Origin of the sequence: Pseudorhizobium flavum (assembly GCF_044142885.1) — a bacterium.
Classification (GTDB): domain Bacteria; phylum Pseudomonadota; class Alphaproteobacteria; order Rhizobiales; family Rhizobiaceae; genus Neorhizobium; species Neorhizobium flavum.
The window spans coordinates 60172-172906 of sequence record NZ_JBIOKZ010000006.1 but is presented as its reverse complement, the minus strand read 5'-3'; the positions used below and the strand labels follow the sequence as shown (position 1 = coordinate 172906).

Annotated in this window: 105 protein-coding genes, 1 tRNA gene and 1 other RNA gene (1 of these 107 cut by a window edge); 63 read left to right on the top strand and 44 right to left on the bottom strand. The window is 63.1% G+C overall.

Annotated features, from left to right (window positions below; translation table 11 throughout):
* The first annotated feature begins 258 nt into the window (after window positions 1-258).
* The 3 genes from ACEPP2_RS13475 to dnaJ all read left to right on the top strand — a co-directional run bounded on the left by ACEPP2_RS13475 (window position 259) and on the right by dnaJ (window position 5905).
* Window positions 259-2562 carry a transglycosylase domain-containing protein gene (locus tag ACEPP2_RS13475; RefSeq protein WP_395516902.1) on the top strand — a complete coding sequence of 768 codons (2304 nt, stop codon included), beginning with the start codon at window positions 259-261 and terminating at the stop codon, window positions 2560-2562.
* Window positions 2563-2765: 203 nt separating this feature from the next.
* On the top strand, window positions 2766-4673 hold the full coding sequence (gene dnaK, locus ACEPP2_RS13470; protein ID WP_052641174.1) for a molecular chaperone DnaK: 1908 nt from the start codon (window positions 2766-2768) through the stop codon (window positions 4671-4673).
* Between the two features lie 92 nt (window positions 4674-4765).
* Window positions 4766-5905: a molecular chaperone DnaJ gene (dnaJ, locus tag ACEPP2_RS13465; RefSeq protein ID WP_052641172.1), complete on the top strand. Its 1140-nt coding sequence runs from the start codon at window positions 4766-4768 to the stop codon at window positions 5903-5905.
* Window positions 5906-5973: 68 nt separating this feature from the next.
* Here the strand turns inward: dnaJ and ACEPP2_RS13460 are convergent, their stop codons facing one another.
* The 3 genes from ACEPP2_RS13460 to ACEPP2_RS13450 form a co-directional block, all read right to left on the bottom strand.
* Window positions 5974-6558: a LysE family translocator gene (locus tag ACEPP2_RS13460; RefSeq protein WP_395516901.1), complete on the bottom strand. Its 585-nt coding sequence runs from the start codon at window positions 6556-6558 to the stop codon at window positions 5974-5976.
* Between the two features lie 97 nt (window positions 6559-6655).
* On the bottom strand, window positions 6656-6865 hold the full coding sequence (locus tag ACEPP2_RS13455; protein WP_395516900.1) for a SlyX family protein: 210 nt from the start codon (window positions 6863-6865) through the stop codon (window positions 6656-6658).
* Between the two features lie 40 nt (window positions 6866-6905).
* Window positions 6906-7193, bottom strand: a complete 288-nt coding sequence (locus ACEPP2_RS13450) for a hypothetical protein (RefSeq protein ID WP_395516899.1) — start codon at window positions 7191-7193, stop codon at window positions 6906-6908.
* A 153-nt stretch (window positions 7194-7346) separates the two neighbouring features.
* Here ACEPP2_RS13450 and recF point away from each other — a divergent pair, with 153 nt between their 5' ends.
* The 3 genes from recF to ACEPP2_RS13435 are packed head-to-tail and all read left to right on the top strand — an operon-like array spanning window position 7347 to window position 9787.
* Window positions 7347-8465 carry a DNA replication/repair protein RecF gene (gene recF, locus ACEPP2_RS13445; RefSeq protein ID WP_052642400.1) on the top strand — a complete coding sequence of 373 codons (1119 nt, stop codon included), beginning with the start codon at window positions 7347-7349 and terminating at the stop codon, window positions 8463-8465.
* A 42-nt stretch (window positions 8466-8507) separates the two neighbouring features.
* Entirely contained in the window at window positions 8508-9275 is a 768-nt protein-coding gene (locus tag ACEPP2_RS13440) for a molybdopterin-synthase adenylyltransferase MoeB (protein ID WP_052641166.1), read from the top strand.
* Window positions 9272-9787 (top strand): GNAT family N-acetyltransferase, encoded by a 516-nt coding sequence (locus tag ACEPP2_RS13435; RefSeq protein ID WP_395516898.1) that lies wholly within the window; start codon window positions 9272-9274, stop codon window positions 9785-9787. The genes ACEPP2_RS13440 and ACEPP2_RS13435 overlap by 4 nt, the downstream gene beginning before the upstream one ends.
* On the opposite strand, the gene ACEPP2_RS13430 is transcribed toward ACEPP2_RS13435, so the two are convergent.
* The gene (locus ACEPP2_RS13430; protein ID WP_052641162.1) at window positions 9784-10788 is read right to left on the bottom strand and encodes a 2-hydroxyacid dehydrogenase; all 1005 of its coding nucleotides are present in this window, start codon (window positions 10786-10788) and stop codon (window positions 9784-9786) included. The genes ACEPP2_RS13435 and ACEPP2_RS13430 overlap by 4 nt on opposite strands.
* A gap of 174 nt (window positions 10789-10962) precedes the next feature.
* Between ACEPP2_RS13430 and ACEPP2_RS13425 the strand changes: the two genes are divergently transcribed.
* Window positions 10963-11499 (top strand): SH3 domain-containing protein, encoded by a 537-nt coding sequence (locus ACEPP2_RS13425; protein ID WP_052642398.1) that lies wholly within the window; start codon window positions 10963-10965, stop codon window positions 11497-11499.
* Between the two features lie 10 nt (window positions 11500-11509).
* Here ACEPP2_RS13425 and ACEPP2_RS13420 read toward each other — a convergent pair whose 3' ends face one another.
* The gene (locus ACEPP2_RS13420) at window positions 11510-12502 is read right to left on the bottom strand and encodes an adenosine kinase (protein WP_395516897.1); all 993 of its coding nucleotides are present in this window, start codon (window positions 12500-12502) and stop codon (window positions 11510-11512) included.
* Between the two features lie 158 nt (window positions 12503-12660).
* On the opposite strand from ACEPP2_RS13420, the gene ACEPP2_RS13415 reads away from it, so the two are divergent.
* Entirely contained in the window at window positions 12661-13605 is a 945-nt protein-coding gene (locus ACEPP2_RS13415) for an AEC family transporter (protein ID WP_142589013.1), read from the top strand.
* A gap of 86 nt (window positions 13606-13691) precedes the next feature.
* Here the strand turns inward: ACEPP2_RS13415 and ACEPP2_RS13410 are convergent, their stop codons facing one another.
* Entirely contained in the window at window positions 13692-14501 is an 810-nt protein-coding gene (locus tag ACEPP2_RS13410; RefSeq protein WP_395516896.1) for a c-type cytochrome, read from the bottom strand.
* Window positions 14502-14649: 148 nt separating this feature from the next.
* Here ACEPP2_RS13410 and ACEPP2_RS13405 point away from each other — a divergent pair, with 148 nt between their 5' ends.
* Both ACEPP2_RS13405 and ACEPP2_RS13400 read left to right on the top strand, forming a co-directional pair.
* Window positions 14650-15405, top strand: a complete 756-nt coding sequence (locus ACEPP2_RS13405) for a 3-deoxy-manno-octulosonate cytidylyltransferase (RefSeq protein ID WP_395516895.1) — start codon at window positions 14650-14652, stop codon at window positions 15403-15405.
* Between the two features lie 12 nt (window positions 15406-15417).
* The gene (locus ACEPP2_RS13400) at window positions 15418-16281 is read left to right on the top strand and encodes a prephenate dehydratase (protein ID WP_152336397.1); all 864 of its coding nucleotides are present in this window, start codon (window positions 15418-15420) and stop codon (window positions 16279-16281) included.
* Between the two features lie 4 nt (window positions 16282-16285).
* On the opposite strand, the gene nudC is transcribed toward ACEPP2_RS13400, so the two are convergent.
* A complete protein-coding gene (nudC, locus tag ACEPP2_RS13395) occupies window positions 16286-17242 on the bottom strand; it encodes an NAD(+) diphosphatase (protein ID WP_152341399.1) in 957 nt (318 codons plus the stop codon).
* A 1-nt stretch (window position 17243) separates the two neighbouring features.
* Window positions 17244-17669 (bottom strand): HIT family protein, encoded by a 426-nt coding sequence (locus ACEPP2_RS13390; protein ID WP_172973668.1) that lies wholly within the window; start codon window positions 17667-17669, stop codon window positions 17244-17246.
* 67 nt (window positions 17670-17736) lie between these two features.
* On the opposite strand from ACEPP2_RS13390, the gene ffs reads away from it, so the two are divergent.
* The 3 genes from ffs to ACEPP2_RS13375 all read left to right on the top strand — a co-directional run bounded on the left by ffs (window position 17737) and on the right by ACEPP2_RS13375 (window position 20113).
* Window positions 17737-17833: signal recognition particle sRNA small type (gene ffs / locus ACEPP2_RS13385), an RNA gene on the top strand.
* A 69-nt stretch (window positions 17834-17902) separates the two neighbouring features.
* On the top strand, window positions 17903-19774 hold the full coding sequence (locus ACEPP2_RS13380; protein ID WP_395516894.1) for a DNA polymerase III subunit gamma/tau: 1872 nt from the start codon (window positions 17903-17905) through the stop codon (window positions 19772-19774).
* A 15-nt stretch (window positions 19775-19789) separates the two neighbouring features.
* Window positions 19790-20113, top strand: a complete 324-nt coding sequence (locus tag ACEPP2_RS13375; protein ID WP_077548509.1) for a YbaB/EbfC family nucleoid-associated protein — start codon at window positions 19790-19792, stop codon at window positions 20111-20113.
* Between the two features lie 4 nt (window positions 20114-20117).
* Here the strand turns inward: ACEPP2_RS13375 and ACEPP2_RS13370 are convergent, their stop codons facing one another.
* Window positions 20118-20732, bottom strand: coding sequence for an MOSC domain-containing protein (locus ACEPP2_RS13370; RefSeq protein ID WP_395516893.1), 615 nt, complete (start codon window positions 20730-20732; stop codon window positions 20118-20120).
* 56 nt (window positions 20733-20788) lie between these two features.
* Between ACEPP2_RS13370 and recR the strand changes: the two genes are divergently transcribed.
* Both recR and ACEPP2_RS13360 read left to right on the top strand, forming a co-directional pair.
* On the top strand, window positions 20789-21394 hold the full coding sequence (gene recR / locus ACEPP2_RS13365; RefSeq protein WP_281977751.1) for a recombination mediator RecR: 606 nt from the start codon (window positions 20789-20791) through the stop codon (window positions 21392-21394).
* 9 nt (window positions 21395-21403) lie between these two features.
* Window positions 21404-22642, top strand: a complete 1239-nt coding sequence (locus tag ACEPP2_RS13360) for a lytic murein transglycosylase (RefSeq protein WP_395516892.1) — start codon at window positions 21404-21406, stop codon at window positions 22640-22642.
* 6 nt (window positions 22643-22648) lie between these two features.
* On the opposite strand, the gene ACEPP2_RS13355 is transcribed toward ACEPP2_RS13360, so the two are convergent.
* Window positions 22649-24277, bottom strand: a complete 1629-nt coding sequence (locus tag ACEPP2_RS13355) for an MFS transporter (RefSeq protein ID WP_395516891.1) — start codon at window positions 24275-24277, stop codon at window positions 22649-22651.
* A 232-nt stretch (window positions 24278-24509) separates the two neighbouring features.
* Between ACEPP2_RS13355 and rimP the strand changes: the two genes are divergently transcribed.
* From rimP to ACEPP2_RS13300, 11 genes are all read left to right on the top strand, one after another.
* A complete protein-coding gene (gene rimP / locus ACEPP2_RS13350; protein WP_281977754.1) occupies window positions 24510-25097 on the top strand; it encodes a ribosome maturation factor RimP in 588 nt (195 codons plus the stop codon).
* A 49-nt stretch (window positions 25098-25146) separates the two neighbouring features.
* A complete protein-coding gene (gene nusA / locus ACEPP2_RS13345; RefSeq protein ID WP_281977755.1) occupies window positions 25147-26754 on the top strand; it encodes a transcription termination factor NusA in 1608 nt (535 codons plus the stop codon).
* The gene (locus tag ACEPP2_RS13340; RefSeq protein ID WP_077548505.1) at window positions 26751-27431 is read left to right on the top strand and encodes an RNA-binding protein; all 681 of its coding nucleotides are present in this window, start codon (window positions 26751-26753) and stop codon (window positions 27429-27431) included. Before nusA ends, ACEPP2_RS13340 begins: the two co-directional genes overlap by 4 nt.
* A 101-nt stretch (window positions 27432-27532) precedes the next feature.
* Window positions 27533-30202 (top strand): translation initiation factor IF-2, encoded by a 2670-nt coding sequence (gene infB / locus ACEPP2_RS13335; RefSeq protein WP_395516890.1) that lies wholly within the window; start codon window positions 27533-27535, stop codon window positions 30200-30202.
* A gap of 78 nt (window positions 30203-30280) precedes the next feature.
* Entirely contained in the window at window positions 30281-31042 is a 762-nt protein-coding gene (gene kduD / locus ACEPP2_RS13330) for a 2-dehydro-3-deoxy-D-gluconate 5-dehydrogenase KduD (RefSeq protein ID WP_152341407.1), read from the top strand.
* 263 nt (window positions 31043-31305) lie between these two features.
* Window positions 31306-32289 carry a tonB-system energizer ExbB gene (gene exbB / locus ACEPP2_RS13325; protein ID WP_395516951.1) on the top strand — a complete coding sequence of 328 codons (984 nt, stop codon included), beginning with the start codon at window positions 31306-31308 and terminating at the stop codon, window positions 32287-32289.
* A 3-nt stretch (window positions 32290-32292) separates the two neighbouring features.
* Entirely contained in the window at window positions 32293-32784 is a 492-nt protein-coding gene (gene exbD, locus ACEPP2_RS13320; RefSeq protein ID WP_395516889.1) for a TonB system transport protein ExbD, read from the top strand.
* Entirely contained in the window at window positions 32781-33710 is a 930-nt protein-coding gene (locus tag ACEPP2_RS13315; protein ID WP_244665835.1) for a TonB family protein, read from the top strand. Before exbD ends, ACEPP2_RS13315 begins: the two co-directional genes overlap by 4 nt.
* A gap of 419 nt (window positions 33711-34129) precedes the next feature.
* A complete protein-coding gene (locus ACEPP2_RS13310; RefSeq protein WP_077548500.1) occupies window positions 34130-34756 on the top strand; it encodes a ribonuclease D in 627 nt (208 codons plus the stop codon).
* Window positions 34757-34851: 95 nt separating this feature from the next.
* On the top strand, window positions 34852-35877 hold the full coding sequence (locus ACEPP2_RS13305) for a hypothetical protein (RefSeq protein ID WP_395516888.1): 1026 nt from the start codon (window positions 34852-34854) through the stop codon (window positions 35875-35877).
* Window positions 35878-36072: 195 nt separating this feature from the next.
* On the top strand, window positions 36073-37713 hold the full coding sequence (locus ACEPP2_RS13300) for a hypothetical protein (protein ID WP_395516887.1): 1641 nt from the start codon (window positions 36073-36075) through the stop codon (window positions 37711-37713).
* Window positions 37714-37788: 75 nt separating this feature from the next.
* On the opposite strand, the gene rpsA is transcribed toward ACEPP2_RS13300, so the two are convergent.
* The 3 genes from rpsA to aroA all read right to left on the bottom strand — a co-directional run bounded on the left by rpsA (window position 37789) and on the right by aroA (window position 41649).
* The gene (gene rpsA / locus ACEPP2_RS13295; protein WP_052641115.1) at window positions 37789-39495 is read right to left on the bottom strand and encodes a 30S ribosomal protein S1; all 1707 of its coding nucleotides are present in this window, start codon (window positions 39493-39495) and stop codon (window positions 37789-37791) included.
* 151 nt (window positions 39496-39646) lie between these two features.
* Window positions 39647-40282, bottom strand: a complete 636-nt coding sequence (gene cmk / locus ACEPP2_RS13290; protein WP_281977765.1) for a (d)CMP kinase — start codon at window positions 40280-40282, stop codon at window positions 39647-39649.
* Window positions 40282-41649 carry a 3-phosphoshikimate 1-carboxyvinyltransferase gene (gene aroA, locus ACEPP2_RS13285; protein ID WP_395516886.1) on the bottom strand — a complete coding sequence of 456 codons (1368 nt, stop codon included), beginning with the start codon at window positions 41647-41649 and terminating at the stop codon, window positions 40282-40284. The genes cmk and aroA overlap by 1 nt, the downstream gene beginning before the upstream one ends.
* A 213-nt stretch (window positions 41650-41862) precedes the next feature.
* Between aroA and ACEPP2_RS13280 the strand changes: the two genes are divergently transcribed.
* From ACEPP2_RS13280 to ACEPP2_RS13270, 3 genes are all read left to right on the top strand, one after another.
* Complete coding sequence (locus ACEPP2_RS13280) at window positions 41863-42246, top strand: TIGR02300 family protein (protein WP_077548495.1); 384 nt, start codon at window positions 41863-41865, stop codon at window positions 42244-42246.
* 150 nt (window positions 42247-42396) lie between these two features.
* Window positions 42397-42472, top strand: a tRNA-Ala gene (locus ACEPP2_RS13275).
* Between the two features lie 116 nt (window positions 42473-42588).
* Window positions 42589-43848: an alpha/beta hydrolase gene (locus ACEPP2_RS13270; protein WP_281977767.1), complete on the top strand. Its 1260-nt coding sequence runs from the start codon at window positions 42589-42591 to the stop codon at window positions 43846-43848.
* Window positions 43849-43860: 12 nt separating this feature from the next.
* Here the strand turns inward: ACEPP2_RS13270 and ACEPP2_RS13265 are convergent, their stop codons facing one another.
* The 6 genes from ACEPP2_RS13265 to ACEPP2_RS13240 form a co-directional block, all read right to left on the bottom strand.
* Window positions 43861-44865, bottom strand: coding sequence for an ABC transporter ATP-binding protein (locus tag ACEPP2_RS13265; RefSeq protein WP_281977768.1), 1005 nt, complete (start codon window positions 44863-44865; stop codon window positions 43861-43863).
* 28 nt (window positions 44866-44893) lie between these two features.
* A complete protein-coding gene (locus tag ACEPP2_RS13260; protein WP_395516885.1) occupies window positions 44894-45958 on the bottom strand; it encodes a Gfo/Idh/MocA family protein in 1065 nt (354 codons plus the stop codon).
* The gene (locus tag ACEPP2_RS13255; protein WP_281977771.1) at window positions 45955-46794 is read right to left on the bottom strand and encodes a carbohydrate ABC transporter permease; all 840 of its coding nucleotides are present in this window, start codon (window positions 46792-46794) and stop codon (window positions 45955-45957) included. Before ACEPP2_RS13255 ends, ACEPP2_RS13260 begins: the two co-directional genes overlap by 4 nt.
* A gap of 10 nt (window positions 46795-46804) precedes the next feature.
* On the bottom strand, window positions 46805-47755 hold the full coding sequence (locus ACEPP2_RS13250; protein ID WP_077548490.1) for a carbohydrate ABC transporter permease: 951 nt from the start codon (window positions 47753-47755) through the stop codon (window positions 46805-46807).
* A 169-nt stretch (window positions 47756-47924) separates the two neighbouring features.
* Complete coding sequence (locus tag ACEPP2_RS13245; RefSeq protein ID WP_281977774.1) at window positions 47925-49181, bottom strand: ABC transporter substrate-binding protein; 1257 nt, start codon at window positions 49179-49181, stop codon at window positions 47925-47927.
* A gap of 25 nt (window positions 49182-49206) precedes the next feature.
* Complete coding sequence (locus tag ACEPP2_RS13240) at window positions 49207-50121, bottom strand: N-acetylmuramic acid 6-phosphate etherase (protein ID WP_395516884.1); 915 nt, start codon at window positions 50119-50121, stop codon at window positions 49207-49209.
* Between the two features lie 205 nt (window positions 50122-50326).
* Between ACEPP2_RS13240 and ACEPP2_RS13235 the strand changes: the two genes are divergently transcribed.
* Genes ACEPP2_RS13235 through nagA form a run of 4 tightly spaced genes read left to right on the top strand, consistent with a single transcriptional unit; the run spans window position 50327 to window position 54142 of the window.
* Window positions 50327-51205, top strand: coding sequence for an N-acetylglucosamine kinase (locus ACEPP2_RS13235; protein ID WP_077548487.1), 879 nt, complete (start codon window positions 50327-50329; stop codon window positions 51203-51205).
* Complete coding sequence (locus ACEPP2_RS13230; RefSeq protein WP_077548486.1) at window positions 51202-51963, top strand: GntR family transcriptional regulator; 762 nt, start codon at window positions 51202-51204, stop codon at window positions 51961-51963. Before ACEPP2_RS13235 ends, ACEPP2_RS13230 begins: the two co-directional genes overlap by 4 nt.
* Before the next feature lie 2 nt (window positions 51964-51965).
* Complete coding sequence (locus ACEPP2_RS13225; protein ID WP_395516883.1) at window positions 51966-52988, top strand: SIS domain-containing protein; 1023 nt, start codon at window positions 51966-51968, stop codon at window positions 52986-52988.
* Window positions 52985-54142 carry an N-acetylglucosamine-6-phosphate deacetylase gene (nagA, locus tag ACEPP2_RS13220; RefSeq protein WP_395516882.1) on the top strand — a complete coding sequence of 386 codons (1158 nt, stop codon included), beginning with the start codon at window positions 52985-52987 and terminating at the stop codon, window positions 54140-54142. The genes ACEPP2_RS13225 and nagA overlap by 4 nt, the downstream gene beginning before the upstream one ends.
* Here the strand turns inward: nagA and ACEPP2_RS13215 are convergent.
* Together ACEPP2_RS13215 and ACEPP2_RS13210 are read right to left on the bottom strand one after the other, a co-directional pair.
* On the bottom strand, window positions 54130-55518 hold the full coding sequence (locus ACEPP2_RS13215) for a sensor histidine kinase (protein WP_395516881.1): 1389 nt from the start codon (window positions 55516-55518) through the stop codon (window positions 54130-54132). The genes nagA and ACEPP2_RS13215 overlap by 13 nt on opposite strands.
* Complete coding sequence (locus ACEPP2_RS13210) at window positions 55515-56192, bottom strand: response regulator transcription factor (RefSeq protein WP_077548482.1); 678 nt, start codon at window positions 56190-56192, stop codon at window positions 55515-55517. Before ACEPP2_RS13210 ends, ACEPP2_RS13215 begins: the two co-directional genes overlap by 4 nt.
* 94 nt (window positions 56193-56286) lie before the next feature.
* On the opposite strand from ACEPP2_RS13210, the gene ACEPP2_RS13205 reads away from it, so the two are divergent.
* The 4 genes from ACEPP2_RS13205 to ACEPP2_RS13190 all read left to right on the top strand — a co-directional run bounded on the left by ACEPP2_RS13205 (window position 56287) and on the right by ACEPP2_RS13190 (window position 60549).
* Window positions 56287-57372, top strand: a complete 1086-nt coding sequence (locus ACEPP2_RS13205) for an ABC transporter substrate-binding protein (RefSeq protein WP_395516880.1) — start codon at window positions 56287-56289, stop codon at window positions 57370-57372.
* A 202-nt stretch (window positions 57373-57574) separates the two neighbouring features.
* A complete protein-coding gene (locus ACEPP2_RS13200; protein ID WP_142589042.1) occupies window positions 57575-58519 on the top strand; it encodes a Bug family tripartite tricarboxylate transporter substrate binding protein in 945 nt (314 codons plus the stop codon).
* Entirely contained in the window at window positions 58516-59010 is a 495-nt protein-coding gene (locus ACEPP2_RS13195; RefSeq protein WP_395516879.1) for a tripartite tricarboxylate transporter TctB family protein, read from the top strand. Before ACEPP2_RS13200 ends, ACEPP2_RS13195 begins: the two co-directional genes overlap by 4 nt.
* 21 nt (window positions 59011-59031) lie before the next feature.
* A complete protein-coding gene (locus tag ACEPP2_RS13190) occupies window positions 59032-60549 on the top strand; it encodes a tripartite tricarboxylate transporter permease (RefSeq protein ID WP_395516878.1) in 1518 nt (505 codons plus the stop codon).
* Window positions 60550-60602: 53 nt separating this feature from the next.
* Here the strand turns inward: ACEPP2_RS13190 and ACEPP2_RS13185 are convergent, their stop codons facing one another.
* Both ACEPP2_RS13185 and ACEPP2_RS13180 read right to left on the bottom strand, forming a co-directional pair.
* A complete protein-coding gene (locus ACEPP2_RS13185; RefSeq protein WP_152341431.1) occupies window positions 60603-61532 on the bottom strand; it encodes a glutaminase in 930 nt (309 codons plus the stop codon).
* A gap of 8 nt (window positions 61533-61540) precedes the next feature.
* The gene (locus ACEPP2_RS13180) at window positions 61541-62053 is read right to left on the bottom strand and encodes a MarR family winged helix-turn-helix transcriptional regulator (RefSeq protein WP_077548619.1); all 513 of its coding nucleotides are present in this window, start codon (window positions 62051-62053) and stop codon (window positions 61541-61543) included.
* 170 nt (window positions 62054-62223) lie between these two features.
* Between ACEPP2_RS13180 and ACEPP2_RS13175 the strand changes: the two genes are divergently transcribed.
* Genes ACEPP2_RS13175 through ACEPP2_RS13150 form a run of 6 tightly spaced genes read left to right on the top strand, consistent with a single transcriptional unit; the run spans window position 62224 to window position 69750 of the window.
* Window positions 62224-64536, top strand: a complete 2313-nt coding sequence (locus tag ACEPP2_RS13175; RefSeq protein WP_395516877.1) for a bifunctional salicylyl-CoA 5-hydroxylase/oxidoreductase — start codon at window positions 62224-62226, stop codon at window positions 64534-64536.
* A 10-nt stretch (window positions 64537-64546) separates the two neighbouring features.
* Window positions 64547-65338 carry an SDR family NAD(P)-dependent oxidoreductase gene (locus tag ACEPP2_RS13170; protein WP_395516876.1) on the top strand — a complete coding sequence of 264 codons (792 nt, stop codon included), beginning with the start codon at window positions 64547-64549 and terminating at the stop codon, window positions 65336-65338.
* Window positions 65335-66180 (top strand): enoyl-CoA hydratase family protein, encoded by an 846-nt coding sequence (locus tag ACEPP2_RS13165; protein WP_395516875.1) that lies wholly within the window; start codon window positions 65335-65337, stop codon window positions 66178-66180. Before ACEPP2_RS13170 ends, ACEPP2_RS13165 begins: the two co-directional genes overlap by 4 nt.
* A gap of 1 nt (window position 66181) precedes the next feature.
* A complete protein-coding gene (locus ACEPP2_RS13160) occupies window positions 66182-67381 on the top strand; it encodes an acyl-CoA dehydrogenase family protein (protein WP_395516874.1) in 1200 nt (399 codons plus the stop codon).
* Window positions 67374-67769 (top strand): RidA family protein, encoded by a 396-nt coding sequence (locus ACEPP2_RS13155; RefSeq protein ID WP_239999515.1) that lies wholly within the window; start codon window positions 67374-67376, stop codon window positions 67767-67769. The genes ACEPP2_RS13160 and ACEPP2_RS13155 overlap by 8 nt, the downstream gene beginning before the upstream one ends.
* Window positions 67770-67773: 4 nt before the next feature.
* The gene (locus ACEPP2_RS13150; protein WP_395516873.1) at window positions 67774-69750 is read left to right on the top strand and encodes a 3-hydroxyacyl-CoA dehydrogenase NAD-binding domain-containing protein; all 1977 of its coding nucleotides are present in this window, start codon (window positions 67774-67776) and stop codon (window positions 69748-69750) included.
* Here ACEPP2_RS13150 and ACEPP2_RS13145 read toward each other — a convergent pair.
* The 6 genes from ACEPP2_RS13145 to ACEPP2_RS13120 form a co-directional block, all read right to left on the bottom strand.
* Window positions 69735-70418: an ABC transporter ATP-binding protein gene (locus ACEPP2_RS13145; protein ID WP_172977792.1), complete on the bottom strand. Its 684-nt coding sequence runs from the start codon at window positions 70416-70418 to the stop codon at window positions 69735-69737. The genes ACEPP2_RS13150 and ACEPP2_RS13145 overlap by 16 nt on opposite strands.
* Window positions 70418-71167 (bottom strand): ABC transporter ATP-binding protein, encoded by a 750-nt coding sequence (locus tag ACEPP2_RS13140; RefSeq protein ID WP_077548472.1) that lies wholly within the window; start codon window positions 71165-71167, stop codon window positions 70418-70420. The genes ACEPP2_RS13145 and ACEPP2_RS13140 overlap by 1 nt, the downstream gene beginning before the upstream one ends.
* Complete coding sequence (locus ACEPP2_RS13135; RefSeq protein ID WP_281977790.1) at window positions 71160-72134, bottom strand: branched-chain amino acid ABC transporter permease; 975 nt, start codon at window positions 72132-72134, stop codon at window positions 71160-71162. The genes ACEPP2_RS13140 and ACEPP2_RS13135 overlap by 8 nt, the downstream gene beginning before the upstream one ends.
* Window positions 72135-72141: 7 nt before the next feature.
* Window positions 72142-73065: a branched-chain amino acid ABC transporter permease gene (locus ACEPP2_RS13130; protein WP_395516872.1), complete on the bottom strand. Its 924-nt coding sequence runs from the start codon at window positions 73063-73065 to the stop codon at window positions 72142-72144.
* A gap of 9 nt (window positions 73066-73074) precedes the next feature.
* Complete coding sequence (locus tag ACEPP2_RS13125) at window positions 73075-74214, bottom strand: ABC transporter substrate-binding protein (RefSeq protein ID WP_152341441.1); 1140 nt, start codon at window positions 74212-74214, stop codon at window positions 73075-73077.
* Between the two features lie 180 nt (window positions 74215-74394).
* Window positions 74395-76023, bottom strand: coding sequence for an AMP-binding protein (locus ACEPP2_RS13120; RefSeq protein WP_395516871.1), 1629 nt, complete (start codon window positions 76021-76023; stop codon window positions 74395-74397).
* Window positions 76024-76241: 218 nt separating this feature from the next.
* Between ACEPP2_RS13120 and ACEPP2_RS13115 the strand changes: the two genes are divergently transcribed.
* Window positions 76242-77066 carry an alpha/beta hydrolase gene (locus ACEPP2_RS13115; RefSeq protein ID WP_395516870.1) on the top strand — a complete coding sequence of 275 codons (825 nt, stop codon included), beginning with the start codon at window positions 76242-76244 and terminating at the stop codon, window positions 77064-77066.
* Between the two features lie 18 nt (window positions 77067-77084).
* Here ACEPP2_RS13115 and ACEPP2_RS13110 read toward each other — a convergent pair whose 3' ends face one another.
* From ACEPP2_RS13110 to ACEPP2_RS13090, 5 genes are all read right to left on the bottom strand, one after another.
* Window positions 77085-77777: a L,D-transpeptidase gene (locus ACEPP2_RS13110; protein WP_395516869.1), complete on the bottom strand. Its 693-nt coding sequence runs from the start codon at window positions 77775-77777 to the stop codon at window positions 77085-77087.
* A 186-nt stretch (window positions 77778-77963) separates the two neighbouring features.
* The gene (locus tag ACEPP2_RS13105; protein ID WP_395516868.1) at window positions 77964-78485 is read right to left on the bottom strand and encodes a winged helix DNA-binding protein; all 522 of its coding nucleotides are present in this window, start codon (window positions 78483-78485) and stop codon (window positions 77964-77966) included.
* A 56-nt stretch (window positions 78486-78541) separates the two neighbouring features.
* Complete coding sequence (locus ACEPP2_RS13100; protein ID WP_395516867.1) at window positions 78542-79531, bottom strand: TRAP transporter substrate-binding protein; 990 nt, start codon at window positions 79529-79531, stop codon at window positions 78542-78544.
* A 17-nt stretch (window positions 79532-79548) separates the two neighbouring features.
* Window positions 79549-80865, bottom strand: a complete 1317-nt coding sequence (locus ACEPP2_RS13095) for a TRAP transporter large permease (RefSeq protein WP_395516866.1) — start codon at window positions 80863-80865, stop codon at window positions 79549-79551.
* A gap of 2 nt (window positions 80866-80867) precedes the next feature.
* Complete coding sequence (locus ACEPP2_RS13090) at window positions 80868-81452, bottom strand: TRAP transporter small permease (RefSeq protein WP_395516865.1); 585 nt, start codon at window positions 81450-81452, stop codon at window positions 80868-80870.
* Window positions 81453-81651: 199 nt separating this feature from the next.
* On the opposite strand from ACEPP2_RS13090, the gene ACEPP2_RS13085 reads away from it, so the two are divergent.
* From ACEPP2_RS13085 to ACEPP2_RS13060, 6 genes are all read left to right on the top strand, one after another.
* Window positions 81652-85266, top strand: coding sequence for a hydantoinase B/oxoprolinase family protein (locus tag ACEPP2_RS13085; RefSeq protein ID WP_395516864.1), 3615 nt, complete (start codon window positions 81652-81654; stop codon window positions 85264-85266).
* Window positions 85267-85430: 164 nt separating this feature from the next.
* The gene (locus ACEPP2_RS13080) at window positions 85431-87119 is read left to right on the top strand and encodes a catalase (RefSeq protein ID WP_172973712.1); all 1689 of its coding nucleotides are present in this window, start codon (window positions 85431-85433) and stop codon (window positions 87117-87119) included.
* Window positions 87120-87173: 54 nt separating this feature from the next.
* Complete coding sequence (locus tag ACEPP2_RS13075; protein ID WP_152341449.1) at window positions 87174-87356, top strand: hypothetical protein; 183 nt, start codon at window positions 87174-87176, stop codon at window positions 87354-87356.
* Window positions 87357-87400: 44 nt separating this feature from the next.
* Window positions 87401-88612 carry a TIGR03862 family flavoprotein gene (locus ACEPP2_RS13070; RefSeq protein WP_395516863.1) on the top strand — a complete coding sequence of 404 codons (1212 nt, stop codon included), beginning with the start codon at window positions 87401-87403 and terminating at the stop codon, window positions 88610-88612.
* 115 nt (window positions 88613-88727) lie between these two features.
* Window positions 88728-89447, top strand: a complete 720-nt coding sequence (locus ACEPP2_RS13065) for a YoaK family protein (RefSeq protein ID WP_395516862.1) — start codon at window positions 88728-88730, stop codon at window positions 89445-89447.
* Between the two features lie 33 nt (window positions 89448-89480).
* Window positions 89481-90272, top strand: coding sequence for a YdcF family protein (locus ACEPP2_RS13060; RefSeq protein WP_395516861.1), 792 nt, complete (start codon window positions 89481-89483; stop codon window positions 90270-90272).
* 3 nt (window positions 90273-90275) lie between these two features.
* Here the strand turns inward: ACEPP2_RS13060 and ACEPP2_RS13055 are convergent, their stop codons facing one another.
* Window positions 90276-90749, bottom strand: a complete 474-nt coding sequence (locus ACEPP2_RS13055; protein ID WP_281977804.1) for a hypothetical protein — start codon at window positions 90747-90749, stop codon at window positions 90276-90278.
* Window positions 90750-90857: 108 nt separating this feature from the next.
* Here ACEPP2_RS13055 and ACEPP2_RS13050 point away from each other — a divergent pair, with 108 nt between their 5' ends.
* A complete protein-coding gene (locus ACEPP2_RS13050) occupies window positions 90858-91496 on the top strand; it encodes a trimeric intracellular cation channel family protein (protein WP_077548458.1) in 639 nt (212 codons plus the stop codon).
* Between the two features lie 5 nt (window positions 91497-91501).
* Here ACEPP2_RS13050 and irrA read toward each other — a convergent pair whose 3' ends face one another.
* Window positions 91502-91918: an iron response transcriptional regulator IrrA gene (irrA, locus tag ACEPP2_RS13045; protein WP_077548614.1), complete on the bottom strand. Its 417-nt coding sequence runs from the start codon at window positions 91916-91918 to the stop codon at window positions 91502-91504.
* Between the two features lie 303 nt (window positions 91919-92221).
* Here irrA and fabA point away from each other — a divergent pair, with 303 nt between their 5' ends.
* The 3 genes from fabA to fabI are packed head-to-tail and all read left to right on the top strand — an operon-like array spanning window position 92222 to window position 94816.
* Complete coding sequence (fabA, locus tag ACEPP2_RS13040) at window positions 92222-92737, top strand: 3-hydroxyacyl-[acyl-carrier-protein] dehydratase FabA (RefSeq protein WP_052641030.1); 516 nt, start codon at window positions 92222-92224, stop codon at window positions 92735-92737.
* Between the two features lie 42 nt (window positions 92738-92779).
* Window positions 92780-94003, top strand: a complete 1224-nt coding sequence (gene fabB / locus ACEPP2_RS13035; protein WP_077548457.1) for a beta-ketoacyl-ACP synthase I — start codon at window positions 92780-92782, stop codon at window positions 94001-94003.
* Between the two features lie 6 nt (window positions 94004-94009).
* On the top strand, window positions 94010-94816 hold the full coding sequence (gene fabI, locus ACEPP2_RS13030) for an enoyl-ACP reductase FabI (RefSeq protein ID WP_152336349.1): 807 nt from the start codon (window positions 94010-94012) through the stop codon (window positions 94814-94816).
* Between the two features lie 61 nt (window positions 94817-94877).
* Here fabI and ACEPP2_RS13025 read toward each other — a convergent pair whose 3' ends face one another.
* From ACEPP2_RS13025 to rbfA, 5 genes are all read right to left on the bottom strand, one after another.
* Entirely contained in the window at window positions 94878-95885 is a 1008-nt protein-coding gene (locus ACEPP2_RS13025; RefSeq protein ID WP_395516860.1) for a class I SAM-dependent methyltransferase, read from the bottom strand.
* Window positions 95886-95963: 78 nt separating this feature from the next.
* The gene (gene pnp, locus ACEPP2_RS13020; protein WP_395516859.1) at window positions 95964-98117 is read right to left on the bottom strand and encodes a polyribonucleotide nucleotidyltransferase; all 2154 of its coding nucleotides are present in this window, start codon (window positions 98115-98117) and stop codon (window positions 95964-95966) included.
* Window positions 98118-98414: 297 nt separating this feature from the next.
* Entirely contained in the window at window positions 98415-98684 is a 270-nt protein-coding gene (rpsO, locus tag ACEPP2_RS13015; RefSeq protein ID WP_052641016.1) for a 30S ribosomal protein S15, read from the bottom strand.
* A 154-nt stretch (window positions 98685-98838) separates the two neighbouring features.
* Window positions 98839-99771, bottom strand: coding sequence for a tRNA pseudouridine(55) synthase TruB (gene truB, locus ACEPP2_RS13010; RefSeq protein WP_395516858.1), 933 nt, complete (start codon window positions 99769-99771; stop codon window positions 98839-98841).
* Window positions 99772-99783: 12 nt separating this feature from the next.
* Entirely contained in the window at window positions 99784-100194 is a 411-nt protein-coding gene (gene rbfA, locus ACEPP2_RS13005; protein WP_052641012.1) for a 30S ribosome-binding factor RbfA, read from the bottom strand.
* Window positions 100195-100571: 377 nt separating this feature from the next.
* On the opposite strand from rbfA, the gene ACEPP2_RS13000 reads away from it, so the two are divergent.
* The 4 genes from ACEPP2_RS13000 to ACEPP2_RS12985 all read left to right on the top strand — a co-directional run bounded on the left by ACEPP2_RS13000 (window position 100572) and on the right by ACEPP2_RS12985 (window position 105455).
* On the top strand, window positions 100572-101657 hold the full coding sequence (locus ACEPP2_RS13000) for a DUF475 domain-containing protein (protein WP_395516857.1): 1086 nt from the start codon (window positions 100572-100574) through the stop codon (window positions 101655-101657).
* A gap of 145 nt (window positions 101658-101802) precedes the next feature.
* Window positions 101803-102435, top strand: a complete 633-nt coding sequence (locus tag ACEPP2_RS12995; protein WP_395516856.1) for a tetratricopeptide repeat protein — start codon at window positions 101803-101805, stop codon at window positions 102433-102435.
* Between the two features lie 17 nt (window positions 102436-102452).
* Window positions 102453-103217: a metallophosphoesterase family protein gene (locus tag ACEPP2_RS12990; protein WP_395516855.1), complete on the top strand. Its 765-nt coding sequence runs from the start codon at window positions 102453-102455 to the stop codon at window positions 103215-103217.
* A 108-nt stretch (window positions 103218-103325) separates the two neighbouring features.
* Entirely contained in the window at window positions 103326-105455 is a 2130-nt protein-coding gene (locus ACEPP2_RS12985) for a Wzz/FepE/Etk N-terminal domain-containing protein (RefSeq protein ID WP_395516854.1), read from the top strand.
* On the opposite strand, the gene ACEPP2_RS12980 is transcribed toward ACEPP2_RS12985, so the two are convergent.
* Window positions 105452-106471 carry a GntR family transcriptional regulator gene (locus ACEPP2_RS12980; RefSeq protein WP_395516853.1) on the bottom strand — a complete coding sequence of 340 codons (1020 nt, stop codon included), beginning with the start codon at window positions 106469-106471 and terminating at the stop codon, window positions 105452-105454. The two genes, ACEPP2_RS12985 and ACEPP2_RS12980, sit on opposite strands and share 4 nt — an antisense overlap.
* A gap of 161 nt (window positions 106472-106632) precedes the next feature.
* On the opposite strand from ACEPP2_RS12980, the gene ACEPP2_RS12975 reads away from it, so the two are divergent.
* The 5 genes from ACEPP2_RS12975 (at window position 106633) to ACEPP2_RS12955 (ending at window position 110314) form a co-directional block, all read left to right on the top strand.
* Window positions 106633-107376: an SDR family oxidoreductase gene (locus ACEPP2_RS12975; RefSeq protein WP_395516852.1), complete on the top strand. Its 744-nt coding sequence runs from the start codon at window positions 106633-106635 to the stop codon at window positions 107374-107376.
* A complete protein-coding gene (locus tag ACEPP2_RS12970) occupies window positions 107373-108458 on the top strand; it encodes an Ldh family oxidoreductase (protein WP_395516851.1) in 1086 nt (361 codons plus the stop codon). Before ACEPP2_RS12975 ends, ACEPP2_RS12970 begins: the two co-directional genes overlap by 4 nt.
* An 89-nt stretch (window positions 108459-108547) precedes the next feature.
* Complete coding sequence (locus ACEPP2_RS12965; protein WP_142589082.1) at window positions 108548-109540, top strand: C4-dicarboxylate TRAP transporter substrate-binding protein; 993 nt, start codon at window positions 108548-108550, stop codon at window positions 109538-109540.
* Between the two features lie 30 nt (window positions 109541-109570).
* On the top strand, window positions 109571-110056 hold the full coding sequence (locus ACEPP2_RS12960) for a TRAP transporter small permease (RefSeq protein ID WP_395516850.1): 486 nt from the start codon (window positions 109571-109573) through the stop codon (window positions 110054-110056).
* Window positions 110057-110065: 9 nt separating this feature from the next.
* Complete coding sequence (locus tag ACEPP2_RS12955) at window positions 110066-110314, top strand: TRAP transporter large permease subunit (RefSeq protein ID WP_395516849.1); 249 nt, start codon at window positions 110066-110068, stop codon at window positions 110312-110314.
* Window positions 110315-110482: 168 nt separating this feature from the next.
* Here the strand turns inward: ACEPP2_RS12955 and ACEPP2_RS12950 are convergent, their stop codons facing one another.
* Window positions 110483-111526, bottom strand: coding sequence for an NAD(P)-dependent alcohol dehydrogenase (locus tag ACEPP2_RS12950; RefSeq protein ID WP_395516848.1), 1044 nt, complete (start codon window positions 111524-111526; stop codon window positions 110483-110485).
* Between the two features lie 31 nt (window positions 111527-111557).
* On the bottom strand, window positions 111558-112735 hold the 3' portion of the coding sequence (locus ACEPP2_RS12945) for a helix-turn-helix domain-containing protein (RefSeq protein ID WP_395516847.1). It continues 232 nt past the right edge of the window; only the last 1178 of its 1410 coding nucleotides appear in the window; the start codon falls outside the window, past its right edge — the gene reads right to left on this strand; it ends in the stop codon at window positions 111558-111560.

The window sequence follows — 112735 nt, the reverse complement described above, 5'->3', positions numbered from 1 at the left end:
GCCCGCACTCTGCGATCGTCGCGCGTTTCTGCGTCTATCATCCGGCGCGCCGGGCCAGTGTCCGTAGCACCGCGTCAATTGGCCGCCGGCAGTGGCGGGATGAGGAGACATCGGGATTTCCTGGAAAGGATACCTCTCAGCCTCGCATTCCAGAGGTCTTAACCCCCCCTTAAATCGCCGCATTTAGAGTCCAGCGGAATGCGCGGGCGATGTGCAACCGCCGGTCGCGGCCGGCGCAGCGGGGGTGACCGACGCGACATGGCGGCGAAACGAAAATCGGGACAGAGGGTCGAGCCCTCCTTTGACGACGGTGAATATGTCGACGAGGATTTCCGGCTTCGTTCCGAAGACCGGATAGCCGGCGGCGGCAGGAAGCGGCCGTCGCCAGCGAGGAAGGAGGCGCCGCGCCGGCCTCGCAAGGGCAAACCGACCCGGCAGTCCCGCGGCTTTTTTGCGCCTCTTCGTTCCCTTCTCTATTGGTGCCTTGTTCTCGGCATATGGGTCGGGATCGGCGTGGGCGGCCTCGTGCTGTACTTCGGCGCCCAGATGCCCGCCGCGAGCACCTGGGCCATCCCGGACCGTCCTCCGAACATCAAGATCGTCTCCACCGACGGCTCCGTGATCGCAAACCGCGGCGCCACGGGCGGCGAAGCGCTGGCGCTCGAGGAGATGTCGCCCTTCATCCCGCAGGCGGTCATGGCGATCGAGGACCGGCGCTTCTACATGCATTTCGGGGTCGACCCGCTGGGGCTGACGCGCGCCTTCATCAACAATGTTACCGGCCAACCGATCCAGGGCGGCTCCACCATCACCCAGCAACTTGCCAAGAACCTGTTCCTCTCCCCCGAAAGAACCTTCGAGCGGAAGATCCAGGAGGTGCTGCTTGCCTTCTGGCTGGAACACAAATTCAGCAAGGACCAGATCCTGGCGATGTATCTCAACCGGGTCTTCTTCGGCTCGAACGCCTATGGAGTGGAGGCAGCGTCGCGACGGTACTTCAACAAGTCCGCTCGTGACGTGAACCTGGGCGAGGCGGCACTTCTCGCCGGGCTGCTGAAGGCCCCTTCCCGCCTGTCTCCCGCGCGCGACCCGGAAGCGGCCGAAGAGCGTGCCCAGGTGGTACTCGGGGCTATGCTGGAGGAGGGCTACGTCACGGAAGACGAGATCAAGACCGCCATGTCCCAGCCGCCCACAAAGGCCCGCAGCTACTGGTCGGGCGCGGAACACTACGCTGCCGACATAGTCATGGACGAGGTCAAGAAGCTGCTTGGCGAGGTGAAGCAGGACGTCGTGGTCGAGACGACCATCGACCTCTCGCTCGAACGCAAGGCAGAAGAGGCCCTCACGGATATTCTTGACGACGAGGGCGGCAAGCTCAATGCCAGCCAGGCGGCCCTGGTCTCAATGGATGCCACGGGCGCCATTCGCGCGCTGGTGGGCGGCAAGGATTACGCGCAGAGCCAGTTCAACCGCGCCGTGACCGCCAAGCGTCAGCCGGGATCCGCCTTCAAGCCGTTCGTCTATGCCGCCGCGCTCGAAGCCGGGATACGGCCGGACTCCGTGCGCAACGACGCACCGGTCCGGATCGGCAAGTGGACGCCGGAGAACTACGACCAGAAGTACCGGGGTCAGGTGACAGTTTCCTCGGCGCTCTCCCAGTCGCTCAACACCATTGCCGCCCAACTGGTCATGGAGGTCGGACCGGACGAGGTGGTGAGCCTGGCGCACCGGATGGGGATAGAGCAGGAGATGCAGCCCAACGCATCCATCGCGCTCGGCACATCGGAAGTGCCGCTCGTGGAACTAACGGCCGCCTACGCCCCCTTCATGAACGGAGGCTACAAGGCGACCCCGCACATCGTGCGCCGCATCCTCGACACGGACGGCAATGTTCTTCACGAGAGCAGCTATGACAACCCGCCGCGGGTGCTTAGCGAGACCATCGTCGCCACAATGAACAGCATGCTCACGCGGGTCATCCAGGAAGGCACCGGCAAGGCGGCGAGGCTCGACAACTGGCAGGCAGCCGGCAAGACGGGCACCACCCAATCCTTCCGCGACGCGATCTTCGTCGGCTTTACCAGCATCATGACCACGGGGATCTGGTTCGGCAACGACGACGGCACCTCGATGAAAAAGGTGACGGGTGGCGGCCTGCCTGCAAGGGCGTGGAAGGAGTACATGACGGCCGCCCATGCAGGCTACTCGCCGACGCCGCTGTTCGGCAGCCATGGCGGCTTCGCGCTGCCACCGGCTGCCGAGCCGGAGAGGGAGCCGACGACGATCGGTGACATTATATCCGGAGTCCTCCCCGGATCTTCTGCGCCCGATGACTATCCGGCCGCACCCTCTGCTGCGCGTCACGATGCCTATCCACCCGAGGGCGAAATTCCCGTCCGCGATTATCGCGAGTACCGTGGTCCCTACGACGGGTTCGAAGATGCACCCATGCCGCGCGAGGGTTATGCTGAAGGCCCGATACCACCTGGCGAAGTCGGTTCCCCGAGCGGGAGGGGATCGGCCCGGCAGACAACCCTCTACGACCTGATCATGGGCCAGTGAGGTCGATAGCGCCGCATTCACAATTGCGTGTTTTTTTACCGGCGTCGGCATGGCGGCGCGCCTTGCAGTCGAAAAATCACGTCCTTATATACGCCGCATGACGCAGCGAATGCTGCCGGAATACACAAGACCATCCCATTCGAGGAACTGTCAGCGGAATGCCTGACCGGGGTTCCGACGGTTCGCTTAAAGGAGAGAGAAAAATGGCAAAAGTAATTGGCATCGACCTCGGCACGACGAACTCCTGCGTCGCCATCATGGACGGCAAGGACGCAAAGGTCATCGAGAACGCTGAAGGCGCGCGCACCACGCCTTCCATGGTCGCCTTCACCGATGACGGGGAGCGCCTCGTCGGCCAGCCGGCAAAGCGCCAGGCCGTGACCAATCCCACCAATACCCTCTTCGCAGTCAAGCGCCTGATCGGCCGCCGCTACGAAGACCCGACGGTGGAGAAGGACAAGGGTCTCGTTCCCTTCGAAATCTCCAAGGGTGACAATGGCGATGCCTGGGTCAAGGCTCAGGGCAAGGGCTACTCGCCTGCGCAGATCTCCGCGATGATCCTCCAGAAGATGAAGGAAACGGCTGAATCCTACCTCGGCGAGAAGGTCGAGAAGGCGGTCATCACCGTTCCTGCCTACTTTAATGACGCGCAGCGCCAGGCAACCAAGGATGCCGGCAAGATCGCCGGCCTTGAAGTTCTCCGCATCATCAACGAGCCAACGGCTGCTGCACTCGCTTACGGCCTCGACAAGAAGGACGGCAAGACGATCGCCGTCTACGACCTTGGCGGTGGCACCTTCGATATCTCGGTCCTCGAGATCGGTGACGGCGTCTTCGAAGTGAAGTCGACGAATGGTGATACCTTCCTCGGCGGTGAAGATTTCGACATGCGTCTCGTCGAATATCTGGCCGGTGAGTTCAAGAAGGACCAGGGCATCGACCTGAAGAACGACAAGCTTGCCCTGCAGCGCCTCAAGGAAGCTGCGGAAAAGGCCAAGATCGAGCTGTCGTCCTCGCAGCAGACCGAAATCAACCTGCCGTTCATCACGGCGGATGCCTCCGGTCCGAAGCACCTGACGATGAAGCTGACCCGTGCCAAGTTCGAAAGCCTGGTCGACGACCTGATCCAGCGCACCGTTGCTCCGTGCAAGGCAGCGCTCAAGGATGCTGGCGTGACCGCCGGTGAAATCGACGAAGTCGTTCTGGTCGGCGGCATGAGCCGCATGCCGAAGGTGCAGGAGACCGTGAAGCAGCTGTTCGGCAAGGAGCCGCACAAGGGCGTCAACCCTGACGAAGTGGTGGCCATGGGCGCTGCGATCCAGGCCGGCGTTCTGCAGGGCGACGTCAAGGACGTGCTGCTGCTCGACGTAACCCCGCTGTCGCTCGGCATCGAAACGCTCGGTGGCGTCTTCACCCGCCTGATCGACCGCAACACGACGATCCCGACGAAGAAGAGCCAGACATTCTCGACCGCCGAGGACAACCAGTCGGCCGTGACCATTCGCGTCAGCCAGGGCGAGCGCGAAATGGCTGCCGACAACAAGCTGCTCGGCCAATTCGACCTCGTTGGCCTGCCGCCGGCACCGCGTGGAGTACCGCAGATCGAAGTCACCTTCGACATCGACGCGAACGGCATCGTACAGGTCTCGGCCAAGGACAAGGGCACCGGCAAGGAGCAGCAGATCCGCATCCAGGCTTCCGGCGGTCTGTCCGACGCCGATATCGAGAAGATGGTCAAGGACGCCGAGGCTCATGCCGAGGAAGACAAGAAGCGTCGTGCAGGCGTCGAGGCGAAGAACCAGGCCGAAAGCCTGATCCATTCGACCGAGAAGTCGCTGCAGGAATATGGCGAGAAGGTCTCCGAGACCGATCGCAAGTCCATTGAGGACGCGATCGCCTCGCTGAAGTCCGCCGTCGAGGCCTCCGAGCCGGATGCCGACGACATCCAGGCGAAGACCCAGACGCTGATGGAAGTGTCGATGAAACTCGGCCAGGCCATCTATGAGGCCCAGCAGGCGGAAGCTTCCGAAGGTTCCGAGGGCGGCAACAATGACGACGGTGTCGTCGATGCCGACTACGAGGAAATCAAGGACGACAAGAAGTCGGCTTGAGGCTCGTCTGTTGGCGACCCTCATGAAGATAGTCGACTAGAAACTCCGGCTGCCATCGTGCAGCCGGAATCCTTTCGGGAGCCGTTACCTCCATGGCAAAAGCTGATTTTTACGAAACCTTGGGTGTCGGCAGGTCCGCTGACGAGAAGGAGTTGAAGAGCGCCTTCCGCAAGCTCGCGATGAAGTATCATCCCGACAAGAATCCGGGCGATACCGAGGCCGAAAAGAAGTTCAAGGAGATCAACGAGGCCTACGAGACCTTGAAGGATCCCCAGAAGCGTGCCGCCTACGACCGGTTCGGACACGCCGCCTTCGAAGCCGGTGGCATGGGCCCTGGCGGCATGGGCGGTGGTTTCGGTGCGGCAGGCGCCGGCGGCTTCTCGGATATATTCGAGGATATCTTTGGCGAGATGATGGGCGGTGGACGGGCACGACGCTCCTCCGGCGGTCGCGAGCGCGGCGCCGACCTGCGCTACAACATGGAAATCACGCTGGAAGAAGCCTTCAGCGGCAAGACCGCCCAGATCCGCGTCCCGACCTCCATCACCTGCGATGTCTGTTCGGGCTCCGGGGCGAAACCGGGGACGCAGCCGAAAACCTGCGGTACCTGCCACGGCTCCGGTCGAGTGCGCGCCAGCCAGGGCTTCTTTTCCGTCGAGCGGACCTGTCCGACCTGTCACGGGCGCGGCCAGACGATCACCGATCCGTGTACCAAGTGCCATGGTCAGGGGCGCGTATCGGAAGAGCGCTCGCTGTCGGTCAACATCCCGGCCGGCATCGAGGACGGCACCCGCATTCGCCTTCAGGGCGAGGGCGAAGCCGGCATGCGGGGCGGACCAGCCGGTGATCTCTACATCTTCCTGTCGGTGAAGCCGCACCAGTTCTTCCAGCGCGACGGCGCAGACCTGTTCTGCACGGTGCCAATTTCGATGACGACCGCCGCACTGGGCGGAACATTTGACGTTGCGACGCTGGACGGGACCAAGTCCCGGGTGACGGTGCCGGAAGGCACGCAGCCCGGCAAGCAGTTCCGCCTCAAGGGCAAGGGCATGCCGGTACTGCGTTCGTCGCAGACGGGCGACCTGTATATCCAGATCCAGATCGAGACGCCTCAGAAGCTGACCAAGCGTCAGCGCGAGCTGCTGCAGGAATTCGAGGACATCTCCTCGAAGGAAAATAATCCCGAGTCGACCGGCTTCTTTGCACGGATGAAGGAGTTTTTCGAAGGCTGAAAATTGGGTTCCTCCTCCGAGGTGTGCATTGAAAGGCAGCGGATTCCGCTGCCTTTTCCTTTTGAGGGTCAGATCATCGCATTGACCGAATAGGCAGCCAGCATCACAGCGAACCCGAACATGCCCGTTGCCGCGAGTTTTCTGATCGTCCGGTTCGTCAGCCGCCCACTCCCGCCCCTGGCGCTCACCGCGCCGACAAGCAGCCAGAAGCTGGCCGCCAGAACAATGATCGCCGACAGCAGCACCAGCCACGGCAAAGCAGCGTTCAGTTCCACCTGAGGCATGATGACCAAGGCGATGATCGGCGCCTTCGGATTGAGCACGGTGGTGAGGAGGACGTGCCGGCCACTCAATTCTCCGTTTGCGGCGGGGGAGCGGGCAGAGGCACCCCAGAGCCGCCAGCTCAGGAAGAGGACCCAGAGGAAAGCCGCACCGCGAACCCACAGGAGCATCGAGGGATAGGCCGCAAAGGCGGGCGCCAGCACCAGAAGCACCGTCAGGACGACGGCCAAATATCCCGTCAGCTCAGCCCCGATAAGTCTGAGCGAACTGCGCCAGCCGCGTTCATAGCCGGCCAGCATCATGAGCGTGTTGGTAGGGCCTGGCGTCAGAAGCAGCAGAAGGAGAGCCGCTGTGAAAGACAGGATGTGCATCGTATGTTGGTCCGTTCGGCCCCTCTGATGAGGCAGATCGTGCTAACACAGGCGCGTCATCTGTAATTGACACCGATCAAGCGGATAGGCGTTGGTATCAATAGTGCGGCGGTCTGGTGATGGCCGGTGCATCAAGCGACGTTTCCTCCAGCGTCAGGAAACGCTCCGTCAGCCGCTCGAGCCTGGCGCGGGTCTGTTCGACCACTTTCCACTGTTCGGCCAGTTGATCGGAAAGCTCCTCGATCGTTTTCGCCTGGTGGGCAACGGTCTCTTCCAGCCTTACGATACGTTCGTCATCAGCGGCCAACGCGCACACTCCCTCAAGGCCCTACGGCAAGCAGCGAGCCTCAGAGCTCGCCCTTTCGCTTGTAGGGCATCAGCATGATCGCCGATGCCGTTACCGCACCCCCGAAGGTCAGCGCAAGAGGTGCGGCGATCATCACGAACGACAGGATCGGTGTCTGCGATCGGCCGATATGGGTGCCGAGGCCATAGAGGTTGAACCAATAGAGGGCAAAGGCGATGCCGATGCCAAGCGCGATGCCAAAGGCAGCATTGATGGCGAGGAACCTCAGCATATCGACATGGTCTCGGCGAGCTTCCTCCGGCGTCATTTCATCTTTGCGTATGGGCATGGATGCCTCCCAGGCGACAGGAACACGATAGCAGGTTCCTTCATTTGTCGCGCGCGACAAACTGCCCAACCGCCCTTTGGTTCCAAGGCGTCGAACTTTGCTTGCCATCGCCACCCGGAAGCCTTAGCTCCTGCCTATCAGACACGGATGTCCATGGCCCAGAAAGCATTCCTTTCCCGTCTCAAGCTCACCGACTTCCGGAACTATGCGGAAGCAGGCCTTTCGCTGGACAGCCGTCATGTCGTGCTGACCGGAGACAATGGCGCCGGCAAGACGAACCTTCTGGAAGCGGTCTCCTTTCTCTCTCCAGGGCGCGGGCTCAGACGCGCCGTTCTCCCAGACGTGACACGCGTCGGGGCGAGTGGCGGCTTTTCCATCTTTGTCGACATGGAGGGCATGGAAGGTGAGGTCTCGCTGGGCACCGGCATTGATACCCTCGGTGAAACCGTCAGCCGCAAGCTGCGCATCAATGGCACCCCGGCACGGTCGACCGAGGAGCTCTCCGAGCACTTGAACGTGATATGGCTCACGCCATCGATGGACGGGCTCTTCACGGGTGCGGCGTCGGAACGACGACGTTTCCTCGACAGGCTGGTTCTGTCGATCGATCCCGCCCATGGCCGCCGCGCAAGCGACTTCGAACGGGCGATGCGCAGCCGCAACCGACTGCTTTCGGAGGGCCGCTACGACCCCGCCTGGGTTTCGGCTGTCGAAGCTCAGATGGCGGGTCTTGGCGTGGCCATGGCCGCAGCCCGTCTGGAAATGCTGGGCTTGCTGCGCCGCTTGGCCGCCGTGGAGGAGACGCCATTTCCCTCGCCGGCGCTGAACCTCGAAGGCTTCCTGGATGATGCGGCCGATCAGCCGGCAGCGGAGCTGGAAGAGCGCTATCTGGCGGCGCTGCAGGAAGGGCGTCATCGCGATGCCGCGGCTGGCCGTACGCTGGAGGGCCCCCACCGAAGCGACCTTCTCGTTCGCCACCGCGAGAAGGATATGGATGCCGGACGCTGCTCCACCGGCGAACAGAAGGCACTACTGATCGGGCTCATTCTCGCTCATGCCCGTCTGACTGCCAACATGACCGGCTTTGCGCCGGTCCTGCTGCTTGACGAGATTGCCGCCCATCTTGATGAAGGCCGGCGTGCAGCCCTGTTCGACCTGGTCGATGGATTGGGAGGTCAGGCTTTCATGACCGGCACGGACCGCGCGATGTTTTCGGCGCTTGCCGAGCGTGCGCAGTTCTTCAGCGTAGAGGGCGGCAGCATCCGCGGCTGATCCTCGCTTTTCCGCCTCCTCCTAGGCTGCTAGATTGCCCTCATGCAACTGACGCCTGAAGAGATCGAACGCTACCGACGCCACATCCTGCTCCCGGAGATCGGCGGCCATGGGCAACAGCGGCTGAAGAACGCTAGGGTGCTGGTCGTCGGCGCCGGAGGCCTGGGTGCTCCAATCCTCCTCTACCTGGCGGCGGCCGGCATCGGCACAATCGGCATCATCGACGATGATGTCGTCTCGCTTTCGAACCTGCAGCGGCAGGTCATCCACGATACGGGCACGATCGGCGAGCTGAAGACGGAGAGTGCGAGGGCGGCACTCGCGCAGTTGAATCCGACCATCCGGGTCCTCTCCTACGAAGAGCGCTTTTCCGAACGGTGGGCCGGCGAGCATCTGCCGCTCTTCGATCTCCTGGTGGACGGATCGGACAACTTCGATACCCGCTATGCATGTGCGGATGCGGCGCTTGCGGCGCAGGTTCCCCTTGTAACCGGTGCCGTGGGCCGCTTCGACGGATCGCTGACGGTCCTGAAGCCCTATGAGGTCGGCATGGATGGAATGCAGAACCCCAGCTATCGTGACCTGTTTCCCGAGAAACCGCCGCAGGGTCTGATACCTGCCTGCGCAGAAACCGGCATCATCGGGGCTCTGGCGGGCGTGATCGGAACGCTGATGGCGATGGAGACCATCAAGGTCATCACGGGTGTCGGTGAACCTTTGATCGGACGGCTTCTGCTGTATGACGCGCTCGCCGCCAGGTTCGACACCATCCGATACAACCGGCGCCCAGCCGAGAGCGCTGCAGAATGACCGAGGTTCGCCGCATTATCCCGGAAGAGTTCGACCATTGGAATGAGCTTCTTCACCTCATCCGGACAGCGTTCCTCTACATGGACGGCGTCATCGATCCGCCCTCGTCTGCACACCGTCTCAATCTGCAGTCTCTGAAGGAAAAGGCTGCGAGCGAAATCTGCTTCATCACCATGCAGGGCAGCGAGATCTCGGGTTGCATCTTCTGTCGGCCCGAACCACCCGATGAACTCTACATCGGCAAGCTTGCGGTACGGCCGCAGATGCAAGGACAAGGCTTGGGGCGGCAGTTGCTGGAGGCCGCAGAAAGTGTCGCCTTTGCAAGCGGCCATAGCCGGCTTCGCCTGGAGACGCGTATCGAGCTTGCGGGCACCCACGCGACCTTCTCACGCTGGGGCTTCGTCAAATCAGCGGAGAGGTCTCACCCCGGCTATGATCGCGTCACGTTCATCGAGATGGTAAAGACGCTGGCCGCCCCGGTAGCGGAAGCCAGCCAGTTGCTGCGGGACTAGCTTCGGCCCGGCAGAACCCGGTTCGGCGGCCTGTGCCCGTCGAAGAAGGTGCGGATGTTGATGATGACCTTGTCACCCATGTCGATCCGGCCTTCGATCGTCGCTGATCCCATGTGGGGCAACAGAACGACGCGCCCCTCATTAGCCAGCTTCACGAGCCTGGGATTCACAGAAGGTTCATTCTCGTAGACGTCAAGTCCGGCGCCGGCGATCTTGCCGTCGCGCAGCAGCTGGATCATCGCCGCTTCGTCGATGATGTCGCCACGCGCGGTGTTGACGATGAGACTGGTGGGCTGCAGCAGCGCGAGGCGCCGTGCTGACAGAAGATGGAACGTGGCTGGTGTCGACGGGCAGTTGACGGAGACAATATCGACGCGCGCCAGCATCTGGTCGAGACTGTCCCAATAGGTCGCCTCGAGTTCCTCCTCCGTCGCAGGATGAACCCTCTTGCGGTTGTGGTAGTGGATCGACAGGCCAAAGGCTTTGGCACGCCTTGCGACGGCGGTGCCGATTCGGCCCATGCCGACAATGCCGATCCGCTTGCCCCAGATGCGACGACCAAGCATCCAGGTGGGAGACCAGCCGGCCCAATCGCCCGGATGGTCCGTCAGTATCCGCGCACCCTCGGGTAACCGGCGCGACACCGCGAGAATCAGCGCCATCGTCATGTCGGCCGTGTCTTCGGTGAGGACATTCGGGGTGTTTGTCACCGTAATGCCCTTGCGGGCGGCAGCCTCGATATCGATGTGATCCGTGCCGTTGGAAAAGCTGGCGATCAACCTGAGATCCGGCCCTGCCTCGTTGATCAGGGCCTCGTCGATCCTGTCCGTCACCGTCGGCACGAGCACGTCCGAGGATCTCATCGCCTCGACGAGCTGCTCGCGCGTGCGCGGCACATCGTCGACATTCAACTCCGCGTCGAAAAGCTCGCGCATCCGGGTCTCAACGGCATCCGGCAGCTTGCGTGTGATATAGACCTTGGGTTTCTTCTTCGCTGTCATGGGCGTTGTATTCAGAGGTCCTTAACCAAGTCGCGCGATAGTCTGAGCATAGAGGGCGTTTCTACCAGACCCGTCGGCGAAGACAAACAAAACCTCGCAGGAGCCGGGTTGTCGATGTCGCCCACCTCGCTGGCGGCCGGCCCGCAGGCACCGCCCACTCTCGGAAGAACCCGCATGCGCAGCGTCATCCTTACCCTACTGCTGGCAGTCTCCATCGGAGCGATCCCGGCGCTCCATTCCACTCCTTCCCTTGCACAAGGCGCGAAGGGGCCAAGCGGCCTGCCCCTGCCCCGCTTTGTCAGCCTGAAGTCCAAGCGGGTGAATATCCGCATCGGCCCCAGCACCGACTATGCAGTCGCGTGGATGTATCTGAAATCGGGCACGCCGATGGAGATCATCCAGGAATACGACAACTGGCGGCGCGTCCGGGACGCCGATGGTACCGAAGGCTGGGTCAACCAGGCGCTCCTGTCGGGTGAACGAACGGCGGTGGCGGCTCCCTGGATGCGCGGCAAGGCAGAGGACGTCTTCGTCAATATGCGCCGCGAACCACAGTCCTCCGCAACCGTGACAGCAAAGCTCCAGCCCGGCGTCGTCATCTCGATCGACGAGTGCAATGGCGACTGGTGCCATGCGTCGGTCAATGGCGCCGAAGGCTGGGTCAGCCAGGCGGAAATATGGGGAGCGTATCCCGGAGAGGCGTTCAGGTAGCCGCCTCGGGCTACAGCAGACCCTCGCCGACCGCGGCATCGCGCAGTGAAACCATGGGGCGCGGGCCGATCTGCTTGATGACGATCGCCGCCGAGAGGCATCCGAGCTTGCCGCAATCGGAAAGCGAGCGGCCTTGGGTATATCCATAGAGGAAGCCGGCAGCGAAGAGATCACCTGCGCCCGTGGTGTCGACCAAGTCGTCGACCTTGTAGGCATCGATCTTCACGCGCTCCTCCCCGCGAAGGATGATGGCGCCTTCCTCACTGAGGGTGACGGCAGCAAGCTTGCAGTCGGCAGCGATACTCTTCAGAGCCAGTTCGAAGTCATCCGTTTCGTAGAGCGACAGCGCCTCCTGCTTGTTGGCGAAGACGATGTCGACGGTGCCCGAGCGCATCAGGTCCAGGAATTCGGAGCGGTAACGATCAACACAGAACGGGTCCGACAGCGTCATGGATACTTCCCGCCCGTTCTCGTGGGCGATCCGGGCGCACTCGAGAATCGCCTCCTTAGCGCGTGGCGGATCCCAGAGGTAGCCCTCGAAGTAGGTGACGGCGGATTCGGCAACGATGGCAGGCTCCACGTCGCCGGGGCCGAATTCAACGCAGGCACCAAGGTAAGTATTCATCGACCGTTCGCCATCCGGGGTGACGAAGATCATCGAGCGCGCGGTGGGTGGATTGGTCCCCTGCGGCTTCGTCGCATAATGCACGCCCTGTGCGCGGATGTCGTGCTGGAAGATGCGGCCAAGCTGGTCCTCGGCTACCTTTCCGAAGTAAGCGGCCCTGCCACCGATACCGGCAACGCCTGCCGCGGTATTGCCAGCCGATCCTCCAGAAGCTTCGACCGCAGGACCCATCCTGGAATAGAGGAGTTCTGCGCGATCGGCGTCGATCAGGTTCATCGCGCCCTTGATGATGTTATTCTCGGCTAGAAACTGGTCGTCACATCGGGCGATGATATCTACGATCGCGTTTCCTACCGTCAAAACATCAAACTGCGGCATGCTGCCAGACCTTTCTCGAACTCGTCATCGGCACCTTTTTGCATAGGCGAAGGAAAAACCCCATAGCCCGGCGTCAATTCCTTGTCGGCCTCAGACGTTTTTCGGCATAGATGGGGCTCAGCCTCTAGATCATATTCATTCCCTCGAAAGCCAGTGACTTGTCCGCAGTTCTCATCAACGTAGCCCCTGTCTTCCTGCTCATCCTTATCGGCTGGATTCTTGCCCGAACGAAAGTCCTGAACGAGGCAACGGGGGATGCCCTTGGAGAGTTCGTCTTCAAGATCGCGGTGCCCATGCTGATCTTCAGCACCCTGGCTAACGCCCATTTCGATGGCGTCTCCCCCTTCCGCCTGTGGGCCGCCTATTTCGCAGGGGTGGCGGTCACCTGGACCGCCGGTCATCTGGTCGCAAAGCATGTCTTCAAGCGAGACGACAAGATCGGCGTGATCGCCGGCATGTCGGCTGCCTTCGCGAACAACGTGTTCATTGGCCTGCCGCTCGTTGGTCGCTCCGTCGGAGCCGAGGGGCTGCTCGCTCTTTCCATACTCCTTGCGATCCACCTGCCGCTGATGATGATCGTCGGCACCATCCTGATGGAACGGGCCACCGTGATCGTCGATGGGGGCAAGGGGCGCGGATTGAAGGCCATTCTCGCTCAGGTCGGTTGGAACCTCGTCCGCAACCCGCTGGTAATAGCACTCGGCGCCGGCCTCGCCTTCAGCCTCTCCGGGCTGACGCTAACGCCGGTCCTCTCGACCGTGGTGACGCAATTGTCGAGCGCGGCAGGACCGGCCGCGCTGATTTCGATCGGTATGGCCCTCACACGTTATCCGGTACGCGGCAATATCGGGCTGACGGGCGCGATCGCTGCCCTGAAGCTGCTCCTCCTGCCTGCTGCCGTGTTCCTGATGGGCAAGGCGCTCGGCCTCAGCCCGGCATGGGCGGCGGCCCTCGTGCTGACCTCGTCGGTGCCGACCGGCATCAATGCGTGGCTGATCGCCCAACGGTTCCGGGCAGGACAAAACATCGCCGCCTCCACCATCAGCGTCACCACGGCGCTTGGGGTCATTTCGGTCAGTTTCTGGGCATGGCTTCTCGCCTAGGCGAGCAATCATAGGGCGGAGATCGGCTTGCGACGAAAAAGCCCGGCTCAAGGCCGGGCTTCAAACTGATCTCTGGTGAAAGAGAATTAGTTGTTGGCCGGTGCAGGCTGCTGGCCTACCGGGGCTGGCTCTTCCGCGGCAGGAGCGGCCGGCGCTTCGGCTGCAGGTGCAGCACCTTCGGCGGCGGGAGCTTCGGCAGCGGGAGCGGCAGGAGCTTCGGCTGCAGGAGCGGCAGGCGCCTCGGCCGGAGCAGCGGCTTCACCTTCGCCAGCAGCAGGAGCAGCCTCCTCCGCAGGAGCAGCACCTTCAGCAGCGGGAGCAGCGGCTTCACCCTCGACGGGAGCGGCTTCAGCCTCTGGAAGCGGAGCCGGGTTGTCAGACAGCGACCGCAGGTAGGCAATGACGTTCGCCCGTTCGTCGTCCTTCTTCAGGCCGGCAAAGCCCATGGCCGTACCAGGAACGTGCTGCTTCGGCGCCAGCAGGAAGCCGTTGAGATGATCGTAATCCCAGACGACAGAACCGCCCTCAGAAAAATCCTTCATCGCTGCCGAATAGCTGAAGCCTTCGTGCGAAGCGATCGGCCTATTTACAACGTCCCAAAGGCCGGGCCCAACCTTGTTGGCGCCGCCCTGATCGGCGGTGTGACAGCTCGCACACTTCTTGAACGAAGACTCTCCGGCTGCAGCGTCGGCGCTGGCCAGGAGGGTCGCGATCGGCACGGCAGCTTCTTCCTCGGCGCCGCCCTCCTCACCACCGGTTTCCGCGGCGACAATGGCAAAGCCTGCCTGTTCCGGAACTTCCGAGTGCCAGATTCCTTCGGACGCAATCGAAACCGTCATCATCACGAAAACGGTGGCAAGAAAGGCTCCTACCGCCATGTTCACGTACGAGTTCATGCAAACGCTCCCTTGCAACCGCCGGGGTACAGGCGGGCCATCTTGAAATCGCGCGGAACCTATGTCTTTTGCTTTACGGTTGCAACACGATTATACGGCAGTGCGTGAGACTTTTTGACACTGATCAACGCGCTTTTGAAGGCCTTTCATGACCAACATTGCCAATGAGCGGACGCTGGTGCTCATCCCTGCGCGTATGGCCTCGACCCGGCTGCCCGGAAAGCCGCTGGCAGACATCGCGGGCCTGCCGATGATCGTCCAGGTCGCAAGGCGTGCGCGGGAAGCCGATGTGGGCCGGATCATTGTCGCGGTGGACCATCAGGACACATATGATGCAGTCGAGGCGGCGGGCTTCGAGGTCGTCATGACCCGAGGCGACCACCAGTCCGGTTCCGACCGGATCTTCGAGGCCGTCCAGAAGGCGGACCCGGATGGAAAAATCGACGTGGTCGTAAACGTGCAGGGAGACCTGCCGACCATCGAGCCAGTATCCGTGCGCGCTGCCCTCCGTCCCCTGGAGAACCCCAGCGTCGACATCGCTACGCTGACGGTCCAGATTTCCGACGAACACGAGAAGACAAACGCCAATGTGGTCAAGGTCGTCGGTTCGCCGCTTTCGCCGACACGGCTGCGGGCGCTCTACTTCACCCGTGCCACGGCACCGTACGGGCCGGGTCCGCTCTACCATCACATCGGGCTTTATGCGTACCGCCGGAAGGCACTGGAGCGGTTCGTTTCGCTTGGACCGTCCGTACTCGAGAAGCGTGAGTCGCTCGAACAGTTGCGGGCCCTCGAAGCTGGCATGCGCATCGACGTTGAAATCGTTGACTCGGTTCCGCTCGGTGTCGATACTCCGGCCGATCTTGAAAAGGCTCGTGTAATTCTCTCGAGTCGCTCTTCCTGAGGCGCTTTCTCCATGACCCAGACCACCAACAGGATCGCCTTCCAGGGCGACTTCGGCGCCAATTCCGACATGGCATGCCGGGACATGTTCCCGTCCATGCAGCCGCTCCCTTGCCCTACTTTCGAGGACGCCTTCGTGGCGCTGGAGAGCGGAGAGGCGGATTTGGCGATGATCCCGATCGAGAATACGATCGCAGGGCGGGTTGCGGACATCCACTATCTCCTGCCGGAATCGCGGCTGCACATCATCGGCGAGTATTTCATGCCGATCCGCTTCCAGCTCATGGTGCTGCCGGGCGTCACGCGGGAAGAAGTGCGGACAGTGCACAGCCACATCCACGCGCTTGGCCAGTGCCGCAAGATCATACGCTCCAACGGCTGGAAAGCAGTCGTCGCGGGCGACACGGCCGGTGCCGCCAAGCTGGTAGCCGAGAAGGGAGACCGGACCATGGCCGCCCTCGCCCCGCGGCTTGCCGCCGATCTCTATGGTCTCGATATCCTGGCCGAGAATGTCGAGGACACCGAGAACAACGTGACGCGTTTCGTCGTCCTCTCACGGGACGAGCACTGGGCGAAGCGGGAGGACGAGTCCGAGATCATCGTCACCACCTTCGTTTTCAACGTCCGCAACATCCCGGCCGCCCTCTACAAGGCCATGGGTGGATTTGCCACCAACGGTGTCAACATGACGAAGCTGGAGAGCTACCAGTTGGGCGGCAAGTTCGTCGCTACCCAGTTCTATGCGGACATCGAGGGCCATCCCGACGACCCGGCGGTGCGGCGGGCACTCGAGGAGTTGCGGTTCTTCTCCGAGAAGGTCCGCATCCTCGGCGTCTACAAGGGTCATCCGATGCGCGGGGCGCTGCAGAAGCACTGACCTCCTAAGGCCAGTCGACCCAGTCGCGGATCAGCCGATGAGCGATCGCACCTGCCGGAGGCGCAAAGAAACCATCTCCTGGCTGAGCCTCCAGGATGCGCCCAACGTCCTCTCGTGAAAACCACCGGCAGTCGGCGATCTCCTGCTGATCGATCTTGATCTCGGTCGATGTTGCTTCCGCATAGCAGCCGATCATCAGCGAATGCGGCATGGGCCAGGGCTGCGACGCATGATAGCGGACGCGCCCGATGCGAATGCCCGACTCCTCGAAAGTCTCACGGCGGACAGCGTGTTCGATCGTTTCACCCGGCTCGACGAACCCGGCGAGACAGGAGTACATCCCCTCCTGGAAATGGTGGCTGCGACCGAGAAGGCATTGGTCGCGCTGCTCATCAATGATGAGCATGATCACGACGGGATCAGTACGCGGAAAGGTCATGTGCCCGCAGGCACCGCAGACGCGCCGATACCCGCCGATCCGGCTCTCCGTCGCCGCCCCGCACTTGCCGCAGTAGCGGTTGGTCGCATTCCAGTTGATCAAGGCTGCGGCCTGGGCCGCCTGGCCGAGCAATTCCACATCCAGAAGCCCGTCCCGATAGAGCGCACGCGCCTCTGTCGGCTTGAAGTGAGCGGCAAGGTCGTCCGCGGCCACGCCGACGGGAACGGCGATCCGAGGCTCGCCATTCTCGCAATAGCCGAGCAGGACAGCATTGTCGAAATCGGGCTGGAACTCCATGAGTTCGTAGGCAGCAAACAGCGGATCCAGCACCTGACCGTCATGCTTCAGGATCAGCCGGCTCCCGGTGAAGGCGAGCAGATGGGTGCCATCCACCTTCAGAGCCTCCTCCAGGCAGTTCTCCTCCCGGTACTCGGACCTGCGATCCAGCGTATTGCCGGAGAAAGCGGTGAGATTGCTGGCTTCCGGATGCGGTGCATTCGTGTCGAAAGGGGAACCGGTCATGTCAGAGGGCTTCAATCAGCGTCTGGAGTAGTCTGTTTTCCGCGCCGTTCTCATACGGTTCGGGAGTGCCTTGGCCCCAGATGGGGCCGGGCCAATTGGGATCGCCTTCGTTGCGCGCGACAATGTGGACATGCAACTGGGCGACGACGTTACCGAGGGCGCCGACATTGATCTTGCGGGCGCCGGTCGCCTTCTTCAAAGCTGCGGCCACCGCATTGGTCTCAAAGGTAAGGAGCGTCTGGTCGAGCGGGGTGAGTTCGAAGATCTCGCTGATCCCTTCGCGTTGCGGAACAAGCACAAGCCAGGGCCATCGACGGTCCTTCATCAGGCGAAGCTGGCACAGGCCGAGAACCGTCACCAGCTCCGAATCGCGCTCCAGCCTCTCGTCCAGCGTGAATTGCCTCAAGTCGCGTTCCTCCGTCGACATCTAAACCCTAGCAGTTTTTTACAGGCTTGGCTTGCATTTGCGAGTGTTATTGCCGATATGTGCGGCGGGAGGTTGGTGGTGGACGAGCCACTCGCCAACCGGGTCAGGTCCGGAAGGAAGCAGCCCTAACGAGCCCGGCACGGGTCGCCGTGCCAGCCTCCCACCCTCTACCATCTTGGTCAGCTTCCGGTCCGGTCAAGAGGCTGGAACGGCCCGCGAAGGCTGGCAGGCGCATGAACGACACCGGGCCCATCTCCAAATCATTTCCTCCACCCGGTAGCGGCTACCGGGTGCTGGCGCGAAAGTATCGCCCGAAGGACTTCTCCGATCTTATGGTCGGCCAGGAGCCGATGGTTCGTACGCTCACCAACGCCTTCGAGACGGGCCGGATCGCGCAAGCCTATATGCTGACCGGGGTCCGTGGTGTCGGCAAGACGACGACCGCGCGCATTCTGGCGCGCGCGCTGAATTATCGGACGCCCGAGATCGACCAGCCGACGATCGACCTTCGCATTCCGGGAGAGCATTGCCAGGCCATCATGGAAGGCCGGCATGTGGACGTCATCGAGATGGACGCCGCGTCCCATACCGGGATCGACGACATCCGCGAGATCATCGAACAGGTGCGCTACCGGCCGGTTTCGGCGCGCTACAAGGTCTACATCATCGACGAAGTCCATATGCTATCCACACAGGCCTTCAACGGTCTGCTGAAGACGCTGGAAGAGCCGCCGGAGCATGTGAAGTTCATCTTCGCGACGACGGAAATCCGCAAGGTCCCGATCACGGTACTGTCTCGTTGCCAGCGCTTCGACCTGCGCCGCATCAGCGCTGCCGATCTCGTCGGCCTGTTCACCACCATCCTGGAGAAGGAAGGCATCGTCGCAGATGCCGAAGCCCTGTCGATGATCGCACGGGCAGCCGAAGGCTCTGCGCGCGACGGCCTTTCGCTGCTCGACCAGGCGATCGCGCATGGGGGTGGACGGGTCGAGGCCGAGACCGTCCGCGGAATGCTGGGCCTTGCCGACAGGGCGCGCATCGTCGATCTCTTCGAGCATGTGATCCGCGGCGACGTGACGGCAGCACTTGGCGAGTTCGAGTCCCAGTATCAGGCCGGGGCCAATCCGGTCGTGGTGCTGACGGACCTCGCCGACTTCACGCATCTCGTCACCCGCATCAAGTACATCCCGGAGGCGGCGCAGGATCCGTCGCTGAGCGAGGTCGAGCGGGTTCGCGGGCAAGAGTTCGCGCACTCGGTTGCCGTCAGCACCCTGTCGCGCATCTGGCAGATGCTGCTGAAGGGCATCCCGGAGGCCGAGAACTCATCCAGACCTGCCGGCGCCACGGAAATGGTGCTGATCCGGCTGACGCATGCCGCCCATCTTCCCGCACCCGAGGACGCCGCGAGACGTCTCGGGGAACTCGGCAATGGCGAAGGCCGCAGTCTAGCACCCTCCGGCAGTGGCGGCGGGAGCGTTCGGGCAAGCTTGCAACCGCCGCTCAACGCCCAGGGCTCGGTCATGTCGCCCGCCGCTCGCGCGCCGGCCGGCGGGCCCACCGCAATGCTGAAGGCCGTGCCTAGCTCTGAACCACGCGAACTGCCCGTGGGCCGAACCGAGGAGCTGCCGGCGGGGAAGCCGGCTTCGACCGTCGCCGTCAACTCGTTGCAGGACATCGTCGACCTCTGCTCGAAGAACCGCGACCCGAGGCTGAAGGCTCTGGTGCGGAACTTCGTGCGGCTTGTGAAGCTAGAGCCGGGTCGGCTGGACATGCGCATGAGCGAGGGCGGGCCAGCGACGCTCCCCGGTGAACTCGGTGTAAAGCTTAAGGATTGGACCGGCATCCACTGGGTCGTCAGCCTGAGTAACGAGGCCGGCGAGGCGACACTCGTCGAAGCGGACGCCAATGCCCGCGAGGCACGGCTCACCGACGCCCGGGCCGATCCGGATGTTGCGGCCATCCTCGCACAGTTTCCCGGTGCTCGCATTACCGACGTTCGCATCCGTGTCGTCGAGGACGATCCAGGGAGTGAGGACCTCGCGGCACCGGCTGCCGCAGAATCCGCCGAGGGCGACATCCTGCCCGGCGACGACATCGAGCTATAAGAGAAGGAAAAGACGATGCGCGACATCATGGGCATGATGAGCAAGGTCAAGGAAATGCAGGCCAAGATGGAGAAGGTGCAGGCGGACATCGCGGCACTGGAAGTCCAGGGCACGTCAGGTGGCGGCCTGGTGACGGTCCGGCTGAACGGCAAGGGCGACATGCTCGGCCTCAAGATCGATCCATCGCTCTTCAAGGAAGATGACGTCGAGATCCTGGAAGACCTGATCGTCGCTGCCCATCAGGACGCCAAGAAGAAGGCGGAGAGCACCGCGGCGGACATGACCAGGGAACTGACGGCCGGACTGCCGATCCCGCCGGGAATGAAGCTGCCTTTCTGAGGGCTCAGACCGTCGAGTACCGTTTGCGCAAGCGTTCCGCGATCGGCAGCGCCAGAAGCCGGAACCGGTCCGGCGGGTTTAACCGCTCGCCGGCCCCGAGAAGAAGATCCGCGACTGGAACCCTGTCGCCTTCGTAAGGCTCGAACCGCACCGCCTCCCCGGGCTCCAGAACTCCTTCGCGCAGGACGCGGCAATAAATGCCGGGGCGGCCGGCAGCCAAGTATCGCCTGACGAAGTCATGCTCACCCATCCTTGCCGCGAATGTCGCGCAGGGAATTCGCGGCGCCGTTGCCTGCAAGACCACCTCTGCAAAGACAAACCGGTCGCCGATGCATACGTCGCGTCCGTCCAACGCGTCGATGCGAAGGTTCTCCCCGAAGATCCCGGGCGGCAGCTCTCGACCGATGTGCCTGGACCACCACGCCATCGTCAGCTCGCCTTCCAGCAGAATTGCCTGGTCGGGCCCTCCGTGATGTTTGCGGTTGCAGACCGAATCACCGACGAGGCCCGCCCTATCCACCAGCGTCGGACCTTTGACGGGCATCTTGTTAATGCCGGTCTTGTAGCTCTTGCCCTGAAGGATTTCAGGCCGGCCCAGGCAGATGGCGGCAAGTTTCATCGGCCGGGGCCCTTGTTACGATTCCGTTCGGTCGAGATATCAGCTAAAAGCCCCCCATGGCAAAACGTGTTACCGGACCCGAAATCGAAAAGCTCATCCAGTTGCTGGCAAAGGTCCCCGGCCTTGGACCCCGTTCGGCGCGGCGAGCGGCACTTCACCTGATCAAGAAGAAGGATCAGTTGCTCGGCCCGCTCGGCCTTGCCATGGGAGAGGCGTACGACAAGGTTAAGGTCTGCTCGCGCTGCGGTAACGTCGATACCGTCGATCCCTGCACCGTCTGCACCGATACGCGCCGAGACCAGTCGATGATCATCGTCGTGGAAGACGTATCCGATCTCTGGGCATTGGAACGCGCTGGGGCGATGAACGCCGCCTACCACGTGCTCGGCGGAACCCTTTCGCCGCTGGACGGCATCGGTCCCGATGATCTCAACATCCGCCCGCTGATCGAAAGGGTGAGCGAAGGCGGCGTTCGGGAGATCATCCTTGCGGTCAACGCAACCGTCGAGGGACAGACGACAGCACACTATATAACCGATCAGCTCGCGGGCCTGGATGTCAAGATCACACGGCTTGCCCATGGCGTTCCCGTAGGGGGTGAGCTTGACTATCTCGACGAGGGGACGCTGACCGCTGCCCTTCGCGCACGAACCGCGATCTGAGGAGGTTCCATGCGACGATTTGCTTTCGCTGCCGCTCTATTCCTCTCCCTGCTCCCCGCTGCGGCGCACTCAGCCTCGCGTGCAGAGGTGGAGAAGCAATTCCAGCGATGGATCGCCGGCGATCTGTCGGCGGAAGCGAAGCAGAACGGCATCTCGGACAAGACGATTGCCAGCGCATTCAAAGGCGTATCGCTCAACTGGGACCTTCCCGACCTTGTGCCGCCCGGCAGCACGCCGCCCCCCAGCCAGGATCAGAGCCAGGCGGAGTTCTCGTCTCCAGGCGCATATTTCTCGGAGAAGCGCCTGCAGGGCCTGGCTGCCACCGGACGCAGCCTGGCCGCTCAGCATCGCACAACCCTAGAGCGGATCGAAGCAGCATACGGCGTTCCCGGCGAGGTCATCATAGCCATCTGGGGCCGCGAATCCGGCTTCGGACGCGCCAAGCTCCCCCATTCCGCGATCGAAGTTCTGGCGACGAAGGCCTTCATGTCGACCCGCAAGGAGATGTTCAGGTCGGAACTGGTTGCAGCACTGCACATGATCGAGGGCGGCGACATAACCGCGTCGAAGATGATGGGCTCCTGGGCCGGAGCGCTCGGCCAACCGCAGTTTCTGCCATCGAGCTATCTGAAATATGCGGTGGATTTTGACCGAGACGGACATCGCGATATCTGGAATTCCGTGCCTGACAGCCTAGCGTCGATTGCCAACTACCTGGCGCGGGAGGGGTGGCAGAAGGGACGCGACTGGGGGTTTGAGGTCTCCATCCCCGACAATGTCAGTTGCGCGCAGGAAGGGCCGGATCTGGCGCGACCGATTTCCTCCTGGGAAACTGCGGGGATCTCGCGCGTCTCCGGGCGCGGCTTCCCCGAACCTGAACTGCGGGCCGATGGCATGATGCTCGTCCCGGCGGGCCGGCACGGGCCACAGTTCATCGTCACGCCCAACTTCTACGTGCTCAAGCAGTACAACAACTCCGACCTCTACGCCCTCTTCATCGGCAACCTCGCGGACCGGATCGCCTATGGCTCAAGAGCTTTCCAGGCGCCGTGGGGAGATGTCGGCCGAATGAAGCGGTCGGACGTGCTCGCGATGCAGAAGGCCCTCGTGGCACAGGGCTACGACGTCGGCAAGGTCGACGGGCTGGCAGGCTACAAGACGCGGCGCTCCATCGGTGACTGGCAGGCGAAGAACGGACTTGCTGCCACCTGCTTTCCGAGCGCTTCGCTGAAAGGCCGGCTGAAATAGCCCTCCTCAGTGCGTATCGATATGCGGCTGATGGAACACATCGTCCCTTGTTGACGGGATCGTCTGCCGCTCGATCATCCGGTGAACCCGAACCTTTTCGCCACGATGGAGGGCCAGTATCCGGTCCGTCGTCTCTGCGTCGGCCTGCGTGCGACGCTGGTTGTGCCGGACGTACTCCACCCATGTCGGCACGTGATAGGTCTCGGTCCAGATTTCCGGATACTGCAGATCACGCATCAGCGCCCAGTTGCGCGCACCGTCGCGAATGCGGATCCGGCGCCGCTCGGCCATCAGCGAGAGAAACTCCGGCAGGTCTTCATCGGCGATGTCGTAATCTACCTGGATGACGATCGGCCCGCTCCGGGGCTGGATCTCCAGGCCGAGCGAGGGCTCTACGAAGCGGTTGAGCGGATCGAGGTTCAGTGACCGGAAATCGGGCATGGGCAGCCGCAATCCGAGCGCCGCCCCGGCCAGCATCAACAGGCTGGACATGACCAGCGCGTTGGTGGGGTTGAATTCCTCTGCCCAGTAACCCCAGAGCCAGCTGCCGCCAGCAATGCCTCCGAACGTGGCGGTCTGGTAGAGGGAAAGAGCACGTCCGACCACCCAGCGGGGTGTCGAAAGCTGCACCACGGTGTTGAGGAGCGACAGGGTGACGACCCAGCAGATTCCGGCGAGAACCAGCGCCAGGAAGGTGATCACGCTCGATGTACTGAGCCCGATCGTCGCTGCGCTCAGGGCAAACCCCGTGAAGCTCGTTCGGACGATCTGCTCGCTTCTCAGCTGCTGGCGAATGCCTGCGTTTAGGAATGCTCCTGCGATCCCGCCGACGCCGAACGCACCGAACATGATCCCGTAGGTCAGTGGCCCACCCTCCAGGAGGTCACGGGCGACGATGGGAAGAAGCGCCAGCACTGAACCGGCGGACAGGCCGAAGACAAAGCCGCGCACCATTACCTTTTCGAGGTTCGGCGACATGGCGACGTAGCGGAAGCCGGCCGAGATGGCACTGCCGAGGGTCTCGCGGGGGAGCGGGTTCTTCGGATAATCCGGCTTCCAGCGCAAAAGCGCATAGATCAGTGCGAAATAGCTGACTGCATTGATGGCAAACGCAGTGGCCGCACCGGCCGCGGCAACGATGACGCCGCCGAGTGCCGGGCCGACGCTGCGCATGATGTTGAAGCCTGCGCTGTTGAGGGAAACCGCCTCGGGCAGGTCCGGGCGCGGGACCATGTCGCCCACCGACGCCTGCCAGGATGGATTGTGAAGGGCTGTCCCGGAGCCGATGACGAAGGTGAACATCAGCAACAGCCCAGGCGTCAGGAGGTCGGAGGATGCGAAGACCGCCAGCAGCAGAGAGGCGACGAGCATGAGGAACTGCGCAGCCAACATGACCCTGCGCCGGTCGAAGCTGTCCGCCAGGGCACCCGACACCACGGAGAAAAGCATGATCGGCAGGGCGGTCGACGCCTGCACCAGAGCGATGAGGTTTTCGGATGTGGTGAGGGCCGTCATCATCCAGGCCGCACCAACCGCCTGGATCAGGCCACCCAGATTGGAGGCGAGGCTGGCGAGCCACATGGTGCGATAGGTCTGGTGGCGCAGCGGCGCGAACGGCGATCGGGTGTCTGTCACGCGGGATTCCAACTCGGCTGCAGATGAGGCTCGAAGTATAGGGCGGCTTCCGGCAGAAGCCAGTCCGGAGGAGGCTTGGCCGCCGCCCTTGCAAAAGCCGGCTAGACCACGTATATGCAGCCTATATTCTTGATCGTTTGATGAAGAGTGGGGCCTGACCGGGACCCGCTCTTTTTTGTTAGGCGATCGACACGGGCCAAGGCTCATCTGGCAACGACGACCGGAAGTTTCCATGTCGCATACCGAACACGAACCACGCATCATCATCGAAACCGGGCTTGACCTTAGGGTCGCCGAGATCATCGAGCCGGTGATTGCCTCAATGGATTACCGCTTGGTGCGCGTCCGGCTGATGAACCAGAACGGGCTGACGCTGCAGGTCATGGCCGAGAGGAATGACGGCACGATGACCGTCGAGGATTGCGAAACGATCTCGACCGCGATTTCGCCTGTCCTTGATGTGGAAGATCCGATAGATAAGGCATATCATCTCGAGGTGTCGTCGCCCGGTATCGACCGGCCGATGGTCCGCAAGTCGGATTTCTCGCGCTGGCAGGGCCATGTCGTCAAATGCGAGACGTCGATCATGATCGACAACCGCAAGCGGTTCCGCGGCAAGATCGTCGAGACGAATGACGAAGGCTTCACGATCGAGCGCGACCAGGTAGCCTATGGTGAGGCGCTGAGTGTCACCATTCCCTTTACGGCGCTCTCGGAAGCCAAGCTGATCCTGACGGATGACCTGATCCGGGATGCGCTGCGCGCCGACAAGCTGGCCAAGGCCCAGGCGGCCAACCAGAACGGCGAAGACGACGAGTAACAACCGGCCCATCGGCCGCACAGATTTCGACTGACGGAGACGAACGACAATGGCAGTGAGTGCAAACCGGCTTGAGCTTCTGCAGATCGCGGATGCAGTGGCACGTGAGAAGGTCATCGACCGCGAGATCGTGCTGGCCGCGATGGCCGACGCCATTCAGAAGGCGGCGCGCTCGCGCTACGGTTCGGAGACCAACATCCGCGCCGATATCAATTCGAAGACCGGCGAGATTCGCCTGCAGCGCTTGCTGGAAGTGGTCGAGCAGGCCGAGGACTACGGCACGCAGATCCCCCTGGAACTGGCGCGCGACCGCAACCCGGACGCCAAGATCGGCGACTTCATCGCCGACCCGCTGCCGCCTATGGATTTCGGCCGTATCGCCGCTCAGTCTGCCAAGCAGGTCATCGTCCAGAAGGTGCGCGAAGCCGAGCGTGACCGCCAGTATGACGAGTTCAAGGACCGCGTCGGCGAGATCGTCAACGGCACCGTCAAGCGCGTCGAGTACGGCAATGTCATCGTCGATCTGGGCCGTGGTGAAGGCATCATCCGCCGTGACGAGATGATCCCGCGCGAGACCATGCGCTATGGCGACCGCGTCCGCGCCTATGTCTACGACGTGCGTCGTGAACAGCGCGGCCCGCAGATCTTCCTGTCGCGTACTCATCCGCAGTTCATGGTGAAGCTCTTCACGATGGAAGTGCCGGAAATCTACGACGGCATCATCGAGATCCGCTCCGTTGCCCGCGACCCGGGCTCGCGCGCAAAGATCGCCGTGATCTCCAATGACTCCTCGATCGACCCGGTCGGCGCCTGCGTTGGTATGCGTGGTAGCCGCGTGCAGGCCGTTGTCGGCGAACTGCAGGGCGAGAAGATCGACATCATTCCGTGGTCGAACGACCCGGCGTCCTTCATCGTCAACGCACTGCAGCCGGCGGAAGTGGCGAAGGTCGTTCTCGACGAGGATGCAGAACGCATCGAAGTGGTCGTTCCGGACGAGCAGCTGTCGCTCGCCATCGGCCGCCGCGGACAGAACGTCCGCCTGGCCTCGCAGCTGACCGGCTGGGACATCGACATCCTGACTGAGCAGGAAGAGTCCGAGCGCCGCCAGAAGGAATTCAATGAGCGGACCGACCTGTTCATGGAAGCGCTCGACGTCGACGAGATGGTTGGCCAGGTACTGGCCTCCGAAGGCTTCGCGGCCGTCGAGGAACTCGCCTATGTCGAGCTTGACGAGATCTCTTCCATCGAGGGCTTCGACGAGGATACCGCCCAGGAAATCCAGACGCGCGCCCGCGAATACCTCGAGAAGATCGAGGCGGAGATGGACGCCAAGCGCAAGGAACTGGGCGTCCAGGACGAGTTGCGCCAGATCGACGGCCTCAACGGCCAGATGCTGGTGGCACTTGGCGAGGACGGCATCAAGACCGTCGAGGACTTTGCAGGCTGCGCCGCCGACGATCTTGTCGGCTGGAGCGAGCGCAAGGACGGCGAAACGAAGAAGTTCGAAGGTCTGTTCTCGAAGTTCGACGTGTCGCGTGCCGAAGCGGAGAACATGATCGTCCAGGCCCGCCTGCTTGCAGGTTGGATCACCGAGGAAGATCTCGCCGCTGACCAGCCGGAAGAAGAAGAGGAGGCGGAAGCCGTCGCCGAGGAATGATCGCCGGAGAAGTCGGACAGGAGCAGGACGATGCGGAGTTGGTCGTGAACGATCGCACCTGCATCGTCACCCGCGAGACGGTGGCGCCGGAGATGCTGATCCGGTTCGTTGCTAGCCCCGATGGGAAGGTTGTTCCTGATCTCAAGCGGCAGCTTCCGGGGCGCGGGTGCTGGGTCAAGACGGACCGGGCGCTCGTTGAGCGGGCAGTCCAGCGAAAGCTGTTCTCGCGTGCCCTGAAGCGGGACGTGCAGGCCGACCCTGACCTCGGCGCCCTCGTCGACCGGTTGATCGCAGCCGATCTCGCCGGGATGATGAACCTGGCCCGCAAGGCCGGGCAGTTCGTCAGCGGCGCCATGAAAGTGGATGCCGCCGTCCGTTCAGGTGCGGCGGTTGCCGTCTTCCATGCAGCCGATGCTGCGGCCGACGGCGTGCGCAAGATCGACCAGGCCAGAAAGGCCTGGAGGCTCGGCACCGATGCCGATGAAGACATACCATCGTTTTCGTTCTTCACCGGGGCGGAAATGGACGAACTGTTAGGCCAGAATGCTTTTATCCATGCCGCGGCGCTTGCCGGACAGGCGGGTGAGGGTGTAGTGAAGCGCGCAACCATGCTCGAAAAGTACCGCGGTGCCGGTCAATCGGGAGCAGGTGGCGGCGCCCGCCGGCCACAGACATGACGCGGTCACCGGCAGCAGCCGGCCGCCGCACCGAGAGACATGCATTGAGAAACGAGGTCTGATGTACGCCATCCGTCCTCGTTTGAAGGAACAGGAACGGAATGACCGACAACAAAGACGACAAGACGCTTGGGGTTAAGAAGACCCTCACCCTGAAGCCTTCGGGAGTGAGCCAGGGCACTGTGCGCCAGGATATGGGCCGGGGTCGTACGAAGGCGGTTGTGGTCGAGACCCGCAAGCGCCGTCCGATCCGCCCGGAGGACGACAAGCCGGCATTTACGGCACCGACGCCCCGTGCTGCAGAGCCTGCCGCACCTGCGCCGCGCCCGCAGCAGCCGAACCCGCCGGCAACCCGCGTTCATCAACCAACGCAGGCCCAACGCCCTGCGGCGCCGGCCCCACAGCAGCGGCAAGGCGAGCGCCCCCGGGGTGCGGTACTGCATGACCTGTCTGCCAGTGAAATGGATGCACGTCGCCGTGCACTGGTTGAAGCGCAGGCCCGCGAAGTCATCGAAGCCAAGCAGCGTGCCGAAGACGAAGCGCGTCGTCAGGCAGAAGAAGAACGCCGTAGGTTGCAGGAAGCCGAAGAGGCTGCCCGTCGCGCCGCCGAACCGGCTCCCGTAGAAGTGCCCGTCGAGGAAGCACCGGCGCCGGCTGCAACGCCTGCACCAGCGGAGCGTGCCGCAGATGCACGCCCGGGCATTTCGCGCACGCAGCCTGCTGCTCCCGCACAACCGGTCATCGGTCGCGGACGCAAGGCTGGCAACGAGGAAGACGACGACCGCGGTCCGCCACGCGGAGCTCCCGTCCGTGGGCGCGTAGCTGCCCCGGCGCCCGCCAAGGCGCCCGCACGTCCGAAAACTGAGGATGAGCGCCGCCGCGGCAAGCTGACGGTCACCACCGTCAGCACCGACGACGATGGCGGCAACGCCCGCGGCCGTTCCATGGCTGCGATGCGCCGTCGGCAGGAGAAGTTCCGCCGCAGCCAGATGCAGGAGCCGCGCGAGAAGGTCATGCGCGAGGTGACCTTGCCGGAAACGATCACCATCCAGGAACTGTCCCAGCGCATGTCCGAACGCGCTGTCGACGTCATCAAGTTCCTGATGAAGGAAGGCCAGATGATGAAGCCGGGCGACGTCATCGACGCCGACCTGGCAGAACTGATCGCCGTCGAGTTCGGTCATACCGTCAAGCGTGTCTCGGAGTCCGACGTCGAGGAAGGCATCTTCGACGTCGCCGACGAAGAAGGCGTATTGGAGCCGCGTCCGCCGGTCGTCACGATCATGGGCCACGTCGACCACGGCAAGACCTCGCTGCTCGACGCCATCCGTCAGGCCAATGTGGTCGCGGGGGAAGCTGGTGGTATCACCCAGCATATCGGCGCCTATCAGGTCGAGCAGAACGGCCAGAAGATCACCTTCATCGACACGCCCGGCCACGCCGCCTTCACGGCAATGCGCGCCCGCGGCGCGCAGGCGACCGACATCGCGATCCTCGTGGTCGCTGCCGACGACAGCGTGATGCCGCAGACAATCGAGTCCATCAATCACGCGAAGGCGGCCGGCGTGCCGATCATCGTGGCGATCAACAAGATCGACAAGCCGACGGCGAATGCGCAGAAGGTCCGCACGGAACTCCTGCAGCACGAAGTCTTCGTGGAAAGCATGGGCGGTGAGGTTCTCGACGTCGAGGTATCGGCGAAGAACAAGACCAATCTCGACAAGCTGCTCGAAGCAATCCTGCTGCAGGCGGAAATCCTCGACCTCAAGGCAAACCCGAACCGGACGGCCGAGGGTACCGTTATCGAAGCTCAGCTCGATCGCGGCCGTGGTGCCGTCGCGACGGTCCTCGTCCAGAAGGGTACGCTGAAGCCCGGCCAGATCCTGGTTGCCGGCGACCAGTGGGGCCGCGTCCGCGCCTTGGTCACCGACAAGGGCGAGCATGTGAAGGAAGCCGGACCGGCCATGCCGGTGGAGGTTCTGGGTCTGTCGGGCACGCCCGCCGCCGGCGATCGCTTCGCGGTCGTCGACAGCGAGAGCCGTGCACGCGAGATCTCCGAGTACCGGCAGCGGCTTGCCCGCGACAAGGCGGCCGCTCGCCAGTCCGGCTCGCGCGGCTCGCTCGAGCAGATGATGAGCCAGCTCCAGAGCTCCGGCCTGAAGGAGTTCCCGCTGCTGATCAAGGGCGACGTCCAAGGCTCGATCGAAGCCATTGCCGGCGCGCTCGAGAAGCTCGGGACGGACGAAGTGCGGGTCCGCATCGTCCATTCCGGTGCTGGCGCGATCACGGAGTCGGATATCTCGCTCGCCGAGGCCTCCAATGCCGCGATCATCGGCTTCAACGTTCGTGCCAATGCGCAGGCCCGTGCGGCTTCCGAGCGCTCAGGCATCGAGATCCGCTACTACAACATCATCTACGACCTGGTGGATGACGTGAAGGCGGCGATGTCCGGCCTGCTCTCGCCGGAGCGGCGCGAAACCTTCCTCGGCAATGCCGAGATCCTCGAGGTGTTCAACATCACCAAGGTGGGCAAGGTTGCCGGGTGCCGCGTCACGGAAGGCAAGGTCGAACGCGGTGCAGGCGTCCGCCTTCTGCGCGACAACGTCGTCATCCACGAAGGCAAGCTCAAGACGCTCAAGCGCTTCAAGGACGAGGTTGCGGAAGTGCCGGTCGGCCAGGAATGCGGCATGGCCTTCGAGAACTACGAGGACATTCGCGCCGGCGACGTCATCGAGTGCTTCCGCGTGGAGCATATCACCCGGACGCTGTAAGCGACGGGAACAGCATCAAGGGCCGCTGGAAAGAGATTTCCGGCGGCTTTTTTCTTGTCACATGAGGAGGAGGCAGACGTGACCATTTCATTCGACCTGACGGGAAAGACGGCAATCGTTACCGGAGCAAATACCGGTCTCGGGCAAGCCATCGCTGTCGCACTTGCGGGAGCCGGGGCAGACATTGCCCTGGTCGGCCGCTCTTCAATGGAAGAGACCGAAGCGGCAATCGCCGCTGGCGGCCGGGGCAAGTGCCGCTTCATCAAGGCCGATCTTTCCACGATCGAACCGGTGAAGGACGTTGTTGGGCAGACCCTGGCCTGGACGGGCCGTGCCGACATCCTCGTCAACAATGCCGGCATCATTCGCCGTTCCGACGCCGTGGACTTCACGGAGGCGGACTGGGACGACGTCATGGACGTCAACCTGAAGAGCGTCTTCTTCCTGAGCCAGGCCTTTGCCCGCCACCTGATCGCGGAAGGCAAGGGCGGCAAGATCATCAACATCGCCTCGCTACTCTCCTTCCAGGGCGGCATCCGCATCCCCTCCTATACCGCATCGAAGAGCGGGCTAGCGGGGCTGACGCGGCTGCTTGCCTGCGAGTGGGCCGGCAAGGGCATTAACGTCAATGCCATTGCTCCAGGCTACTTCGAGACCAACAATACCGAGGCACTGCGGAACGACCCGGACCGCAATGCCGCAATCCTTGGGCGCATTCCAGCCGGGCACTGGGGCAAACCCGACGAACTTGGCGGCGCAGCGGTCTTCCTTGCCTCTTCGGCGTCCGACTATGTCCACGGCGTTGTACTGCCGGTGGACGGTGGCTGGCTCGCCCGCTGATCCGCCCAAGGCATGCCATTGCCGCAGCGACGCGGTAATGGCATGCACGGAAAGCGAAGTTCACCGACAAGATCTAATCCGGATTGTCGGGTTCAAGATTTATTTGTTGCCAACCAAAGTCATGTTTATTATCGAGAGGCCGTAAGAGAGACCGGCAAGGCCGGTCTTCAGTCCGGAGCCCGGGTCGTACGACGATCAGGCTCGCATTCCGGAGAGCTTCTGACATGACGATTGCGTCCGCCCGTCCTTTTCATCACCATCTCATGATGCCCCTCCTGGTCGGCGCGCTTCTGAGTGCTGCACCTGCGACCAATGCCCAGGATGCCGCTCCGCCGCCAGCCGCAACATCGCAGGCCAATCCATCCGAACCCGCCCCGCAGACCTTGCCGCCCACCGAGCAAACGCCTGCGGACATTCCACCCTCTGCTGATACCATCGACGAACGGCCGCGCGCCTCGGAAGGGCTGATCGAGAATGTCCCGACAGTGATGCAGGACATCCTGCCTGCCGGCGAACGCTCGGACATCCCCCACGACCTGTCGCCATGGGGCATGTTCATGGCCGCTGACTGGGTGGTCAAGGGCGTGATGATTGGTCTCGCCTTCGCCTCGCTGGTCACCTGGACCGTCTGGTTGGCCAAGACGCTGGAACTCGCGGGAGCCCGTACGCGGGCGGGCCGGACGCTGAGGGTCATTCGAAACTCCGCAACGCTCGTCGATGCCGTCGGAGAGCTTGGGAAGCGTGGTGGGCCGGCGGCCCTTATGCTGCGCGCTGCGGCGGACGAGATTCGGCTTTCAGAAGCTGCGCTCGATCACGCAGACAGTGCCGGTGTGAAGGAACGCGTGGCCTCGGCGCTCTCCCGCATCGAATCCTATGCAGGCCGGCGCATGTCACGCGGCACCGGCGTTCTCGCCACCATCGGCTCGACCGCTCCGTTCGTCGGTCTCTTCGGCACCGTCTGGGGGATCATGAATTCCTTCATCGGCATTTCAGAGTCGCAGACGACCAACCTTGCCGTCGTGGCACCCGGCATTGCCGAGGCGCTGCTCGCGACTGCGATCGGTCTTGTGGCCGCAATTCCGGCTGTCGTGATCTACAACGTCTTTGCCCGTTCCATCACCGGCTATCGCCAGCTGCTGGCTGATGCCGCCGCCGGGGTCGAACGACTGGTCAGCCGCGACCTCGACTTCCGCAGAGTGCCCCCCGGCAACCGCAACGTGCCTGTCTCTCTCGTGGCAGGAGAATGATCCATGGCCGGCGGTATTCGTGAGACGCACGGCGACGACCTTGCCGAAAACCATGAGATCAACGTCACGCCATTCATCGACGTGATGCTGGTGCTGCTGATCATCTTCATGGTGGCAGCGCCGCTTACGACGGTGGACGTGAACGTCGACCTCCCCGCTTCGTCGGCGCAGCCCGCGCAGCGCCCCGATGAGCCCCTCTATCTTACGCTCAAGGAAGACCTCGGCCTCAATCTCGGCAATGATCCGGTGCAGCGCGAGCAACTGGCGGCGACGCTGGATCGGGTCACCGAGAGCGACAAGGAGACCCGCATCTTCCTACGCGCCGACAAGGCGATCGAATACGGCCAGTTCATGGAGGTCATGAACCTGCTGCGGGACGCAGGCTACCTGAAGATCGCCCTGGTCGGGCTTGAGACACTGTCCGGCGCAGCGCCGTCTGCCTCCGCCGAACAGGGAGCCACAGCAGCCGCCCCAGCAAGCGGAGAGAGCCAGTGACGCTCTCCACTCCCCGCTTCAGCCGTGCCGGCCGGCTCGGAGAGCTGGCACTATGGTCGTCCGCTGCGATGGTGGTGTTGACGGCGCACATCGCCGCTGCCGCTGTTCTTCTGCGCCAGGAGCCGGACGCACCGGCCGAGCCGGGGCCGCCTGCAGCGATCATGATCGAACTTGCGGCGGAACCGGAAGCGGCGGATACCGAGGAAAACCAGGTCGCGACCGAGGAGGTCGATTCCGAAGAAGTTGCCAGCCGGCAGTTGGAGCCCGCCGAGGAGCCGCTGGCGGAGCCATTGCCTGATCCGGTCGAGCCACCTCCGCCGGAAGAAGTCGCCGAGCCGATCGAACCGGAGCCTGAGCCGGTGGAGCCGGAGCCTCAGCCCGAACCTGAGCCTGAGATCACCAAGACCGTGCCCGAGCCGCCACCGGAACCGGTGGAGGAGATCGACCCGCTGGAAGAGCAGATGATCGCCGCACTCGAGAATGTCGAAGTTCCTTTGCCAGTCTCGAGGCCTCCACCGCCGCCGGAGCCGAAGAAGCAGCCGCCCAAGCGCGTCCAGAAGCAGCCGCAGGCCTCCAAGGCATCGCAGCAGGCCAAGCTTCAGGCGAAGCCTTCGGAGCGCACGGCAGCCAATCAGACCACCACCGGCTCGTCCCAACCCTCCGTCACGCCCGCGAAATGGAAGTCGCGCGTTCAGGCGAAGATCGCGCGCAACGCGCGTCGTTGCCCCGGCAATGACACCGGCACAGCCGCCGTACGATTCAGCTTCGATGGCAACGGCAATATCACCAACGTCTCACTCTCGCGCTCCTCCGGGAACTCGGCGATCGACAGCTACATCGTCGCAGCCGTGCGCCGCGCATCCCCCATCCCTGCCCCGCCTGCCGGCGTCCCGAGCTATCTCGATCAGGGGCTGAGATGCGAATGAGCGGGGTTAGCTGACACCCTTCGACGCTCCACCGAGCGGCACGTGGACCTGCGGGGTTCGGCCCTTTACCGCGCGACAATTGGCCTGCCGGCTTTTTGCACGGCTCGTGCTGCGACTGAGGATGATTATGTCCTGAAACGAAAAAGCCCGACGCGGGAGGAGGTGCGTCGGGCTTTAAACATGATCGGCAATTGGGAGGAGGAGGAGATTGCCGATCTCATCTAACGACGCTGGGAGGAGGAGTGCGTCGTTTCGATGATTGAGATATAGGCTGCGCCGGATGCATTGCCAAGGGCTTTGCTGCATTGCAGCAATGCGTTTTTTGCAGAGCTTCTTCTATGTCTTCCGAAGCGACCGCTGGCCCAGCTTGCCGCGGAGCGGCCGCTGTGGCATTGCCTCATGAGTAAACGACGAGGCAGATGATGAGCAGCATTCGCTACCACGAAGGTGATATTTCCGCGGCCGATGCCGCCCGCTATACGGGTGACGTTGCGATCGATACCGAAACCCTGGGACTTGTTCCCCGTCGTGACCGCCTCTGCGTTGTGCAGCTTTCCCCCGGTGACGGAACGGCGGACGTCATTCGCATCGCCGCCGGCCAGAAGGAAGCGCCGAACCTCGTGGGCCTGCTTGCCGATCCCTCACGACGCAAGATCTTCCACTACGGCCGCTTCGACATCGCCGTCCTCTTCCACACCTTCGGCGTCACCACCACGCCCGTCTTCTGCACCAAGATCGCATCACGGCTGACGCGGACATACACGGATCGTCATGGATTGAAGGACAACCTGAAGGAGCTCCTCGACATCGACGTGTCGAAGGCCCAGCAGCAGTCGGACTGGGCCGCCGAAACGCTCTCGCCCGCACAGATGGAATATGCCGCATCGGACGTTCTCTACCTGCATTCGCTCGCCGACCGGCTGACAGACCGTCTCCGCCGGGACGGCCGTATGGAGCTGGCTGCGGCGTGTTTTGAATTTCTTCCGACGCGCTCCAAACTCGACCTCCTGGGCTGGGAAGAGACCGACATCTTCGCGCACAGTTGATGCGCCTTTTCTCAGAATGCCTGCTCCCCATCGTTATCCCCGCATTAACCACTCTGCCATAGCCTCGGCGGCGATTGGGTCATCTCGGTGGGATCATGCTTTTTCCGACGCAGCAGACAGCGGGGCTCGCGGCGACGAACGTCATGCAGGCGACGCTCGACAGCATCGACGAGCGGCGCCGGGAAGACCAGGAGAAGGCGAGCGGCGAGAAGCGAGATCCTGTCGTCGAGGCCAAGGTCAGCGCGAGCATCGAGATACGGCGCGCACGGGAGAAGATCGCTGAGGCGTTGTTCGGCATCAACAATGTGGATGCTAACGAGCTGAAGCTGAAGCTGACCGAGCGGCTGGCGGCGAAGCTCGGCATCGATCTTGAGGAAGACCGGTCGAATTTCTCGCTTGGACGAGCAATCGAAGAGGCAATCAAGCAGCTCGGCCTCGATCACACCGCGATCGCCAGGCTTGAAGACGAACTCGGGTTGAAGGCGGCCGGCGTTTCTCTCGCGACTGTCATCGCGGCGATCAAGAACCCCTATGGTGACGACAACGCACGCCTTCTAGAAGGGCTTGCGGCAGCCGCCAACGGTGGCGGTGCGGCGTTCGACGTGGCCCGAGTCCTGCAGCGCCTCGAGGATGTCGCCGATCCCAAGACACTGGAAGAGCTGAAGCTCGGGCCGCAGGGATATGATCCGACCCGTGTCGAGGATGCCCAAACGCGGGCAGAACGGCAGAAGGATATCCAGGCCCTGGAAGCCTCCGAAAAGCTGGAAGATGTCCAGGACATGCAGGACGTCGTGGCGGCCCAGAACGGCAGCGCTCTGAAGCCGGAGGGGATCGGCGAGCCGAAGGCAGACGCCGCTGCTTCTGGCGTCGAACTGATCCTGATCCTGGGAGCGAATGCGGAGCAGGCGAAGAAGACCGATGCGGAGTCCGCAGCGGAGGAGCCGCCTGCAATTCCCTCGGATGTGACCGGTGCCGTCGAGCAGCCGGAAGAGGTGACAGAACAGACCGCTGAAGCGATCGAGGAGATGGCGCTCGTCGCAGCGAACGCCGCCCCTGTTCTACCGATCTTCGTCGACGATATCGGACTCTATGAACTCCTGAAGAGAAAGTTCGCGGCGTAGCCCACGACCGTGAAGGCAAGGCGCTTCCGTCGGTTCTGGTCATTAAGGAAATCTTAACGACCTTGGTCGCATTCTAATCAATCAATCGGCAAAGGTGGCGCCATGAGGCGTCGCGGCCGCAGCGCCGTACGTCGCGAAAACACTGAACCGCAGTAGCCGATCTGTCTTGCCCACCGCGAAGACATGGAGCAGGTCATGCTGCCGCCTATCGGCGCCGCGTTGAGCGCCTCTGTCGACTATCAGGATGCGGGCCGGCAGGCGATGCGCGCCTCGCTCGCCGCCACCTCTGGCGTTTCAGCTGCCACGACCCCTTTGCCTGCAAACCTCCTGGGCGGCGGTCGGATCGATATCCTTTCCCTGTCCGGCCAGGTGCAGCTGGCACAGGGCCTTTCCATCTTCGCCGAGACCATCGGGAGCTTCCTGAAGATCAGCCGACGCGAAGGCGAAGGCCTTGTCGACTATGCAAACCGGCTGGCGGAAGCCCTGAAGTCGCTGAGCCTGTCGCAGCGGGCCGCACTCGAGCAAAGCATCGCCCAGCTTGTACGCGGCGTCACGCTTCGCATCCTCACCGAAATCCTGAACAATCCGCTCGGACCGGAGGCGGCACGCCTCACCGCTTATCTGGAAAGCGCACCGGCAGCCGATCGCGACTTGGCGACCTGGGCCGTCGTCAGCTCCTACCGCCAGAACGACGCTGCAGTGGGCTCCTCCGCTTCTCCCGCTTCTGCCTCGGTTCGCACCCCGCTGGCGGGCGCGGCTCCAGCGCCAGCCGAGCTTCCTGCGAAGGCCGCCGGAGGCGATCAAGGGCCTGCCGCAGTGCCGGCGGCGCACGTCCGGGGCGCCGCAGCCTCTGCCACCGCTGGTCCGACCTCCCCTACGAGCGTCGTCACGGCGGTACCTCCCGCACAGGGAGCGGTTGCGGAAGGAGGAGAGGACGCCGGTGTTCCTTCGCTGAGACCACAGCAATCGACACAGCCGGTCACGCGCGGCGGCATGTCTCCGATGCAGCTTGACGGTTCCGATCCGGATCGCACTCCGCCCGCAGCCCGATCCCCTGAACTCCCAGGGCCGGGGGAAACGAGAGCCGGCGGGAGCTCCGTGGCCACGGAAAAATCTCTCCCCAGCCGCGCCGAGGTAGTGGTCGAACCGCGTCCGGCAATGTCGGGCCACGTTGGAACGCCCGTCATCTATGACGCCCCCGCGCTGGCACGTTTCGCCCAGATGGCGGTAGAGGATCCGAAGAACAGGTTCATACAGAACGTCCTGTTTCAGAATTCCGCACCGGGCGGTTCTGCGTCGGAGAGCACAGGCGCCAGCAAGGCGCCGGTGCCCCAGGTCCTTGCTCCCGTCCAGGCAGAACAGTCGGCCGAGGACGGCGCGACCCAGATTGCCCGCCCAGCGCCTGCCTCACCCTTGATACAATCGGGCGAGCCAATCGCGGCGCGCGCGGCAGACACCGAAAGCGCTCTTCCGGCCCCCGCGCCGGCGTTGGGCAACAAGGTGACGGCCAACGTCTCTGCGGCTCCCCATCTGGTGGCTGATCCGGCCGCATATATTCTGGCAGCACCCATGCTGGCACGCGAAGGTCTGGCGCAGGTCCTGGTGACCTATCCGCCAGCGCCCCGGGCGCCGGATGAGGAAGAACGCGACGTCGAAAGGGTCTCGCCCATCGATGAGGACGGTGGCCATCGATCGTCGCATCAGGATGCGCAGGGCGGGGACGGCGATCCGGAGGACGATCCCTCGCCCGAGGACGACGACGGGGGGGCGGTGCAAAGCGACGAGCTTTCAGACCATGCTCAGGATCTGTACTGGCGTATGGCCGACCTGTCCTGAAGCAGGAGCCAAACCCATAACGAAAAAGGCCGCCGGACTTGCATCCGGCGGCCTTCGTGTCTTCGGAAACAGCGATTACTCGTTGTTGCCGCGGTTCTTGAGAGCTGCGCCGAGGATGTCGCCGAGCGATGCGCCCGAGTCGGACGAACCGAACTGAGCAACAGCTTCCTTCTCTTCTGCAATCTCGAGAGCCTTGATCGACAGCATGACCTTGCGGTCCTTCTTGGAGAAGTTGGTAACACGCGCGTCGAACACCTGGCCGACCGAGAAACGCTCCGGACGCTGATCGTCGCGATCGCGTGCCAGATCGTTGCGGCGGATGAACGAGGTGATGTCTTCGTGGTTCACGAGCTTCACTTCGACGCCACCGTCGTTGACGGCGATGACTTCGCACGAAACGACAGCGTTCTTGCGCAGTTCGCCCGAAGCAGCGGCATCGCCGACTGCATCCTTGCCGAGCTGCTTGATGCCGAGCGAAATACGCTCCTTCTCGACGTCCACATCGAGAACGACAGCCTTGACGACGTCGCCCTTGTTGTACTCCTCGATGACCTGCTCGCCCGGACGGTTCCAGTCGAGGTCGGAGAGGTGGACCATGCCGTCAACGTCGCCTTCGAGGCCGATGAACAGGCCGAACTCGGTCTTGTTCTTGACTTCGCCTTCGACTTCAGTGCCGGCCGGATGGCTGAAGGCAAATGCCTGCCACGGGTTCTCGAGGGTCTGCTTGAGACCGAGCGAGATACGGCGCTTGGACGGATCGACTTCGAGAACGACAACGTCGACATCCTGCGTCGTGGACAGGATCTTGCCGGGGTGAACGTTCTTCTTGGTCCAGGACATTTCGGAGATGTGGATCAGGCCTTCGATGCCCGGCTCCAGCTCAACGAATGCACCATAGTCGGTGATGTTCGTGACCGTACCGGAGATCTTCTTGCCGATCGGGTACTTGGCCGCGATGCCATCCCACGGATCCGACTCAAGCTGCTTCATGCCGAGCGAGATGCGGTGGGTTTCCTGGTTGATGCGGATGATCTGAACCTTGACCGACTGGCCGATGGACAGGATTTCCGACGGATGGTTGACGCGGCGCCAGGCCATGTCGGTGACGTGCAGCAAGCCGTCGATGCCGCCGAGGTCAACGAACGCACCGTAATCGGTGATGTTCTTGACGACGCCGTCAACAACCTGACCTTCTTCGAGGTTCTGAACGATTTCAGAACGCTGCTCGGCACGGGACTCTTCGAGAACGGTACGGCGCGAGACGACGATGTTGCCGCGACGCTTGTCCATCTTGAGGATTTCGAAGGGCTGCGGGTTGTGCATCAGCGGCGTGACGTCGCGGATGGGACGGATGTCCACCTGCGAACGCGGAAGGAAGGCTACGGCGCCATCCAGATCGACGGTGAAGCCACCCTTGACCTGGTTGAAGATGATGCCTTCGACGCGCTCGCCAGCTTCGAATTTGGCTTCGAGCTTGACCCAGCTTTCCTCGCGGCGAGCCTTCTCGCGCGACAGAACAGCTTCGCCGAGAGCATTCTCAATGCGCTCGACATAGACTTCGACTTCGTCGCCGACCTTCAGCGAACCGTCCTTGCCCTTGACGCCGAATTCCTTCAGCGCGATGCGACCTTCGACCTTGAGGCCGACGTCGACAACAGCCATGTCCTTTTCGATCGCCGTGACCAGACCCTTGGTCACATAGCCTTCGGCCAGATCGGTCTGTGCGAAGGATTCTTCGAGGAGCGACGCGAAGTCCTCCCGCGTGGGGTTAGATACTGCCATGAAATCTCCTGAGGGTGTCCGTTCAAGGACACATATGCGCCGGGGGTTCGTGTTGAACACGCTCGAAGTCAGTCCGCCTCGTCTTTGGAGGCAATCCGGCGCAAGGACTGATCTGCGAGCTAGTCTGACGTGCCGGCTCACCGGCAGGTCGTCAATCTTTCGTCAAGGCAGCGTCGATAAGGCTCTTCGCAGCCTGAAACGCGGCTTCTATACTCATTTCCGAGGTATCAAGCAAGTGCGCATCGTCCGCGGGTCTCAAGGGGCTGTCTGCGCGACCCATATCCCGTTCGTCGCGCTTCTTCACGTCGGCGAAGATGACCTCGAAATCCGCCTCGCCGCCGCCGGCGATGATTTCGTCGAAGCGCCGCCTGGCGCGCACTTCCGGCGAGGCCGTGACGTAGAGCTTCACCGGCGCGTGCGGGCAGACGACGGTGCCGATATCGCGGCCGTCGAGCACCGTTCCGGGCTCGCGCCGCGAAAAGGCCTGCTGCGCCTCGACCAGCGCACGACGCACGGAAGACATGACTGCGATCTTCGACGCCGCCTCACCAATCTCGTGGCGCGACAGGACGGACCGGTCGAGGCCTCCGAGATCCAGCTCGCGCGCCATCTCTTCCGCCACCTGCTCGTCGTCGAGCGGCAGCCCCGCATCGAGTAGTGCCTTGGCAGTGGCGCGGTAGGTCAGCCCGGTGTCGAGGTGCTGGAAGCCGTAGGTTTCGGCAATCCGGCGCGACAGCGTTCCCTTGCCCGCTGCCGCCGGTCCGTCGATGGCGACGACGAAGCCCATCAGGCCGCCCTGCTCTCGACCGGCTCGATGCGGGCGCCGAGGCCAGTCATCAGATCCATGAATTCCGGGAAACTGGTGGCGATGATACCGGCATCGTCAACCGTCACCGCATGTTCGGAGACGAGACCCATGATCAGGAAGCTCATCGCAATCCGATGATCAAGATGGGTGACGACCGAAGACTCGGTGGCATTGCCATAGCCCTTGCCGCCCGGGCGGCCGCGGACGATCAGCGTGTCCTCGCCCTCATCGCAGTCGACGCCGTTGAGTTTCAGTCCGTCCGCTACGGCGGACAGCCGGTCGGATTCCTTGACCCGCAATTCCTCCAGGCCCAGCATTGTCGTCGCGCCTTCGGCGAACGCTGCGGCAACGGCGAGCACCGGATATTCGTCGATCATAGAAGGGGCCCGGTCCGCCGGCACCGTAACCCCCTTAAGTTCTGAATGCCGCACGCGCAGATCCGCGACATCCTCTCCGCCGGCAAGTCGCGGATTGATAACCTCGATGTCGGCGCCCATTTCCTGCAGCGTCAAAATGAGGCCCGTGCGGGTCGGGTTCATCAGAACGTTTTCGATCGTCACGTCGGAACCCGGCACCAGAAGGGCCGCCACCAGCGGAAACGCCGTCGAGGACGGATCGCCCGGAACATCGATCACCTGTCCGATCAACTGGCCGCGGCCTTCGAGCCGGATCGTCCGCACGCCGTCGGCATCCGTCTCCACCATCAGGTTGGCGCCGAAGCCCTGCAGCATCTTTTCCGTGTGGTCGCGGGTCATTACCGGTTCGATAACCGTCGTGACGCCCGGTGTGTTGAGACCGGCGAGCAGGACTGCGGATTTCACCTGGGCAGAGGCCATCGGTACGCGGTAGGTTATCGGGTTCGGGATCGCGGGCCCGCGCAGCGTGACCGGCAGTCGGTCGCCCTCCGCGGCCTTCACCTGAACGCCCATCTGGCGGAGCGGATTGAGCACACGCCCCATCGGCCGCTTCGTGAGCGAGGCGTCGCCGATGAAGGTACTTTCGAAGTCATAGACGCCAACGAGGCCCATGGTCAGGCGGCAGCCGGTGCCGGCATTGCCGAAATCGAGCGGCGCTTCCGGAGCCAGCAACGCCCCGTTGCCGGTGCCCTGGATGATCCATTCATCGCCGACCTTCTCGATCCTGGCGCCCATGGCGCGCATCGCCTTGCCGGTGTTGATGACGTCCTCGCCTTCGAGCAGGCCGGTAATGCGCGTCTCGCCGGCAGCAAGGCCGCCGAACATGAAGGAGCGGTGCGAGATCGACTTATCGCCGGGGATCCGGACGGTGCCCCTCAGATCGGCGGATTTCAGCGATCGGGCCGGCTTCAACGCAACACCATGCGACATGGCAAGTCCTTTTGTTCTTGTCCTGGTTTCGCGGGCGTCGTTAGCATAAAGCAGGTAGCCGGTCATCCGGCTAATTTGGCCTGAAGGGCGGTCAAGTTTACCTTTGACAGAAAAGAGCGCAGGCCTTATGGGGACCGGCTTAGTTTTTTACCCGTTGACAGCCGCTCCGGCGGCCAAGCCGACTTGATCGGCCAGACTCACGAGGCTTTCACAGTGGCAAAAGCGGAACTCGGAACCAAACGTACCGACCCGGATACCGGCAAGAAGTTCTACGACCTGAACCGCGACCCGGTTGTCTCTCCCTATACCGGCAAGTCCTGGCCGCTCTCCTTCTTCGAGGAGAACACGGCCCAGATGAAGATGGAGCAGGCCGAGGAAGAGGAGATCCAGGAAGTCGACACCGAGAACACGGATGTCGAACTGGTCTCGAATGACGACAGCGACGATAACAGCGGCGACGATCTTCCCGATATGGGCGATGACGACGTCGAGATCGAAGGCGACGACGACGACACCTTCCTGGAAGCCGACGAAGACGACGACGATGACGACATGACCGGCATCATCGGCGTCACCGGCGACGACGACGAAGTCTGAGCCTCCAGCAACTGCCCGGCGGATCGACAAATTTCGCCGGGCCACGAATTTACGGCTTGCACTCTCGAAAAACCGGAAGTAAGAAGCCGCCACTCCGGGCGACACGCCTTGAGTTTCCCAGGACCGGACACTACGCCGGACCACCCTGATGGGGCTATAGCTCAGCTGGGAGAGCGCTTGCATGGCATGCAAGAGGTCAGCGGTTCGATCCCGCTTAGCTCCACCAAAATCGTCCCATATCACGTCAGGTTGCGCTCTCAACGAGAGTCCTCGCCAGTCGGGACTTTGGCGCCCGCCACCCTCCGCAATTGACATCCGCCCCCATCTCCGCTGAATGGAGCGATGATCACCGGCGCCGCTCATCCTCCACGTCGCCTGCGGGCAGTGTTTCTCCCCCTTCTTCTCGCCTTGAGCCTTGCCGGCTGCGCGGGGCGGCCGGAAGGGGTGCTGATTCCGACGGCGTCTGCGGCAGCGCCGGGCCAAGTGGTGGATATTTTCGTTGCGACGACGCGGCAGCCTTCAGGCGATCCGGGCATCCTGTTTTCCGGCGAGCGCGGCCGGGATCTCGAAGCCACCGCCATCACCGTTTCCATTCCGCCCGACGCCAATCGCAAGATCGGTGAAGTGCAGTGGCCGAAGCGCCTGCCGGCAGATCCCGCCAAGGAATTCGCGACCGTCCGGGTCGAGCCGGTCCAGACGGAAAAGGACGCCAACCGCTGGCTTTCCCGCCACCTTCCGCCGGCCAAGCGCGTGCTGGTCTTCGTCCACGGCTTCAACAACCGCTACGAGGAGGCAGTCTACCGGTTCGCGCAGATCGTCCACGACTCCAAGGCCGATGCGGCGCCCGTCCTGTTCACCTGGCCGTCGCGCGCTTCCATCTTCGACTACAACTACGACAAGGAAAGCGCCAACTATTCGCGCGACGGGTTGGAGCGCGTGCTGGACCAGATCGCCGACGATCCGCAGGTGGCCGATGTCGTGGTGCTTGCCCATTCGATGGGTTCCTGGCTGACGGTGGAGGCCCTGCGGCAGATGGCGATCCGTGACGGCAGGGTCCCCGGAAAGATCAGCAATGTCATCCTTGCCTCGCCTGATCTCGACGTGGATGTCTTTGCCCAGCAGTTCAAGACGATCGGGACGCCCGGCCCTCGCTTCACGCTGTTCGTCTCTCGCGATGACCGTGCTCTGCAACTGTCCCGACGGATTTCCGGCAGTGTCGACCGTCTTGGACAGGTGGACCCGACGGCAGAGCCCTACCGATCCCAGTTCGAGGCCGCCGGCATCAGCGTGATCGACCTCACCGCACTCGAGAGCGGCGACCCGCTCAACCATGGAAAGTTCGCGCAGAGCCCGCAGGTCGTCCAACTCATCGGCACCCGACTTCTGGCCGGGCAGGAGATCGCAACGACCAATGTCGCGCTCGGGGAGCGGCTCGGCGCGATCGCCCTCGGCACCGCCCAGACAGTTGGCGGAGTTGCGAGCGCCACGGTCAGCGCCCCGATTGCCGTGTTCGATCCGCAGACCCGCCGCACCTATGGCGAGCAGATCAACCGGGTGGGCCGGTCCATCGAGAACACCGTCATCTCCACCGTCGCGCAGTAGCGCCGGCAGACCTCAGCTGGCGATTGCCCGACCATCGGCATCGAAACGGTGCATGCTGGTCGCATCTGGCGTTGCGAAGACGATGTCGTCGGCTGAATAGGGGTGTTCGCCGAAAAGCCGCACCGTCACCAGCCCTGCCTGCTCCGTCTGGATGTAGACGATTGTGTCGGCCCCAAGATGCTCCACATGCTCGACCCTGCCCTTCCAGGTGCCCGCTTCCCGTGAGAGGCCGATATGCTCCGGCCGGATGCCCATCGTGGTCGCCCCCGTCTCGCCCATTCGCCCGGCTTCGATGAAGTTCATCTGCGGCGAGCCGAGGAAGCCTGCGACGAAGAGGTTGGCCGGGCGATTGTAGAGCTCCATCGGCGAGCCGATCTGCTCTATGGCGCCGGCATTCAGCACGACGATCTTGTCCGCAAGCGTCATCGCCTCGACCTGGTCGTGCGTGACATAGATCATCGTCGCCTTCAGGCGTCGATGAAGTGCTGCTATCTCCAGCCGCATATGCACCCTGAGCGCGGCGTCGAGGTTGGACAGCGGCTCATCAAACAGGAAGAGTTTCGGTTCGCGAACAATCGCCCGTCCAATCGCGACGCGCTGGCGCTGTCCGCCGGACAGTTCCGCAGGCCGACGCCCGAGATATTCGTCGAGCGACAGCATGGTGGAAGCCTTGGCGACCCGCTCCTCGATCACCGCCTTAGCCTCGCCCGCCTGCTTCAGCCCGAGCCCCATATTGTCCTTCACCGTCAGGTGCGGATAGAGGGCGTAGGTCTGGAAGACCATGGCAATCCCACGCTTGGCAGGCGGCGTGTTCACCACCTCCGCGCCGTCGATCCGGACGCTTCCCGCAGTCGCGTCCTCTAGGCCCGCGATGACGCGCAGGAGCGTGGACTTTCCGCAGCCTGACGGTCCGACGAAGATCACGAACTCGCCATCCTTCACGTCGAGATCGATCCCCTTCAGCACCTCGTGGGTCCCGAAGGACTTGCGGATGGAGGTCAGTTGCAGCGAACCCAATGGCGTTGTCCTTACGAGATAGGCGGCATTAGAGAATGACTGGCGCGCCGGTCCGCACGCTCTGGTCGGCGGCGAGGCAGATGCGCAGCGATTGCACGGCGTCGTTCATGTGGCGGTCGAGGTCGATGTCCTCGCGAATGGCCTTGAGCACATAGGCCTGTTCCATGTCGCAAAGATCCTGGTGACCCGGTTCGCCAGCCATCGCCAGATCCTCGTCCGGACGCAGGAATTTCCCGTCCGGGCCCGTTTCGGCGGTATGAACCCGGATCAGCGAGGTCTTGGTATGCGTGTCGATGTCGTCGGACTTCGCGTTCGGATCCATGACGATCGAGACCGAGCCCTTGGGCGACATCACGTCCTTCACGAAGAAGGCGGTCTCGGAGATCATCGGGCCCCAGCCCGCCTCGTACCAACCGACCGAGCCGTCATCGAACATCACCTGCAGGTGGCCGTAGTTGTACATGTCGGGCGCCACCTCGTCGGAAAGGCGCAGGCCCATGCCGCGCACCTGCACCGGCTTGGCATCGGTGATCTGGCACATGACGTCGACATAGTGGACGCCGCAATCGACGATCGGCGAGGTCGTCTGCATCAGCGCCTTGTGGGTCTCCCAAGTGGGACCCGAGGACTGCTGGTTGAGGTTCATGCGGAAGACGTAAGGCGGCCCGAGCTTGCGGGCCTCCTGGATGAGCCGCATCCAGGACGGGTGATGGCGCAGGATATAGCCGATCACCAGCTTGCGGTCGGCGGCCTTTGCCGCAGCCACCACACGCTCGGCATCGGCCACGGTCGTGGCCAGCGGCTTCTCGACGAAGACATGGCAGCCGGCCTCGAAGGCCATGACGGCGTAGTCGGCATGGCTGTCCGAATAGGTGCAGATGGAGCAGAGGTCGGGCTTCAGCTCGGCGAGCGCCTCCGGAAAAGACGGGTGGATGGTGTAGCCCTGCAGTTTCTCCGGCAGCGCCACTTCGGACCGATTGACGAAACCGACGATCTCGAAGCCGGGGTTGTTGTGGTAGGCGAGGGCGTGGCTGCGGCCCATATTGCCGAGGCCGGCTACCAGGACGCGGATGGGCTTGTCTTCGATGCTCACTTCACAGCTCCGGATGTAATGCCGCGGATCAACTGCCGCGAGAAGATGACGTAAAGGACCAGCACCGGCAGGATGGCCAGCGAGAGCGCCGACAGCACCGCATTCCAGTTGGTCACGTACTGGCCGATGAACATCTGAGCGCCCAGCGTGATCGTCTTGGTCGCCTCACCGGGCGCCAGGATCAGCGGGAACCACAGGTCGTTCCAGATGGGGATCATGGTGAAGACGGCGACCGTCGCCATGGCCGGGCGCACCAGCGGCAGAACGAGGCGGAAGAAGATCGCGTATTCGGACAGGCCGTCGATCCGCCCGGCATTCTTCAGGTCGTCGGAAAGGGTGCGCATGAACTCCGACAGTATGAAGATCGCCAGCGGCAGGCCTTGCGCCGTGTAGACGAGGATCAGCGCCGTCAGCGTGTTGACCAGCCCCGTGGCCACCATGCCCTGCAGGATGGCAACCGTGCCCAGCCGGATCGGGATCATGATCCCAAGCGCGAGATAGAGCCCCATCAGCGTATTGCCGCGGAAGCGATATTCGGAGAGGGCGAAGGCGGCCATGGCACCGAACAGCAGGACCAGCGCGATCGCGACGACAGTGACAATCAGGCTGTTCTGGAAGTAGCCGACGAAATCCCCCTGCTTCAGCACCGTCTCGTAGCCGACAAGGCTGAAGGTCTTCGGCGTCGGCAGGGCCATCGGCTCGCGGAAGATGGCGTTGCGTGCCTTGAGCGAGTTCACCAGCGTCAGGAAGACTGGAAAGAGCGCAATCAGCGTATAGGTGATCAGCGCTACATGGATGAGTCCGGAGCGAAGAAGGGAAGAACGTGCTTTGGACATCTCGCCTCCTTCAGAACTGGTAGCGGCGGATACGCCGCTGGATGACGAAGAGGTATAGCGACACACCGGCGAGGATGATCAGGAACATCACGGTCGCGATCGTCGCACCCATCGGACGGTTGCCCATCTGGTTCTGGAAACCGAAGAAGGTGCGGTAGAGCAGCGTACCGAGAATGTCGGTCGAGCCGTCCGGTCCGGCGAGCGCCCCCTGCACCGTATAGATCAGGTCGAAGGCGTTGAAGTTGCCGACGAAGGTGAGCACCGAGATGATGCCAATCGAAGGCAGGATCAGCGGCAGCTTGATCTTCCAGAATTGGCTCCAGCCGGTGATGCCGTCGATTTCAGCCGCTTCCAGCACCTCGTCGGGGATGTTGAGAAGCGCGGCGTAGATGAGCATCATCGGGATGCCGACATACTGCCAGACGGAGATCAGCGACACGGTGATGAGCGCACTCTCCGGCTTGCCGAGCCATGGTGAAAACAGCGACTTCAAGCCCACGAGGTCCATCAGGCCGGGTGCGATCCCCCAGATCGGCGAGAGGATGAGCTTCCAGATGAAGCCGACGATGACGAAGGAAAGCAGCGTCGGCACGAAGATCGCGCTTCGGTAGAAGGCGGCAAACCGCAGTGTTGGAACCGACAGCATGGCGGCCAGCGCGATACCGATCGGGTTCTGCACCGCCATGTGGATGATGAAGAAGATCGTGTTGTTCCAGAGGGCGTTCCAGAAGTCGGCGGCAAGCCGCGGGTCGCCGAACAGGCGCTGGAAGTTTGCAAGGCCGACGAAAGTCATCTGGCCATTGACGACGTTGAAGAGCGACAGCCTCAGCGTCTCGATCAGCGGCAGGATCATGACCGCGGTGTAGACCAGAAAGGCGGGGGCCAGGAACACGAGGATGTGCCAGCGGATGGTGCGCTTCGGTGGAGCGATCCGCGTCTCGGCAATGTCGGATTGGGTCATCGGCGTGTTCCGGAAACGAGGCATCGTCCAAGTCTATGGCAGCGGCGCCTGCCAGCTGCCGCCCGCCCCTCCCGTCGACATGGGCGTGCCGCTGATGGCGGCCGAAGCTCGGGCAGGAAGAAGCCCTCTCCCCCGGTCAGGGAGAGGGAGATAGTGGCCGAAGGCGTTCTTACTGCTTCGGCTTGTACCAGCTGTCGAGGCCCTTCTGGGTCTCTTCGCCAGCCTGCTCCGGGGTCATCGTGCCGTTGATGACGTTGGCTGAAACCCGCCACATCTCGAGGTCGAGGTTCGGATCGCCGCGGCCGACAATTGCGGCACTCGGGCGGATCGTCGTCTCGCAGTTCTCGCGCCAGGAAACGAATTCCTGGGCCAGATCGTCCTGCATGGTGACGGGTGTCGAGTTCAGGCTGAAGAAGCCCGGAGCCGAGTTGGCATAGAGATCGGCGAATTCCGGCGACGCGACCCACGACAGGAAGGTCTTGGCGGCTTCCGCATTGTTGCTGTTGGCGTTGAGACCGATGCCGATGTCGTTGTGGTCGGAGATGTAGCACTTGTCGCCCGCGGCCTTCACCGGCGGCGGGAAGGCGCCCATCTCGAAATCGGCCTGGCTCTTGAACGGTGCAATTTCCCAGGATCCTGCCGGGTAGATCGCAGCGCGTCCGAGCGTGAAGAGATTCTGGCTGTCCGGATAGGTCTGCGCCTCGAAGCCGTCGCCGAGATAGTCCTTCCACTTTGCGAGTGTCGCATAGGGCTCGACCCACTGCGGATCGGTAAGCTTCTGCGTACCATCAATCAGCGCCTTGCGGCCTTCCTCGCCTTTGTAGTAGTTCGGGCCGATATTGTAGTAGCCCATGGTGGCGGCTTCCCACTGGTCCTTGGTGCCCATGGCCATCGGGATGTAGTTGCCGTCTTCCTTGATCTTCTCAAGGACGGCGAAGAACTCTTCCTCGGTCTTCGGCACCTCGACGCCGACTTCCTCGAAGGCTGCCTTATTGTAGATGAAGCCGTGGATTACGGAGGCCATCGGTACGCAGAAGGTGGTCGCGCCGTCGTCAGTGGTCCAGGCGGACTTCGCGACGTCCGAGAAGTTCTCCATGCCTTCGAGATCGTTCAGCGGCGCCAGCTGCCCCTTCTCGAACATCGCGAGAGAGAGGTCGAACGGGCGGCAGGTGATCAGGTCGCCTGCAGTGCCGGCCTCAAGCTTGGCGTTTACGGCCGAGTTGTACTCGGTCGGCGCCATCGGCGCGAAGGTCACCTTGATGTCCGGGTGCTTGGCCTCGAACGCCGGGATGATCTTCTCCTGCCAGATCGGCAGATCGTCGTTGCGCCAGCTCTCGATGGTAAGCTGGGTTTCCTGCGCCATCGCCATGCCGGCCGGAGCCAGAACGGTCGTAGCAAGCAGCATGCCTCTCAGAATGCGGGTCATATCGTTCTCCCTCTTGTTCGCGCACTCAGGCGCGCTTGTGGAACCCAGTTTTTGTTTCGAACTCGGCAAGAGCAGCGCGCAGCACCTCTCCGTTTCTATGCAGTGCCTGCCGAGCAGATTCGATGTCCGGCATCCCAGCCGCAAGGAGGACGGCAACCTTGACCGAGCCTCCGGCGCTATCGAGCAGTCGTCCGGCCTCGTCCACCGCTACACCGGCGATATCGGCGACCATACGCGCCGCGCGTGCCCGCAGCTTGATGTTGTCGGGATGAAGGTTGACCATATGCCCATCATGCACATGACCGAGCCTGACTGCGGCAAGGGTCGACAGCATGTTGAACGCGATCTTCTGCGCCGTTCCCGCACCCATGCGGGTGGAGCCCGCAATCACCTCAGGCGGCGTCTGCAGCAGGATCGAGACGTCCGCATGGGTAAACAGCGCCGCACCAGGGTTGTTGGCAATGGCGATCACCCGCGCTCCGCGTCCCTTGGCGGCCTCCGCGACGGCCAGAGCATAGGGCGTGGAGCCGCTTGCCGAGACGCAGATGACACAGTCGGTCGGCTCGAGCACCGCGGCATCCTTGCGCGCCTGCTCCACGTCGTCCTCGGGAGATCCCGCCAGGTCACTGAGGCTCGCGAGACCGCCGGCAAGCAAGACAAGGATCCGGTCCTTGGGTATTCCATAGGTACCCGGCAGTTCCAGGGCGTCGGCCATGGCCATGAGCCCGGAACTTCCCGCACCCGCATAAGCGATCCTGCCGCCGCCGCGAAGCGCCCTAGCCATCAGGTCCGAACCTGTCTCTATTGCGGGGATAGCCGCATCGACAGCAGCGGCCGCAGCCTGTTGTCCAGCCGCGAGAAGGCGCAGGATCTCCTGCGGCGGGCGGGCATCAAGTCCCCCTGCTTCTCCATGCGTGGCTTCGGTGGCGGTTCCGCTCATCCGTTTCTCCCTCTGGCTGAAATGATGCCAAAAAAATACCAATTGTCCAGCCGGCAAATTAAGAAATGTGAAGATCGCCTTAATTCGTCGGCTGACTGGCCGGCGTGCTCTGCTTTCTCAGCCCATATCTGAGGTTCCTGCGACCTCTTCGCTTTCACCCTTGGTAATTGGTATTTTTTTGGTATCATGAGTGCGGAGGTCATCCATGCAGGCTTATTTCATTGGCATCGACGGCGGCGGAACAAGCTGCAGGGCTGCAGTGGCGGATGCCGACGGACGCATCATCGGCCGTGGGCGAAGCGGCGCGTCCAACATCCTGACCGATCCTGATACCGCACTCCGGCACATCGAGGAGGCAACGCGGCTGGCGTTCGGTGAGGCGGGGATTTCCGCCGACCTCTCCGAGGCATCGGCTCTTCTGGGCGTCGCGGGCAACAATGTCGGAGACGCTGTTTCCTATGTCCAGGCCCGGCTGCCCTTCCGGCACTCGGAGATCGTGTCGGATGGCCTCATTGCCCTGCAGGGCGCTCTCGGCGATGACGACGGGGCGATTGGGATCGTCGGCACCGGCACGATCTTCATCCTGCGCCATGCAGATGAGATCCACTATCTCGGCGGCTGGGGCTTCCAGGTGGGCGACCTAGGCGGGGGTGCCCGCCTAGGCCATGCTGCCTTGCAGGAAAGTCTGCTCGTCCATGACCGGATCCGACCCGGCAGCGCCCTGACGGCCCATATCCTTGATGAGTTCGCACACGACCCCAGGAAGATCGTCGATTTCGCGCGCGCGGCCCGCCCCGGAGACTACGGACGCTACGCACCCATCGTGGTTTCCTTCGCCGCGGAAGGCGATGCAATCGCCCTGCGGCTGATGAAGGATGCGGCATCCCATGTGGACGAGGCGCTCGATGCAATAGCACGGGTCGACGGCGGCGCCGGTCGCCTCTGCCTGCTCGGCGGGCTTGCAGAGATCTACCCATCCTACCTCGCCGAGCGTCACAAGAGCCGGCTCGTCCCGCCGCAGGGAGACGCGCTCATCGGCGCGGTTGCATTGGCCGTGAAGGCGTTTCGGAAGGAGGGGGTATGACGGCACCGCTTGCTTCGCTGCTTCCCCTGGAGGGTCTTCAGGCGCCTGGCGGCGGACCGCTGTACCGTCGGCTGCGGCAGCTCCTCGAGGAGGCCATCCGCTCCGGCCGCCTCGGTGAGGGCGACGCGCTTCCCGCCGAACGGGATCTCGCGGACTATGCCGATGTCAGCCGGGTCACTGTGCGCAAGGCGGTGGACGATCTCGTCCGGGACGGCCTGCTGGTGCGCCGCCAGGGCTCGGGCACCTTCGTGGCCAAGCCAGTTTCGCGCGTGCAACAGCCCCTTTCGCGGCTGACATCCTTCACCGAGGACATGGCGCGGCGCGGCCTCGAAACCCGCTCGGAATGGCTGGAGCGTGGCCTATTCCACCCATCGCCCGAGGAGATGATGATGCTCGGTCTTGCCGCGGGAACGCTGGTCGCCCGGCTTGGCCGACTGCGCATTGCGAGGGACATGCCGCTGGCGATCGAGCGGGCGAGCGTGTCGGCGGAATTCCTGCCCGACCCCGAAGCGGTCACCACCTCGCTCTACGCCGAACTCGGAAAGAAGAATGCGCGCCCGGTGCGTGCGATCCAGCGCATCTCCGCCTGCAACGTCAAGGAACCCGAAGCAGGACTGCTTGCCGTTCCGGTCGGGGCGGCGGGGCTATCGATCGAGCGCATTTCCTACCTCGCCTCCGGGCGTGTGGTGGAATTCACCCGCTCTCTCTACCGCGGCGACACCTATGACTTCGTGGCCGAACTGACCTTGGGGGACTGACAATGCAGACGCATATGCGGCGCGAGATCAACGAGATACCGGAGGCGGTCGCACGGCTCCTGGAAACGTCGGCGGGTGATCTGGCTCAGGCGGGTCGGGCCCTGCGAGAACGGGATCCCACCTTCCTCGTCACGATTGCACGCGGCTCCTCGGACCACGCTGCAACCTTCATCAAGTACGCAATCGAGCTCACGACAGGACGACCGGTCGCCTCGCTCGGTCCGTCGCTTGCCTCCATCTATCATGCGCCGATGAAGCTTGCCGGCAGCGCGGCCATCGCGATCTCGCAGTCGGGCAAGAGCCCGGATATCATTGCCATGACGCAGGCGGCGACGGAGGCGGGGGCACTCACCCTTGCGCTGACCAATACACCGGCCTCGCCGATGGCACAGGCCTCTTCCCACGCAATCGACATTCAGGCCGGTCCTGAACTCGCGGTGGCTGCGACCAAGTCCTACTTCAATTCCATCGTGGCGGGGCTCGCATTGCTGGCGGAGTGGGTGGACGACGACGCCCTCAAGCGTGCGCTGCAGGATCTTCCGTCGCTCTGCTCACGGGCCGTAAACCTCGATTGGACGGACCTTGCGGGGCAGCTCGGTGACGCGGATTCGCTTTTCATGCTCGGCCGCGGGCCGGCACTTGCGATTGCCAGCGAAGCTGCGCTGAAGTTCAAGGAAACCTCTAACATGCATGCGGAAGCCTATTCCTCCGCCGAGGTCCTGCATGGTCCGGTAGCGCTCGTCGACTATCGCTTCCCGATCATCGCATTTGCAGCGCGCGACGCCGCCGAGGCCTCGGTGGTCGAGATCGCCGATGGTCTGGTCGACAAGGGTGCCCTTGCCTTCGCGACATCGAGCCGGGCCAGCAAGGCCAGCGAGCTTCCCTTCGTCACGACCGGCCACCCCCTCACCGACGCACTCTGCCTCATCCTGCCGTTCTACGGCTTCGTCGAAGCCTGGTCACGCACGCGCGGCTACAATCCTGACGCCCCTGCGGCGCTCAAGAAAGTGACGGAAACGAAATGACCCCAATCGCCATCCGCAGCGCCCGCATCTTCGATGGAGAGACCTGGCATCAGGACTCGGCTCTCATGCTTTCCGACGGACGTGTCGCGGCCATCGTTGCAGAATCGGACGTTCCCGCCGAGGCCGAAGTCGTGGACATTGGTGGCGGCATTCTGGTTCCAGGCTTCGTGGACCTTCAGGTCAACGGCGGCGGGGGCGTCATGCTCAACGACGCTCCGACGGTAGAAGGGCTGCGGACCATCTGCGCCGCCCATGCCCGTTTCGGCACGACCGCGCTCCTTCCAACGCTGATCACCGATACGCCGGAGACCACTGCGGCCGTGATCGCCGCCGGACGGCAGGCCATGGCCGGGCACTTGCCGGGCCTCCTCGGCTTGCATCTCGAAGGTCCGCACCTTTCGCTCGCACGCAAAGGCGCCCACGATCCCGCGCTGATCCGGCCCATGGAGGAAGAAGATCTCGCCCTCCTCCTCCCCTGCGGCGGCAGCTTCCCCGCGATGATGATCACTGTCGCGCCCGAGAACGTCACGGAAGCACAGGTTTCGCGTCTGGCCGAAGCAGGCTTCGTCGTCAGCCTCGGTCATACCGACGCGAATTTCGACACCGTCCAGCGGTATGCAAAGGCCGGCGCGCGCACCGTCACCCACCTCTTCAACGCCATGAGCCCGCTCGGCCACCGCGAGCCGGGCATGGTTGGTGCTGCCCTACACACCGGCGTGCTCCATGCCGGCCTGATTGCCGACGGCATCCACGTCCATCCCGCCGCGATGGCGATCGCACTGCGCTCGAAACAAGGACCCGGCCGCATCTTCGTCGTCACCGACGCCATGTCGCCAATCGGGACCGATCTTACGCGGTTCACGCTGAACGGACGGGAGATCCTGCGTCGCGACGGCCGCCTGACCCTGGCGGACGGAACACTTGCCGGTGCCGACATCGACATGCTTGCCTCTGTCCGCTTCCTGCACGGCAGTCTCGGCCTCCCCATCGAAGAGGTGTTCCGGATGGTTTCCACCTATCCGGCCGAGGCGGCCGGGGTTGCCCCGCGAAAGGGCCGGCTGGCACCCGGCACGGATGCGGATTTTGTAGCGTTGACGGACGACCTGCAGATGAAGAGCACCTGGATCGGCGGTGCCTGCGTCTACTCGGCATGATCCCCGAGGAGGGGGAACCGGATCCGGACGCAGAGACCGTGCCCACCGGCCCCATCCAATAGTTCAAGACGCGCATGGTGCAACTCGGCAATCTCTTCAACGATGGGCAGGCCAAGACCCGAGCCTGAGGAATCGGCGCGCGTGCCACGGTCGAAGCGCTGCAGGACGGAGTCCCGCCTCTCCGGCGGAATGCCTGGCCCGTTGTCTTCGACTTCGAGGATGGCTTCCACTCCCTCTCTCCTGACACGAACGGTCAGGTCCGCACCGCGACCGGCATAGAGAAGCCCGTTGGCAACGAGGTTCTTCAGAAGCTCCGCAAGAAGCAGAGGCTCGCCGGTGATCATCAGCTTGCCGCCGCCCTCGAAACCAAGATCGATGCCCGCCTCTGCCGCGAGTGGGACGTGATCGGCGGTCACGCTCCGCGAAAGTGATCCAAGATCCGTCTCCTGAAAGGAGGCCGAGCGCGTCGCCGCGTCGATCTTCGCCATCAGGAGCAACTGGGCGAGCAGTCTTTCACCGTCCGCGACCGCTGCATCAGCCTTGCTGACTGCGATCTTCGCGGTGCCGAGGTCGGTTGACCGAGACGCGAGGGCGAGTTGGGTGCGGATGATGGCAAGTGGCGTGCGCAGCTGATGGCTTGCATTCCCCGTGAAATGCCGAAGCGCCTCGAGCGCCGATTCAAGCCGCACCATGAAGGAGTTCACGGTGTCCACCAGACCCTGCACCTCGCTTGGGACCCGCTCCGCGATCGGATGCAGATCATCGGGACTGCGTTGCGCGATCGCTTCGCTGAAGCGGTAGAGCGGGCGAAGGGAGACGGTGACTGCGATCCACACGATCACGGCGGCACCGATGATCATGAACAGCAGGCGGGCCGCGGACCGGAACAGGATGGTCTGCATCAACTGCTGGCGGGCCATGGTCGTTTCCGCCACCGTGACGCTGAACGGGACGGAATTGATACCGGTCGACGCAGAGCGCGCCAGAACCGCCACCCGGATCGGCTCGCCCCGAAACACAGCGTCCTTGAAGGCGGCCGCCTGACCCTCGCTACGTGGAATCGACGGCAGGGTCTGGTAGCCTGTGATGAAGGTCCCCGGCGGTCCGTCCACACGATAGAAGACGCGGTCCTGTGCCGCCGATGTCAGCATTTCGAGCGCGACATAGGGAATGTCGACCTCCAGCCTGCCGTCCTCCGACACCACCACGCGCTCCGCGATCGCCAGCGCTGAGCCCATGAGTACCCGGTCGGACACCTCATCCGCGGTCTTCTCGGCCTCCCGCCAGGTGTCCGCAAGTGCAAAGGCTCCGAGCACAGCGGTGGCGAGGAGCAGCCACGCGAGCAGCCGACGTCGAAGGGAATACGGGGGCGTCATCCAGCGGTTGCCGAATTCTCGAGGTAGTAGCCGATCCCCCGGGCGGTCCTCACCGTCAATCCGTGCGGAGCCAGCCGGCGGCGCAGTCGGCTGACATATTGTTCGATGGCATTGGCCGAAAGATCCTCGTCGAAGCCCGTCAGTGATCCCACGATCGCATCCTTGGAGACGACTTTTCCAGCTCGCAGAAACAGCAGTTCCAACAGGGCAAGCTCGCGCGCAGGAATGTCCAGCGGTACGCCGGCGCTTGTGAATGTCCGGGAGGTAAGATCCAGCGTGACGCCCCCGAACTGGACGACGGAACTCCTCAACCCCGCCTGTCGGCGCAGCAGCATGCGGATGCGCGCCTCGAACTCAGAAATGTCGAACGGCTTGATCATGTAGTCGTCAGCGCCGAGATCGAGGCCGCGCACGCGTTCCTCCGGTGCGCCACGTGCCGTCAGGATCATCACGGCTGCGCGGTTCTGCCTCGAACGCATGGAGCGCAACACATCGAGACCATCCATTTCCGGCAGGTTGAGGTCGAGAATGACAAGATCGTAGGTCTCCGCCACGGCAACCGCCTCCGCCGAGGCGCCGTCAGCCACCACGTCCACGGCATAGCCGCTGCCGCGCAAGAGCGTCGACAGACCCTCAGCAAGCGCCTGATTGTCTTCCACCAGAAGAATTCGCACGTCTATACCCCTCTCGCCGGAGATTATCCTGCGCGATGCCCGTTGTCACGAAAGCGAGGGGCCAGATCCTCGGCTTGTGCTGCGGCTCCTGCTGATGCATGGTTCGTGCATGAGGCCGCTCGCTATCCTCCCCCTTCTCCTTTCCTTCCTGTCCAGCTTTGCATCCGCGGCAACGACGGTTTTTCCTGCCCTGTCCGGCCGCGCCGATGCACCTGTACTGGTGGTCTACTCCTCGCTTGACGAGCCATTGGCGCGCCCGATGGTCGCGGGCTTCCAGGCTGCCAATCCGGATATTGCCGTACGCTATGAGGACATGCTGACGGGCGAAATCTACGATCGGATTGTGCGGGAAACGGATGCCGGGCAGAAAACGGCCGACTTCGCCTTCTCCTCTGCGATGGACCTGCAGGTCAAGCTTGCGAATGACGGCTATGCACAGCGCAGCGATCTGCCGATGAGCGAGACTTGGCCGGGCTGGGCCAACTGGCGCAATACCGCCTATGCCCTGACCTTCGAGCCGGCAGTCTTTGTCTATCACAAGCCAAGCTTCCAGGATGAAGCGCCACCCTCGACCCGCGCCGAGTTCGTGGCGCTCCTGTCGCAGCGCGGCGATGACGTCTATGGCCGGATCGGCACCTACGACATCGAGCGCTCGGGGGTCGGCTTCCTTTTCATGTCGCGCGATCAGGAGCAATTCGGCGATATCTGGTCGGTAATCCGAGCCATGGGAGCTGCCGGCGTCAAGCTCTATTCGACCAGCCAGGCAATTCTCGAGCGCGTGGCCGACGGGCGGTTTGTCCTTGGCTACAACATCCTCGGTTCCTACGCGGCCGACTGGGCGTCGCGGCATCCGGATGTCGGCATCGTGCTTCCGAAAGACTATACTGTCGTCATGTCGCGGATCGGTCTCGTTCCCCAGGCCGCCGCCGCCCCCGAGCTCGGCCGCCGCTATCTCTCGTTCTTCATGTCTCGCCAGGGCCAGACGATCATGGCGCGTGAACTGCAGATCCCGGCCGTCAGCCCGGAGGTCTCGGGCAACAATACCGCCACCACCATGCGGGAGATGCTGGGCGGGCAGCTCAAGCCCGTACCGGTCAGCCTCGGATTGATGGTCTATCTCGACCAGGTGAAGCGGGCGAGGCTCATTTCACGCTGGAACGAGGTGCTCCGGCTGCAGTGAACTCCCCTTGCCATTTGCGCAGGAGAGGCGGAATGTCAGGTAGATGTCAGCTTGATATGATCGCTTATGGGCATTCGGCGCTCCTGGAGGGGTGTGCCGATGCGGATGGGAGGAGCGCCCGGCGGCATGTGCTGCCAGCACGCCGTCCTCCTTTCCCAAACAAGATGATCGCGCCAGACGGCGCTTGATGGAGGACAGACCCTTGAAACACTTCGTTCTTGCTTCGATTCTCGCCGGAGCTCTCGCTCTGCCGGCCGCAGCCGCCGACTACACCATCATGGCGCCTGCAGCGCCCGGCGGCGGCTGGGACCAAACCGCACGCTCGCTCCAGACGGCCCTTCAGGAAGAGGGCATCTCCGGCAATGTGCAGGTCGTCAACGTTCCGGGCGCCGGCGGCACGATCGGCCTCGCGCAGTTCGCCAGCCAGCAGAAGGGCAACGCGAACGCCCTGATCGTCGGCGGTTACGTCATGGTCGGCGCCATCCTGACGAACCAGTCGCCGGTGACCCTGAAGGACGTCACGCCGATCGCCCGCCTGACCGGCGAATATGAAGCCATCGTCGTACCGGCGTCCTCCGACATTCAGTCGATCGACCAGCTCGTCGAGAAGCTGAAGGCCGATCCGGGTTCGGTTTCCTGGGCAGGCGGTTCTGCCGGCGGTACCGACCATATTGCCGTGGGGCTTCTCGCAAAGGCAGCTGGCGTCGATCCTACCAAGATCAACTACATCGCCTATTCGGGCGGCGGCGAGGCACTCGCAGCCATCCTCGGTAGCCAGGTAACTGCCGGCATTTCCAGCTATGGCGAGTTCCAGTCGCAGGTCGAGGCCGGCACGCTGCGCCTGCTCGCCGTTTCCAGCGATGAGCGCATCGAGGGCGTGGACGCCCCGACGCTGAAGGAGGCCGGCTACGACGTCGTGCTGCAGAACTGGCGCATGGTAGCGGCAGCTCCCGGCCTTTCCGACGAGCAGAAGGCTGCCGTGCTCGCCGACATCGAGAAGCTCGCCAAGTCGGCAACCTGGCAGGAGACGCTGAAGACCAAGGGCTGGGCCGATACCTACCTTGCAGGCGACGAGTTCGATGCGCAGCTCGAGAAGGACATCAGCGCGACCGAAACCGTGCTGAAGGATATCGGGCTGGTGAAATGAGCCTCGACCAGCCGAACGTTGAAAACGAGCAGCGCCGCCCCGATTGGGCGGCGCTTACCATCGCCGTCGTCCTCGTCGCGATTGCGGCAGTGATCTTCTTCGACGTCGCCCGCGTGAAGGGTGCCGCCGGCTATTCGCAGGTCGGGCCAGCAACAGTGCCGGAATGGATCTCCTTCGGCTTGATCGGGCTGGCGATCTGGACTGCCATCGAGGCGTTCCGCGGCGATTTACCGCAGCGGGAGAAACAAGAGCTGGGCCCGGTATTCTGGGTGGTCGCAGGTCTTGCGGCGCAGATGCTGCTCCTCAACCGCGCAGGCTTTTCGATCGCTACGGGCGTGCTCTTCGGATTTGTCGCTGCTGGCTTCGGTCGTAGAAAGCTATGGCTTACCATCCCCGTCGGCATCGTCATCTGCCTCGGAATCTACCTGATCTTCGCCGGACTGCTCCAGCTGTCCCTCCCCGCCGGGCCACTGGAACAGCTGTTCCTCTGACGAGAGCACCGGGATACCCCTATGACCACATTCGAGTTTCTCTTGCAGGGGTTGCTGTCGGCCATGGAGCCGATGAACCTCGTCTATGCCCTGATCGGCGTGACGCTCGGCACGGCCGTCGGCGTTCTGCCTGGGATCGGCCCGGCGCTGACCGTTGCTCTGCTGCTGCCGGTCACGTACCGGCTCGACCCGACCGGTTCCCTGATCATGTTCGCCGGCATCTACTACGGCGGCATGTACGGCGGATCGACGACATCGATCCTCCTCAACACACCCGGCGAAAGCGCGTCCATCGTCACGGCGCTGGAGGGCAACAAGATGGCCAAGGCGGGCCGCGGCGGACCTGCACTTGCGACCTCTGCCATAGGCTCCTTCGTTGCCGGTCTTATCGCCACGCTGCTGCTGGCCTTCCTCGCACCCTACGTCGTCCAGGTCGCCATCCAGTTCGGACCGCGGGAGTACTTCGCGCTGATGGTGCTCGCCTTCGTCACCGTTTCCTCAGCCTTCGGGGATTCTGCGCTTCGTGGCCTGACTGCGCTTTTCGTCGGTCTGGCCTTTTCGATCGTCGGTATCGACCAGCTGACAGGCCAGACCCGCCTCTCCTTCGGTGTTCCAGACCTGCTGGATGGCATCGAAGTGACGACGATGGCAGTCGCCATGTTCGCCATCGGGGAAACGCTCTTCGTGGCCGCGCAGGGCATGCGGGGGCCGGAGACGGTGGAGGCTGTGAAAGGCTCCGTCTGGATGAGCGCGCAGGACTGGGCCCGCTCCTGGAAACCCTGGCTTCGCGGCACCGTGATCGGCTTCCCGATCGGCGCCATGCCGGCCGGCGGTGCGGAGATCGGCACCTTCCTTTCCTATGCGACGGAAAAACGACTGACGAAGCATCCGGAGGAGTTCGGCAACGGTGCCATCGAAGGCGTCGCAGGGCCGGAGGCAGCCAACAACGCATCGGCCGCCGGCACGCTCGTGCCGCTCCTGACGCTCGGCCTGCCGACCACCGCGACGGCGGCGATCATGCTTGCCGGCTTCCAGCAATATGGCCTGCAACCCGGCCCGCTGCTGTTCGCCACCAATCCGCAGCTTGTGTGGGGGCTGATCGCTTCGCTCCTCATCGCCAATGCCATGCTGCTCGTTCTCAACCTGCCGCTGATCGGCCTGTGGGTGAAGCTGCTGACCATCCCTAAGCCCTGGCTCTATGCCGGCATCCTGGTCTTCGCCACGCTCGGAACGATTGGGGCGAACCCTTCCGTGTTCGAACTCGGCATGCTCCTGACCTTCGGGCTGCTGGGCTATGTCATGCGGGTCTTCGGCTACCCGATCGCGCCGGTCGTGGTCGGTCTCATCCTCGGACCGCTGGCCGAACAGCAACTACGTCGCGCTCTGGCGATCAGCCAGGGCGACGTCACATATCTCTTCACCTCGCCCATCGCTGCTGTCCTCTTCGTGGTGGCGGCACTCGCCTTCATCGTTCCGCTGATCCTTCGGATCCGCGGCCGGGGTGCAATGCTGTCGCAGATGGCCGCGAACGAAGACTGAGCTAGTCCTCCCAGGAAGGAGGGCGGCTTCGGCGGCGCCCCCTTTCTTACCGTTCAAGGTCCAAAGACGGACCAGCCGGTGCGATGCGCCAGCATTTCCAGGGCGAGCGAGCCTACCAAAGAATTTCCGTTGTGGTTGAGGCCGGGAGACCAGACGGCGATGGACGCCTTGCCCGGCGCAACGGCAAGGATGCCGCCACCCACTCCGCTCTTCCCCGGAAGGCCCACGCGGTAGGCGAAATCGCCCGAGCCGTCGTAGTGGCCACAGGTCAGCATCAGCGCGTTGATCCGCCGGGCACGTTGGCGTGATACCACCGTATGGCCCGTCAGCGGGTTGCGCCCGGCTGCCGCAAGGAAAAGTCCGGAATGGGCGAGTTGCGTGCAGGTCATGGCCAGCGCGCAGTGGTGGAAGTAGACGCCGAGTACGTGGTCGACCGGATGGTCAAGCTTCCCGAAGCCCCGCATGAAGTTGGCGAGAGCGATGTTGCGATACCCTGTCGCCGCCTCGGACTTGGCGACGGCAGGGTCTATCGCGATACCATCATCGTCCGCGAGGTACTGGACGAAGCGAACAATCTCGCCGATCGCCTCCCTTGGCGTATGGCCGGCGAGGACCAGGTCACTGACCGCGATTGCGCCCGCATTGATGAAGGGATTGCGCGGCTTGCCTTCCTCGTGCTCCAGCTGGACAATGGAATTGAAGGCCGATCCGGACGGCTCCCGCCCCACCCGCTTCCAGACGTTTTCACCGTGCTTGCCGAGTGCCAGCGTCAGGGTGAAGACCTTGGATATGCTCTGGATCGAGAATGGCTCGTCGCAATCCCCTGCCTTGGCGACCACCCCATCCACCTCCGTCACGGCGATCCCGAACTTCTTCGGATCGATATGAGCCAGTTGCGGGATGTAATCCGCGACCTTGCCTTCCCCAAGCCGCGGCAGGAGAGCGTGATGGATCTCGTCCACGATGGACTGCAGGTTTTCCATAGGGGCCGCTATTCGAATTCCGAGCCGGAGAGATGGTTGCGGACCGAGGTCTTGACCTTGCCTATATCCGACCACAGGTCGGCGACCATGGCGCGGTCGACATCGGCCAGCAGGTCACGAAGCCATGCCTCGTGGGCGACGGCCATGGCCGCGAAGAGTTTTGCCCCCGCTGGCGTCAGTTGCGCGACCGTAACCCGCCGGTCACGATCCGGCGTGACGCGTTTGACCAGTCCGTCGGATTCAAGCCGCTCCACCAGCCCGGTAACATTGCCGTTGGTAACCATTGTCCGGCGGGACAATTCCCCAAGACGCAGCCCGTTCTTCTCGCGGTAGAGCTGCGCCATCAGGTCGAACTGCGGCAGCGTCGCGCCGAATTCCGTTCTCAGCCGACGGCGGATTTCCGTGGTGATCAGCTTGGTGGTCGAGAGCATGCGCAGCCACAGCCTCGTCTCCGGCTTGGCCGCGCCCGCGGGACCATGCACGATCAGCTCCAGATCCGCGCTCGCGGCATCGTTTTCCATGGTGTCCATCCGCGCCACATCCCCCTGTCTGAACAGTTACGAAGCGATATTTGAATTGTCAAAGGCTCCCTTGGTGGAGGTCTCCATCCCGAAAGCGCTTGACGATCGCCTCACGCCACTTATAGTTTAAACTTAAAATAATAAAGCGGAACATCAGGAGGAATAGCTTCATGCGCATCGTCTGCATCGGCGGCGGCCCGGCGGGGCTCTATTTCGCGCTCCTGATGAAGAAGCAGAACCCTGCGCACGAGATTTCGGTCGTCGAGCGCAATCGTCCCTATGACACGTTCGGCTGGGGAGTCGTCTTTTCCGATGCAACCATGGAGGCGATGCGCGCCTGGGATCCCGACAGTGCGGCCGAGATCGAGGACGCCTTCAACCATTGGGACGATATCGAGGTCTGGTTCAAGGGTACCCGCCAGCGTACCTCCGGCCACGGCTTCGTTGGCATTGGCCGCAAGAAGCTCCTCAACATCCTTCAGCGCCGCTGCGAGGCGCTCGGCGTCGAACTGGTCTTCGAGACGGACGTCGCGAGCGATCTCGACTATGCGGATGCGGATCTCGTCATCGCCTCGGACGGCTTCAATTCGAAGATCCGCAACCGGTATCAGGAGGTTTTCGAACCCAACCTCGTGACACGGCCGAACCGCTACATCTGGCTCGGCACCAACAAGCTCTACGATGCCTTCACCTTCGATTTCCGCAAGACGGATCACGGCTGCTTCCAGGCGCACATCTACAAGTTCGACGACAAGACTTCGACCTTCATCGTCGAGACCACCGAGGATGCCTACGAAAAGCACGGTCTCGGCCAGATGGACCAGCAGGGTTCGATCGACTTCTGCCAAGATCTATTTTCCGAGGTTCTGGACGGCGCCGAACTGATGACCAATGCCCGCCACCTGCGGGGCTCCGCCTGGTTGAACTTCAATCGCCTGATCTGCGGCAAGTGGAGCCATTTCAACGGTCACTCGCACGTCGTCCTGATGGGCGACGCCGCCCATACCGCCCACTTCGCCATCGGCTCGGGCACGAAGCTCGCCATCGATGACGCCATCGAGCTCACAAACCAGTTCAACCGGCACGGCCATGCGAAGGAGCAGATCCCGGCGGTTCTGGAGGACTACGAGGAAATCCGCCGCGTCGACGTTGCCCGCATCCAGAACGCCGCCCGTAACGCGATGGAATGGTTCGAGGTCGTGGGCAGGCGCTATGCCGATACGCTTCCCCCCGAGCAGTTCATGTATTCCATGCTGACCCGATCGCAGCGCATCAGCCATGAGAACCTGCGACTGCGCGACAAGGCCTGGCTCGAGGGCTATGAGCGCTGGTTCGCCAGTCAGGCAGGTGTCGAACCGTCAGCCGATGGCCGGGTGCCGCCTCCGATGTTCACGCCTTATACGATGCGCGGGGTGACGCTGACGAACCGCATCGTCATGTCGCCGATGGCGATGTATTCGGCCAAGGACGGCGTGCTCGACGATTTCCATCTCGTGCATTTGGGCGCCCGCGCGCTCGGCGGCGCAGCACTCGTCTTCGGCGAAATGACCTGCGTATCGCCGGACGCCCGAATCACCCCCGGCTGCCTCGGCCTGTGGAACGAGAAGCAGGCGGAGGGTTGGAAGCGGTTTGTGGATTTCGTCCATGGCAACAGCACCGCGAAGGTGGGTATTCAACTTGGCCATGCCGGGCGGAAGGGTGCCACGAAGCTGGCATGGGAAGGGATCGACCAGCCGCTTCAGACGGGCGACTGGCCGCTGATCTCCGCCTCCGCCCTGCCCTACCTGAAGAACAGCCAGGTTCCGAAAGCCATGGACCGCGCGGACATGGATCGGGTGAAGGCCGATTTTGTCCGCGCCACCGAGCTTGCCGTGACCACCGGCGCCGATTGGCTGGAGCTTCACTGTGCACACGGCTACCTGCTCTCGAGCTTCCTGTCGCCGCTGACCAACCGTCGAACCGACGAATATGGCGGCAGCCACGAGAACCGCGCCCGCTACCCGCTGGAGATCTTCAATGCCATTCGCGCCGTCTGGCCTGACGATAAGCCAATCTCGGTGCGCCTCTCCTGCCACGACTGGTTCGAGGGCGGTAATACGCCAGACGACGCGGCGATCTTCGCGCAGATGTTCAAGGACGCCGGAGCCGACATGATCGACTGCTCGTCCGGCCAGGTCTGGAAGGAAGAAAGGCCGGTCTACGGCCGCCTTTTCCAGACGCCGTTCTCCGACAAGATCCGCAACGAGGTCGGCATTCCCACCATTGCCGTCGGGGCAATTTCCGAGGCGGACCACGCCAATTCGGTGATCGCCGCGGGCCGCGCCGATCTCTGCGCTGTCGCCCGTCCGCATCTCGCCGATCCGGCCTGGGTGCTGCACGAGGCAGCGCGCATCGGGCTCACCGACATCGCCTGGCCGAGGCAGTACTATTCCGGCAAACAGCAATACGAGACCAATCTGGCGCGTGCCGCGGCAGCGAAGTGAGGATCGGCTGATGGATGCAGCGCGCAAGCTGGACGGCCGTCATGCACTGGTAACGGGTGCCGGCAGCGGCATCGGTGCGGCCATCGCCACGGCCTTGGTCGAGGCCGGCACGAGGGTCACCCTGGCCGGACGCCGCGCAGAACCCCTGAAGGCGCTTGCCGAAAGACTCGGGCCCTCGCAGGTTCACGTGGCTCACGGTTTCGATGTCACCAGCAAGACTGCTGTTGCGGATGGCTTGAAGGCCGCCCGTGCCGCATTCGGCCCCGTCGACATCCTCGTCAACAGTGCCGGAGAGGCGCCCAGCGCACCATTCGAGAAAACGTCGCTGGACATGTGGAACCACATCCTCGCGGTCGACCTGACCGGCGTCTTCCTCGTCACTCAGGCCGCCCTTCCCGACCTGAAGTCGCGCGGCGACGGCGCCCGTATCATCAACATCGCATCGACCGCCGGCCTCACCGGCTATGCCTATGTCTCGGCCTATACCGCGGCAAAGCATGGTGTCATCGGTCTGACGCGCTCATTGGCGCTGGAACTTGTAAAGACGGGTATCACCGTCAACGCGGTCTGCCCCGGCTTTACCGATACGCCGCTGATCGCGCAGGCGATTGAAACGATCGTCGCGAAGACCGGCCGCAGCCGGGAAGACGCGATGAAGGAATTCACGAAAAGCAATCCGCAGGGACGACTGATCCGGCCGGAAGAAGTCGCCGACGCGGTTCTGTGGCTGGCATCGCCCGCTGCGGCTTCGATCAACGGCCAGGCGATCGCAATCGCCGGCGGGGAGGTATTAGCAGGATGAGCACGGCTTCCATGGCAGGGCACCTTCGCCCGTTCAAGGATTATCAGGCGCAGCATTTCCTCTGGGAGGTCAGCACCGATGGGCGGGTCGCCACGGTCCGGCTGAACCGGCCAGAACGTAAGAATCCGCTTACCTTCGAAAGCTATGCGGAGCTGCGAGACCTGTTCCGCAACCTTGCCTATGCTTCGGATGTTCGCGCGGTGGTCCTGACCGGAGCCGGCGGCAATTTTTCGTCTGGCGGTGACGTGTTCGAGATCATCGAACCGCTAACGCAGATGGCGATGCCGGACCTCCTTGCCTTTACGCGGATGACCGGGGATCTGGTCAAGGCGATGAAGAAGTGCCCGCAGCCGATCATCGCGGCGGTGGACGGCATCTGCGCCGGCGCCGGTGCCATCCTCGCCATGGCGTCCGACATGCGTCTCGCGACGCCCGAGGCGAAGACCGCCTTCCTCTTCACCCGCGTCGGGCTCGCGGGCGCGGACATGGGCGCCTGCGGGATCCTGCCGCGCATCATCGGCCAGGGTCGCGCCGCGGAACTCCTCTTCACCGGCCGCGCCATGAGCGCCTCGGAAGGCCACGCCTGGGGCTTCTATAACGCGCTTCACGCAGCGGACTCCGTGGAGGCCGAAGCACTGAAGCTGGCGCAGTCGCTCGCGGACGGGCCATGGTTCGCCCACACGATGACCAAGACAATGCTGAACCAGGAATGGGCCATGGGCATCGACGAGATGATCGAGTCGGAAGCGCAGGCACAAGCCGTCTGCATGGCGACCAAGGACTTTCGCCGCGCCTTCGAAGCCTTTGCTGATAAGCGCAAGCCCGTCTTCGAGGGGAACTGACATGGCGGCACCGACCCGGCTGACCGGTCCGACCCGCGAGCATCTCGACTGGCCCTTCTTCGACGACAGCCACCGTACGCTGGCGGCACGGCTCGACGCCTATGCCGCATCGGGGTCACTTTCCGCCATCGACCATGCCGACACCGATCGCGCCTGCCGCAACCTCGTTCGCTCGCTCGGCGCGGCGGGACTATTGGATGCGGCCACCGGCGCTGGTGGCAAGCGCCCCATCGATTCCCGCGAGGCCTGCCTCACCCGCGAGACGCTTGCCTGGCATGACGGCCTCGCCGATTTCGCCTTCGCCATGCAGGGCCTCGGCACCGGCGCGATCGCGCTGTCCGGAACGGAGGAACTGCGTCGCGCCGTGCTGCCGAAGGCGCAGAGCGGTGAATGGATCGCGGCCTTCGCGCTCTCCGAGAAGGACGCAGGCACCGATGTCGCGGCAATGGCCTGCGCGGCGCGTCGCGACGGCGATCACTATGTCCTCGACGGCGAGAAGACTTGGATCTCCAATGGCGGCATTGCCGACGTCTACACCGTCTTCGCACGTACGGGCGAAGCGCCCGGAACCCGCGGCATCTCGGCATTTGTCGTCTATGCCGATGATCCCGGCTTCTCGATCGCCGAACGAATTGACGTGATTGCGCCGCATCCGCTGGCGACCATCCGCTTCGAGAACTGCCGCATCCCCGCTGATAGGCTGCTCGGCAGTCCCGGCGAGGGCTTCAAGATCGCCATGCGCACGCTCGACATCTTCCGCGCCTCCGTCGCTGCGGCCGCAATCGGCTTTGCCCGCCGGGCGCTGGACGAGGCGCTTGCCCATGCGACGACCCGTCCGATGTTCGGCAACCGCCTTTCCGACCTTCAGCTGACCCAGGCCGCATTCGGCGACATGGCGGCGCAGATCGATGCCGCGGCTCTCCTAACCTATCGTGCCGCCTGGCGCCGCGACGTCCAGGGCCTGCCGACCACCAAGGAAGCAGCCATGGCGAAGATGGTCGCGACGGAGAATGGCCAGCAGGTGATCGACCGCGCCGTACAGATGTTCGGCGGACGAGGCGTGAAGCGCGGCGAGATCGTCGAGAGCCTCTATCGCGAAATTCGTGCGCTGCGGATCTACGAGGGCGCAACCGAAGTCCAGAAACTCATCATTGCGCGCGAACTCCTGAAGGGCGCGCCTCCGGAGAAGACACATGCATGACATTCTTCAGCCCGAGGGCTGGGCGAAGCCGATCGGCTATTCTAACGGCGTGGCGGCACGCGGCCGGCAGGTCTATGTCGGCGGCCAGATCGGCTGGAACGGCCAGTGCCAGTTCGAGACCGATGACTTCGTCGAGCAGGTCCGCCAGACGCTGAAGAACGTGGTTGCAGTCCTCGCCGCCGGCGGTGCGGGCCCCGAGCACGTGACGACCATGACCTGGTACTTCACCGACAAGGCGGAGTATCTCGCCAACCTGAAGGGCATCGGCCAAGCCTATCGCGAAATCATGGGCAAGAACTTCCCTGCCATGGCCGCCATGCAGGTGACGGCCTTGATTGAGGACCGCGCCAAGATCGAGATCCAGGCCATCGCCGTCGTTCCGGAGTAAGCCGATGGAAGCCGCCGCGATCCGTTTCTCCGACACCGTACGCGGCGAGATCCAGGGCGATATTCTCGTCGTCATCATTGACAATCCGCCGGTCAATGCGCTCTCGACCGATGTCCGCGCCGGCCTTGTGGCAGTACTGGACCGTGCCGCTGGTGACGCCGGCATCCTCGGGCTCGTCATAACCGGAGCTGGAAAGACCTTCATCGGCGGCGCCGACATCCGGGAATTTGGACAGCCGCCCGTGGAGCCGATCCTGCCGGCCGTCATAGAGCGGCTGGAAGACTCCGAGAAACCAACCGTCGCGGCCATCAACGGCGCAGCCCTCGGAGGCGGTCTGGAGGTCGCGCTCGGCTGCCACTACAGGGTGGCGTCTTCGGCTGCTCAGATGGGGCTCCCCGAAGTGAAGCTCGGTATCGTGCCGGGTGCGGGCGGTACCCAGCGCCTGCCCCGGCTGATCGGCATCCCTGCGGCGATCGACCTGATCGGCAGCGGCCGTAGCGTGAAGGCGAAGGAAGCGCACGTACTCGGCCTGATCGATGAAATCGCGGATGCCGGCACGGTAGAGGCAGCCCTTGTGGCCGTTCGACGGCTTGCCGGCCGTGACCCGCGCCGGACCGGCCAATTGGCGGTTCCGGCAACCGACAGCGCCGCCGTCGAGAAGGCGAAGACGAGGATCCTTGTCAAGCCGCGCGGGCAAGAGGCGCCCGCCGAAGCCATCCGTCTTGTGGAGGCGGCCGCGCGACCGGTCGCTGAAGGGCTGACTGACGAGCGGGCCACTTTCCTCAAGCTCCGCGACGGCGGCGAGGCGGCCGCGCTGCGGCATGTCTTCTTTGCAGAACGGCAGGCGTCGAAGGTGGAGGATCTGGAGGGTGTTCCCCCTCGCCTGGTCGAGACGATCGGCATTGCCGGCCTCGGCCTGATGGGAAGCGGTATCGCCGTCGCTGCGCTCAGTGCCGGCTATCGCGTGGTCGGGCTTGACCGCGACGATGAGGCAGCGGCCAGGGGTCGCGAACGCATTCTCGGGCTTCTTCAGAAGAACCTGTCCGCCGGGCGGATCGACCAAGCGATGTTTGACGCGCAGGAAAGCCGCCTCTCGGTCACGGCAGCCGATGCCGATCTTGCTCCCTGCGATCTCGTGATCGAGGCAGTGTTCGACGATCTCGACGTCAAGATCGATCTCTTCCGCCGCCTGGACAGGGTCATCCGGCCCGACGCCATCCTCGCCACCAATACGAGCTACCTGAACCCGGACGAGATCGCCGCTGCCACGGCCCACCCGGAGCGCGTGCTTGGCCTGCATTTCTTCTCACCGGCGCATGTCATGCGACTGCTCGAGGTCGTGCGCTGCGCCCGCACGGCCCCCGATGTCCTGGCGACCGGGCTTGCGGTGGCGAAGAAACTCCGAAAACTCCCGATCGTCACCGGGGTCACCGAAGGCTTCATCGGCAACAGTATCTTCTCCGCCTATCGACGCGAAGCCGAGTTCCTGCTGGAGGACGGCGCCTTGCCGCATGAGATCGACGCAGCGCTGGAAGACTATGGATTCCCGATGGGTCTCTTCGCCGTCTATGACATGGCCGGGCTGGAGATCGCCTGGGCGCGGCGCAAGCGACAGGCAGCAAAGCGGGTTCCGTCGGAGCGCTATGTCGAGATTGCGGATCGGCTCTGCGAAGCCCGCCGGCTCGGCCAGAAGGCCGGACGAGGCTGGTATGCCTATCCCGAGGGGAAGCGGCAGGTGGATCCGGTCGTGACTGAGATCATCGTGCAGTGCCGCGCAAGCAAGGGTATTACACCGCGCAGCTTCACTGCCACAGAGATCGTCGGCCGTCTGCTTGCCGCAATGGCCGCTGAGGGCAGGAAGCTGCTTGAGGACGGTATTGCCGCTCGCGAGAGCGACATCGATCTGGTGATGATCAACGGCTACGGCTTTCCAGCCCACAAGGGCGGGCCCATGTTCGTCGCTACTCAGACGCCGAGATAACGGTCCTGCAGGTCGGCGGACAGTTCCGCCGGCGTTCCATGCCAGGCGCTCCGTCCGTTTTCCAGAATGACGCAGCGGTCGGCGACCGGCAGCAGTTCCGACAGCGTCTTGTCGACCACCAGGATGGAGAGCCCCTCGGCCTTCAGCTTGCGGATTGCTGCCCAGATGTCCTGTCGGATGACCGGCGCAAGTCCCTCCGTCGCCTCGTCGAGGATCAGCAGGCGCGGATTGGTCATCAGCGCACGGCCGATTGCCAGCATCTGCTGCTCTCCGCCGGAGAGCGACCGTGCCATCTGCGCGTGACGCTCGGCAAGGCGGGGGAAGAGATCATTGACGCGCTCCAGGCTCCAGGCGCCGGGCCGTGCGGCCGCAATCAGGTTTTCATGCACCGTGAGGTTTGGAAAGCACCGCCGCCCCTCCGGCACCAGCCCGATGCCGAGCTTGGCGACGCGATGCGATGGCTTGCCCTTGAGATCGGTACCCGCAAGCCGGACGGTTCCGGCACATGGCGGGTTGAGGTTGCAGATGGCCCTGATGGTCGTCGTCTTGCCCATTCCATTGCGACCCATGAGAGCGACGGCCTGACCTTCCTCGACCGCAAGATCCACTCCGAACAGCGCCTGGCTCGCCCCATACGAGGCTTCTATCTTGGAAACGTCGAGCAGCATCAGGCATGGTCTCCCAGGTATGCAGTCCGCACAGCCGGATCGCGCCGGATCTCTTCGACCGTGCCGGTGGCGATGACCCGGCCGTAGACCAGCACGGAAATCCGATCCGCCAGCGCGAAGACGGCATCCATGTCGTGCTCCACGAGCAGGATCGGGGCTTCCTGCCGGAGGCTATGGAGAAAGTGGGTCAACGCCTTCGACCCTTCCGGTCCCATGCCAGCCATCGGCTCGTCGAGCAGGAAGGCCTTGGAATTGAGGGCCAGCGCAATGGCGATTTCCAGTTGCCGACGCTCGCCGTGCGACAGTTCGGCTGCGGGAATACGCGCTCGGTCCTGCAGGCCGACCCGCTCAAGCATCGCGATCGACCGGTCTATCAACGACGCGTCGCGCATCACCGGCTTGAAGAAGCGGAAGCTCGTGCCCTGCTGCGCCTGCACCGCCAGCATGACGTTGCGCAAGGCCGAGAATTCCGACGCCAGCGAGGATACCTGGAAGGTGCGGCCGAGCCCAAGCCGGGAACGCTCTGCGACGCCGAGATGTCCGATGTCTTTGCCGGCGAGGCGGATGGTGCCAGAATCCTGCCGCAGCGTGCCGCAGATCTGGTGGATGAGCGTCGACTTGCCGGCACCATTCGGTCCGATCAGGGCATGGATCTCCCCGGGCTTCAGGTCGAGCGAGACATGATCCGTCGCCCTGAGCGCGCCGAAGCTCTTCACGACATCGGAGAGTTCAAGAACCGGTTCAGCCATGACGCGCCTTTCCGGCCAGAAGCCCGAGGAGCCCGCCGCGCGCGAAGAGCACGGTACCGAGCAGGATCAGGCCGAGGAAGAACTGCCAGCGCTCCGTCAAGCCACCGAGGACGTATTCGAAGATCACGAACAGAGCCGCACCCGCGAGAGGCCCGAACAACCGTCCGGTGCCGCCCAGGATAATCAGCACGATGAGTTCGCCGGACATGTGCCAGGACAGCATGGAGGGGCTGACGAAGCGGTTGAGGTCGGCAAACAGGGCACCGGCCAGTCCCGTCAGGGCCGCGGAGATCGCGAAAGCCGCGAGGCGGATTCGATAGGGTGCAATACCGACGGTCGCGACGCGCACCTCGTTCTGGCGCGCCGCCTGCAACGCCGAACCGAAGCGGGATCCGCGGATCAGCACGAAGAGGCCGAGCGCGACGATCAGCACCGCGTAGCAGATCAGGAAGAAGCTTACCGGCTTCATCGTGTTGACGCCCGGGAACTGGTTGCGCACCAGGATCGAGAGGCCATCTTCGCCGCCATAGGCCGGCCAGGAGATCGCAAAATAGTAGACCATCTGCGCGAAGGCGAGCGTGATCATGATGAAGTAGACGCCGGACGTCCGAAGACTGATCAGGCCGATCAAGAGCCCCACAAGCCCCGCGACGAGCATGGCCACCAACCAGATCACCGGCATCTGGTTGGTGCCGGACAGGCCAAGCAGGAGCGGATCGCCGGAGAAGGCATGGGTCGCCAGGATGCCGGCGGCATAGCCGCCAATGCCGAAGAAGGCCGCGTGGCCGAAGGATACAAGGCCGCCGAGCCCGAGCGCGAGGTTGAGGCCGGTCGCCGCCAGCGCCAGGATGGCGACGCGGGTGGCGAGCGTGACGTAGAAAGGCTGGCCAAACGCATTGGCCATGAGCGGCACCGCAAGCAGCAGCGCAGCCAGGATCAGATTGACGAGAATTTCCCGGGTCAGCATGGCGGCCTCACGCGTGAGCGGCGGGAAAGAGCCCGCGCGGCTTCATCGCCAGGATGAGCGCCATCATTACGTAGATGAGCATGGATGCCGCAGCACCGCCGATCATTCCGGCCTGCGAAGGCGGCACGAACAGCGCCAGCATCTGTGGTAGCAGGAAGCGGCCCATGGTGTCGACGACTCCGACCAGCAGCGCTCCCAGGAGCGCGCCCTTGATGGAGCCGATGCCGCCGATGACGATCACCACGAAGGCGAGGATGAGGACAGGCTCTCCCATGCCGACCTGGACCGACTGCAGCGCGCCAACCATGGCGCCGGCAAGGCCCGCAAGCGCTGCACCCAGGGCGAAGACGACCGTATAGAGCGTGCGGATGTCGACGCCGAGAGCGCCGATCATTTCGCGATCGCTTTCTCCGGCGCGAATGCGCATGCCGAGCCGCGTCTTGCTGATCAGGAGATAGAGGCCGAAGGCCACGAGTGCGCCGGCGGCAATGATCGCCAGTCGATAGACGGGGTATTGCGCACCACCGGGCAGCGCCACGGCGCCCTGCAGAAGCGGCGGGATATCGAGATAAAGCGGAAACGAGCCGAACAGCCAGCGTGTCCCTTCCGAAAACATAAGGATCAGCGCGAAGGTCGCCAGAACCTGGTCCAGGTGGTCGCGATCGTAGAGCCGCCGGATGACCAGCAGCTCGACGACCGCTCCGGCCGCCGCCGCGCAGGCGAGGCTGGCGATGAGGCCGAGCCAGAAGGAGCCCGTTGCCGCAGCCACCGCCGCACAGGCGAACGCGCCGACCATGTAGAGAGAGCCATGCGCGAGATTGATCAGCCCCATGACGCCGAAGATCAGCGTCAGCCCGGCAGCCATGAGAAACAACATGACGCCGAGCTGAAGGCCATTGAGCAACTGCTCAAGAGCAAGTGCGAGAGTCACCAGCCAGCCTTACATCTTGCAGTCTTTTGCGTAGGCATCCTCGTGGTCGTCGAAGATCTTCTCCACCGTCTTGTTGGTCAGCACGCCGTCCTCGCCCTTCACCACTTCCGTCAGGTAGATGTCCTGGATCGGATGCTGGTTCGTGTTGAACTTGAAGTCCCCCCGAGGCGACTGGATATCGGCCTTGAGGAGTTCTGCCCGGAAAGCCTCCGTGTCCTTCACGTCCGCCTTGGCGGCAGCCGAGATAATCAGCTGTGCCGCGTCATAGGCCTGAACCGCATAGATGGAAGGCAGCCGGCCGTATTCAGCCTTGAAGTCTGCAAGGAATTTCTTGCTGACATCGGTGTCGAAGTCCGGAGCCCACTGGCCCGATGCCTTCGCCCCAAGTGCGGCATCCCCGATTGCTGGTAGCACGTCCTGGCTGAAGGAGAAGCCCGGGCCCATGATTGGAATGTTCACGCCGGACTGCGCATACTGCTTCATGAACGCGATCCCCATGCCACCGGGAAGGAAAGCGAAGACGCCGTCGGCGCCGGAAGCGCGGATTTGGGCAATTTCGGCGGCATAATCAGTCTGGCCGACCTGAGTGTAGACTTCCGAACCCACCTCGCCCTTGTAGAAGCGCTTGAACCCGGTCAGCGAGTCTTTGCCGGCCGGGTAGTTCGGCGCCATGATGAACATCTTCTTGTAGTCCTTGTTGGCGTATTCGCCCATGGCTTCATGAAGATTGTCGTTCTGGTAGGCCGCGTTGAAATAGAGCGGGTTGCAGTTCTCGCCCGCAAGCGCCGCCGGCGCCGCATTGGTGGAGACATAGAACTTGCCCTGAGCGACTGCGCTCGGCGCCACCGCCATCAGCAGGTTCGACCAGACGATGCCGGTCAGGATGTCGACCTGGTCGCTCTGGATCATCTTGTCGGCGATCTGGACGGCCAGTTCCGGCTTCTGTCCATCATCCTCGGTGATGACCTCGATCTCGCTGTTGCCTGCCTGCTTGATTGCCAGCATGAAGCCGTCGCGCGTGTCGATGCCGAGGCCGGCACCGCCGCCCGAAAGCGTCGTGATCATGCCGATCTTGACAGGCTCGGCGAAGGCAAGGCCGGAAACGCTCATGCTGAGCGCCAGCGTGGCGGCGGAAACCAGTTTCTTCATTGTCTCGAACTCCCAGTTGTTCTTATGACCCCATCCCCAGGCGCGGACCCCTCGATCTCGCAGCCCGAATATCCGCCCGATGTCATCACCGACCGGCATTCCCGATACCTTCCATACTTGCAAAAGAACGTCCACTGGCGAAGCCGCTGGAATGCGCTTTTGCAGAATGTCGGTAAATGCTCATGCGGCACTCGCCTGCTTCAGCCGGAACCGCTGGATCTTGCCGGACTCCGTCTTCGGCAGCGCATCGGTGAAGACGATGGAGCGCGGATACTTGTAGGGCGCGATGACCTTCTTGACGTGCTCCTGCAGGAGCTTCGCCATGGCATCGCACGCCGCACGACGATCGACCAGCACGACATGCGCCTCGACGATATGGCCACGTTCCGTGTCCGGAACTCCGATCACTGCGCATTCGGCAACCGCCTCGTGCTTCAGCAGAGCCGCCTCGACCTCCGGACCGGCAATATTGTAGCCGGCCGAGACGATCATGTCGTCGGAGCGGGCGGCGAAGTGGAAATAGCCTTCCTCGTCCTGCACAAAGGAATCGCCGGTAAGGTTCCAGCCGTCGCGCACGTAGTCGCGCTGCCTGTCGTCCGCGAGATAGCGGCAGCCGATGGGCCCCTTGACGGCGAGCTTGCCGATCGTTCCCCGCGACACCTCGCGCATGTCGTCATCGACGACGATAGCCTGGTAGCCGGTGAGCGGCTTGCCCGTGCAGGCAGGCTTGGAATCGTCGAGCCGGTTGGAGATGAAGATGTGCAGCATCTCTGTCGAGCCTATGCCATCGACGATCGGCTTGCCGGTCTTCTGTACCCACTGGTCATAGACGGGAGCCGGCAGTGTTTCGCCCGCCGACACCGCGACGCGGAGTGAGGAAAGATCGGCGCCTTCATCCATGGCGGAAAGCATGGCGCGGTAGGCAGTGGGCGCAGTGAAGCAGATCGTCGCCTTGTAGGTCTCGATGATCTCGATCATCTTCGGCGGCGTCGCCTGCTCGAGCAGCGTGGCTGCCGCGCCGAAGCGCAGCGGGAAGACCGCGAGACCGCCGAGGCCGAAGGTAAAGGCAAGCGGCGGTGAACCGACGAAGACGTCGTCCGGCGTAACCTTCAGCACTTCCTTCGCATAGGCATCGGCGATGATCAGGATGTCGCGGTGGAAGTGCATGGTCGCCTTCGGCACCCCAGTCGAACCGGAGGTGAAGCCCAGCAGCGCGACATCGTCCCGTCCCGTCTTCACCGCCTCGAACTTGACCGGCTTGTCGAGGGCGGCGCGATCGAGTTCGGCGTCGTGGTTGGCCGTGCCGTCGAAGCCGATCACCTGCTCCAGAAACAGGCTTTCCTTGGCGACCGCCACCAGTTCGTCCATCAGCCGGGTGTCGCAAAGCGCCATGGTGACTTCGGCCTTGTCGACCACCTTGGCGATCTCTCCGGCGCGCAGCATCGGCATGGTGTTGACGACCACGGCGCCGGCCTTCGTTGCCGCAAGCCAGCAGGCGACCATGGCGGGGTTGTTCGCCGAGCGGATCAGCACCCGGTTGCCCGGCTTCAGCCCGTAGTCTTCCGTCAGAGCCCGCGCGATGCGGTTCGTCCAGTCGGAAAGCTCCTTGTAGGTCCGGCGACGTCCGTTGCCGATCAGCGCAGTATGGTCGCCAAAGCCGCGCTCGACCATCCGGTCCGTCAACTCGACCCCGGCGTTCAGCCATTCGGGATAGTCGAAGCCGTCGAGAAGAAGCTCCGGCCACTGGTCCAGCGGCGGGAGATGGTCGCGCGCAAACGTGTCCAGATGGCCTGTCGGTCCCAGTTTCATCATTGAGTTCCCATGCGTTCTTCTGGTCCGCAACCCGACAATATCCGGTGCTGCGGCCGCGGCATTTTTGCCTTTTCACCAGAAAAGCACCGCTCCCGCGCGCTGGCAAGAGAGAAATTTTAAGTTTGTAATAATTTTGGACCGGCAGCCATTCACCCCCTTCCTCTCATGGCAGCCAGATGCAACTATGGATGCGACTGGATGATACTGAGGGCCACATGCAACACCGGATATCCGATTGGGACGATGCCTATGCCAACGGACCCAACATCCCCGGCGGGGATCGCTGGCCGGATCTCTGGGTGGGTCCGGCGCGGGACTACCGGCATGCGCTGGAGGAAGCGGGGCATGCGAAGCTTGATCTTCACTACGGCGACGGCGCGCGGAACAGGATAGATCTTTTCCTGCCAGCCACCGAACCTGGCGGCCTCGTCGTATTCATCCATGGCGGCTTCTGGCTGCGGCTCGACAAGTCCTACTGGTCCCATCTCGCCCGCGGCGCGGTGGAACTGGGCTATGCCGTCGCGATTCCCTCCTACACGCTATGCCCCGAGATCCGCATTGGCGGGATCACCCTTGAGGTGGCCAACGCGGTCGAGCAGGCGGCAGAGCTCGTCGCCGGACCCATACGGCTGATCGGGCACTCCGCCGGCGGCCATCTCGCGACGCGGATGATCACGGTGACCTCTCCCTTGCCGGAAGAGGTCCGCAGCCGCATTGTGCACACCGTATCGCTTTCCGGCCTGCATGACCTGCGGCCGCTGATGCACACGGCCATGAACAGGCAATTGAACATCGACCGGCAGGAGGCATGGCGCGAAAGCCCGGCACTTCTCGAGCCGATGCAGGCCGCCAGGCTGACCTGCTGGGTGGGCGGCGCGGAGCGATCGGAATTCCTCCGCCAGAACGCGCTGCTCGCCAATATCTGGAAGGGCCTTGGCGCCGAGACCGAAGTCGTCGAGGAACCGGACCGCCACCACTTCAACGTGATCGACGGGCTGGCCGATCCCCATCATCCGCTAACGCAGACGCTGCTCTCTTAGAGCCTAACCGCGGGGCGCCTAGAGCACCACGATGCGCGCGCCGATATTCACTCGTTCGTAGAGATCCATGACATCCTGGTTCAGAAGGCGGATGCAGCCTGCGGAGACTGCCTTGCCGATCGAGGAGGGATCGTTCGTGCCGTGGACACGATAGTAGGTGTCGACGCCGTCCTTCTGGATGTATAGCGCCCTGGCGCCCATCGGGTTGCTCGGCCCGCCATCAACACCATCCTTGAACCGGCCGTAATGTTCGGGGCTTCGCTTGATCATGCTGTCCGTCGGTGTCCATCTGGGCCATGCCGCCTTGCGGTCGATGATCGCCTCTCCCGTGAAGTTGCGGCTGGCAGGGCCGACGGCAACCGAATAGCGCATCGCCCTGCCCCCGGGCATGACGAAGTAGAGGTAGCGGGCGGACTGATCGACAACGACCGTACCGGGAGCCTCGGTGGTCGCGTAGTCGACCTCCTGCCGGCGCCGCTCGTCCGGCAGTTTCGACACGTCGACGGCGGCGATCTGAAAGCCGTGATCCAACTTCTCGCCATACATAATGGCAGGATCTGCGGGTTCCTCCGGTTCGACGGGAGCTTCGAACGCGGGCGCTGCAACGACTGGAGGAGGCGCGGGCTGGGTCGAATGGGTCGTGCAGGCGGAAAGCGGCGCAAGAAGGAGCAGGAATGCCAGGCTACGCCGGCAAAGGGTATTCGATGTCATGGTACGTCCCGTGCGCAAGGCACATCTCAGTGTGACCTCCCGCATCCCGAGCACCACAAAGTGCTGTCCCAATTGTGTCGCTTTTCGCTTATCCCTTGGCTGAAGCGGCAATATCACTTGCTGTTGCCGGAAGGGCACAGATAACTGCTGGGCAGTGTTGGCCAGGAGCGACCGAACTGTCGGGGCCTACAGCGAAGCCGCGGCGCGCGCCGCCTGGTCGTAGTGACCGGAGAGGGCTCGAAGCCGTGCAGCGACTTCCGAGAGAGTGTCAGCGGAGACCTCGGTCGCCAGGACGGAGTTGACGAGCAGGCTCTCGCGCATCGCCTTGTAGCGTGCACAGTATTCCGCACCTGCTTCGGTCACCATGACCAGCTTTTCCTTGCCGCGCCGACCGGACTTGATGAGCTTCATCCGCTCCAGCTTCTTCAGCGCATAGGTGACCACGTGCGTGTCCTCGATGTTCAGCACGAGGCAGATGTCGGCAAGCGTCTTCGGCTTGTTGCGGCTGTTGATGTTATGAAGCACCAGGATGTCGACAGGCGAAAGGTCCGGCACCCCGGCCGCCGCCATGCACCGCACCATCCATCGGTTGAAGGCATGGTTCAGCATGATCAGGCCGAACTCGATCTCCGACAGCGCCGGCAGCGCTCCGCTCGCCAGGTGGCCCGAGGATACGATGGGGCCCAGATCATCCTTTTTGGCAGGCATGATGTCTCCTCCCGAAAATCAAAGCGCCGCCGGTAAGCCCGGCGGCGCTTCTTGCATCACATCTTCTTGTAGGCGTCTATGATAGCCTTGCCCTCGTCGCCGGCCTTGGACAGCCAATCTTCCGTGAGTTGGGCGCCGACTTCCGCCAAGCCGCTCTTCAGTTCCTCGCTGGGCGCAAGAACCTGCATGCCGTTCGACTTCAGCGTCTCCATGTATGCCGCAGTCTTCTCGACACCGAGCTTCCAGCCGCGCTCTTCGGCTGCTGCCGCAGCTTCCGTGACCGCTATCTGCACGGCCGGATCCAGCGCCTCGAACGCGCCCTTGTTCACGAAGATGACATTCTTCGGTATCCAGGCCTGCGTGTCATAGTAGTGGGTGAGCGATTCCCAGATCTTGGAATCGACGCCTGTGGCGCTGGAGGTCATCAGGCCGTCGACCACCCCGGTCGCCAGTGCCTGCGGAAGCTCGGCAGCCTGGACCGTCACCGGCTGTGCGCCGACGAGTTCGGCGATGCGCGACGTGCCGACGTTATAGGCGCGCCATTTCAGGCCCTTGAGGTCAGCGACGGTGTTGACGTCCTTCTTGGTGTAGATGCCCTGGGGCGGCCATGGCGTCGTGTAGAGAAGCTTCAGGCCCTGCTCGTCGAGCGCCTTCTCCACCGTAGGCTTCGACGCTTCCCACAGCTTCTTCGATTCCTCGAAGCTGGTGGCGAGGAAGGGCACGACGTCGATCCCGAAGACCGGGTTCTCGTTTTCGTGCAGCGAGATCAGAACCTCGCCTGCCTGAGCCTGACCAGTCTGCACGGCGCGCTTGATTTCCGGTGCCTTGAAGAGTGCGGCACCGGGATGCACGGTGATCTTGAGTTCGCCATTCGTCGCTGCGTCCACGTCGGAGGCGAACTGCATGAGGTTTTCCGTGTGGTAGTTCGCCGGCGGATAGGCGGATGGCAGGACCCATTCCGTCTGAGCGAGTGCCGCGCCCGCTCCCAGCGCGAGTGCGGCTGCCGTCATGCCCCAGCGGGCGATCGATCGCATGTGCAAGTTCATTGTCATTCCCCTTTGCGTTACCCCGGAAATGCCATTCGCGGCAGAACCATCACGATGTCCGGGAAGACCGTGATGATGGCGACAGTCGCCACAAGCAGGAAGAAGAAAGGCAGCGCCGCGCGGGCAACCGTCAGGCTGTCGCGGCCGCTCATCGTCTGCAGCACGAAGAGATTGAACCCCACGGGCGGCGTGATCTGCGCCATCTCGACCATCAGGACCAGGAAGACACCGAACCAGATGAGGTCGAAGCCCGCCTGCTGGATCATTGGAAGCACCACGACCGTGGTGAGCACGATCATCGACAGTCCGTCGATGGCGCAGCCGAGCAGGATGTACATGATCGTCAGGACCGCAATCAGCGCATAGGGGCTGAGGCCGAAGCCGTCCACCCAGCTCGCCAGCGCGGCTGGAATGCCGGTATAGCCCATGGCGATCGACATATAGCCGGCGCCGGTCAGGATCAGCATGATCATCGCCGTCATGCGGGTCGCACCCATGACGCTTTGCTTGAAACTCTCCCAGGTGAGCGCGCGCTGCCACGCGGCAATCACCAGCGACCCGAGCACGCCCCATGCGGCACATTCGGTTGCCGTGGCCCAGCCCATGAGCAGGGCCGAGAAGACGGTCATGATCAGGAGAGCCAGCGGGATAAGGTTCAGACTTTCCCTGAGCTTGCTGGCCAGGCTGGTCTTCGGCGCCGGTGGCGGGCTCCTGTCCGGGTTCATCAGCGACCAGACGACGATGGCGGTCATGTAGAGCACCATGACGATGGCAGCCGGAATGAGGCCGGCAATGAACATCTGGATAATGGAGACGTTCGCCGCAACCGCATAGACGATCATGGTGATCGACGGCGGCACCAGGAAGCCGAGCGTTCCGGCACCGGCAAGCGAGCCAAGACTGATCATATCGTCATAGCCACGCTTCTTGAGCTCCGGCAGCGTAATCTTGGCGACCATGGCCGTGGTAGCCGCGGAGGAGCCGGAGACGGCGCCGAAAAGCCCGCAGCCGAGCACGTTCACGTGGATCAGGCGCCCGGGAAGCCAGTTCAGCCATGGCGACAGGCCGCGGAACATTTCATCGGACAGCCGCGTGCGGTAGAGAATCTCGCCCATCCAGACGAAGAGCGGCAAGGCGGCAAGGCTCCAGGAGGCGGTCCCGCTCCAGGCATTGGTGGCCAGCGCCGCACCGATCTGAATGCCGGCGGGCGCGAACTGCATGGCCACGAAGCCGCAGACGAGCAGCGCGATACCGATCCAGACGCCGCCGACGAGGAGGAAAAGAAGGGCGCCAAGGATGAGCCCGGAGACTTCGATCAGAGACAGGGCATCCATGATCACACCCCACTTTCCATGACGCGCTCAATGATCTCGTCCGGGCTTTCCGCCTTCGGCTTTTCGTAGCGCGGAGCACCGCCAAACAGCAGGTGGACAAGTTCATCGACGAAAGCGATCGCGAGAATGGTAAGGCCAGCCGACATGCCGAACTGCGGGATCCACAGCGGTACCGCAATCACGCCCATCGAGACGTCGTTGAACCGCCAGGAGAACACCGTCATCTCGATCGCGTACCAGGCGAAATAGGAAATGGCGGCGGCACCGATAGCCGTGCAGGCAATCTCGATCAGCTTTCTCGACGCGCCGTCAAACCGGTCGATGAGCAGTCCCATACGGATCAACTCCCCAGACCGGAAGGTATGAGCAAGCCCGAGGAATGCCGTCGCGGCCATGCACCAGGCGGTAAAGTCGTCCCCAGCCGGCACGTCTATGCCGAGAGGCCGTCCGGCAGACAACGACAGCATGATCAGGAAGATTGCGACTAGAAAGATGCCGGCGAGCCAGCCCGCGGCGAGGTAGAGACCGTCGAGCGCCTTCCTCAGCCACTCGGGAAAAAGGCTATGGCGTGGATCAATGGAGGACACAGATGGCCCTCCCGTCTGGAATACGGCAGTCAAACATGGTCGGCTCCCCTCGGTTGCCGTGGCCGGACGAAGCTCTGGCGGCTTCTTTGCCCGTTGTGGCGGCATGATGCAGCAACGAGCATTTTGCTGTCAATCAATCATTGACGTTTTATCGACGAAATGTATTCGTAAGGGAAAAGCAATCAACGAGGGGCTCGTCATGACCAGCGGCAAGTGGGATTTCTGGATCGATCGCGGCGGCACGTTCACCGACATCGTCGGGCGCAGGCCGGATGGTTCGCTGATCGCCCACAAGCTCCTCTCGGAAAATCCCGAGGCCTACCGGGATGCTGCCGTCCAGGGAATCCGGGAACTCCTGAAGCTAAAGCCGGGCGAACCTGTCCCTGCCGGCGCGATCGGTGCGGTCAAGATGGGGACCACGGTTGCGACCAATGCCCTCCTCGAACGCAAGGGCGAGAAAACGCTGCTCGTGACGACGCGCGGCTTCCGCGATGCGCTGGCGATCGGCTATCAGGCGCGGGCCGACATCTTTGCCAAGAAGATCATCAAGCCGGAACTGCTCTACAGCGCCGTGGTGGAAGTCGACGAACGCGTGCGGGCCGATGGCGAAATCGAGGCAGCGCCCGACGAAGCCGTCATCCGCCGGGACCTGCAGGCGCAGTTCGATGCCGGATTCCGCGCCGTCGCGATCGTCTTCATGCACGCCTACCGGTACCCGCAGCACGAGCAATTGGCCGCCAAGGTGGCACGCGAGATCGGATTTACCCAGGTCTCTGTCAGCCACGAGGTCTCGCCGCTGATCAAGCTGGTGGGCCGTGGCGACACGACAGTCGTTGACGCCTATCTCTCGCCGATCCTGCGCCGCTATGTGGAGCAGGTAGCGTCCGAACTCGGCGCTGATGCCGAAGGGGGGGCGCGTCTGATGTTCATGCAGTCCTCGGGTGGCCTCACGGCTGCTGACCTGTTCCAGGGCAAGGACGCCATCCTCTCCGGCCCCGCCGGCGGTGTCGTCGGCGCGGTGGAGACGTCAAGGCTCGCCGGCTTTGACCGCATGATCGGCTTCGACATGGGCGGCACGTCGACGGACGTCTCCCACTACGATGGCGAGCTGGAGCGGTCCTTCGAGACGGAAGTTGCCGGTGTTCGGATGCGCGCGCCGATGATGTCCATCCACACCGTTGCGGCCGGCGGCGGCTCCATCCTCCACTTCGAGAACGGGCGCTTCCGCGTCGGGCCGGATTCCGCCGGAGCCAATCCCGGCCCGAAAGCCTATCGCCGCGGCGGGCCGCTCACCGTCACCGACGCCAATGTCATGCTCGGCAAGCTCTCGCCCGAACTCTTCCCGAAGATCTTCGGCCCGAACCGCGACCAGCCGCTCGACGCAGCTGCCGTTCGCGCTGCCTTCGAGGACATGGCCATGATCATCGGCGACGGGCGTACACCGGAAGAAGTAGCAGATGGCTTCCTGGCAATCGCCGTCGAGAACATGGCGAATGCGGTGAAAAAGATCAGCGTCCAGCGCGGTTACGACGTCACCAATTACGTACTGACCTGCTTCGGCGGTGCCGGCGGCCAGCATGCCTGCCTCACGGCCGATGCGCTCGGCATCTCGACCGTCATGATCCACCCCTTCTCCGGCATCCTGTCCGCCTACGGCATGGGACTTGCGGACATTCGCGCCACCCGCCAGAAGACAGTTTCCGTCGCTCTCGGCGAGGCTCTGGATGCGCTGCCGCCAGTCCGCGACGAGCTGACAGCGAGCGTATTGCAGGAGATGGCTGCGCAAGGCGTGATCGAAGCCGACACCGATGTCCTGCATCGCGCCCACCTGCGCTACCAGGGCACCGACACGACCCTTGCGGTCCCCGTGTCCTCAGTCTCTGAAATGACGAAGGTCTTTGAGGCGCTTCATCGCAAACAGTTCGGCTTCATCTTCGAGAACCGCGAGATCATCTTCGAATCCTATGAAGTCGAAGCCATCGGCGGCGGTGCCGAACCCACCGAACCTACCAATGCCATCGACGACGCCGCTCCCACTGCCACAGAGGAAACGCGTTTCTTCTCTGGCGGAGAATGGCGCCAGGCACCTGTCTACCGCCGCGCCGACATCGTCCCCGGCGCCCGGGCCGCAGGGCCATGTCTCATCGTCGAGCCGCACCAGACGATCGTCGTCGAGGATGGCTGGGCGTTCGAGATCACCGCGCTCGACCATGTCGTGCTGAAGCGGGTCAAGGCGCTCGCGCGCAGCAAGGCGGTCGGCACGGAAGCCGATCCGGTGCTGCTTGAGGTCTTCAACAATCTCTTCATGTCGATCGCAGAACAGATGGGCGTGACGCTGCAGAACACGGCGTCGTCGGTGAACATCAAGGAGCGGCTGGACTTCTCCTGCGCCATCTTCGACGAGAACGGCGCGCTGGTTGCCAATGCGCCGCACATGCCGGTGCATCTGGGTTCGATGGACCGTTCGGTGGAATCCGTCATCGCCCAGAACAAGGGAAAGATACGTCCGGGTGACGTCTTCGCCCTGAATGCGCCCTATAACGGCGGAACCCATCTTCCGGACATTACCGTGGTAACGCCGGTCTTCGATGGCGAGGGCAAGAATATTCTCTTCTACGTCGCCTCGCGCGGCCATCATGCGGATGTCGGCGGCACCGCTCCCGGCTCCATGACGCCGCTCGCCACCACCGTCGACGAGGAGGGTGTTCTTTTCGACAACGTGCTGCTGGTCGACCGGGGACGCTTCGACGAGGACGGCATTACCCGTCTTCTTTCCGATCACCCCTATCCCGCACGCAATGTCGCCCAGAACGTCGGGGACCTGCGCGCCCAGATCGCCGCCAACGAGAAGGGCGTGCACGAGATGCGCAAGATGATTGCGCAGTTCGGGCTGGACGTGGTGCAGGCCTATATGGGCCATGTGCAGGACAATGCGGAGGAGAGCGTGCGCCGGGTCGTCGAGAAGCTCGGAGATTCCGAATTCTCCTACGACACCGACCAGGGCAGCACAATCAGGGTGAAGATCACCGTCGACAAGGAAAAACGCGAGGCGACGGTCGACTTTACCGGCACAAGTCCGCAGAAGCCGAACAACTTCAACGCTCCCGAGCCCGTCACCCGCGCGGCGGTTCTCTATGTCTTCCGCGTGATGGTCGAAAGCTCGATCCCGATGAACGCCGGCTGCCTGCGGCCGATCCGCATCATCGTGCCGGAGGGTTCGATGCTGAAGCCGCAATATCCGGCCGCGGTCGTTGCCGGCAATGTCGAGACCAGCCAGCACGTCACGAATGCCCTGTTCGGCGCTCTCGGTGCGATCGCCGCGAGCCAGGGCACGATGAACAACCTGACCTTCGGCAACGAAACCTACCAGTACTATGAAACGCTCTGCTCCGGCTCGCCCGCTGGCGTCTTCAATGATGGGACGGGCTTCGACGGCACAGATGCGGTGCATGTCCACATGACCAATTCGCGCCTCACCGATCCCGAAATCCTGGAGACGCGCTATCCCGTGTTGCTCGAGGACTTCCACATCCGGAAGAACTCCGGCGGCAAGGGCAGGTGGTCGGCCGGCAATGGGACGAAACGAACCATCCGCTTCCTGGAGAGGATGGACTGCGCGATTCTTTCTTCCCACCGCACCATTCGGCCGCATGGACTTGAGGGAGGCGAGGCCGGTGAGCTCGGCCAGACCATCGTCCGTCGGCTCGATGGCCAGCTGGAAGACCTCGGCGGCTGCGGCCAGACAATCCTCGAGGCCGGCGAAGCGGTGACCGTCGTCACGCCCACCGGCGGCGGCTATGGAACCCGCAACTGACGTTAAGGCTGAGCGGGCGGCGGCACGACGCCGTCCGCTTCCGTTTTCCGGTCGCTCCGGGAACCCATTGGTCGTCCGCGTGTTTCCTCACGGGGGCGTGCGGGTATCGTCGCGCCCTCCTAAACTCCAAGAAAACAGGAGGGAAGACGATGGACGAGAAGAACATGTCCGGCGGCGACAGGGTCCTCACCAACCGTCAGGGCCATCCGATCGCCAACAACCAGTCGCAGCGCACGGTAGGCTCACGTGGTCCGGCGACGCTCGAGAACTACCAGTTCCTCGAAAAGATCACCCATTTCGACCGGGAGCGTATTCCGGAGCGGGTTGTCCACGCACGCGGCTTCGTCTGCTATGGGGAGTTTGAGGCGACCGGCAAGATCGGCGACGAGCCGGCCTCGAAGTACACTCGGGCCAAGCTCTTCCAGCAGGCCGGCAAGAAGACGCCGCTCGCGATCCGTTTCTCCACCGTGATCGGCGGCCGCGATTCATCAGAGGTTGCGCGTGACCCACGCGGCTTTGCCGTCAAGTTCTATACCGAAGACGGCAACTGGGATCTTGTCGGCAACAACCTTGCGATCTTCTTCATCCGCGATGCAATCAAGTTCCCGGACGTGATTCACTCCCTGAAGCCCGATCCGGTGACCTTCCGGCAGGAGCCGAACCGCATCTTCGACTTCATGTCGCAGACGCCTGAATCCATGCATATGCTGACGCACCTCTTCTCGCCGCGCGGCATTCCGGCAAGCTATCGCCACATGGAGGGCTTTGGCGTCAACACCTACAAGATGGTCAATGCCCAGGGTGAGACCTGTCTGGTCAAGTATCACTTCCATCCACGCTGCGGCATTGCGAGCCTCACCGCAGAGGAAGCGGCCAAGGTGCAGGGCCAGGATTTCGGCTCGGCCTCCAAGGATCTCTTTACCGCCATCGAACGGGGCGAGTATCCGCAGTGGGACATGTATGTGCAGATCATGGAAGACCATGATCATCCGGAGCTCGAATGGGATCCGCTGGACGACACGAAGATTTGGCCGGAGAAGGATTTCCCGCTCCGCCACATCGGCACGATGACGCTCAATCGCAATGTCGAGGACTTCTTCAACGAGAACGAACAGATCGCCATGGGCACCGGCGTGCTTGTCGATGGCCTCGACTTCTCTGACGACAAGATGCTGGTCGGCCGCACCTTCTCCTATTCCGACACGCAGCGCTATCGCGTCGGAACGAACTACCTGCAGCTGCCGGTCAACCAGGCGAAGAACGCCAAGGTCGCGACCAACCTCTCCGGCGGTACGATGTCCTATCGCCGTGAGATGGCGCCGGGCCAGAACCCGCATGTCAACTACGAGCCGTCGATCCACAACGGCCTCACCGAGAGCCCGGTCGAGCAGCCGAACAATCCGCCGGAGATCCATGGGCGGCTGACGCGCAGCGTGCTGGAGCGTCGTAACGACTATGTCCAGGCGCGTGGCCGCTACTGCACGATGATGGACTGGGAACGCGACGACCTCGTCTTCAACATGGGCGACCTGCTCGGCCAGTGCGAGCGCGACGTCCAGGAGCGCATGGTCTGGCACTTCTTCCTCGTCCATGACGACTACGGACGTCGCGTCGGCGAGAAGCTCGGCATCAGTGCCGAGGACGTCAGCAAGCTTGGTCCGCTGCCGAAGCAGGTCCTCACGGACGAGGACCAGAGGCGCCTGCAGAACCTGGGCAACAATGGCGACAAGATCGATCCGACGGTCTGGGGCCAGTGGACGAGTTCGGTGGAGAACTACAAGGCCTCCGCCGAGGAAGTCCTGATGGGCAAGCTGCCGAACGAGGGCATGACCCGGAGCCAGGCGGCGGAATGACCCCTGCTGGCCGGCTCCACGAGGGCCGGCCGTTCTTCAACGGAAGGATCGATCATGAGTGATAGCGAGCCTCGCGACCCAAACCACAGAAATTCAGATGCCGTGCCGCCCGGCACACCCAATGCGGCGGAGAATACGTGCCGCCGCTGCTCGGGCTCCGGGCGGATCGATGGCTCCGAGTGCCCGGACTGCGGCGGGACCGGCAAGGTGCTGACGCCGGTTGGCGGCGCCGGCTGACAAACCACCTCCCCTTGCCGCGCCGGCCATGCTAGACGGCGCGAATGAAAGGCAAGACCATCGCGATCATCGGCGGCGGACCCGCGGGCCTCATGGCCGCCGAAGTTTTGTCGGCTTCCGGTTGCGACGTCACGGTTTTCGAGGCCATGCCGACGTTCGGCCGCAAGTTCCTGCTCGCGGGCAAGTCCGGTCTCAACATTACCCACTCGGAAGAATACGATACGTTCCGAACCCGCTTCGGCAGCGCCACCGCGCGGCTGCGCCCGGCACTGGATGATTTTCCCCCGCAGGACATCCGCAACTGGGCCCAAGGTCTCGGTACGGAAACCTTCGTGGGAAGCTCGGGGCGTGTATTCCCGAGGGTCATGAAGGCTTCGCCGCTGCTGCGGTCCTGGCTGCGCCGGCTGGAGCACCAGGGGGTCCGGCTCATGCCGCGCCACTGCTGGATCGGGTTCGAGAATGGCGGATATGCGTTCGACACCGCGGCCGGCCCCTTGCTCGTTCGCGCGGACGCATGCCTTCTCGCCCTCGGCGGCGCCAGCTGGCCACGCCTCGGCTCCGATGCCGCCTGGGTGCCGTGGCTGAAGGCGCGCAACGTCCGGATCATTCCCTTCCGCCCCGCCAATTGCGGTTTCGACGTCGCCTGGAGCGACGCCTTCCGCGAACGGTTCGCTGGATCCCCGGTCAAATCAGTGACCGCGACATCAGAGGCCGGCACGATCCAGGGGGAATTCGTCATCTCGCGGCATGGCATCGAAGGCAGCCTCGTCTATGCTCATGCCGCAGCGCTGCGCGACCAGCTGGAGCTGACAGGCGGAGCAGCGCTCGTAGTCGATCTCGCGCCCGGGCGAACAGAGGGCCGGCTTGCCCGCGATCTCGCTCGACAGGACCGCAAGGCAAGCTTCGCCAACCGGCTGCGCAAGGCAACGGGGCTGGACGGCGTGAAGGCCGCGCTGCTACGGGAGTGCGTTCCGGATGCCTCCCTCCTCGATGCAGAGACGATCGCCTCCCGCATCAAGGCGCTGCCGATCCCGCTCCTGCGGCCACGACCGATCGAGGAGGCGATCTCGTCTGCGGGTGGCATCGCCTGGGCTGCGATCGACGAGACGTTCATGCTGAAGCAACTTCCTGGGGTGTTCGCTGCCGGCGAGATGATCGACTGGGAGGCCCCGACCGGCGGCTACCTTCTCACCGCCTGCCTTGCCACCGGACGGGCTGCCGCGCGCGGTATCGAGGAGTGGCTCGCCAGTCGCTGAGGAAGCGGCCGGTGTCCGCGGCAACCGGTCATAGACGAAGCGGCTTCCATCCAGCCTCGATGCGAGGCTAGGGTGCAACGACCTACGCTTACCGACGCTCCAGGGTCGACTGCACATGACGCTTACCAGACGCCGACATCTCGTCAGCACCAGACGCACCGTAACGGGGCTGATGCTCGTCGCGGCCATTTCCTTCATTGCAGGAATGACCGATGCCGTCGGTCTTATGCTTACCGGCAACTTCGTATCGTTCATGACGGGCAACACGACGCGCGCCGCGCTCTCCTTCGCCGACGGCAACTATGGGCATGCGATCGTCCTGCTCGCGGCACTCTGGGTCTTCATCATCGGCAATGCGCTGGGCATCATCATCGCCCATACGCTCTCCACGCGCCGGACCTTCGCCGTCCTCGCCAGCGTCGCTCTTGTCGTCGCGGTCGCGGCCCTGCTCCCCGACGAAAGCTATCGTCGCATCCAGTTCTACCTCATCATCCTGGCAATGGGCATGATCAACGCCACGGTGGAGCACATCGAGGGCCTGCCGATCGGCCTGACCTATATCACCGGGGCGCTGTCCCGGTTCGGGCGGGGGGTCGGCCGGTGGATCGTCGGCGACCGCAATCCGACAGGTTGGGTCATACAGACGATCCCGTGGAGCGGCATGGCCGGCGGTGCGGTCTCAGGCGCCTTCCTGACCAATTGGCTCGGCAAGGATGCATTGTGGGCCGTGGTGATCGGCATCGTGACCATCGCCATCGCAACCGTCTTCCTGCCGCGCCCGCTTCATCTGCATTTCCAGCAACCGATCCTGCCGAAAGGCCGGCGGCGGCGTTGACAGCGCAGAACAAATACGGCGACAGATCTGACCATGTTCATCTTCTCCAAGCTCTTCTGGCTCGCAGTCCAGCCGCTCTCCCTTGCCTTCCTGCTCGCGACCCTCGGTGCCTTGCTGACGTTTACCGGCTTTCGCCGTACCGGCGGGATTGCGGCAGCGCTTGCCGCTCTCGTCCTTTTCGTGACGCTCTATACGACGGCAGGCGGCGTTGCCCTGCAGGTGCTGGAAGCGAGATTTTCGAAGCCGTCGGAGGAGCCGCGGGAGGTGAGCTGTATCCTCATCCTCGGCGGCGCCATGGAAAACGAGGTCACCACCAGCCGCGGCGGCGTGGAGTTCAACCAGGCGGCCGAACGATTCGTCGAGCCGCTTCGGCTTGCGCTCCGTCATCCTGGAGCCCGCATCCTGGTGTCTGGCGGCGACGGGTCGATCAGCGGCGCCTACGAAGGCGAGGCCAGTGCATCGGAGCGCCTGTTCTCTGCATTCGGCATCCCGCCGGATCGACTGGTGAAAGAGAACGCTTCACGCACCACCTATGAAAATGCGCAGCAGACAAAGGACCTTCTGGCGCGAGAAGGCATCACGGACTGCCTCCTGGTGACCTCCGCCTTTCACATGCCGCGGTCGATGGGGCTCTTCCGAAGGGCAGGCATACCCGTTACACCCTGGCCGGTCGACTACCGAACGAGCGGCATCTTGCGCCTCGGCTTCGACTTCACCCAGCCTACCTCGAACGCGCAGCTGACCTCGACTGCGGTGCGTGAGTGGCTGGGCCTGCTCGGTTACTATGCCACCGGGCGCATCGACAGCGTCTTCCCCGCTGAATGACTGCTACTTCCGCGAGATCGTCACGAAGCGTCCGCCGCGCACGCGGACGGTCATCTCGCAGGGCTTGTCGTCCGTGCGCTCGCAGAAGCGCGGGTGCATCTTCATCACGAAGACCATGTTGCCAAAGCGCTTGATGAAATCGTAGCCGTAGACACGGGCGGTGGCGATCATGAAGTAGCCGCCCTCCTTGGCTCGCAGATAGAAGTTGTAGGGGCAACCGTCTTCATTGCAGTCCGGGCCGCGCGTCCCGTCGCAGGTGATCTCGCCATGATTGCTGACGGCATCGACAATGCCGTCATTGTTGATGTCCAGCCGGGTCATGAAGCCGCTGCCGAACTGGGCGATCTTGCACTGTTTGCGGAAGTGATCCTTCTCGTAGATCTCCGGATCGTTCAACAACTGCTGCTGCGCCGGTGCTGCCGTCGGTACGAGCGCCAGCGCTAGGACCTGCGCGGCGATGATCAGATGCTTTTTCACGGGCATTGGCTCCTAACCCCTTCGCCTCCTCGCGCGACGCGCGTAAGAAGACCAAATACATGAAGCCGTGCTAACGCATGGCACTTGCGCGACGCTGGAGGGTGAGACGTGCTCTACATACTGGACTACGCCGGTGTGGTGGTCTTTGCCGCGACTGGCGCACTGGCAGCCTCGCGCAAGCAGCTCGACATCATCGGCTTCCTCTTCTTCGCGGCGCTGACCGGCGTCGGCGGCGGAACGCTCCGGGACCTTGTTCTGGGACGAACGCCCGTTTTCTGGGTCGTCGATCCGGCCTACATCCTCGCCTGCGTCGCCACCGGTGTCGTCGTGTTCTTCGCGGCCCATCTCGTCGAGTGGCGATACCGGCTGCTGCTCTGGCTCGACGCAGTCGGACTTTCAGCCTACAGCGTGATGGGTGCCGCCATTGGGCTCGCCTCGACGGGCTCGGCATCGATCGCCATCGTGACAGGCGTCCTGACGGCCACATGCGGCGGCATCCTCCGCGACACGCTGGCCGACGAACCTTCCGTTCTCCTGCGCTCAGAGGTCTATATTTCCGCCGCACTTGCCGGCGCCGGGGCCTTCACCCTGCTCGAAGTCCTGGGCATGCCGTCGCTTGCAAGCTCGGCCGCGGGTTTCGTCGTTGCATTTGGGCTGCGTGGCGGAGGGATTCGCTACGGGTGGACCATCCCGCGGTACCGGCCGAGAGCCGGGCGCGATCCGGAAGATGTCATCGGCAAACGCTGAGAAATCTAGCTCTTCTTCTCGCGGAGCCGGATCACGACATCGACATAGGAGATTTCCATCCCTTCCGGAGCGGGCGGCAGGTTGCCGATCTCGATATTGCTGACGGGGATGTCCAGGACCTCGTTGCGGCCCTCTATGAAGAAGTGATGGTGGTCGGAGACGTTGGTGTCGAAGTAGGTCTTGGCGCCCTCGACCGCCAGCACGCGGATCATCCCTGCTTCCGTGAACTGGTGCAGCGTATTGTAAACCGTGGCGAGCGAGACCGGCACATCGGCGGCAATTGCCTCCTCGTGCAGTTCTTCCACCGTCAGGTGGCGGTCACCCTTGGCGAAAAGCAATTCGGCGAGGGCGATGCGCTGGCGCGTCGGCCGCAAGCCGCAATCGCGCAACTTCGTCTCTATGCTGAACAAAGCCCCTGCCATACTGCCAACACGCCCCATCACTGTCTGTGACATACTATCTTGAGTTTCGGATATAACTTTTGCCGGCCCCGCTTTCAATAGGGTGCGCAGTGCTTGGGCCCCGGGCAGGAGCCTCCCAAAAACGAGCATTTTCGTCGTCGACCTCTGGCTTGCGGGCCAAGCTTCCTATATGCGGTCCCATGAATGCTGTCCGCCGAGATCGTCCGGTCTACCGTATACGCTTTCGCTACGGACATGGTTGTGCTTCAATTTCCGCCGTCCCTGTCATAATGATCTGGCTCGGCACGAGGGAACCAAACTTTGATGACGGAAAGACAGTCAAGCTTCTCTTACGATGAAATCCTCGCCTGCGGCCGGGGGGAATTGTTCGGGCCGGGCAATGCCCAGCTACCCCTGCCCCCCATGCTGATGGTGCACCGGATCACCGATGTTTCGGAGACCGGCGGCGAGTTCGGCAAGGGCTACATCCGCGCCGAGTACGACGTCCATCCGGACGACTGGTACTTCCCGGTCCACTTCCAGGGCAACCCGATCATGCCGGGCTGTCTCGGCCTGGATGGCATGTGGCAGCTTACTGGTTTCTACCTCGGCTGGCTGGGCGAGGAAGGTCGCGGCATGGCTCTGTCCACCGGTGAGGTGAAGTTCAAGGGCATGGTTCGTCCGCACACGAAGCTTCTCGAATACGGCATCGACTTCAAGCGCGTCATGCGCGGTCGCCTGGTGCTCGGCATCGCCGACGGCTGGGTCAAGGCGGACGGGGAAACAATCTATCAGGCAACCGACCTGCGTGTCGGCCTGTCGAAGGAAAAGGCCGCCTGAGCTACGGCACCGGCGCGGCATCAAGCAGAAAAGGTCATCAAGATGAGACGGGTTGTTGTCACGGGTCTCGGCATCGTGTCCTCCATCGGAAACGACGCTTCCCAAGTCACCGAATCTCTCCGCCAGGCAAAGTCGGGCATCTCCTTCTCACAGGATTTCGCCGACCACGGCTTCCGCTGCCAGGTGTGGGGCCGGCCCGACCTCGATCCGACCGATCTCGTCGACCGTCGCGCCATGCGCTTCCTGTCGCAAGGCGGTGCCTGGAACCACGTCGCCATGAAGCAGGCGATTGCGGATTCCGGTCTCGATGAGAAGGACTACAGCGAGAACGAGCGCGCGGGCATCATCATGGGGTCAGGCGGGCCGTCGACCCGCACCCTCATCGAAGCGGCCGACATCACCATCAAGAACGGCAGCCCGAAGCGAATCGGGCCGTTTGCCGTGCCGAAGGCCATGTCCTCGACGGCATCGGCGACGCTTGCGACCTGGTTTAAGATCCATGGCGTGAACTATTCGATCTCGTCGGCCTGCTCCACCTCGGCCCATTGCATCGGCAATGCCGCGGAGATGATCCAGTGGGGCAAGCAGGACCTGATGTTCGCCGGCGGCCACGAAGACCTCGACTGGACCATGTCTAACCTCTTCGACGCAATGGGCGCGATGTCCACGAAGTACAATGACCAGCCGGCAAGCGCCTCGCGTGCCTATGACGTCGATCGCGACGGCTTCGTCATCGCAGGGGGTGCGGGGGTCCTCGTTCTCGAGGAACTGGAGCATGCCAAGGCGCGCGGCGCCAGGATCTATGCCGAGATCGTCGGCTATGGCGCCACCTCCGACGGTTACGACATGGTGGCTCCTTCAGGCGAAGGCGCTGTCCGCTGCATGCGGCAGGCGCTGTCCACGGTGAAGGGAGACGTCGACTACATCAACACCCACGGCACTTCGACGCCGGTCGGTGATTCCAAGGAAATCGGCGCGATCCGCGAAGTCTTCGGCGACAGGATCCCCCACATCCAGTCCACCAAGTCGCTGACCGGCCACTCGCTCGGTGCCGCTGGCGTACAGGAATCGATCTATGGCCTGTTGATGATGCAGGAGAAGTTCATCGGTGAAAGCGCGCACATCCAGACGCTCGATCCGGAGTTCGAGGGTGTCCCGATCGTGCGCAAGCGCATCGACGATGCGAAGATCGACACGGTCCTTTCCAATTCCTTCGGGTTCGGCGGCACCAACGCCACGCTCGTTTTCCAGCGCTACAACGGGTAGAATTTCATGACAGGGTTCATGCAGGGGAAGCGCGGCCTGATCATGGGGGTCGCGAACAATCACTCCATCGCGTGGGGTATCTCGAAGGCAGTTGCGTCCCAGGGGGCCGAACTCGCCTTCACTTACCAGGGCGAGGCCCTTGGCAAGCGGGTAAAGCCGCTCGCCGCTGAAGTCGGCTCTGATTTCCTGCTGCCGTGCGACGTCGAAGACATCGCCTCCGTTGACGCTACCTTCGAAGCCATCCGCGAGCGCTGGGGCAAGCTCGACTTCCTCGTCCACGCGATCGGCTTTTCAGACAAGAACGAGCTCAAGGGGCTCTATGCCGATACCACGCGGGACAATTTCTCGCGCACCATGGTCATCTCCTGCTTCTCCTTCACGGAGGTCGCCAAACGCGCCGCGGGTCTGATGACCGAGGGCGGCTCGATGCTGACGCTGACCTATGGCGGCTCCACGCGCGTCATTCCCAACTATAACGTCATGGGTGTGGCCAAGGCTGCGCTTGAGGCCTCGGTGCGCTATCTGGCAGCTGACTACGGTCCGCAAGACATCCGCGTCAACGCGATTTCCGCCGGCCCCGTCCGCACCCTCGCCGGCGCCGGTATTTCCGACGCCCGCGCCATGTATTCCTGGAACCAGAAGAACGCACCCCTGCGGCGCACGGCGACCATCGAGGACATCGGTGGATCGGCGCTCTACCTGCTGTCGGATCTCTCGCGCGGCGTGACGGGCGAAATCCATTTCGTCGACGCGGGCTACAATATCACGTCGCTGCCGACGCTCGAGCGGCTCCGCAAGGCGGACGTTGAGTAGTCCTCGGAAGGACTCAATGAAAGCCCGGCATTCATGCAGGGCTTTCATTGGTTGACGCCTTCTACTTCCTCGCCCACAGCACCTTGAAGCGTGCGTTGCGGCAGGTTTCGCCACTCTCCCTGAACTCTTCCTTCAGGACCGGCTCGTAAGGCAGGCCGCGATTGGCGACCAGCATCAGCCTGCCATTGCCCCTGAGCGCCGATGCGGCGGTGCGGATCATTGCCTTGCCCAGTTCGGGATCGGCCGCCTGCGCCTCGTGGAAGGGCGGGTTCATGATCACCAGGTCGTATTTCTCCTTGGGTGGCTCCACGGCGAGATCTTGCCAGAAGAACCGCGCATTGAGGTTCGGACAATTGCGAGCGACGTTCACCCTGGCGAACTCCAGCGCCTTATAGTCCGCCTCGAAGAGATCGATGCGGTTGACGCGTGGAGCCTGCTCCGCCAGGCGCACGGTGAGGTAGCCCCACCCTGCACCGAAATCCGCGGCATTGCCGTCGAAGTCGGTCGGCAGCCGCTCCGCGAGAAGCTCGGAGCCCGGATCAACGCGGTCATGGGAGAACATCCCCGGTGCGGCCTGGAAGCGGCCTTCCACCGTGACCGGCGGCTTCTTCAGCGCCTGAATGGCAGCCGTCGCATCCTGCGGTCGCGCCAGCCAGATCGCCACCCCATGATACTTCGGGGTATAGTCGAGCTGTATGCCGAGCTTGAGCAGCGTGTTTCGCAAGGGCTGGATACCATCCTCCTTGCCGCCGGCAACGATGATCATCCCGCCTTGCCTGACGCGCTCCAGCGCTTCCGCCATACGGTTCTCGTTCTCGCCCTTGTGCTTGCCGCACAGGACAAGAGCCATGTCATAGTCGTGCCCCTCGGCTACGGGAAGGGTCCCTTCCGGCAGGAAGCGGAACATAGGACGGAACGGCTGTACCGCCGTCACCTGCGCTGCGAACCCTTCAGGAAAGCCCAGCCCGGCTTCCGCCCCCAGGAAGAGAACACGCTCGCCTGCCAGCGGGACCGGGACTGCTCCGGTGGCGAAAGGATGGAAGAGTGTCTTCAGGGCATCTCGGCTCATCGCGGCTGACCTTCGAAAATGGATAAAGAAAAGGCGCGGAAACCATCCCGCGCCTCGATGCTTCAGGAAAGAAGAACCTTACTCGGCAGCTTCGCCGCCTTCGCTCTTCTTTTCCTTCTTCTCCTGCGGGATCTCCTGGCCGGTCGTCTGGTCGACGACCTTCATGGACAGGCGAACCTTGCCGCGCTCGTCGAAGCCCATCAGCTTCACCCAGACCTTGTCGCCTTCCTTGACGACGTCGGTCGTCTTTGCAACGCGGTCGGCTGCGAGCTGCGAGATGTGCACGAGGCCATCACGCGCACCGAAGAAGTTGACGAAGGCGCCGAAGTCGGCGGTCTTGACGACCGTTCCTTCGTAGACGGCGCCGATTTCCGGTTCCGCAACGATCGAATGGATCCACTTGCGGGCTGCCTCGATCTCCTTGCCGGAGGACGAGGCGATCTTGACGGTGCCGTCGTCCTCGATGTTGATTTTGGCGCCGGTCTTTTCCACGATTTCGCGGATGACCTTGCCGCCCGAGCCGATGACTTCGCGGATCTTGTCGACCGGGATGTTCATCACTTCGATGCGTGGAGCGAATTCGCCCAGCTGCCCACGGCTTTCCGTGATGGCGTTGGCCATTTCGTTGAGGATGTGCTTGCGGCCACCCTGCGCCTGGCCGAGTGCGACCTTCATGATCTCTTCGGTGATGCCCGCGATCTTGATGTCCATCTGCAGCGAGGTGATGCCGTCGGCCGTACCCGCCACCTTGAAGTCCATGTCGCCGAGATGGTCCTCGTCGCCGAGAATGTCGGAGAGAACGGCGAAGCGTTCACCTTCGAGGATCAGGCCCATGGCGATACCGGCCACCGGCTTTGCGATCGGAACGCCGGCATCCATCAGCGCAAGCGAGGTGCCGCAGACGGTTGCCATGGAGGACGACCCGTTGGATTCGGTGATCTCCGAAACGACACGCAGCGTGTAGGGGAACTGCTCAGCGGTCGGCAGCATCGGGCGAATGGCGCGCCAGGCGAGCTTGCCGTGGCCGATCTCGCGACGACCCGGGGAACCCATGCGGCCCGTTTCACCAACCGAGTAGGGCGGGAAGTTGTAGTGGAGCAGGAAGCGCTCCTTGTACATGCCAGTCAGTGAGTCGACATACTGCTCGTCTTCGCCGGTGCCCAGCGTCGCAACCACGATCGCCTGGGTTTCGCCGCGGGTGAACAGGGCCGAACCGTGGGTGCGCGGCAGGATGCCGACTTCCGATACGATCGGGCGAACGGTTTCCAGATCGCGGCCGTCGATACGGCTCTTGGTGTCGAGGATGTTCCAGCGAACGATCTTGGCCTGCAGGTGCTTGAACACGCCGCCGATAACTTCCGCCGAGTACTTCGGCTCTACGCCTTCCGGGAAGAAGTGCGCCTTCACCTTGGCCTTGACGGCGTCGACGGCGGCGTAGCGATCTGCCTTCTGGGTGATCTTGTAGGCGTCGCGCAGCTCAGCCTCAAAATGCTTCAGCATCTCGGCTTCAAGTTCGGAATAGTCTTCCGGCTGGAAGTCGCGCGGCTCCTTGGCAGCCACTTCGGCCAGCTTGATGATCGCGTCTATCACCGGCTGGAAGCCGCGATGGCCGAACATGACGGCGCCGAGCATGACGTCTTCGTTCAGTTCCTTGGCTTCGGATTCAACCATCAAGACGGCATCCTGCGTGCCGGCCACGACGAGGTCGAGGCTCGACTCGTCCATCTCGTCGAGATGCGGGTTCAGCACGTATTCGCCGTTGATGTAGCCAACGCGCGCGCCGCCGATCGGGCCCATGAAGGGAACGCCGGAAAGCGTCAGCGCTGCCGAGGTGGCAACCATGGAGAGGATGTCGGGGTTGTTTTCCAAGTCATGCTGGATGACCGTGACAACGACCTGCGTGTCGTTCTTGTAACCTTCGGGGAAGAGCGGACGGATCGGGCGGTCGATCAGGCGGGAAACGAGGGTCTCGTTCTCCGACGGACGACCTTCACGCTTGAAGTAGCCGCCCGGGATCTTGCCGGCGGCATAGGTCTTTTCCTGGTAGTTGACGGTCAGCGGGAAGAAGTCCTGGCCCGGCTTCGGCGCCTTGGCGGAAACGACGGTCGCAAGAACGACGGTCTCGCCGTAGGTGGCGAGTACGGCACCGTCCGCCTGGCGGGCTATCTTGCCGGTTTCCAGCTTGAGCGGGCGGCCTGCCCACTCGATTTCGACAGAGTGTGTATTGAACATGTCTTGTCCTTCGTGGCGCGGCCATCATTTGTCGGACGACGGAATGGCCTGCGCATTGTTGACGTGACACGGGCAAGACAACGGGAGGCTTTCGGTTTGCGGGATGGCCGGGCCATCCCGTCGAGAGCCAGACCAAAGCCTGGCGAAAGCATCCGGCAATCCTGCCCCATGGCAGGTCAGCGGTTGATTTGACGAAGCCGGCCCATCCGGTTCGTCAGGCGGTCCATGCGGACCTCTTCGGCTGCCCGAAGATAAGAATGGCGGGCGTCTCCTGCGAGGCGCCCGCCATGAAGCGTCTTAGCGGCGGATACCCAGGCTGGCGATCAGCTTGGTGTAGCGGCCTTCGTCCTTCTTCTTGAGATAGTCAAGAAGCGAGCGGCGGCTGGAAACCATCGCGAGCAGACCACGGCGGGAATGGTTATCCTTCTTGTGGCCCTTGAAGTGTTCCGTCAGGTTGTTGATGCGCTCCGTCAGGATCGCAACCTGGACTTCCGGAGAACCGGTGTCGCCTTCGACGGTTGCGTATTCCTTGATCAGCGCAGCCTTGCGCTCGGCAGTAATCGACATCGGACAGGTCCTTTCTTGGTGAGGATCATTGGGTCGCCTGTGGCCGGGATGTCGTCCAGCCATGGCCGTGAAAGCAAAAGGGATGCCTGTGGCACCCGATGCTGGCGGTGCCTATACTCCATATGCCCCGCAAATGGAAGGGCCCAGCGTCGTCTCAGCCGAAGACGCGCTTGGGCCGGAACTCACCCTGCCCGATCTCGCCAATCGCAACCAGCCGTCCCCGGGCGGTCGCATAGGCTTCCGGCTCGGCAAGCGGGGCATCACGTCCCCGAACGATCACCGGATTTCCCATCCGCAGGCGATGCGCCTGGTCGTCCGTCACCGCAAGATGCGGAAGGTTCGAGAGTGCCTCGGCAGTATCGATCAGGTGGGCGTCGAGCGCTGCAAGACGTTCCTCCCGATCCTCGATCGTCTCGAGCGCCGCGAGGTCGGCGAGCGGCACCATGCGATCTTCCCCGAACGGTGCGACGAAGGTGCGCCGCAGGCCGGAGATATGGCCGAAGCATCCGAGATCACGGCCGAAGTCGCGTGCCAGTGCCCGTACATAGGTCCCCTTTCCGCACTCGACCTCGAAATGGGCAGTATGCGCGTCGGGGCAGCCAATCAGAGTCAGTCGATGAATCTCCACCTCGCGGGAGGGGATTTCGACCACCTCCCCGTCGCGTGCAAGGTCGTAGGCCCGTTCGCCGGCGATCTTGATTGCCGAGAACTGCGGCGGAACCTGGCTGATCACGCCCGTATAGCGTGGCAACAGGGCGAGGATATCCTCCTCGGTCGGCCGCTTGTCGGACGTGTGCGTGACCTCGCCTTCGAGGTCGTCCGTCAGCCGCTCCTCGCCCCAGGTCACGGTAAACTCGTAGACCTTGCGACCATCCATGACATAGGGAACCGTCTTGGTGGCGTCGCCGACCGCAATGGGCAGCATTCCCGACGCCAATGGGTCGAGCGTGCCTGCATGACCGCACTTCTGGGCATTGAACAGCCACTTGATCTTGGAGACGGCTTCGGTCGAACCGAAGTCAACGGGCTTGTCGAGGATGAGCCAGCCCGATACCGGGCGGCCCTTGGGCTTGCGAGGCTTTGACATGGATTGCTTTTCTTATTCTTCGTCTTCGGAGGCCGGAGCGTCGAGGTCGCGCCTCACCTCCGGGGATCGCAGCAGCTGGTCGATCTTCTTGTAGTTGTCGAAGCTGGTATCGTCCCGGAACCGGACTTCCGGCATGTATTTCATCTGCCGCAGCTGGCCACCGAGCCGGCCACGAATGAATTTCGCATTGCGGTTCAACGCGTCGATGACCGCCTGGTGATCCGGCAGGCCGAGGGGCGTCACATAGGCGGTGGCGATCTTGAGGTCGGGCGACATACGCACTTCGGAAACCGAAATGACGGTCTTCTCCAGGAGATCGTCGCGCACCTCGCCCCGCTGCAGCACCTGGGTGATTGCGGCGCGCACCTGCTCACCAACGCGAAGCATGCGCTGGGACGGCGCCGAGGAGGTTGCTTTTGCCATTCTTGTATCTCTTTCGCGCGGCTCTGGCGTCTGGCTCCTGGCCTGTCGCGCCGCGCTTCACGGTTTTCCAGGCTCAAATGCATCGTCAGACCGCAAAGGTCAAGGACTGCGCGTCCGCTCTGCTCTTGACGTGACGCAAGAAATGCCCAACTACGTCTGCTTCTCCGAGCCGGCAGAAAAGCGGCGCGGATCAGAACCCGGTGCCGGGCCCCTCTGGCGAGAGTACTACGGCGCTCTCGCGATGTCGGTACCGCCTGCAAATAAGCCGGCGGATTTTTTATGTCCATGACACATGTGCTTCTAGCCTGCAGCGATGCCGGAATGGCTTCGGCTGCTCGACTGCCTTCCTACGCGGCCTTCCTAAAGGAGGGCAGCAAGTGAACCAGGTACAATCGCAAACCTCATTGTTCGGCTACCTGAAGTGGTCGATCATCGTCACCGTTGTCGGCCTTCTTCTCGGCGGCGTGCTTGGATGGCAGATGACGGGAACCGTCAGCGGCATGTTGACGATCTTCTTCATCTGCGCCGTTCTGGCGGTGCTGGAAATCTCGCTCTCCTTCGACAACGCGATTGTCAACGCCAACAAGCTGAAGGACATGACCCCTGTCTGGCAGCGGCGCTTCCTGACCTGGGGCATCCTGATCGCGGTCTTCGGGATGCGTATCGTCTTCCCGCTGCTGATCGTGGTGATCGCCGCGGGCATCGGACCGATCGATGCGATCGTGCTGGCAGCCGTCCAACCGGACGAATATGCCCGCATCATGCATGACGCGCACCTGCCGATCGCGGCCTTCGGCGGCACCTTCCTGATGATGGTCGGGCTCACCTACTTCTTCAACCACGAGAAAGACATCCACTGGGTGGTGGTGCTGGAGAAGTACATGTCGCGTTACGCGACCATCAAGGGCGTGGAAATCGCCTTCGTGCTGGCGCTGATCCTGATCTTCTCGAACATTCTCGACGGGGAGAACTCCTACACTTTCCTGACCTCGGCAATCTACGGTCTGATCACCTTCCTGGTTGTCGAATTGCTGGGCGGGCTGCTCGACGCCTCGCAGCGAGCCATGTCTGAAGCGGCAAGGGGCGGCCTCGGCGCCTTCATCTATCTCGAGGTGCTGGATGCCAGCTTCTCGTTCGACGGAGTGATCGGTGCGTTTGCATTGACGCAGAACCTCTTCATCATCGCGATCGGCCTTGGCATCGGCGCCATGTATGTCCGCTCGATGACGATCATGCTGGTGGAGAAGCAGACGCTCACACACTACCGCTACCTCGAGCATGGCGCGTTCTACGCGATCCTCATTCTTTCGGTGATCATGTATGTGCAGACGCTATACCACATCCCGGAGGTCATCACCGGTCTCGGCGGCGCAAGCCTCATAGGCCTGTCGCTCTGGTCCTCGATCCGGCACAACCGGCAGGAACGTGTCCGCGATACGGACTTGGCAAGCGGGGAAATCTGACGGCGAGGGCGTGAAGCAAAGGACCTCCGCCTTTGCTTCACGCAGCTTTGACAACTATTGGTTTGACAGGGCCGGGCGGATTACGGCACTAGAGGTCGCAAGTTCCTCCCAAAGGGCCCGGATGCGTCAGCTAAAGTTGTTTTCCATGTCCTTTGCCTGCCTCATCGCCGCATTGGGGAGCCTTGCCATACTCTCGCAGGAACTCGATGTCCTCCTGCAGCCACAGCGGACAGAGCCGAGCTTCTTCAATCAGATCGCTTCGCGGCCCCCGCCATACGGCCCGTCCAGCTACTCCAAGAAGATCACGCTTATCGACTGTACCTACGCCTTGCTGAACCTTCGCCGGGTCGAAACACCGGAGAAGGCCGCTGCCGTCGCGCGATCCTGCGAAAGGCTCAGCGACAGCATGACGGCCACCATGCCGAGCAATGCGCATGCGTGGTACGTAAAAGCGCTTGCTCATGCCCGCCTGGGCGAAACGGATGCTTTCCTCGCAAGCTACCGCAAGTCTCGTGAACTCGGCCCGAACGAGCAGTGGCTGGCGGAGAACCGCACACGCCTGGCGGAAGAAATGTACGCGGAACTCGACGAGGAAAGCCGCCGCCTTCATGAGGCCGACCTGACCCTGCTGGCGAACAGCCCCCGCGGAACGCGAACGCTTGCGGCGCGCTATGCGTCCAATGAGGAGTTCAGGGAACGGATCATCCAGATCGTCGAACGCCTGCCTCCCGATCGGCAGCGGGCATTCCTCCAAAACGTGCGCAGCGTGCTGCGCTAGGTTTGGGAGACCTGATCGTGAAGCAACTGCTCCGGCGTCTTCTTCCTGCCAGGAACGATCGATCACAAGGACGGCAGAAGCTCTTCTTCGACCGGCGTCCGGAGTTGATCTACGTCATCGGCGATGTCCATGGCTGCATGTCGCTCCTGCGCAAGATGGAAAGGATCATCGCCGCAGATGCCGAGGGGTGTGAAGGAGATAAGTGGATCGTCCTGCTTGGCGACTATGTCGACCGCGGACCGGAAAGTGCCGCTGTGCTGGATCATCTGCTGTCGAGGCCACCCGCCGGCTTCAGGCGTTTCTGCCTTGCCGGCAATCACGAGCAGCTCATGCTGTCCTATCTGGCGGCTCCCGATCCCAACCACTTCTGGCTGGGCCTCGGCGGGCACGACACACTTCGCTCCTACGGCCTCTACGAGATAGCAGAGCGATCCTCCTCGATGAAGGCACTGCTGGAAAGCCATGTGCCGTCCGAGCATGTCGACTTTCTCCAGACGGCGCCGTCGCTGCTAGCCGTCCCCGGCTTTGTTTTCGTCCACGGCGGCATCCGGTCCGGCGTCCCGCTGGAAGAGCAGGCCGACGAAGATCTCCTGTGGCTGCGGCCTTCGCCCGATACCACATCGCCCGCGAACGTCATCGTAGTACACGGGCATACGCCGGTCGATGACGTGGAGATTTCGCCGGGCAGGATCAATGTCGACACGGGAGCTTATGCCACCGGTCTATTGTCCTGCATCAGAATTGATCGTAACAACGACATAGTTAAGCTTGCGGCGAGTTAACTAAACAAGGCGAGTGAGCATGGTGCTGTTTTCTCTTTCCTGTATTGATAACGCCTGAAAAGCCATTCGATTCGATGACACATATTCATCGCGCATTCGGGAAAGAGCATGCAAAGCGATATCGATCTCCGTAGCCTCCTCGGCATTGTCCGCCGGCAGCTCTGGCTCATCCTCTCGATCGTGGTGGGCCTGACGGCACTGGCGGCCATCATCACCTATTCTCTAGAGCCCCGCTACTCGGCATCGGCGCAGGTCTTCGTCGATACGGCGGCCAAGGGAATCCTGGATGCCGACGAACCTACCCGTAACTCGGGCAGTGACAATGCCCGGGTGGACACCGAGGTCGTTATCACCCGAACGGATGAGATCCTTCTTTCCGTCATCAACAGCGAAAATCTCGTGGCCGACGACGAGTTCGGCGTGAAGATCTCCTTGACCGACCGCGCATTGCAGTTGCTCAGGCTCAAGTCGGCCGCAGCGCCTGAACCGGAGGAGGCCGCGGCCGACGTTCTGGACAATTTCCGCGACTCCGTCAGGGTGAGCCGGCGTGGCATGACCTATGTGATCGATGTCACCGTGACGTCCGAGGACCCGGAAAAGGCAGCGCGACTCGCCAATGCGGTGGCGAAAGCTTCGATCCAGAAGCAGATGGACACCAAGGTCGCGGCCATCCGGGAGGCGCGCGATCGAGTCCAGCCGGCCCTCGAGCAGGCAAGGCAGACGCTTACATCCACCTCCCGCAGCATCGACACTTTCATTGATCGGAACATCGAACTTCTGCGAGAGCAGGGGTCGCCCAGCGTCGGCATGTTCTACGACGAGCTGACCCGTATCCGCAGCCAGCGCGAGCGGGATTTCCAGCGACTTCAGACGCTGGACCAGACCATCCGGCAGAACGACTACGCTTCGCTTTTCCAGAACCTTCAATCCGATGCCGCAAGGGAGTTGCAACAGCGCCAGGAAGAGCTTGCGGGTCAGATTGCGCAGGCGGACGCCAACGAGGCGATCGAACTGCGCGCCGAACTGCAGCGCGTCACCGAGTCGATCCGCAACGAGGCCGCACGTGCAATGGACCAGTACCGTGGCCAGCTTGCAACGGCCGAGCAGCAGGAGACGTCGATCCGCTCGAACCTGCTCAACGCCGTGATGGGGAGCAACCTTCCCGACACCGCGGTCGGGGATCTCTACAGCCTTGCCAATCAGGTCCAGAGCGCGAAAAAGAACTTTGACGACCTGTCGATGCAGGCCGGCCGAATGGACATCCTGGCTGCCCTTCAGCTTCCGGATAGTGGCGTCATCTCTAATGCCACGCCGCCTCGCGAACCGTCCTATCCGCGGAAGGGCGTGATCCTGCCCCTGGCCTTCATGATGGCGCTTGGCCTAGGCGTCGGCCTCGCATTCGTTCGCGAATACTTCGTGGGCGGACTGACGAGTGAGGACCAGGTGGAGACCGTTCTGCGGCTGCCACTTGTATCCATCACCCCGCGGGAAGCGGAGGAAACCAAGGCGGAGACGGGCGCCCAGACCCTGTCCGACATCATCATTCGATCACCCCTCTCGATGTTTGCGGAGTCGGTGCGACGCATCCGGGTCGCGATCGACCAGCACCTGTTCAAGAAGCAGGGGATCCGCGAGGAGGGCAGCGGTGGCACGGTGATCATGGTCTCCTCTGCGCTTCCCAATGAAGGCAAGTCGACCATGGCGCTTTCGCTGGCGCGGACCTATGCGCTGTCAGGCAAGCGGACGCTGCTCATCGACTGTGACCTGCGAAAGCCCAGTCTCCACCGCCACCTCGGGCTGGAGCCGAGCACCGGTTTCGTCGAGTTTCTCCGGGGTGCCGAAACCGGAGCCTCGCTGCCCAAGCTCACGGTCACGGATCAGCCGACGGGCCTGACCGTGCTCCTGTCCGGGCGACGCAGCAGTTTCCCCACCGACGACCTGTTCATGGGGCCGGAGATCGCACGCCTGATCGCCGTCGCACGCCGCAACTTCGACTACATCATCCTGGACACCCCGCCGGTAGAACCGGTCGTCGACGGGCTCTATCTCGCGCGGCAGGCGGATGTCATCACGTTCATCGTTCGGTGGGCTGTTACGCCTCAGGCCAGCGCCAAGCATGCCGTGGCAGCGCTGCGCGAGAGTGCGCCTGAAGGGACACCGATCCTTGCCGTCCTGAACCAGCAGGAGCGCGCCAAGCTCTTCGGCTACTATTCCTATTCCGACTATTACGTGGACTAGAGCTTCTCCAGGTAGGGAAGGTCCTCCGGATGAACCTCCTGGGTCACCCGGTGGATCCGATCGATGGCGCGGTCACGCGAAACCTGCAGATGCCGGCGAAGAGCGTCTGCTGCAGCAGTAACGTGGCCGGCCTCCAGCTTCTGGACGATGTCGAGATGTTCGGGCAGGAATGGCTCGGCGCCGAACAGTCGCGGCATCCACCGATAGAGGAATCTGTGCGCGATCAGCAGGGCCTGCGGCAGGCTGATCGCCTGCATCATCGGGCTGTTTTCGCAGTGGCCAAGCAGCGTAACGTGCAGGTCCTCCTCCAGCCGGTCGAGGTCCGGGCCGGTCAACGTCTCCGCGCTGCTGATCGCAGCGTCCAGCCGTTCCCGGATCTTCGGAAGAAGCTCCGGAGGCAGGCGGGATGCCGCCTTTTCCAGGGCCACCGGCTCGAGCAGCCAGCGCAGCTCATAGAGTTCACCCACATGCTCCGGCGTCATCGCCGGGGCGATCCACCGGGAGCGATCGTCTTTTCGCACCAGGCCCCTCTGCTGCAACCGCGCGACCACGTCCCGTGCGACGGTACGGCTGACGTCATAGTAACGGGCAAGTTCCGTCTCGTTGACCCTCCACCCGGCGAACGACGTCCGGGCCGCGATTTCGCTCTCCACCTCACCATAGATCCGGGCCCAGGTCGCCAGCTGAGTCAGGCGCATCTCGTCACCCGAGCCAGGGACAGCCGCACCGTCACCGAAGGTCTTGTCCTTCGGCTTTGCAACCCGATAACCGCGCCCGGACGACTTCAGCAGCAAGCCCTCCCGTTCCAGTTCGCAAAGCGCCTGCCGGGCGGGTGCGCGGCTTATGCCGAACTGCTCCGCCAGGCCCGACTCGCTGAGCCGTGTGCCCTCCGCCAGCACGCCCTGCACAATCTGTCCCGCGACGATCTCAAACACCTGCTGGTAAAGGCGGGGGACTGTCCCAGCCACCGTCTTTGCCCCCTGGGCTTGCGAGCCAGGCTCGCCCTCCGAAGCCATGTCCCCTCCTCCGGATCGTTCAAGCTACGGTTGTCTCGACATCGAGCTTAGCAGCTTGCGCGACCGCCATCAAACGACGGAGGCTCGCAGATGCAGCAGCGGGGTTGATAAAACCAGGATCTAACGTATAGTGTACACAGAAGACATTAAGGAGAAGAAGCATGGGTGGTCGTCTCGCGGGCAAGAATGCTCTCGTGACCGGGGCCGGACAGGGGATCGGCCGGGCGATCGCCATTCGATTCGCTGAGGAGGGAGCGAGCGTTGTGGCAACCAGCCGCAGCATCGCCAAGATGGAAGACCTGACAGAGATCTCTTCTCGCATCACGATTGCAGAACTCGACGTCACCAACACCTCGGCGATCAGGAAAGTCTTCGGCGCTACCGGCCCTCTGGACATCCTCGTCAACTGCGCCGGCTGGGTCCACAATGGTTCGATCCTCGACTGCGACGAGGAAGCCTGGCAGAGAAGCCTGGACCAGAACGCGACTGCGGCCTTCCGCACGATCAAGGCGACATTGCCGTCGATGGTCGAGCGTGGCGGTGGGTCGATCATCAACGTTGCCTCCGTGGCATCCAGCATTACCGGCGTCGCCAATCGGGCTGCATACGGTGCAAGCAAGGCGGCGATGATCGGCTTGACCAAGGCCGTGGCGCGCGACGCGATCGCCACCGGCGTTCGCTGCAATGCGCTCTGCCCCGGCACGACGCACTCGCCCTCCCTGCAGGACCGCATCGACGCCAGCGACGACCCTGCGGAAATGCACCGGACATTCATCGCCCGTCAGCCGATGGGCCGATTGGGAACAGTGGAGGAGATGGCGGCGGCCGCGGTCTACCTCGCGAGCGACGAAACAGCATACATGACCGGCCAGCTTCTGGTCATCGATGGAGGCCAGACACTATGAACTCGCCTGTCAGAACGTCCGGGAGCGATGTCGTCCATGCTTCCATCGAGGCGACCGACGGCTTCTGCCGGAAGGTGTTTGCCGCGATCGGCGCCGACGAAGCCACGGCGGACGCTGCCACCCGGGCCATGATGCACGGCTCGCGGCTGGGCGTCGACAGCCATGGCGTCAGGCTTCTCGCTCACTACGTGAAGGTCATGGAGGCCGGCCGGGTCAACCGGCGGCCGAATGTCCGGATCGCGCATTCCTTCGGCGCTGTCGCCTCTCTTGATGCCGACCACGGTCACGGGGCTCTAGGCGCCTATCGCGGAATGGACCATGCCGTCGCTCTTGCCGAACAGTTCGGCGTCGGCGCCGTCTCGATCCGCAACGGCTCGCATTTCGGGCCCGCCGGGGCCTATGCCATGGCGGCTGCGGAGCGCGGCTATATCGGCCTTGCAGTCTGCAATTCCGACAGTTTCGTGCGTCTTCACGACGGGGCGATGCGCTTCCATGGCACGAACCCCATCGCCTTCGCCGTTCCGGTGGAGAACGACCAGCCATGGCTTCTCGACATGGCGACGAGTGCCATTCCCTACAATCGCGTGCAGCTATACCGAAGCCTCGGCGTAAAACTGCCGGAGGGTGTTGCATCGGATGAAGCCGGGCAAGACGTCCGGGATCCGGAACAGGCCGAAATGCTCGCGCCGGTCGGGGGCGAATTCGGCTTCAAGGGTGCCGGGCTCGCCGGAGTTGCCGAGATCCTCAGTGCGGTCATCTCCGGGATGGGCCTGAGTTTTGATCTCCTGCCGATGAACGGCCCGGACCTGTCGACCCCCCGCGGTCTCGGCGCCTTCGTTCTGGCACTCAAGCCGGGTGCCTTCGTTGATCGGCCGGTATTCGAAGCCGGCATGAAGCGATACGTCGAGGTGCTCCGGTCGTCGCCGGCCCGTGAGGGCACCAGCGTCATGGCGCCGGGCGATCGCGAATGGAAGGTCGCGGCGGAGCGGCGCCGGACAGGCCTGCCGCTCGATCCGGCGACACGCCAGGCCTTTGCCGAGCTTGCCGAAAAACATGGACTGACGCCACCCTTCGATAGGTGAAGGGAGTCTTGGCCGGCGGGCAAGGCCGGCCGGTTCTGCCGGCATCCGGGAGAGGGTGCCGGAACACGACAACAAGTGGAGGAGAGAGCATGAACAGGATAGCCAAGAAACTGCTGCCGCTGCTCGCGGCGACAGGCCTCGCTGCCATCACCACGCAGGTGGCAACGGCGCAGGACACTTTCACCTTGCGGTTCAACCACGTCCTTGGACCGAGCGAGCCTTTTCACGAGGGGTTCATGAACTGGGCCAAGAAGGTCGAAGAACGCACCAATGGCGGCCTGAAGATGGAAGTCTATCATAGCGCCCAGCTGGGTGTCGAAGAAGACATCATCGAGCAGATCCGCCAGGGCGCGAATGTCGGCCAGAACACGGACTCGGCCCGTCTCGGCAACTACGTTCCCAGTATCGCGGTGATGAACGGTCCCTATTTCGTCGATTCGCTGGACGAGGTCTGGAAACTCTCCGAGTCCCCGACACTCGCCAAATGGCAGGATGAGCTTGCAACGCAGCACGGGCTAAAGGTTGTCTGCTTCGACTGGGTCCAGGGCTTCCGGCACTTCTTCACCAACAAGCCGATCAGGAAGCCGGAAGATCTCTCTGGGCTGCGTATCCGCACTCCGCCGGCGCCCATATGGCAGGAGTCGGTCCGTGCACTCGGCGCGGCACCCACCGCCATGGCCTTCGGCGACATGTACCCTGCCCTGCAGCAGCAGGCGATTGATGGCGTGGAACTCGTCTATGCCAACATTCCCGGCGGTCGTTTCTACGAGGTGCTGAAATACGCTAACGAAACCAAACACATCATGCTGATCAACTTCCAGGTCGTCAGCGCGCAGTGGTTTGATCAGCTGCCCGCGGAGTACCAGACGGCTCTGGTCGAGGAGTGCAAGGCGGCAGGTCGTGAAACATCGCAAAAGATCGCCGATATGGCCGAGACCATCAAGGCAGACCTGCAATCCAAGGGAATGGAGGTCGTGAGCGACGTCGACATCGAGGCGTTCAAGGCCGCAGGCGAGAAGGCATACGAGGTGCTGGGCATTACCGACGCCAAGAATGCCGTTCAGGCCGAACTCGGCAAGTAACGACAGGAAAGCCGGCCACAGGAGACACCCATGCGAACGCTCTACGACATGATCGGGAAAGTCGAGGCGGTGGTGGCCGGCATCCTGCTGATCCTCATGGTCCTGCTGATCTTTGCTGGGGGATTGGCGCGGCTCGCCGCCCATCCCCTCAACTGGACGATGGATTTCGCGACATGCTTCTTTGCCTGGGCCTGCTTCATCTGCGCCGACATTGCGTGGCGCCGGGACAGTCTCATGTCCATCGACCTGCTGACCGACCGGTTTCCCGCCCATGCACAGCGGGCCCTGACCTACCTGAACTACATGATCCTTCTGGCCTTCCTGGTGTTCGTGATCATCTACGGGACGCAGCTTGCCTGGACGAGCCGCGCCCGCAGTTTCCAGGGCATTCCCTGGATCAGCTATTCATGGGTGACGGCCAGCCTGCCCTCCGGCGCGCTGCTGCTCATGCTGACCACCGTGGTCAAGACCCTCGACCTCCGACATGGTCGCCGCGTCATTCCATCTGCTGGCTGAGGTGATCGGATGCTTCTCGTCACCATCGCCTTTGTCGTTCTGATGCTTATCGGCATGCCGGTGGCCTTTGCCATCGGCATTTCCGGCGTCGTCTTCTTCCTGCAGCACCCGGAATTGCCGATCACCATCCCGCTGCAGCAGACGATCTCGACCACCCAGAACTTCGCGCTGCTGGCCATTCCGCTTTTCATCATGGCGGGCAACCTGATGAACGCCTCCGGCGAACTTCCTGAACATGATGCTTCCTTGCCTGTCTGAGCCGTTCTTCTCTTTTCTTCTGCCGGCTCATCCGGCGGCAAGGGCATGATGCCATGAGGTCGCGCCTCATCCATGCCGATACTATTAGCCAATGCTCATCTGCATCCGCTTAAGCTGATTGCTAAACTTGTTTCAAAATGGCTCTTTTTGACCCGGTCGCGACCAAAATTACGTCCCATCCGCCAGCCGGATCTGCAGCTTGACGTCGGAAGTGTTGCCGGCGGCGGCGCGTTCGAAGGCCGCGATCGAGTCGGCAAAGTCGTATGTGCCGGTGATCAGCGGCTTGAGGTCCACCTTGCCCGAGGCGATCAGTTCCAGCGCCCGGTCGAAGATGTTGGCGTAGCGGAAGACCGTCTCGATCCGCACTTCCTTCGAGATCGCCCCAGCCACGTCAACGGCGACCTTCTCGACTGGCAGCCCGACCAGCACCACTGTGCCGCCGGGACGGACAAGTTCGAAGAGGCCGTCGAAGGCCCGCGGACTGCCGCTCGCTTCGAACACCACATCGGCACCCCAGCCACCCGTCGCTTCCGCGATGACCTCGGCAAACGACCGTTCAAGGATGTTCACCGGCAAGATGCCCGGATACTGCTCTGCGACCGCCAGCTTTTCGCTGCTGAGGTCGGAGATGAACACGCGGCTGCAGCCGGCCGCGAGTGCCGCCAGCGCCACCATGATGCCGATCGGCCCGCAGCCGATCACCGCCGCCACGTCTCCCGGCTGAATTCTCGCCCGCGTCGCTGCCTGCATGCCGATCGCAAACGGCTCGACCATGGCGCCTTCCGCAAAGGAGACATTGTCCGGGAGCTTGTAGGTGAAGGCAGCCGGATGGACGGTAAAAGGGGCGAGCACTCCATGTACCGGCGGCGTTGCCCAGAAACGCACGTCCGGATCCACATTGTAGAGGCCGAGCTTCGACGCACGTGAGGAGAGGTTCGGAACGCCAGGCTCCATGCAAACCCGGTCCCCGACGTTCAGATGCTTCACCGCGCTCCCCACCTCCACCACCGTTCCGGCAGCCTCGTGACCCAGTACCATCGGTTCGCGCAGCACGAACGGACCAATCCTTCCGTGCGTGTAGTAGTGGACGTCGCTGCCGCAGATGCCGACGGTATGGATGGCGATCTTCACGTCGTCTGGCCCGACCGTCAGCGGAAGGTCGATGTCCCGCAATGACAGAACGCCTTTTTCCTCCAGTACCAGTGCCTGCATGATCACGATCCTCTTTGTTTCCCTGCAGATTCTAGCCGATCCGATAGGGCGTCGTCTCGCGTCGATCGGGATCGACGAAAATCCTGCGGCGGAAGGGCGGCACAGCCCTGCTCGCGCAGTTGACGCGTTCGCAGATGCGACAGGAAATACCGATTGGCTCGAAGCTCGACCGCTCGGTGAGGTTCAGATCGTCCGCATAGACGAAAGCCTCCGCGTAGGAGACTTCGCAACCGAGCGCCAGGGCATAGCTCGGCTGCTGGGAGCGGAAGCCTCCGAGCCCCTTGTTCACCTGGATGGCGACACAGAGGTAGCGCACCCCGTCCGGCGTCTCCGCCAGTTGGCGAATGATCCGCCCCGGTGCCTCGAAGGCCTGGTGCGCATTCCAGAGCGGACAGGCGGCGCCGAAGCGGGCGAACTGCAGCTTGGTCGCGCTGTGGCGCTTGGTGATGTTGCCCGCCCGGTCGATGCGGGCGAAGAAGATCGGCACGCCCTTGAGACCCGGCCGCTGCAGGGTCGACAGACGGTGACAGACCTGCTCCAGCGACGCCCCGAAACGCGCCGCAAGCAGTTCGATATCATGTCGCAGCTCGCGTGCAGCCCGCAGGAAGGACTGGTAGGGCATGATCAAGGCGCCTGCGAAATAATTGTGCAGGCCGATGCGGCAGACATCCACCGCCTCATCCGTCCGGAATCCTGCGCCCCTTGCGATGGCGTCGATCCTCTCGGCCGCATGCATCTGGGCGATCTGGACCGCAGCCTGGAAGTCACGCGTTTCGGCCGGCGCATAGGGGTTGATGGTCAGTATGCGGCTTTCGGCATCGAAACGGCGCAGCGCATTTTCCGCCATCGGCTGATAAACGACCCGGATGCCATAGGCCCGCTCGAGATGGTCTGCCAGCACCGCATGCCTGCTGTTGTCCCTCAGCCCAAGCTCGCCTGCCAACCGTTCCGCCTCCGTGTCGAGGTCGTGCAGGTAGTTGTCGACGAAGTGGAAGAAGTCGCGCACCTCGTCATAGGGGGTCGTCTCCACGGCAACAGCCCGGCCGAGGCGGTCGTCCATACTGGCCAGTTGCTCGCTGTTGCGCCTGTAGGCCTGGTGGACGGTGATCAGCGCGTGGGCAAGCCCGGGCGCGTTCTGCGTCACAAGCTTCAGTTCCTGCAGGCTTGGCGCATAATTGTCGAAGAGCGGATCCGACAGCGCCTCCGCCA

Bases quoted from the DNA above. Each gene is read 5' to 3' on its own strand.
- ACEPP2_RS13475 (WP_395516902.1), top strand. From the start codon at position 259: ATGGCGGCGAAACGAAAATCGGGACAGAGGGTCGAGCCCTCCTTTGAC.
- dnaK (WP_052641174.1), top strand. From the start codon at position 2,766: ATGGCAAAAGTAATTGGCATCGACCTCGGCACGACGAACTCCTGCGTC.
- dnaJ (WP_052641172.1), top strand. From the start codon at position 4,766: ATGGCAAAAGCTGATTTTTACGAAACCTTGGGTGTCGGCAGGTCCGCT.
- ACEPP2_RS13460 (WP_395516901.1), bottom strand. From the start codon at position 6,558: ATGCACATCCTGTCTTTCACAGCGGCTCTCCTTCTGCTGCTTCTGACG.
- ACEPP2_RS13450 (WP_395516899.1), bottom strand. From the start codon at position 7,193: ATGCCCATACGCAAAGATGAAATGACGCCGGAGGAAGCTCGCCGAGAC.
- recF (WP_052642400.1), top strand. From the start codon at position 7,347: ATGGCCCAGAAAGCATTCCTTTCCCGTCTCAAGCTCACCGACTTCCGG.
- ACEPP2_RS13440 (WP_052641166.1), top strand. From the start codon at position 8,508: ATGCAACTGACGCCTGAAGAGATCGAACGCTACCGACGCCACATCCTG.
- ACEPP2_RS13435 (WP_395516898.1), top strand. From the start codon at position 9,272: ATGACCGAGGTTCGCCGCATTATCCCGGAAGAGTTCGACCATTGGAAT.
- ACEPP2_RS13430 (WP_052641162.1), bottom strand. From the start codon at position 10,788: ATGACAGCGAAGAAGAAACCCAAGGTCTATATCACACGCAAGCTGCCG.
- ACEPP2_RS13425 (WP_052642398.1), top strand. From the start codon at position 10,963: ATGCGCAGCGTCATCCTTACCCTACTGCTGGCAGTCTCCATCGGAGCG.
- ACEPP2_RS13420 (WP_395516897.1), bottom strand. From the start codon at position 12,502: ATGCCGCAGTTTGATGTTTTGACGGTAGGAAACGCGATCGTAGATATC.
- ACEPP2_RS13410 (WP_395516896.1), bottom strand. From the start codon at position 14,501: ATGAACTCGTACGTGAACATGGCGGTAGGAGCCTTTCTTGCCACCGTT.
- ACEPP2_RS13405 (WP_395516895.1), top strand. From the start codon at position 14,650: ATGACCAACATTGCCAATGAGCGGACGCTGGTGCTCATCCCTGCGCGT.
- ACEPP2_RS13400 (WP_152336397.1), top strand. From the start codon at position 15,418: ATGACCCAGACCACCAACAGGATCGCCTTCCAGGGCGACTTCGGCGCC.
- nudC (WP_152341399.1), bottom strand. From the start codon at position 17,242: ATGACCGGTTCCCCTTTCGACACGAATGCACCGCATCCGGAAGCCAGC.
- ACEPP2_RS13390 (WP_172973668.1), bottom strand. From the start codon at position 17,669: ATGTCGACGGAGGAACGCGACTTGAGGCAATTCACGCTGGACGAGAGG.
- ACEPP2_RS13380 (WP_395516894.1), top strand. From the start codon at position 17,903: ATGAACGACACCGGGCCCATCTCCAAATCATTTCCTCCACCCGGTAGC.
- ACEPP2_RS13375 (WP_077548509.1), top strand. From the start codon at position 19,790: ATGCGCGACATCATGGGCATGATGAGCAAGGTCAAGGAAATGCAGGCC.
- ACEPP2_RS13370 (WP_395516893.1), bottom strand. From the start codon at position 20,732: ATGAAACTTGCCGCCATCTGCCTGGGCCGGCCTGAAATCCTTCAGGGC.
- recR (WP_281977751.1), top strand. From the start codon at position 20,789: ATGGCAAAACGTGTTACCGGACCCGAAATCGAAAAGCTCATCCAGTTG.
- ACEPP2_RS13360 (WP_395516892.1), top strand. From the start codon at position 21,404: ATGCGACGATTTGCTTTCGCTGCCGCTCTATTCCTCTCCCTGCTCCCC.
- rimP (WP_281977754.1), top strand. From the start codon at position 24,510: ATGTCGCATACCGAACACGAACCACGCATCATCATCGAAACCGGGCTT.
- nusA (WP_281977755.1), top strand. From the start codon at position 25,147: ATGGCAGTGAGTGCAAACCGGCTTGAGCTTCTGCAGATCGCGGATGCA.
- ACEPP2_RS13340 (WP_077548505.1), top strand. From the start codon at position 26,751: ATGATCGCCGGAGAAGTCGGACAGGAGCAGGACGATGCGGAGTTGGTC.
- infB (WP_395516890.1), top strand. From the start codon at position 27,533: ATGACCGACAACAAAGACGACAAGACGCTTGGGGTTAAGAAGACCCTC.
- exbB (WP_395516951.1), top strand. From the start codon at position 31,306: ATGATGCCCCTCCTGGTCGGCGCGCTTCTGAGTGCTGCACCTGCGACC.
- exbD (WP_395516889.1), top strand. From the start codon at position 32,293: ATGGCCGGCGGTATTCGTGAGACGCACGGCGACGACCTTGCCGAAAAC.
- ACEPP2_RS13310 (WP_077548500.1), top strand. From the start codon at position 34,130: ATGATGAGCAGCATTCGCTACCACGAAGGTGATATTTCCGCGGCCGAT.
- ACEPP2_RS13305 (WP_395516888.1), top strand. From the start codon at position 34,852: ATGCTTTTTCCGACGCAGCAGACAGCGGGGCTCGCGGCGACGAACGTC.
- ACEPP2_RS13300 (WP_395516887.1), top strand. From the start codon at position 36,073: ATGCTGCCGCCTATCGGCGCCGCGTTGAGCGCCTCTGTCGACTATCAG.
- rpsA (WP_052641115.1), bottom strand. From the start codon at position 39,495: ATGGCAGTATCTAACCCCACGCGGGAGGACTTCGCGTCGCTCCTCGAA.
- cmk (WP_281977765.1), bottom strand. From the start codon at position 40,282: ATGGGCTTCGTCGTCGCCATCGACGGACCGGCGGCAGCGGGCAAGGGA.
- aroA (WP_395516886.1), bottom strand. From the start codon at position 41,649: ATGTCGCATGGTGTTGCGTTGAAGCCGGCCCGATCGCTGAAATCCGCC.
- ACEPP2_RS13270 (WP_281977767.1), top strand. From the start codon at position 42,589: ATGATCACCGGCGCCGCTCATCCTCCACGTCGCCTGCGGGCAGTGTTT.
- ACEPP2_RS13255 (WP_281977771.1), bottom strand. From the start codon at position 46,794: ATGTCCAAAGCACGTTCTTCCCTTCTTCGCTCCGGACTCATCCATGTA.
- ACEPP2_RS13250 (WP_077548490.1), bottom strand. From the start codon at position 47,755: ATGACCCAATCCGACATTGCCGAGACGCGGATCGCTCCACCGAAGCGC.
- ACEPP2_RS13245 (WP_281977774.1), bottom strand. From the start codon at position 49,181: ATGACCCGCATTCTGAGAGGCATGCTGCTTGCTACGACCGTTCTGGCT.
- ACEPP2_RS13240 (WP_395516884.1), bottom strand. From the start codon at position 50,121: ATGAGCGGAACCGCCACCGAAGCCACGCATGGAGAAGCAGGGGGACTT.
- ACEPP2_RS13235 (WP_077548487.1), top strand. From the start codon at position 50,327: ATGCAGGCTTATTTCATTGGCATCGACGGCGGCGGAACAAGCTGCAGG.
- ACEPP2_RS13230 (WP_077548486.1), top strand. From the start codon at position 51,202: ATGACGGCACCGCTTGCTTCGCTGCTTCCCCTGGAGGGTCTTCAGGCG.
- ACEPP2_RS13225 (WP_395516883.1), top strand. From the start codon at position 51,966: ATGCAGACGCATATGCGGCGCGAGATCAACGAGATACCGGAGGCGGTC.
- nagA (WP_395516882.1), top strand. From the start codon at position 52,985: ATGACCCCAATCGCCATCCGCAGCGCCCGCATCTTCGATGGAGAGACC.
- ACEPP2_RS13215 (WP_395516881.1), bottom strand. From the start codon at position 55,518: ATGACGCCCCCGTATTCCCTTCGACGTCGGCTGCTCGCGTGGCTGCTC.
- ACEPP2_RS13205 (WP_395516880.1), top strand. From the start codon at position 56,287: ATGCATGGTTCGTGCATGAGGCCGCTCGCTATCCTCCCCCTTCTCCTT.
- ACEPP2_RS13195 (WP_395516879.1), top strand. From the start codon at position 58,516: ATGAGCCTCGACCAGCCGAACGTTGAAAACGAGCAGCGCCGCCCCGAT.
- ACEPP2_RS13190 (WP_395516878.1), top strand. From the start codon at position 59,032: ATGACCACATTCGAGTTTCTCTTGCAGGGGTTGCTGTCGGCCATGGAG.
- ACEPP2_RS13185 (WP_152341431.1), bottom strand. From the start codon at position 61,532: ATGGAAAACCTGCAGTCCATCGTGGACGAGATCCATCACGCTCTCCTG.
- ACEPP2_RS13180 (WP_077548619.1), bottom strand. From the start codon at position 62,053: ATGGAAAACGATGCCGCGAGCGCGGATCTGGAGCTGATCGTGCATGGT.
- ACEPP2_RS13175 (WP_395516877.1), top strand. From the start codon at position 62,224: ATGCGCATCGTCTGCATCGGCGGCGGCCCGGCGGGGCTCTATTTCGCG.
- ACEPP2_RS13170 (WP_395516876.1), top strand. From the start codon at position 64,547: ATGGATGCAGCGCGCAAGCTGGACGGCCGTCATGCACTGGTAACGGGT.
- ACEPP2_RS13165 (WP_395516875.1), top strand. From the start codon at position 65,335: ATGAGCACGGCTTCCATGGCAGGGCACCTTCGCCCGTTCAAGGATTAT.
- ACEPP2_RS13160 (WP_395516874.1), top strand. From the start codon at position 66,182: ATGGCGGCACCGACCCGGCTGACCGGTCCGACCCGCGAGCATCTCGAC.
- ACEPP2_RS13155 (WP_239999515.1), top strand. From the start codon at position 67,374: ATGCATGACATTCTTCAGCCCGAGGGCTGGGCGAAGCCGATCGGCTAT.
- ACEPP2_RS13150 (WP_395516873.1), top strand. From the start codon at position 67,774: ATGGAAGCCGCCGCGATCCGTTTCTCCGACACCGTACGCGGCGAGATC.
- ACEPP2_RS13145 (WP_172977792.1), bottom strand. From the start codon at position 70,418: ATGCTGCTCGACGTTTCCAAGATAGAAGCCTCGTATGGGGCGAGCCAG.
- ACEPP2_RS13140 (WP_077548472.1), bottom strand. From the start codon at position 71,167: ATGGCTGAACCGGTTCTTGAACTCTCCGATGTCGTGAAGAGCTTCGGC.
- ACEPP2_RS13135 (WP_281977790.1), bottom strand. From the start codon at position 72,134: ATGCTGACCCGGGAAATTCTCGTCAATCTGATCCTGGCTGCGCTGCTG.
- ACEPP2_RS13125 (WP_152341441.1), bottom strand. From the start codon at position 74,214: ATGAAGAAACTGGTTTCCGCCGCCACGCTGGCGCTCAGCATGAGCGTT.
- ACEPP2_RS13120 (WP_395516871.1), bottom strand. From the start codon at position 76,023: ATGAAACTGGGACCGACAGGCCATCTGGACACGTTTGCGCGCGACCAT.
- ACEPP2_RS13115 (WP_395516870.1), top strand. From the start codon at position 76,242: ATGCAACACCGGATATCCGATTGGGACGATGCCTATGCCAACGGACCC.
- ACEPP2_RS13110 (WP_395516869.1), bottom strand. From the start codon at position 77,777: ATGACATCGAATACCCTTTGCCGGCGTAGCCTGGCATTCCTGCTCCTT.
- ACEPP2_RS13105 (WP_395516868.1), bottom strand. From the start codon at position 78,485: ATGCCTGCCAAAAAGGATGATCTGGGCCCCATCGTATCCTCGGGCCAC.
- ACEPP2_RS13100 (WP_395516867.1), bottom strand. From the start codon at position 79,531: ATGAACTTGCACATGCGATCGATCGCCCGCTGGGGCATGACGGCAGCC.
- ACEPP2_RS13095 (WP_395516866.1), bottom strand. From the start codon at position 80,865: ATGGATGCCCTGTCTCTGATCGAAGTCTCCGGGCTCATCCTTGGCGCC.
- ACEPP2_RS13085 (WP_395516864.1), top strand. From the start codon at position 81,652: ATGACCAGCGGCAAGTGGGATTTCTGGATCGATCGCGGCGGCACGTTC.
- ACEPP2_RS13080 (WP_172973712.1), top strand. From the start codon at position 85,431: ATGTCCGGCGGCGACAGGGTCCTCACCAACCGTCAGGGCCATCCGATC.
- ACEPP2_RS13075 (WP_152341449.1), top strand. From the start codon at position 87,174: ATGAGTGATAGCGAGCCTCGCGACCCAAACCACAGAAATTCAGATGCC.
- ACEPP2_RS13070 (WP_395516863.1), top strand. From the start codon at position 87,401: ATGAAAGGCAAGACCATCGCGATCATCGGCGGCGGACCCGCGGGCCTC.
- ACEPP2_RS13065 (WP_395516862.1), top strand. From the start codon at position 88,728: ATGACGCTTACCAGACGCCGACATCTCGTCAGCACCAGACGCACCGTA.
- ACEPP2_RS13060 (WP_395516861.1), top strand. From the start codon at position 89,481: ATGTTCATCTTCTCCAAGCTCTTCTGGCTCGCAGTCCAGCCGCTCTCC.
- irrA (WP_077548614.1), bottom strand. From the start codon at position 91,918: ATGGCAGGGGCTTTGTTCAGCATAGAGACGAAGTTGCGCGATTGCGGC.
- fabA (WP_052641030.1), top strand. From the start codon at position 92,222: ATGACGGAAAGACAGTCAAGCTTCTCTTACGATGAAATCCTCGCCTGC.
- fabB (WP_077548457.1), top strand. From the start codon at position 92,780: ATGAGACGGGTTGTTGTCACGGGTCTCGGCATCGTGTCCTCCATCGGA.
- fabI (WP_152336349.1), top strand. From the start codon at position 94,010: ATGACAGGGTTCATGCAGGGGAAGCGCGGCCTGATCATGGGGGTCGCG.
- ACEPP2_RS13025 (WP_395516860.1), bottom strand. From the start codon at position 95,885: ATGAGCCGAGATGCCCTGAAGACACTCTTCCATCCTTTCGCCACCGGA.
- pnp (WP_395516859.1), bottom strand. From the start codon at position 98,117: ATGTTCAATACACACTCTGTCGAAATCGAGTGGGCAGGCCGCCCGCTC.
- rpsO (WP_052641016.1), bottom strand. From the start codon at position 98,684: ATGTCGATTACTGCCGAGCGCAAGGCTGCGCTGATCAAGGAATACGCA.
- truB (WP_395516858.1), bottom strand. From the start codon at position 99,771: ATGTCAAAGCCTCGCAAGCCCAAGGGCCGCCCGGTATCGGGCTGGCTC.
- rbfA (WP_052641012.1), bottom strand. From the start codon at position 100,194: ATGGCAAAAGCAACCTCCTCGGCGCCGTCCCAGCGCATGCTTCGCGTT.
- ACEPP2_RS12995 (WP_395516856.1), top strand. From the start codon at position 101,803: ATGTCCTTTGCCTGCCTCATCGCCGCATTGGGGAGCCTTGCCATACTC.
- ACEPP2_RS12985 (WP_395516854.1), top strand. From the start codon at position 103,326: ATGCAAAGCGATATCGATCTCCGTAGCCTCCTCGGCATTGTCCGCCGG.
- ACEPP2_RS12980 (WP_395516853.1), bottom strand. From the start codon at position 106,471: ATGGCTTCGGAGGGCGAGCCTGGCTCGCAAGCCCAGGGGGCAAAGACG.
- ACEPP2_RS12975 (WP_395516852.1), top strand. From the start codon at position 106,633: ATGGGTGGTCGTCTCGCGGGCAAGAATGCTCTCGTGACCGGGGCCGGA.
- ACEPP2_RS12970 (WP_395516851.1), top strand. From the start codon at position 107,373: ATGAACTCGCCTGTCAGAACGTCCGGGAGCGATGTCGTCCATGCTTCC.
- ACEPP2_RS12965 (WP_142589082.1), top strand. From the start codon at position 108,548: ATGAACAGGATAGCCAAGAAACTGCTGCCGCTGCTCGCGGCGACAGGC.
- ACEPP2_RS12960 (WP_395516850.1), top strand. From the start codon at position 109,571: ATGCGAACGCTCTACGACATGATCGGGAAAGTCGAGGCGGTGGTGGCC.
- ACEPP2_RS12955 (WP_395516849.1), top strand. From the start codon at position 110,066: ATGCTTCTCGTCACCATCGCCTTTGTCGTTCTGATGCTTATCGGCATG.
- ACEPP2_RS12950 (WP_395516848.1), bottom strand. From the start codon at position 111,526: ATGCAGGCACTGGTACTGGAGGAAAAAGGCGTTCTGTCATTGCGGGAC.